This is a genomic window from Blautia sp. AF17-9LB (genome assembly GCF_003479185.1).
In the GTDB taxonomy this organism is placed as follows: Bacteria; Bacillota; Clostridia; order Lachnospirales; family Lachnospiraceae; genus Fusicatenibacter; species Fusicatenibacter saccharivorans.
In genome coordinates this window covers 173,015-261,506 of the sequence record NZ_QUGU01000003.1, presented here as the reverse complement: position 1 = coordinate 261,506, position 88,492 = coordinate 173,015, and the positions used below count along the sequence as shown (strand labels likewise).

The 88,492-nt window shown below is 48.5% G+C and carries 80 protein-coding genes and 2 pseudogenes (1 of these 82 only partly in view); 13 read left to right on the top strand and 69 right to left on the bottom strand.

Annotated elements, in window-relative coordinates; genetic code table 11:
- The 13 genes and pseudogenes from DWX00_RS19935 to DWX00_RS05350 all read right to left on the bottom strand — a co-directional run.
- On the bottom strand, positions 1-364 hold a 364-nt coding region (locus DWX00_RS19935; RefSeq protein ID WP_207664700.1), incomplete at its 3' end, for a hypothetical protein.
- Positions 342-1,139: a class B sortase gene (gene srtB / locus DWX00_RS05405; protein ID WP_117805203.1), complete on the bottom strand. Its 798-nt coding sequence runs from the start codon at positions 1,137-1,139 to the stop codon at positions 342-344. The genes srtB and DWX00_RS19935, both read right to left, overlap by 23 nt.
- A gap of 73 nt (positions 1,140-1,212) precedes the next feature.
- Complete coding sequence (locus DWX00_RS05400) at positions 1,213-3,879, bottom strand: SpaA isopeptide-forming pilin-related protein (protein ID WP_118594775.1); 2,667 nt, start codon at positions 3,877-3,879, stop codon at positions 1,213-1,215.
- A complete protein-coding gene (locus tag DWX00_RS05395) occupies positions 3,876-5,285 on the bottom strand; it encodes a hypothetical protein (protein ID WP_118594774.1) in 1,410 nt (469 codons plus the stop codon). The genes DWX00_RS05400 and DWX00_RS05395 overlap by 4 nt, the downstream gene beginning before the upstream one ends.
- The gene (locus DWX00_RS05390; RefSeq protein WP_118594773.1) at positions 5,285-5,815 is read right to left on the bottom strand and encodes a hypothetical protein; all 531 of its coding nucleotides are present in this window, start codon (positions 5,813-5,815) and stop codon (positions 5,285-5,287) included. Before DWX00_RS05390 ends, DWX00_RS05395 begins: the two co-directional genes overlap by 1 nt.
- A gap of 63 nt (positions 5,816-5,878) precedes the next feature.
- The gene (locus DWX00_RS05385; RefSeq protein WP_118594772.1) at positions 5,879-6,679 is read right to left on the bottom strand and encodes a TasA family protein; all 801 of its coding nucleotides are present in this window, start codon (positions 6,677-6,679) and stop codon (positions 5,879-5,881) included.
- On the bottom strand, positions 6,676-7,182 hold the full coding sequence (locus DWX00_RS05380) for a signal peptidase I (RefSeq protein WP_118594771.1): 507 nt from the start codon (positions 7,180-7,182) through the stop codon (positions 6,676-6,678). Before DWX00_RS05380 ends, DWX00_RS05385 begins: the two co-directional genes overlap by 4 nt.
- 928 nt (positions 7,183-8,110) lie before the next feature.
- Complete coding sequence (locus DWX00_RS05370; protein WP_118594769.1) at positions 8,111-10,288, bottom strand: Ig-like domain-containing protein; 2,178 nt, start codon at positions 10,286-10,288, stop codon at positions 8,111-8,113.
- Between the two features lie 100 nt (positions 10,289-10,388).
- Entirely contained in the window at positions 10,389-10,718 is a 330-nt protein-coding gene (locus tag DWX00_RS05365) for a hypothetical protein (protein WP_118594768.1), read from the bottom strand.
- Between the two features lie 114 nt (positions 10,719-10,832).
- Positions 10,833-12,086: a leucine-rich repeat protein gene (locus DWX00_RS05360; RefSeq protein ID WP_147398235.1), complete on the bottom strand. Its 1,254-nt coding sequence runs from the start codon at positions 12,084-12,086 to the stop codon at positions 10,833-10,835.
- A 112-nt stretch (positions 12,087-12,198) separates the two neighbouring features.
- Entirely contained in the window at positions 12,199-12,501 is a 303-nt protein-coding gene (locus DWX00_RS05355; protein WP_305764419.1) for a DUF6017 domain-containing protein, read from the bottom strand.
- 127 nt (positions 12,502-12,628) lie between these two features.
- Positions 12,629-12,922 (bottom strand): annotated as a pseudogene (locus tag DWX00_RS20525) (transposase); the annotation flags it as partial.
- Positions 12,923-12,937: 15 nt separating this feature from the next.
- Positions 12,938-14,227: a transposase gene (locus DWX00_RS05350; RefSeq protein ID WP_243037963.1), complete on the bottom strand. Its 1,290-nt coding sequence runs from the start codon at positions 14,225-14,227 to the stop codon at positions 12,938-12,940.
- A gap of 203 nt (positions 14,228-14,430) precedes the next feature.
- On the opposite strand from DWX00_RS05350, the gene DWX00_RS05345 reads away from it, so the two are divergent.
- On the top strand, positions 14,431-15,069 hold the full coding sequence (locus DWX00_RS05345; protein ID WP_118594765.1) for an EFR1 family ferrodoxin: 639 nt from the start codon (positions 14,431-14,433) through the stop codon (positions 15,067-15,069).
- Positions 15,070-15,157: 88 nt separating this feature from the next.
- Here DWX00_RS05345 and DWX00_RS05340 read toward each other — a convergent pair whose 3' ends face one another.
- The 5 genes from DWX00_RS05340 to pfkB all read right to left on the bottom strand — a co-directional run bounded on the left by DWX00_RS05340 (position 15,158) and on the right by pfkB (position 20,983).
- The gene (locus tag DWX00_RS05340; protein ID WP_118594764.1) at positions 15,158-15,913 is read right to left on the bottom strand and encodes a DeoR/GlpR family DNA-binding transcription regulator; all 756 of its coding nucleotides are present in this window, start codon (positions 15,911-15,913) and stop codon (positions 15,158-15,160) included.
- A complete protein-coding gene (gene ptsP, locus DWX00_RS05335; RefSeq protein WP_118594763.1) occupies positions 15,907-17,556 on the bottom strand; it encodes a phosphoenolpyruvate--protein phosphotransferase in 1,650 nt (549 codons plus the stop codon). Before ptsP ends, DWX00_RS05340 begins: the two co-directional genes overlap by 7 nt.
- 263 nt (positions 17,557-17,819) lie before the next feature.
- Positions 17,820-18,077, bottom strand: a complete 258-nt coding sequence (locus DWX00_RS05330; protein ID WP_022463097.1) for an HPr family phosphocarrier protein — start codon at positions 18,075-18,077, stop codon at positions 17,820-17,822.
- A gap of 68 nt (positions 18,078-18,145) precedes the next feature.
- Entirely contained in the window at positions 18,146-20,059 is a 1,914-nt protein-coding gene (locus tag DWX00_RS05325) for a PTS fructose transporter subunit IIABC (protein WP_055226349.1), read from the bottom strand.
- Between the two features lie 15 nt (positions 20,060-20,074).
- A complete protein-coding gene (pfkB, locus tag DWX00_RS05320) occupies positions 20,075-20,983 on the bottom strand; it encodes a 1-phosphofructokinase (protein WP_117804080.1) in 909 nt (302 codons plus the stop codon).
- A gap of 354 nt (positions 20,984-21,337) precedes the next feature.
- Between pfkB and DWX00_RS05315 the strand changes: the two genes are divergently transcribed.
- A complete protein-coding gene (locus tag DWX00_RS05315; protein ID WP_022463094.1) occupies positions 21,338-22,129 on the top strand; it encodes a hypothetical protein in 792 nt (263 codons plus the stop codon).
- A gap of 96 nt (positions 22,130-22,225) precedes the next feature.
- Here the strand turns inward: DWX00_RS05315 and feoB are convergent, their stop codons facing one another.
- Both feoB and DWX00_RS05305 read right to left on the bottom strand, forming a co-directional pair.
- Positions 22,226-24,571 (bottom strand): ferrous iron transport protein B, encoded by a 2,346-nt coding sequence (feoB, locus tag DWX00_RS05310; protein ID WP_055265179.1) that lies wholly within the window; start codon positions 24,569-24,571, stop codon positions 22,226-22,228.
- A 76-nt stretch (positions 24,572-24,647) separates the two neighbouring features.
- Positions 24,648-26,177, bottom strand: a complete 1,530-nt coding sequence (locus DWX00_RS05305) for an ASKHA domain-containing protein (RefSeq protein ID WP_117508985.1) — start codon at positions 26,175-26,177, stop codon at positions 24,648-24,650.
- Between the two features lie 213 nt (positions 26,178-26,390).
- Here DWX00_RS05305 and DWX00_RS05300 point away from each other — a divergent pair, with 213 nt between their 5' ends.
- On the top strand, positions 26,391-27,869 hold the full coding sequence (locus DWX00_RS05300; protein WP_118594762.1) for a S1C family serine protease: 1,479 nt from the start codon (positions 26,391-26,393) through the stop codon (positions 27,867-27,869).
- Between the two features lie 118 nt (positions 27,870-27,987).
- Here the strand turns inward: DWX00_RS05300 and DWX00_RS05295 are convergent, their stop codons facing one another.
- Entirely contained in the window at positions 27,988-29,649 is a 1,662-nt protein-coding gene (locus tag DWX00_RS05295) for a Na/Pi cotransporter family protein (protein WP_055265183.1), read from the bottom strand.
- Positions 29,650-29,961: 312 nt separating this feature from the next.
- Between DWX00_RS05295 and DWX00_RS05290 the strand changes: the two genes are divergently transcribed.
- A complete protein-coding gene (locus DWX00_RS05290) occupies positions 29,962-31,377 on the top strand; it encodes an NCS2 family permease (protein WP_118594792.1) in 1,416 nt (471 codons plus the stop codon).
- Between the two features lie 101 nt (positions 31,378-31,478).
- Here the strand turns inward: DWX00_RS05290 and hisI are convergent.
- The 14 genes and pseudogenes from hisI to DWX00_RS05220 form a co-directional block, all read right to left on the bottom strand.
- Positions 31,479-31,790 (bottom strand): annotated as a pseudogene (gene hisI / locus DWX00_RS05285) (phosphoribosyl-AMP cyclohydrolase); the annotation flags it as partial.
- Positions 31,791-31,845: 55 nt separating this feature from the next.
- Positions 31,846-32,382 (bottom strand): imidazoleglycerol-phosphate dehydratase HisB, encoded by a 537-nt coding sequence (gene hisB / locus DWX00_RS05280; RefSeq protein WP_055218350.1) that lies wholly within the window; start codon positions 32,380-32,382, stop codon positions 31,846-31,848.
- A gap of 54 nt (positions 32,383-32,436) precedes the next feature.
- Positions 32,437-33,735, bottom strand: coding sequence for a histidinol dehydrogenase (hisD, locus tag DWX00_RS05275; RefSeq protein WP_055226357.1), 1,299 nt, complete (start codon positions 33,733-33,735; stop codon positions 32,437-32,439).
- Positions 33,732-34,370, bottom strand: coding sequence for an ATP phosphoribosyltransferase (gene hisG / locus DWX00_RS05270; protein ID WP_022461875.1), 639 nt, complete (start codon positions 34,368-34,370; stop codon positions 33,732-33,734). The genes hisD and hisG overlap by 4 nt, the downstream gene beginning before the upstream one ends.
- 21 nt (positions 34,371-34,391) lie before the next feature.
- Positions 34,392-35,633: an ATP phosphoribosyltransferase regulatory subunit gene (hisZ, locus tag DWX00_RS05265; protein ID WP_055226358.1), complete on the bottom strand. Its 1,242-nt coding sequence runs from the start codon at positions 35,631-35,633 to the stop codon at positions 34,392-34,394.
- Between the two features lie 107 nt (positions 35,634-35,740).
- The gene (locus DWX00_RS05260) at positions 35,741-36,289 is read right to left on the bottom strand and encodes a Holliday junction resolvase RecU (protein WP_117509155.1); all 549 of its coding nucleotides are present in this window, start codon (positions 36,287-36,289) and stop codon (positions 35,741-35,743) included.
- A 25-nt stretch (positions 36,290-36,314) separates the two neighbouring features.
- On the bottom strand, positions 36,315-36,893 hold the full coding sequence (gene lepB, locus DWX00_RS05255; protein ID WP_118594761.1) for a signal peptidase I: 579 nt from the start codon (positions 36,891-36,893) through the stop codon (positions 36,315-36,317).
- Complete coding sequence (locus tag DWX00_RS05250) at positions 36,890-37,876, bottom strand: RluA family pseudouridine synthase (protein ID WP_118594760.1); 987 nt, start codon at positions 37,874-37,876, stop codon at positions 36,890-36,892. Before DWX00_RS05250 ends, lepB begins: the two co-directional genes overlap by 4 nt.
- A 12-nt stretch (positions 37,877-37,888) precedes the next feature.
- Complete coding sequence (locus tag DWX00_RS05245; RefSeq protein WP_022461880.1) at positions 37,889-38,506, bottom strand: DUF4191 family protein; 618 nt, start codon at positions 38,504-38,506, stop codon at positions 37,889-37,891.
- Between the two features lie 51 nt (positions 38,507-38,557).
- Positions 38,558-40,501, bottom strand: a complete 1,944-nt coding sequence (locus DWX00_RS05240) for a YgiQ family radical SAM protein (protein ID WP_118594759.1) — start codon at positions 40,499-40,501, stop codon at positions 38,558-38,560.
- A 3-nt stretch (positions 40,502-40,504) separates the two neighbouring features.
- Entirely contained in the window at positions 40,505-41,263 is a 759-nt protein-coding gene (locus DWX00_RS05235; protein ID WP_117801045.1) for a pseudouridine synthase, read from the bottom strand.
- Positions 41,260-42,633 (bottom strand): RsmB/NOP family class I SAM-dependent RNA methyltransferase, encoded by a 1,374-nt coding sequence (locus tag DWX00_RS05230; RefSeq protein ID WP_117509156.1) that lies wholly within the window; start codon positions 42,631-42,633, stop codon positions 41,260-41,262. Before DWX00_RS05230 ends, DWX00_RS05235 begins: the two co-directional genes overlap by 4 nt.
- A 24-nt stretch (positions 42,634-42,657) precedes the next feature.
- Positions 42,658-43,470 (bottom strand): GTP pyrophosphokinase, encoded by an 813-nt coding sequence (locus tag DWX00_RS05225; protein ID WP_055218019.1) that lies wholly within the window; start codon positions 43,468-43,470, stop codon positions 42,658-42,660.
- Between the two features lie 158 nt (positions 43,471-43,628).
- A complete protein-coding gene (locus DWX00_RS05220) occupies positions 43,629-45,089 on the bottom strand; it encodes an aminoacyl-histidine dipeptidase (protein ID WP_117804078.1) in 1,461 nt (486 codons plus the stop codon).
- Positions 45,090-45,165: 76 nt separating this feature from the next.
- On the opposite strand from DWX00_RS05220, the gene DWX00_RS05215 reads away from it, so the two are divergent.
- Positions 45,166-46,116: a nucleoside recognition domain-containing protein gene (locus DWX00_RS05215; protein WP_055265191.1), complete on the top strand. Its 951-nt coding sequence runs from the start codon at positions 45,166-45,168 to the stop codon at positions 46,114-46,116.
- Here DWX00_RS05215 and DWX00_RS05210 read toward each other — a convergent pair.
- Genes DWX00_RS05210 through DWX00_RS05195 form a run of 4 tightly spaced genes read right to left on the bottom strand, consistent with a single transcriptional unit; the run spans position 46,090 to position 48,254 of the window.
- The gene (locus DWX00_RS05210) at positions 46,090-46,713 is read right to left on the bottom strand and encodes a hypothetical protein (RefSeq protein WP_055265193.1); all 624 of its coding nucleotides are present in this window, start codon (positions 46,711-46,713) and stop codon (positions 46,090-46,092) included. The genes DWX00_RS05215 and DWX00_RS05210 overlap by 27 nt on opposite strands.
- Positions 46,714-46,724: 11 nt before the next feature.
- Complete coding sequence (coaD, locus tag DWX00_RS05205; RefSeq protein ID WP_022461888.1) at positions 46,725-47,237, bottom strand: pantetheine-phosphate adenylyltransferase; 513 nt, start codon at positions 47,235-47,237, stop codon at positions 46,725-46,727.
- A complete protein-coding gene (gene rsmD, locus DWX00_RS05200; RefSeq protein WP_022461889.1) occupies positions 47,234-47,812 on the bottom strand; it encodes a 16S rRNA (guanine(966)-N(2))-methyltransferase RsmD in 579 nt (192 codons plus the stop codon). The genes coaD and rsmD overlap by 4 nt, the downstream gene beginning before the upstream one ends.
- Positions 47,813-47,852: 40 nt before the next feature.
- On the bottom strand, positions 47,853-48,254 hold the full coding sequence (locus DWX00_RS05195) for a methylglyoxal synthase (RefSeq protein ID WP_022461890.1): 402 nt from the start codon (positions 48,252-48,254) through the stop codon (positions 47,853-47,855).
- Between the two features lie 296 nt (positions 48,255-48,550).
- Between DWX00_RS05195 and DWX00_RS05185 the strand changes: the two genes are divergently transcribed.
- Entirely contained in the window at positions 48,551-48,772 is a 222-nt protein-coding gene (locus DWX00_RS05185) for an alpha/beta-type small acid-soluble spore protein (RefSeq protein WP_022461891.1), read from the top strand.
- Between the two features lie 112 nt (positions 48,773-48,884).
- On the opposite strand, the gene DWX00_RS19570 is transcribed toward DWX00_RS05185, so the two are convergent.
- From DWX00_RS19570 to DWX00_RS05160, 4 genes are all read right to left on the bottom strand, one after another.
- The gene (locus tag DWX00_RS19570) at positions 48,885-49,403 is read right to left on the bottom strand and encodes a DUF6465 family protein (protein WP_022461892.1); all 519 of its coding nucleotides are present in this window, start codon (positions 49,401-49,403) and stop codon (positions 48,885-48,887) included.
- 263 nt (positions 49,404-49,666) lie between these two features.
- Positions 49,667-51,721, bottom strand: a complete 2,055-nt coding sequence (recG, locus tag DWX00_RS05170; RefSeq protein ID WP_118594756.1) for an ATP-dependent DNA helicase RecG — start codon at positions 51,719-51,721, stop codon at positions 49,667-49,669.
- An 18-nt stretch (positions 51,722-51,739) separates the two neighbouring features.
- Complete coding sequence (locus tag DWX00_RS05165) at positions 51,740-53,419, bottom strand: DAK2 domain-containing protein (protein ID WP_022461894.1); 1,680 nt, start codon at positions 53,417-53,419, stop codon at positions 51,740-51,742.
- Positions 53,420-53,443: 24 nt separating this feature from the next.
- Positions 53,444-53,800, bottom strand: a complete 357-nt coding sequence (locus tag DWX00_RS05160; RefSeq protein ID WP_022461895.1) for an Asp23/Gls24 family envelope stress response protein — start codon at positions 53,798-53,800, stop codon at positions 53,444-53,446.
- A 244-nt stretch (positions 53,801-54,044) separates the two neighbouring features.
- Here DWX00_RS05160 and rpmB point away from each other — a divergent pair, with 244 nt between their 5' ends.
- The gene (rpmB, locus tag DWX00_RS05155) at positions 54,045-54,230 is read left to right on the top strand and encodes a 50S ribosomal protein L28 (protein WP_022461896.1); all 186 of its coding nucleotides are present in this window, start codon (positions 54,045-54,047) and stop codon (positions 54,228-54,230) included.
- A gap of 393 nt (positions 54,231-54,623) precedes the next feature.
- Here rpmB and DWX00_RS19835 read toward each other — a convergent pair whose 3' ends face one another.
- From DWX00_RS19835 to ruvA, 11 genes are all read right to left on the bottom strand, one after another.
- Positions 54,624-54,770, bottom strand: a complete 147-nt coding sequence (locus DWX00_RS19835; RefSeq protein WP_167622772.1) for a hypothetical protein — start codon at positions 54,768-54,770, stop codon at positions 54,624-54,626.
- A gap of 6 nt (positions 54,771-54,776) precedes the next feature.
- Positions 54,777-55,181 (bottom strand): GerW family sporulation protein, encoded by a 405-nt coding sequence (locus DWX00_RS05150; protein ID WP_117760321.1) that lies wholly within the window; start codon positions 55,179-55,181, stop codon positions 54,777-54,779.
- Between the two features lie 3 nt (positions 55,182-55,184).
- Positions 55,185-56,168 (bottom strand): DUF2953 domain-containing protein, encoded by a 984-nt coding sequence (locus DWX00_RS05145; RefSeq protein ID WP_118594755.1) that lies wholly within the window; start codon positions 56,166-56,168, stop codon positions 55,185-55,187.
- Positions 56,165-56,494, bottom strand: coding sequence for a hypothetical protein (locus tag DWX00_RS05140; RefSeq protein WP_022461899.1), 330 nt, complete (start codon positions 56,492-56,494; stop codon positions 56,165-56,167). The genes DWX00_RS05145 and DWX00_RS05140 overlap by 4 nt, the downstream gene beginning before the upstream one ends.
- Positions 56,478-56,954: an NUDIX hydrolase gene (locus DWX00_RS05135; protein WP_117508996.1), complete on the bottom strand. Its 477-nt coding sequence runs from the start codon at positions 56,952-56,954 to the stop codon at positions 56,478-56,480. Before DWX00_RS05135 ends, DWX00_RS05140 begins: the two co-directional genes overlap by 17 nt.
- Before the next feature lie 203 nt (positions 56,955-57,157).
- Positions 57,158-58,516, bottom strand: a complete 1,359-nt coding sequence (locus DWX00_RS05130) for a peptidoglycan D,D-transpeptidase FtsI family protein (RefSeq protein ID WP_179964624.1) — start codon at positions 58,514-58,516, stop codon at positions 57,158-57,160.
- A gap of 55 nt (positions 58,517-58,571) precedes the next feature.
- Entirely contained in the window at positions 58,572-60,086 is a 1,515-nt protein-coding gene (locus DWX00_RS05125; protein ID WP_117760323.1) for an FtsW/RodA/SpoVE family cell cycle protein, read from the bottom strand.
- Between the two features lie 27 nt (positions 60,087-60,113).
- Positions 60,114-62,327: a U32 family peptidase gene (locus DWX00_RS05120; RefSeq protein ID WP_117760324.1), complete on the bottom strand. Its 2,214-nt coding sequence runs from the start codon at positions 62,325-62,327 to the stop codon at positions 60,114-60,116.
- Between the two features lie 57 nt (positions 62,328-62,384).
- Positions 62,385-62,816, bottom strand: coding sequence for a cell division protein ZapA (locus tag DWX00_RS05115; protein ID WP_022461904.1), 432 nt, complete (start codon positions 62,814-62,816; stop codon positions 62,385-62,387).
- A gap of 130 nt (positions 62,817-62,946) precedes the next feature.
- The gene (gene ruvB, locus DWX00_RS05110; protein ID WP_117760325.1) at positions 62,947-63,957 is read right to left on the bottom strand and encodes a Holliday junction branch migration DNA helicase RuvB; all 1,011 of its coding nucleotides are present in this window, start codon (positions 63,955-63,957) and stop codon (positions 62,947-62,949) included.
- Between the two features lie 40 nt (positions 63,958-63,997).
- A complete protein-coding gene (gene ruvA, locus DWX00_RS05105; protein WP_022461906.1) occupies positions 63,998-64,612 on the bottom strand; it encodes a Holliday junction branch migration protein RuvA in 615 nt (204 codons plus the stop codon).
- A 172-nt stretch (positions 64,613-64,784) separates the two neighbouring features.
- Here ruvA and DWX00_RS05100 point away from each other — a divergent pair, with 172 nt between their 5' ends.
- Positions 64,785-65,873, top strand: a complete 1,089-nt coding sequence (locus DWX00_RS05100; RefSeq protein ID WP_117760326.1) for a ribonuclease H-like domain-containing protein — start codon at positions 64,785-64,787, stop codon at positions 65,871-65,873.
- Positions 65,874-65,937: 64 nt separating this feature from the next.
- Here DWX00_RS05100 and DWX00_RS05095 read toward each other — a convergent pair whose 3' ends face one another.
- The 11 genes from DWX00_RS05095 to DWX00_RS05045 all read right to left on the bottom strand — a co-directional run bounded on the left by DWX00_RS05095 (position 65,938) and on the right by DWX00_RS05045 (position 79,007).
- Positions 65,938-67,014 carry a putative ABC transporter permease gene (locus DWX00_RS05095; protein WP_055226378.1) on the bottom strand — a complete coding sequence of 359 codons (1,077 nt, stop codon included), beginning with the start codon at positions 67,012-67,014 and terminating at the stop codon, positions 65,938-65,940.
- A 147-nt stretch (positions 67,015-67,161) separates the two neighbouring features.
- Positions 67,162-69,063, bottom strand: coding sequence for a bifunctional 4-hydroxy-3-methylbut-2-enyl diphosphate reductase/30S ribosomal protein S1 (locus DWX00_RS05090; protein WP_118594754.1), 1,902 nt, complete (start codon positions 69,061-69,063; stop codon positions 67,162-67,164).
- A gap of 32 nt (positions 69,064-69,095) precedes the next feature.
- The gene (gene cmk / locus DWX00_RS05085) at positions 69,096-69,761 is read right to left on the bottom strand and encodes a (d)CMP kinase (protein ID WP_022462337.1); all 666 of its coding nucleotides are present in this window, start codon (positions 69,759-69,761) and stop codon (positions 69,096-69,098) included.
- Positions 69,762-69,805: 44 nt separating this feature from the next.
- Complete coding sequence (locus DWX00_RS05080) at positions 69,806-71,053, bottom strand: NAD(P)/FAD-dependent oxidoreductase (RefSeq protein ID WP_118594753.1); 1,248 nt, start codon at positions 71,051-71,053, stop codon at positions 69,806-69,808.
- Positions 71,050-72,024 (bottom strand): MurR/RpiR family transcriptional regulator, encoded by a 975-nt coding sequence (locus tag DWX00_RS05075; RefSeq protein WP_118594791.1) that lies wholly within the window; start codon positions 72,022-72,024, stop codon positions 71,050-71,052. The genes DWX00_RS05080 and DWX00_RS05075 overlap by 4 nt, the downstream gene beginning before the upstream one ends.
- Before the next feature lie 230 nt (positions 72,025-72,254).
- The gene (locus tag DWX00_RS05070) at positions 72,255-73,664 is read right to left on the bottom strand and encodes an oxaloacetate decarboxylase subunit alpha (RefSeq protein WP_022462334.1); all 1,410 of its coding nucleotides are present in this window, start codon (positions 73,662-73,664) and stop codon (positions 72,255-72,257) included.
- Positions 73,665-73,713: 49 nt separating this feature from the next.
- Positions 73,714-74,865, bottom strand: coding sequence for a sodium ion-translocating decarboxylase subunit beta (locus DWX00_RS05065; RefSeq protein WP_022462333.1), 1,152 nt, complete (start codon positions 74,863-74,865; stop codon positions 73,714-73,716).
- A gap of 33 nt (positions 74,866-74,898) precedes the next feature.
- Complete coding sequence (locus DWX00_RS05060; protein ID WP_117509004.1) at positions 74,899-75,276, bottom strand: biotin/lipoyl-containing protein; 378 nt, start codon at positions 75,274-75,276, stop codon at positions 74,899-74,901.
- Between the two features lie 14 nt (positions 75,277-75,290).
- Entirely contained in the window at positions 75,291-76,064 is a 774-nt protein-coding gene (locus DWX00_RS05055) for an OadG family protein (RefSeq protein ID WP_117509005.1), read from the bottom strand.
- A gap of 15 nt (positions 76,065-76,079) precedes the next feature.
- On the bottom strand, positions 76,080-77,513 hold the full coding sequence (locus DWX00_RS05050) for an acyl-CoA carboxylase subunit beta (protein WP_022462330.1): 1,434 nt from the start codon (positions 77,511-77,513) through the stop codon (positions 76,080-76,082).
- Positions 77,514-77,783: 270 nt separating this feature from the next.
- Positions 77,784-79,007 (bottom strand): 6-phosphofructokinase, encoded by a 1,224-nt coding sequence (locus DWX00_RS05045; protein WP_118594752.1) that lies wholly within the window; start codon positions 79,005-79,007, stop codon positions 77,784-77,786.
- A gap of 268 nt (positions 79,008-79,275) precedes the next feature.
- On the opposite strand from DWX00_RS05045, the gene DWX00_RS05040 reads away from it, so the two are divergent.
- A complete protein-coding gene (locus DWX00_RS05040) occupies positions 79,276-80,658 on the top strand; it encodes an MATE family efflux transporter (RefSeq protein ID WP_055226390.1) in 1,383 nt (460 codons plus the stop codon).
- Here the strand turns inward: DWX00_RS05040 and DWX00_RS05035 are convergent.
- Positions 80,643-81,878 (bottom strand): D-alanyl-D-alanine carboxypeptidase family protein, encoded by a 1,236-nt coding sequence (locus DWX00_RS05035; RefSeq protein ID WP_226906314.1) that lies wholly within the window; start codon positions 81,876-81,878, stop codon positions 80,643-80,645. The two genes, DWX00_RS05040 and DWX00_RS05035, sit on opposite strands and share 16 nt — an antisense overlap.
- A 278-nt stretch (positions 81,879-82,156) precedes the next feature.
- On the opposite strand from DWX00_RS05035, the gene DWX00_RS05030 reads away from it, so the two are divergent.
- From DWX00_RS05030 to DWX00_RS05015, 4 genes are all read left to right on the top strand, one after another.
- Positions 82,157-82,696: a cupin domain-containing protein gene (locus DWX00_RS05030; RefSeq protein WP_055226534.1), complete on the top strand. Its 540-nt coding sequence runs from the start codon at positions 82,157-82,159 to the stop codon at positions 82,694-82,696.
- A 72-nt stretch (positions 82,697-82,768) separates the two neighbouring features.
- A complete protein-coding gene (locus tag DWX00_RS05025; RefSeq protein ID WP_117509007.1) occupies positions 82,769-83,842 on the top strand; it encodes an ABC transporter ATP-binding protein in 1,074 nt (357 codons plus the stop codon).
- Entirely contained in the window at positions 83,814-84,656 is an 843-nt protein-coding gene (locus DWX00_RS05020) for an ABC transporter permease (protein WP_055218051.1), read from the top strand. Before DWX00_RS05025 ends, DWX00_RS05020 begins: the two co-directional genes overlap by 29 nt.
- Positions 84,657-84,679: 23 nt before the next feature.
- A complete protein-coding gene (locus DWX00_RS05015; protein ID WP_431834936.1) occupies positions 84,680-86,554 on the top strand; it encodes an extracellular solute-binding protein in 1,875 nt (624 codons plus the stop codon).
- A 99-nt stretch (positions 86,555-86,653) separates the two neighbouring features.
- Here the strand turns inward: DWX00_RS05015 and DWX00_RS05010 are convergent, their stop codons facing one another.
- The 3 genes in view from DWX00_RS05010 to DWX00_RS05000 are tightly spaced (at most 33 nt apart) and all read right to left on the bottom strand, a layout consistent with a single transcriptional unit that may run on beyond the window.
- Entirely contained in the window at positions 86,654-87,442 is a 789-nt protein-coding gene (locus DWX00_RS05010; RefSeq protein WP_118594750.1) for a zinc dependent phospholipase C family protein, read from the bottom strand.
- 33 nt (positions 87,443-87,475) lie between these two features.
- Positions 87,476-88,099 carry an SMC-Scp complex subunit ScpB gene (gene scpB, locus DWX00_RS05005; RefSeq protein WP_022462321.1) on the bottom strand — a complete coding sequence of 208 codons (624 nt, stop codon included), beginning with the start codon at positions 88,097-88,099 and terminating at the stop codon, positions 87,476-87,478.
- Positions 88,077-88,492, bottom strand: the 3' portion of a protein-coding gene (locus tag DWX00_RS05000) for a segregation and condensation protein A (protein ID WP_118594749.1). Its footprint extends 406 nt past the window's final position; only the last 416 of its 822 coding nucleotides appear in the window; its start codon lies off the right edge, out of view; its stop codon occupies positions 88,077-88,079. The genes scpB and DWX00_RS05000 overlap by 23 nt, the downstream gene beginning before the upstream one ends.

Below are 88,492 nucleotides of genomic sequence, written 5' to 3'. Positions count from 1 at the left end.
TGTTTGACACCTGTTTTGTGGTTTCCATATCGGTGTCAACGTTTGACACCGCTTGTGGCTTTTCCGTACTCGTGTCAACGTTTGACACCGCTTGTGGCTTTTCCGTACTCGTGTCAACGTTTGACACCGCTTTGGGATTTTCCGTATCCGTGTCAACGTTTGACACCGCCTGGTGGTTTTCCGTACCCGTGTCAATGTTTGACACCGTTTTGCTGCTTTTCTGTCCCGTGTCAATGTTTGACACGGATTTTTCAGCCCGTTTTCCATTCCATAAGGAAACTCCGGTTCCGCAGAGCAGCAGGCAAGCCAAAATCATACAAATTCTGGCTCTTACTTTTGCTTTAAGACGCTTCCTTTTCCGCATTCGCGACCTCTTTCTGGGCAACCGTAACGGCGTGTATAACCAATCTGTAAGGACTGGAGCCATCACCTACGCAGGTGGATAAAGTAAAAACTTTCTCCTTTCCGGTCGGGGCAATATTACAGTCATATTCCGCATTCTGTACGGTTTCTGCAATCCATTGTTTCCATTCCTCGCTGTCACCTTTATATCCCAGTGTAAAAACATCACTGTCATACCGGGTGCTGTATACGCTGTATATCGCACAGGTATAAGTAGTTTCCGGTGTATAAACATATACATAAGGATAAGTGTTCCGGAAGTCCTTATCATGGTACTTTTTCAGGCTTCCAAACATTTTCCCGGATGCCATGTTATGCCCATATAAAATAATGTGGCTTTCTTCGAAATCTGTTCCGGCAGTTGCAAAAATGGAACCAAGAATATTGCTTTCTCCTGTTACGGTATGGTTCAGGTAATAACTGTTGTCCTCTCCTAAAGCAACCGGATAATCAATGGGTGTTCCGGGAACTGTGATCCATGCCAAAATCTCAGGATTGATCTGCTGTAAATTCTGAAAATCAACTATTCTTTCCATATTCGGATCTGTTTCCTCTTCCGGTTCATCTGTAGTTGATTCTGTGTTTTCTTCATCTGTTGTATCCGGGTTTTGGATATAGCCACTGATAAGGTTCTGCTGTTCCCGGTCGGTTTGTGCTTCCTGCAAAATCCGTGGAAGATAAGACGCACCCAGCAGACATAAAATTGCCAGCAGGACACACCCAGCAGCTTTTCGCATTTTCACGCCTCCCTGTTCTTTAATGAAATACCCGTGTCAAACATTGACACGGGTATAAATCCGGTTTTGCTGGCTACTTTAACGGAATGATATTCTTAACAGAAGTATCATGCGTTGTAGTTCCCCAGTCATCTTTCTGGTTTTCAAATGTGATGGATGTACCGGTTGGTTTTGCCTTTAAGTTTGCATGTACGGAGAAAATTTTATCCGGAGCAACGCCCTTCGTCGGTTCCTGTAATTTTGAAATCGTTACATTCTCTGTTCCGGTAACGTTCACCAGATGATACCGCAGCACATCCTGTTCTGTTACTGTGTAGTCCTCTCCTACCGGGATTTTGTTCCAGGTGACAGAAAGTTCTACATATCCCTGTCCATCGGTATGTGAATTTACGTAATTTTCCGTGAACTCTACATAATTCTGGAAGGTACGGTCTTTTCCATTAATATCTTTTCCTTTTACGGTGAAGATAAAGGTTGGGTTTCCATGCGCCCAGGTAATATCGCTTGCTTTAATTTTCTTTACTATGGTAAGGTCTGCATAGCGCATATCCTTCATGGTGATGGTCTGCGTATCTGCTTTGCTTTCCAGCGTAAAGGTAATTGGATCAGCAAGTTTATAATGATCCGGGGCCTGATCCTCACGTAAAGTATACTGGCCCGGTTTCAGTTTTTCGATTCGGTGCGGTGTGCTTCCGGATGTCCAGCTTTCTACCAGACGGCCATTGCTATCCAGAAGAGAAAGTTTCGCTCCGGAAATATTTTCTCCGGTACCGGAATCTACTTTTGCAAGATCCAGTTTTGTATAATCATTTTCTACTGTGATTGTCAGGTTTGACTGTCCATTGACTTTTCCGCTGGATACTGTGAAATCTTTCACCGCATTATCCAGTACGTATCCATCTTTGGTTGCAGTTTCCTGGTAATGCCAGGTTCCATCCTTCACACCATCAATCGTGATCCGTCCATTGTTATCTGTTTTCTGCGTTTTATCATAGCTCTTGTCATCATTCCAGATATGGAACGTAACGCCTTCCATGACTGTACCATCGTTTTTGCTTACTTTCTGCAGTACAATCGCATTTTTCTGGTTCTGTACGGCCACATTGACGCTGGTATGACTATCATCCAGTGTAACCGCATGTTCTGTAGTATCCAGGACGTATCCATCCGGGGCTGTTATTTCTTTGACAATGTACTGACCAAGTTCCAGCTGTTTGCTGGCTGCTGATCCATTGCCATCTGTAGTTACGGTATCAACTACTGTATCAGCAGCAACCAGGGTTGTACCTCCGGCTGTCTTAATATCCTTTGCAGCTTTGATTTCAAATACCGCACCGGAAAGTTTTTTATTATTCTCACCGGTTTTTGTGATTGTGATCTGACCGGTTTTTCTGGCATTTGTCGCATCCAGTGTTAAAGTAACAACACCTTCTTTTTCTGCTGTAAACTCATGTTCCCAAGTTCCGGTATATCCTGCAGGATTTTTTGTTTCCACTACTTTGAAACTACGATTCTCTGTATCCGTTTCTTTAAGATTCAGTGCCATATATTCTTTATACTGATCGTTCCATGTTGCCTTTGTATATGTAACCCATTGGCCACCTTGCATCTTATAAACAGTGAACTCTGCACCTTTCAAAGCTTCTCCTGTTGTTTCATCTTTCTTTTTGATAACAAGATCTACATTTCTAGTCTGTCCCATAACCATTTCTGATGTATAACCAAACTCAGAAGTATTCCATACGTGCCAATCTGTTGCCTCGGTCCGGCTTGATCCTTTCCATCCATTAAATATGGCATCCTTACCAGTAAATGTAAAGTCTTTTGGATATGATTGCACTGTGGTAAGTCCCTTACCTGGACCGTCCACATTTTGTATGGTTCCTCCATTATAAAAGACCATAGTCTGAGAATCGCCTTCATATGTGTAAGTAACCCATCCTTCCGGGTTATCCGGTGAAGTACCATCATCTGCATTTGAACCCTTTTTTGCTGACCAGATTGCATCCGTTCTTGCATCATAGATTAGACGATCATCAGCTTCCTTCGTGACATAAATGCCATCGACTTTTCCATCAATATAAAATCCCTGGGAATAGTCCAGATCAGATAAAGTGAAATGTCCCTTAACCTTAAGTGGATTTCCATTTTCATCGTAATATGAAAATCTTACCTTAATCCATTTCAAGCCTTTAATATCAATGACAGGAGTTGCACCGCCTTTTGTATTGTCTACAGAAACAACAACATTGTCTACATCTTCATATCCCGGATACCCGCTGATATTAGTATTCTGCCAGTCCAAAAACCAGATCCGCATGGTAACAGGTAAACCATTAGCATTGCCTACATTGGTATACTCTGCATACATCTTTCCTTTTAATCTTTCATACGGAATAAAAGAACGGGTATTTCCATTATCACCTATATCTGATAATGGCCACCATTTCGAACACACCTGTGCATATTTTTCACCATTAACGCAAAACTGATTATCCCATTTCGTACCATCTGTACTACCGAATGAAACCTTTGTGTTTGCTCCAATGACTGGCGTAAAATTGTAGGTTCCGTCAATCGTGCTGTTTGTATCTACCTTTTTTCCAATGCCAGAATCAACCACAGATGGTAACCCATCCATGCCTGCGCTGACAGCAAAAACATTTTCCGGGAAAGAAATTCCAGTTACCATCAAGGCTGCCATAAGCAGCCCTGACAGTGCCTTTTTCCATCGTTTCACAGTTTTTTCCTCCTCTCTTTCTTCTCTTTACGGGACAGTTTCACGGTTCCAAGAGCCGTTACCGCCGCAATTCCAAGAGGAACAAAAACGTATGGATCTGCAATACCGGTTTTTGGTGCCGTAGTCTGCGAAATGGCAGGGGACGGTTCGTTTTTGCCCGGTTCTTCAGCACCCTGTACACGGAAAATCCAGTTTACCATGCTTTCCCGTTTTGCATATGCATTTTTCAGTTCTGCCGGTAACTGCAGCGTAAACTGTACCCGCGAATTTTTCCCTGTTTCCAGTGTTCCAAGACTGATTTCCTGATTCAGGGATGCAGCCTGCAAATCACCGTTATACAGGGTTTTTCCGTTTTGCGTGATCGTCAATTTAAACTGTTTTAAAAGGTCAAGTTCTTCATCCGTTAAATTTCCAGGCGTTTCCGTATGGAAGAAAAATTCGGCACTGGTTGCTGTCGTATTGGAAAGCTGAAAACTATCACTGATCGTATCGCCAGGCATTGCCGTCTGTAAATTTCTAAAGAAATCTTCCGGCGCAGCCACCAGCTTTCTGGCAGCCCCTTCATAAGTGACGGACATAGCGGTATACTGTTTTGTCACTTCTGTGATGCTGTTATCCGTCTCATGTACGCACTGTTCAATTTCCGTATCGCCCCATGGGGATTCCGAATTAAAATCCGGTGTAAAGTTTGCTGCCTGCACCGCTTCTGCGGTCACAGTAAGTCCAAGAACCCTGTCCTGTGCTTTTGATGTCCACGCTGCAGGAATCGTTACGTTCTGGAAAAAGTCTGCGGATTCTCCGTTTTTCAACGGCTGCGTATAGTAATAATACTCACCCTGTTTTACCCATTCATCGGAAATTCCATCCAGTTCTTCATCACTCAGAACATACTCCGCAGGCGTTTCCTTATCCTGATCCACCGAAGGTGTTTCTGTAGGTTCAGGCGTTATTTCCGGTTTTTCTGGCTCTTCCGGTGCTGGTGTTACTTCCGTTTCGGCATTTTCTGTCGTTTCCTGTGCTGTCTCTTCTGTTGCTTCCGGCGTTTCATTCGGGTCTGCATCCGTTTTGGAATCTTCCTCTGGCTTTTCCGTGTCAACGTTTGACACGGAATCCGATGCCTCTCCGGAATAAGTGGTTTTCACCCGGATGTAGCAGGTTTCCGCATAATTCGTGATACGAGGAATCTTTGAAATGCTCTGGGATGGAAGCACAATTCCATCTGCAGGTCCTTCGTAAACTTTTTCCGTATCACCATCTTTTTCGTATTCCTGGATTCCAATGTTTACATCACCGGTGCTGATGTGGTTTGTAACGGTAACGCTGTCCTGATAGTAAGCATATGATCCACTGATGGTACTTACTGCCGTGACCAGAATTCCGGCTGCTATTGCAATTTTCCTTTTCATTACTGGCCACCTCCTCCAAACCGTTTCCATGCTTCCTGATAAGAAGTGTATTCTTTCTGACCATCTGTTGTCTGAACGGATTCCTCATAGACTGTTACTTCCAGGTTATCCTGCTCATATTCATCTGCAACAGTAACCCCTGTAAACAGATAAGTTGTTGTTCCTCCAACCGGAACAGCTTTTTTGTAGTAATAATAGCCATCATTTCCCTTAGCCCAGTTTGTGGTATCAAGTCCCGTAAACTCTTTCACAGGCTCACTGCATGTGATATATGCCCGGACATAACAAGGTACATCTCCTGTATTTTTTGCCCTGACTTTTTTTACTACTGATCCGCTGGATGGAACCGGTGTCGGTGTCGGAAAATCCTCATCCGGAATAATGGTGTTATTTCCAGTCCTGATAATGTTTACTACTTCATCATGGTCCGTCTGGTAAGCAGAAGATCCCGATATTGCGGTGGCTGCTGCAAGAAAACCGCAGCAGCACATTCCGGCAATTGACAGCATTCGTTTTTTCTTTTTTTTCATGCTGTTTTCCCTTCTTTTTCAGAACAGTCCGGATGGCTTTCCGGACTGTTATTTAAAGTATTCTTATGATAAAGTGTTGTTTCCATCCTGTTCCGGCTCAACCTGAACATCATCTGGGGTATTTGTTTTGTTTTCATCCGATGTTGCATTTCCGTTTCCATCAACGGTTGTAACCCCATTATTTCCGCTTTCGTCAGACTGCGGAGTCGTGATCTGTCCTGCCTGGCCCTGGTTCTGCAGTTCATATTTTTTCCATGCGGAAGCTGCTTTCTGTGGAATCGTGGTTCCTTCTCCGGTGTTGAGTTCCTGGATTGCATAGTAATGTACCGGCACATTCAGATCTTTTCCATCCAGCTGTCCCTCTACAATATTGGCAGCTGTCAGGCTTGTAAAGATCGGATCTGTTGTTTTTCCCGGTGCAAGTATTTCGTTATAGCTGTAGGTGTAAACCATATTATCTCCTACACGCTTGTTGTACATCAGAGTCCATTTCTTAGAAACATTGTTCATGGAGAACAGCTCTGTATCTTTTGCAACGCCTCCATTCAAACGGTTACCTGCAGCATTAACAGTAATCACCTTTGCAATCGGGATAGAAACATCCAGATATACATAAGCATCATTTTTTCCAACATTTTCGATCTGCGGGTCTTTTTTGATCACCTGGGTCGGAACGATATTGTTGGTTTTTCCATCATTATCCGGTGTGTAGTTCGGCTCATGGCCAACGATGTCTACTTTACCTACAGAAAATTTGTTGGTTACAGAATCATGATCTGTCAGATATGCCATGGATGATCCAACGGCCAGTGCGCCGCATAGTGCTGCTGCTGTAAAAAATGCTGCTACTTTTTTCTTTGTCATAATCGTAATTCTCCTTTTTTTCTTTTTGTTTTTTTTACCTGTTCCCGTTCCTTTGGTTCAGGTCTTTTCTCCGGAAAACAGAAAACCAGAAGCATGAACAGCGCCAGAAAACCTACGGTAAGAAACATGTGATTTTTCGCCCACATAAATCCGTATCCAAGATGTGGAATGCAGAACAGGTATGTTCCACGTATATTTTCTGCCGGAATGGTTCCGGAATCCGGATCTGTGTTTGCATCCCCTTTTGTCTGGTATCCCTCTTCTGTTTTTGACAGAATCCGGTGAGTCACCAGATCCCCGTGCCTCTCAAACGTAGCAATATTTCCTGGACGTACATCCCTCTTCGATGAATCCACAACTGCCACTGATCCTGTGGGAATCACAGGTTCCATAGAACCTGACAGAATCACATAACCCCTTAAATCACGGCACTGATAACAGGTAATACCAAGCACCATACAAACCAGAATCCATAGGAATGCGTGTATTACTTTTGTTTTCATTTTTCCTCTCTCTCCTTTTTTACTTTTTGTTGCCACTTCTTCCGGGCAACGGCGTCACCCCCTAAAAATGGGCATAAAAAATGCACCAGCCCATGAAAACCATGTTCTGATGCATGAAAGCCCATATTCCTTTTTTTCGTGTCAATCATTGACACGAGCAATTGAAAGATTTTTTTGTCCTACCTGCTGTCCCTTCTGTTTTCCTTCTTTTGCAAGTATAACATAGCATACCTTTTGATGACGTGCAAGGGTACATTTTTTCAGAAAAGGGTACATTTCTTTGAAAAAGGGTACATTTTCATCTAAAAAGGGTACATTTTCTCGAAAAATTTTATAAAAAAATTAGCGAATCTGAAATATCGTTTCAAAAACGCTGCCTTGGCTTCTTATTTTCTACAGATCATATGTATTAATGCCTATGGCAATCATAGCTCCACACACTACAATCCTGTTTATTATTTTTTTCGTAGTATTCATTTTTTCACCTTTCTTTCGAAAAAGGGATGCGCAAAGTTCTGCGCATCCCCCATGCTGCTTGACTTTTTCCGTCTGGCAGCTTATAATCAAATCAGAAGCAATCAAGGATATACCAGTGTCGGTGGTTGCCTTTCTGAAATAATCTAAATTATTACAAAGAGCAACAAGAGACATAGGCTATCCCCTATTTGCGGTAGGGAATAGCCTTCTTTCTACTTGCGATGGTTATCTATGTGGGACAATGCCTCTAAGACAACCAATAAAAGCGTCAACACTTCCATTGTATTCATTGGCATTACCCCCTTTCTGTTTCCAGAAAAGACAACCACCTGACTATCCCTATCACGTTCTGACCTGATTAGATTCAGTATAACATACCATCGACTATTTTACTACCTCTTCGACATACAAATCCCCTCTCGTAATTCGTCTACGAGAGGGGATTCTTTTTTTATCGGATAAAGTAGTTTGTGATCAAATTATAATCGTTCTCTGTCATACCAAGGACTTCGCCCATTCCCATATCTTGATTCTCCCAAGTAGCTGGAAAGTCAAGATCCTGATTTGCAAATGAGAATACAGCTGAGAAATTCACAATTTTTCTTCCGTTATACTCCTGCGGTTGTCCATACATTACAGCGATTGCTCCATATGCATTATAATCATCCATCTGGTTTGCTTTATGACCTGGAGAGGACATCCAAAGGTTGAAGATCTGGCGGGCAAGATCATCGGAATCTGTATATGACAGACCACCGCCGCAGCCGTTCTGTCTGCCACCATGCAGGGCCAGATTATCAGAAGTTCCGTATCCTAGCTGTGTGATTGATCTCATGATGTGGTATCCGGCAGCGGCAACGCTTCTCGGATAACAATGTTTTTCATCCCAAATCATAGCTGCATGTCCTTCTTTGACACGTTCTTCATTTACCAGGTCGAAAATCTTTCTGGAAACTTCCTGATCGTAGACGGTCATTCCAAGAGCCTCTTCGTTGGTGTATGGGATATTAATTTTTACTTCTACGTATCTTCCAACAACACCTCCGTCTGGCTTAGATCCCATTGCATCAGCTGAGATAATAACTTTTCGCATACCATTTTTTTTATGAACGGTTACAAGTCCATTTTCATCTACGCTTGCTACTTCTGGATCATCCGAAGTCCATTTTACCGCTTTGTTGGTTGCATTTTCCGGATATACGGTTGCGGCCAGCTGCAGTGTCTGTCCAACTTCAGTTAATTCCAGATTACTGTTCGGTGTAATTGTTACGCTTGTTGCATAAACGGTTTCTGCTGGTGTCTCTGTTGGCTTCGGTGTCTCTGTCGGCTTTGGCGTTTCCGTCGGTTTTGGTGTCTCCGTTGGTTTTGGTGTCTCCGTTGGTTTTGGTGTCTCCGTTGGTTTTGGTGTCTCCGTTGGTTTTGGCGTTTCTGTCGGTTTCGGTGTTTCTGTCGGTTTTGCTGCTGGTTTTGTTGTAAGCGCACCGTCTTTTCCGTAGTAATTTCCGTTTACCGTCTGATCCGTTACCATCTTACAGTCTGATCGGAAATAATATGTCTTTCCGGAAATTTTCATCTGCATATCCTTGCAGGCTCCGCCCCAGCTCCGGATATAGTATTTTGCTCCGTTTTCTTCTTTCCAGCATCCGGAAAGCATAACTCCGTTTCCGTCCACAAAATACAGGTTATCTTTGTATGTAAAGCTTGTGTTCACTGCCATGGTGCTGTCTGCCTGGAACCAGTACCATTTTCCTCCGGTTTTCAGCCACTCATTCTGATAGGCTGCACCGTTATCATGCAGGTAATATTTTTTTCCGTTCCAGGTCTGCCAGCAGTTTTTATAAGCTCCGCCCCAGCTGCAGAAGAAATAGGTTTTTCCCCCGTCCGTGAAAGATTCATTTGCTTTCATGGTTCCGTCTGCGTTCAGATAGTAACGGTTATTGTCCCAGGTCTGCCAACCCGTTGCAATTTTTCCATCTTTTGCCAGTTTCCACTGTCCATCCATCACGATCCACTGCATGTTGGTTACTTCTGCAGCACTATTGAAGGTATACGAACGTCCATTGATTTTTGCAGACCGGCTCTTATAAGCTCCTCCCCAGCTGCAGAGATAACGGATTTTTCCGGTATCATCCAGTTTCCACTCATTGGAGCGCATACTTCCATCACTATTCATGTAGTATTTATTTCCATCCCAGGTCTGCCAGCCGGTTGCAATTTTTCCGTCTTTCACCAGATACCATTTTCCGCCTTTTACAACCCACTGGGAACCCTGTACCTTACTGTCTGCACCGAAAGTATAACTTCTGCCGTTGATTCTTGCCTTGCAGTTCAGGTAAGCTCCACCCCAGCTGCGGAAGTAGTAAACCGATCCATCCGTATCAATCATCCACTCATTTGCTTTCATGGTTCCGTCTGCATTCAGATAATATTTTTTTCCGTCCCAGGTCTGCCAGCCGGTCTGTTTTACACCGTCTTTGTAAAAATACCAGATTCCGGACTCCTGTGTCCATCCGGTTTTTCCAGCTGCCTGTACTGTCTGGGCAGAAACTACTGGGAACATATTTGTTGCGGCCGGTGTGCCTACTGCCAGGCTCAGGCCAAGAAGTACCATTGCGATTCTTTTTCTCATATTTTTTTCCTCCGTCCGTGTCAAACATTGACACCGATTTTTCTGTTTGAATTCCGTGTCAATGTTTGACACGGGATTCCTTGTTTTATTATTTCACTTTTTATTCTGGAATTTCTTCCAGAAGTTCCCCGGTATAATCTTCCCGTTTTCCAAGTTTTACGGCATCGTCCAGTTCGGACTGTTCCATGCATACACTTCCGATCGGGTGGATTCCTGGATCACAAAGAACCAGATACAGGTTTCCCTGGTAATCTTCCGCTACATCACCATCCTGCCGGTAGCCAATAAACTCATGCTCAATCGGTATTTCTTCCGGATGCTCCAGATAGAATGGATCAAGCTCTCCCCAGTCCAGTGTGGAAAAATTGAAGTCCGGAAAACGTTCTGCTATTACTTTTTCTGCATTTTTTCGAAGCTCTTTCATGTCCATATGGTTTCTCCCCCTTTTTTATTTCTTTGGATCATATTATCATATTACCTTTCCAATTCCGTAATTACAAGAGTCTTTTGCTATTTTTCATATTGCATTTTTATTACATTCTAATCACCCCTCTGTTTTATTTGCATTTGTTGTTATTGTAATATGGCTTCCGCTGCTGAATGCGGCTTCCATAGATGCCTTTAATGCGTTCAGGATTTCATCTGCACTTTTTGTTCCCCCGTAGAAGCCCGTATTGGCCGTTTCCTGCGATTTTTCTGCATCGTACCGTAAAATGATCGTAAGTCCTGTTCCAGCCGTTGCAGCGTCCGAAAACGAGCTTGAAAGGGTTGTCTTGGATGTACAGGAAACGGTAAGTGTTCCACTCAGGAACTTACAGCCGGAAAACAGGTTCCCGCTATCCGTACAGGAAGATGGGATTTCACCGGTTATGGATTCCAGTGCGGTACATCCGAAAAAACTGCTGTTCATTTTCTGTGCAGACGATGGGATATGTACTTCTTTCAGGTTGACGCAGCCATTGCAGATATTCGAAAGTTCTTTCGCACTGTCCGGAATCTGGACAGATGCCAGAGCCATACAGCCGTAATACATGGAATCCATGTTCTCCAACTGCATACAGGCTGTTGTATCGGCTCCATCGATCAGTGCCGTATCACCGTAAAATGCTTTTTTTGCCTGTTTTATATTTCCTGGAAGTTCCATGGCCTTTTCCAGTGCGATACACCCTTCTGCGCAGGATGTAATATCTTCCAGCCGGACCGCACCAGACATATCCGGCATACTGGTCATCGCCGTAGCATTCTTGAATGTTTCCACCATGCTTCTCACTGTATCCGGGATGCGGCACAATGTTTCCAGGTATTCGTCATTTCCTGTAAACCAGTAGTCCATGCTTTCCACTTCTGCCTCCGGATCAATCCAGGTCAGCCGTTTAACAGAATATTTCTTCCATGGCGCAGAATCTGATTTGAAATTCCGGACGCTTCCTTTTCCGGATATTTCTAGATCCCCGTTGGAATACAGGATAGCCTCCACATCATCTGGATTTTCTCTGCCGATTTTATACCTAACACTTTCATCACGGTCAATAAGCACTGTTATCTCTGCCTTGATATCCGGATATGCCTTGGAGGAAACCTCTACGGTAACACTGTGGCCATGTGCCGGCACTTTAGCCGATGACACGCTGTATGTATCTGCATCCAGAAGCTGTTTCTTTTTCCCGGATATTCCGTATACGCGGAAATTTTTTTCTGAAATCCTACTTCCGGCAGCATAGCTTTTCTCTGCAGCTTCCACCTTGATCGTTTCCGGTTTTTCCGGTGCAGCTTCTTTTCGAAATTTTGGCAGTACCAAAAATACGACTCCAACAAGAATCAGCAAAATAACAGCAATCAACGCTATGATCCACAAGCTGCTTTTCTTTTTCTGCCTTTTTTCGCTGGCTGTTTTTTTGATACGGCCATTTTTACTCTTTTTTCTTTTCCGTATTGTGCAGGCACTTCAGGATATAACAGATGTGATCTTTATCCAGCTTCAGGAACATGCTTTTTACAATCGGAACAGGACGTTCCTTTCCTCCAATCCGAATTGTTCCTGCATCCGGCGGCAGCATTAGGGTTTCTACAATCAGATCGATCAGTTCATCCACTTCCTGCTTGTTATAGATCGGCGGGTAGTTCTCGTAATCAATATTTTTCCGAATCAGTTCCCGGTAGGCAGATATCCGATCCATCATATCCATCCCATCTCTTTTTGTTCCCCGCTTTATATTATGATGTTAGGGTCAAAACCATAAATAACTTTGTCCTCTATTTCTATAGCACCTTGAAAAATTCATATTTTGTAGTATAATACCGGATTTCTTCGGATATACGCTGGTATTCCCTTCCTTGATTTTATACAAGTACCGGATTTTGAGCGTAATGTCCTAAACCCTTCACATAGTTGAAGAGTTTTCTGAAATTCAATGCTGCTATCTTGGAACCGAAAAAGAACTTGCCCCGCTGTTTCCCACGAGGTATCTTTTCCAAGTGGTAATTCTTGCGTATATTCGATGGAACAGTTTCCACTCCATTACGCAGCCTTGTATAATTTTTGAATTCTTTGCTATTCATGTTCCGTTGGATTTTCGCACGTTCATGCGCTGCTTTGGATGTTACTATTTTTGCAACCTTCTTAAAGATCTTCGGCTTGCATTGATCCTGCTACGGACAGTTGGCACACTGCTCATGCAGAGAGGAAACGGCACACTGATTGCTTGGTTTCATATAAGAACAGCTTTTCGGTGCATGGCCGGCTGGACATCGGAGGACTTTTGTTCCCTCTTCGTTGAATTCAAAATCAGCAAGGATATCCGGAGCCGGTTTCTCCGTCAGACTTGTGGTAATCAGTTCTACGTTTTTATGAGCTGCAAGTTGTGTGTTTTCTGTTCCACTATATGCTCCATCCGTGACTATAACAGTCCGTTCTTCCTGGTTATCCATCTGCGCAAGGTGCTCCTGGATAAACTGACTGTCACTATGGTTGTTTTGCTCATACTGGTACTCTGTTACAACAGAACCATTGGCTCCAACGGATTCTTCAAGATTAGCAGCATATCCTCGATGCTCTTTTCCTGCTTTATTCCGGAATGTCGCTTCAGGGTCAGAAGGATTCTGCAGCATGGTTGATTTCATGCCGCCGTCTTCTTTCGTGCGGAGTCTTCGGTTTTCATTTTCAACAATGGTCTGTTCTGACAGGCATCTGACAAACAGATCATACTCTGTTGAATCATTGTAATCAGACTCACACAGAGCAAGAAGTTTATCCGCATCCGTTAAGAGTTGCTTCATGCGCTCATCTGCATCGGTACTGCGCTGACGATAAATCACTCTGTTAAAATCGTTAGGATCGATATAATGTTTTAAATCGTCAGACAGAACGGAACCATTGATTTTATTCACATACATCGCCAGCTTTACAATGCAGGTGTATATCAGTTCCATTCGGCTGAGCCTGCGGACGTTGGATTCGATCATCACGGAATCCATACGTCTGACTTTACCGCTGATTCCCATCAGTTTTGCAATGGAAGCACTTAAATCTTTCACACAATCATGGTAAAGATCCTTGTTGTGAAGTGTTTCATAATCATAGCGCCTCTTGCGGAAACGGCTTAAGGTCTTGTCACTCAAAGGCTGTTCTTCAAAACTTGTTGTGTGCAGTGCGTACTGAATTCGAAAATCCAGCATAAGATTTTCGACCATCTCGTCATCGGAATAATCAAAAAGCTCTTTGATAATGAGCGCACCAACAATCACGTTGACCGGAGTATTCGGTCTGGATGCCTTATCGCTGTATAAGGCAGAAAAACGCTTTTCATCAATGGCAGGAAATATTTCATCGGCAAAGACTTTTGCCCAGGATTTTTCCAATGCTTTTTGTTCTCTGGCAGTTAATCCAGAAAAACTATCTGTAAATGACATTTGCTGGTAAGTATTTTCTTTGAATGACATAGAGATTGCCTTCTTTCCTACTAAGATATCTCTATTATACAGCAAGTAAACCATTTAGGCTTGTATTTACTACAAAATATATGAACTTTTCAAGGTACTATAGAGGGGCTTTTGACCCCAACATCATAGTTTTAAAATAATATAAAGCAAACGGATAAAAATATTTTCTCCGTCATAAACTTCAAAAAGAGAGGGAAAAACTTATGATTTTTTATTTTACCGGAACTGGTAATTCGCTTTGGGCTGCAAAAGAAATTGGAAAAGAGCTGAATCAGCCTGTTGAGAATATTATAAAACAGAAAACAGAAAGCAATTTTTTCTGCAAAGACGATATAATCGGTTTTGTCTTTCCTACCTACATGAGCGATCTGCCATGGATTGTAAAAGAATTTTTATTGAAGTTAACGGTCAATCCTGACTGCTATACTTTTGTCGTCATGACTTCTAACAATGGAAAAAGCGGAAATTCTTTTGTCAGCCTAAGTCAGGCACTTTCCCGCAGCGGTGCAAACCTGTCGGCTGTCTTTGATCTGCAGATGCCAGGCAACTGTTTAATCAGCTCAGAGCAGGAAAATCTGGAACGACTGAAAAAAGCACCGGAACGGTTAAAATCTATCATATCTTTTATAAAAGAACGAAAAACAAACTTTACATCTGACGGAAGTCTGCCAAAAGAAGATTTTGTTACTGCATCGTATTTTTATGGAGGACATTCTTGTGCAGCCTGTTATGCCTGTCTTCACTGGTGTCCCAAGAATGCTACCCTGCTTAAAGTTCCATTTTTGAAACATCGTCCGCAGTATCATCATCCAGATGTAACGCTGGCGGAAATCAAAGAATAAGTCTGTAAACGGCGCCCCGGTCCTGCATTCAGATGATCTGCAGGGCCGGGGCGCTTTGCAATTTATGTGCGTGTAAGATGTTGGCTTTTTATTTTCGCTCCGTCTCGCATACGATGATATGTTTGCTCTTCTCATACCCGGGAACTTTCCGGTCCGTGATAAAAATCGGTTTTTCGAAGTCTGCGAAGGTGACGGAGCTGATGCTGTTAAATTTGCTTGCGTCGCAGAGGACGTAGCACTGGCGGCACTGTTCCATGGCGGTCTTTTTGGTGACGGCCTCGTTGACGTCCGGGGTTGTGCAGCCGCTTCTTCGGGTTACGCCATTTGTTCCGAAAAAGCCTTTGGTGAAATGATACTCCTGGATCGTGCGGATTGCCTGGTTTCCGACGACGGCTTCTGTGGAGCTTTTGAGCTCGCCGCCTACCAGAATGACCTTAAACCCACGTGATGCCAGCCGCTGTGCGTGGGCAACGGCGTTTGTCACGAAAACGGCGGAGGTTGCCCGGATGAAATCGATCATATGCGCCGTTGTCGTTCCCGCGTCGAGAAAGACGAAATCGTCCGGCTCGATGAGGGATGCCGCATATTCTGCGATTTTCCGTTTGGCATCGCAGTTCAGCTCATTTTTCTGTGCAACGGTGTACTCGTGTGCCGTCACCTTCTGGCCGGCTTCCACGGCGCCGCCGAATACCTTTTCCAGCTTGCCCTCCTTGTCGAGCGCTGTGATATCGCGGCGTACCGTGGACTCCGATGTATCGAGAAGATCCCGGACTTCCGTCACGGTGATGCTTCCCTTTTCTTTTAACAGTTTCAAAATTATCTCATGTCTCTGCTGTGTTAACATTTCTTTCCTGCCTTATATTCTGCCACGTTTGTTTCCAGAATGATCTTGCGGAGCGGAAGGATGCTTCCCGGAGAAACGGAAAGTTCATCTACGCCCATCGCAAGGAACTCTTTTGTCAGCTCCTGGTCAGCGCCGAGTTCGCCGCAGATACCGGCCCAGATGCCGGCTTTGTGTGCATTCTCCACAACCATCTGAATCATGCGCAGGATCGCCGGGTGATGCGGATCAAAGAACGGATCCAGCTTTGTGTTCTGGCGGTCGATCGCGAGGGTGTACTGACTGAGGTCGTTCGTTCCGATACTGAAGAAATCAACCTCTTTTGCCAGCTCATCGCTGATGATGGCAGCCGCCGGGGTCTCGATCATGATACCCTGCTCTGGATTTCCGTACTCAATGCCCTGCTCAGCGAGAGAAGCTTTTACTTCCTCCACAATCGCTTTGATCTGGCTAACCTCGCCGACACTTGTGATCATTGGATACATAATGGCAATTTTTCCATATGCGCTTGCGCGGAACAGCGCGCGAAGCTGTGTCTTGAAGATCTCCGGCCGCGTCAGGCAGATGCGGATCGCACGGCAGCCAAGTGCCGGATTCTCCTCTTTTTCCATCTCGAAATAATCGCACTGTTTATCGGCACCGATATCGAGGGTACGGATGATGACGCGTTTTCCCGCCATCGTCTCTGCTGCCTGTTTGTAGATACGGAACTGCTCCTCCTCTGTTGGATAGTGATCCTGCTCAAGATAGATAAACTCGCTTCGGAACAGGCCGATGCCGCCCGCGTCGTTCTGCATGACAGCCGCAAGGTCTTTGATGTTTCCAATATTAGCATACAGCAGAATTTTCTGTCCGTCCAGTGTAATATTTTCTTTTCCCTTTAAGGTGAGGAGCAGTTTTTTCTTTTCCTCCTCCTCGGTGCGACGCTTCTGCATGGCAGCAAGAGTCTCCTTGTCCGGATCAACATAGATGGTTCCATCGGATCCGTCCACGATGCCGAGCTTTCCGTCTACGCTCTCATCCAGCGGAAGCGGTGTTCCGACCAGTGCCGGAATCGCCATGGTTCTTGCAAGGATAGCGGTGTGGGAATTTAAAGAACCGTGTACGGTAACAAAAGAAAGAACTTTGTCCTTATCCATCTGTACCGTCTCAGACGGCGCAAGGTCATCTGCCACGATGATCGCCGGTTCGTCGTTTAAGGATGCGTCGGTGTCGTCTCCGTTTAAGATGGAGATCAGACGCTCGGAAATATCCTTTACGTCTGCCGCGCGCTCTCTCATGTAATCATCGTCCATGGCAGAAAACATCTGCGCAAAGTTGTCGCCTGTCGTTGCAACGGCATACTCAGCGTTGACGCCCTGGCTCTTGATAATATTCTCGACGGACTCGTTGTAGCCGTCGTCCTCCATCATCATCTGATGTACCTCGAAGATCGCTGCATTGGCCTCGCCAACCTCTTTGCATGCTTTTTCATACAGAACGCCAAGCTGTGCGATTCCTTTTGCCTTTGCTTCCTCAAACCGTGCCATCTCCGCATCCGGATTTTCTACTTTCACACGTTTTACCTGACGCTCATTCTTTTTGTATACGCGGATCTTTCCGATCGCAATGCCGGAAAATACGCTTTTTCCCTGATAAATCTGCATAAGTTTTCTCCACCTTTGTTCTCGATATCCGAATTTTCTGTCCAGACAGCCGGAGCGTGTTTAAAAAAGATTTCTTAGTTTCAGAAAGTTTTTCAAACACGCTCCTGCCGATTACTATATTGTAATTCTCCAGAGCCCCATCTCAATTCCGCTTACGCTCCATTTCGATGTGGCTTCTCGCCATATGGAATTCCAGAAAAAAGCACTCATTCATGCAAGCATGATTCGCACTTTTTTCTTCCATTCCGCATGGCTCTGTAGAATTACAAGTTCTCTTTCATGAAATTGCTGATTGCTTCGTATGCAGCATCTTCATCTGCTCCATCGAAGGTCAGGGTAACTTCTTCGCCCTGTTTTACAGCCAGTCCCATGATGCCGAAGATGGCTTTGCAGTTCATGGCTTTTCCGTCTTTTGCGATCTTGATATCACAGGAAAATTCTTTGACTGCTTTTACCAGCATTCCTGCCGGACGAGCGTGGATTCCTTCTGGATCTGTTACAACATACTTAAATTCTTTCATGATTTTTTCCTCCCATAGGATCTTTGATATTTTTATTTTACTTTGTTTTCTGCCTTTTTTCTACTCTTTTATGCAACTTTTTTCTTTAAAACTCCAAGCAGAACTGCGGATACCACTGTTCCGATGACAACTGCCACCAGATAAAGCAGCGCATTTCCCATAACCGGTACAACGAAGATGCCGCCGTGCGGTGCCATTAAGGTACAGCCAAATGCCATGGAGAGCGCACCTGCGAGGCCAGAGCCGATGATGCAGGCCGGAAGAACGTGGATCGGGTCTGCTGCTGCGAATGGAATCGCACCCTCGGTGATGAAGGCGAGTCCCATGATGAAGTTGGTCGGACCGGATTCTCTTTCTTCTTTTGTAAATTTATCTTTGAACAGCAGGGTTGCAAGTGCAATCGCACACGGAGGAACCATACCGCCGATCATAACGGATGCCATAATGTCGTAGTTTCCTGCTGCGATGGCTGCTGTTCCGAATACGTAAGCTGCTTTGTTGAACGGGCCGCCCATGTCGATGGCCATCATGCCGCCGAGGATCATGCCAAGGATCAGCTTGCTGGATCCGCCCATGGAAGCAAGACCATTGTTCAGTACCGTGTTGACGGTTCCCATGATCGGCTCTACAATGAAGAGCATCAGAAGTCCCATCGCAAGGATGCCGACTACCGGGTAAATCAGAACCGGCGCAATCTTTTCGAGTGCTTCCGGAAGTTTCTCACATGCTTTGCGGAGGCCAAGGATAATGTAGCCTGCTGCAAAACCGGCAACGAGTGCTCCAAGGAAACCGGAGGTTCCGCTCGATGCCATCATACCGCCGACAAAACCAAGGGCAAGTGCCGGCCGGTCGCCGATTGCCATGGCGATGTAGCCTGCAAGAACCGGGAGCATGAAGCCGAATGCCACGCCGCCGATCTGTTTGAACATCGCTGCAGCCGGGGTAATCGTACCGAAGTTTGATCTGGCTGCGGCATCAAGGGAGTTCATATCAACAAGAAGTCCGTCGATCAGGAATGCGATTGCGATCAGAATACCGCCGCCGACAACGAACGGAAGCATATGGGAAACACCATTCATCAGCTGGGTGTACAGCTGGTGGCCGATACCGCCGCTGTTCTTCTTCGTGCTTGCTGCGGCTGTCTGCGCATTGCCGCTCTTGTAAACCGGTGCGTTTCCGGACATCGCAAGCTCGATCAGCTCATCTGCTTTGCTGATACCGTCGGATACCTGGCGCTGAATGACTTTCTTTCCGTCGAAACGATCCATCGGAACCTGTGCGTCGGCTGCAACGATGATGCAGTCCGCATCGGCGATTTCCTGTGCAGTCAGCACGTTTTTCGCTCCGCCGGAGCCTCGTGTCTCGACTTTTACGAAGCATCCTTTTGCTTTCGCTGCTTTCTCGATTCCCTCGGCTGCCATGTAAGTGTGGGCAATACCGGTCGGGCAGGAAGTAACGGCGAGAATCTTCACCTGATTTTCTTTTGCTTCCACCGGCTCTGCAAGACGCTCATCTACGCTCTTTTTCTCTTCATCGGCGCGGTCGATAATGGCAAGGAACTCTTCCGGTGTCCTTGCGTTTCGAAGGCTCTTGGTGAACTCTTCATCCATCAGCATCATGGAAAGTTTACTTAAGACATCGAGGTGAACGTTGTCTTTCGTGTTCGGCGCTGCGATGAGGAACAGCAGGGTGACCGGCTCTCCATCGAGAGAATCAAAATCAACGCCGTTCGGGATAACCATGGCTGCAAGGCCCGGTTTGTTTACTGCATCACATTTTCCGTGCGGAATCGCAATTCCCTCTCCGATTCCTGTGGTGCTCTCTTCTTCTCTTGCGTAAACCTGTGCGCGGTACGCATCTTCGTCTGTGATCTTTCCGCTTTTGACCATCAGCGCTACGGCTGCGTCAAGCGTTTCCTGTTTGCTTTTCGGTGCGGCATCCAGCGCAATACTGCGGATGTCCAGCAAATCTGTGATTCTCATGAGACGTCCTCCCTTTTATTTTGTAATCTGTTCGTAGACAGATGCAATTTCCTCCCGGGTTGCAAGGTTTTCAGAAAAAGCACTTGCACTTCCCGCTGCGATTCCCATATGGAACGCATGGAGGTAATCTTCTTTTTCCATGTAGCCTGCCATGAATCCGGCTACCATCGAATCGCCTGCGCCGACGCCGTTGATGAGCTTTCCTTTCGGGGCCGGAGCTTCAAAGACCTCACCGGATGCGGCAACGAGAACGGCTCCTTCGCCTGCCATGGAAACCAGAACGTTCTGTGCGCCCTTTTCCTGCAGCTGTTTTGCATACGGAACAACTGACTCTCTTGTCTTTAATTCCACACTGAAAATCTCACCGAGCTCGTGATTGTTCGGTTTGATGAGGAACGGGTGGTACGGCAGAACCTTCATCAGCAGATCACGGGTCGCGTCTACGACGATGCGGACGCCCTTGCCGTCGAGCATTTCCATAATTTTCTGATAGGCATCATCTGCCATGGATGACGGGATGCTGCCTGCGAGGAAGAGAACGTCGCCCTCGCCGAGTGCGGAAAGCTGTTTCATCAGCTCTTCCACTTTTTTCTCCGGGATTTCGGGTCCCTGTCCGTTGATCTCAGTTCCGTCAATGCTCTTTAATTTGACGTTGATGCGGGAATATCCTTCTTCCAGCCAGATGCAGCCGTTTTTAATTCCCATCTGGTCGAGACGGCCGGCGATTTCTTTTCCGGTAAAGCCTGCCAAAAATCCGAGCGCTGTGCTCTCAATTCCAAGGTTTCCAAGTACGGTCGATACGTTGATTCCTTTTCCGCCCGGAAGCATCAGCTCGGAGCTTGTGCGGTTGGTAAGGCCGAGCTTGAAGTCTTCCACCGATACAATGTAGTCCAGAGACGGATTGAATGTCACTGTGTAAATCATATTTCCCTCCTGCTTTATTTTGATCGTGTTTGCTTTGATGAGCTTATTATATCGTCATATTCGCTCAAAATCAATCATTAATATTTCATGAATTTTACCTTCTCTTTTTGTCGCATTTGCATAAGTTTAGAGTTTTATGACGGATTCCCCCGTTTTATCGCCCTGTTTTGACCGAGTTTGACTGATCGTCATCTTTTCTTCCTTGTCACGCATCGATCACTTTATTCTCTCCATTTCGGTCATTTTTTATCAGACACTTTCTTTCTGTTCTCATTTTTGTACTTTACTTTTTCCGGATTTGGTACTAAAGTGAAAAGAAATCAAAAAAAGAATTTCCAGAAGAGGTGATTTTATTTGAAACGATACTATATTCTTCACTATTTTGATCCCGCCAATGTGGGCAGTTTTCTGCTTGTCTCACTGCTCGGCCTGATTCTGGTGCTTGCCCTTGTGCTTCTGATTGCAAAATTGCAGATTCAGCGGCAGCTAAAAGAGGAGACAGAGGAAAAAGCGAAAAAAATACGCCGGAAGAAACACCAGCGCAGGCAGTATCAGGTTGTGGAAAGCTTTTATGAGCTGGTTTTCTCCGGCACTTCGATTCTTCTCTTCCTCTCCCTCTATTACATTATCGATGAGCGTCTGCCGCAGATTTCGATGTACTGGGAGAAATATCAGGATGTAGTGCTTCTTGTCTTTATCGTGCTCTCCGTCTTTCTGACGAGCTGGCTCGATGTGGTTCTGGTAAAGCTCACGCACCTTGACCCGGAGCAGAAGGCGTCGGTGCGGCTGATTTCGGTCTTCTATATTGTACTGATTCTTCTGTACATCCGCTTTATCTACGAGGACACGAATTATGACGGGCTGATTCTCTATTTCCTGACGCTGACGGTCGGCCGCTTCCTGTATTTCGACTTTACGGTCAAGAGTTTTCTTGAAACGATGCGGGGCGTGTTGGAAAATCTACCGCTTCTTGTCATCATGAGCGCCTACTCCGGTTTCGTGTGCTGGTATGGGTTCCATGTCGGCTTTCTGCTGAAATCAAATGGTGTCATTTTGAGCACCTTTCTTGCCCATCTGTTTATGGACTGCTCGATCTTTCTGCTCCACAAAACAGGAATTTTAAAGCATGTGATACGAAAAATTTAAAACCGGCATTTTTTTACCAACCATATATCAAAAGCTCTGCAGATCAGAATTTTGCATTTTCTGTTCTGCAGAGCTTTTCTTATTTAACGTTCTTTTTTACATGCCAAACAGCAGTGCAAAGCCATGTACGACAAAAGCTGCCAGCCAGGCGATCACACACTGGGAAACGACAACACCGGCTGCCCATCTGCCGCCAAGCTCCCGCTTGATGGAAGCGACTGCCGCCACACACGGCGTATAGAGGAGGCAGAAAACCAGAAGGCTTAATGCGGAAACCGGTGTCAGGATTTCGGTCAGCTGCGCGGTCGTGCCGAACAGTACGGAAAGTGTCGAGACGACACTCTCCTTTGCCATAAATCCGGTTAGAAGGGCGGTCGATACTCTCCAGTCTCCAAATCCAAGCGGCCGAAAAACCGGGGCGAGACGGCCGGAGACAACGGCGAGAATGCTGTCCTTGGAGTCCTCCACGACATTGAGATGCGTTCCAAAGGTCTGTAAAAACCAGATCACAATCGTGGCAACAAAAATGACGGTGAATGCCCGTTGCAGGAAGTCTTTTGCCTTATCCCACAAAAGCTGTCCGACATTTTTTGCCCCCGGCATGCGGTAGTTTGGAAGCTCCATGACAAACGGAACGGCTTCCCCCTGGAATAAAGTTCCCTGCATCAGCATCGCCATCAGGACAGCCATGAAGATACCACCGAAATACAGAAGAACCATCACAAGGGCACTGTATTTCGGGAAGAATGCGGCGGTAAAGAACGCGTAAATCGGAAGTTTTGCCGAACAGCTCATAAACGGAGTTAATAGGATCGTCATTTTCCGGTCACGCTCGGAAGGCAGGGTGCGGCTCGCCATGACGCCCGGCACGGTACAGCCAAAACCGACCAGCATCGGCACGATACTGCGGCCGGAGAGGCCGATTTTCCGGAGCAGCTTATCCATCACAAATGCCACGCGCGCCATATAGCCGCTGTCTTCCAGAATGGACAGGAAGAAAAACAGGGTGACGATGATCGGAAGGAAGCTTAAGACACTTCCGACGCCGTTAAAAATACCGTCAATCACAAGGGAATGAAGCACCGGATTGACGCCCCATGCTGTCATGGCGCTGTCCACGAGCTCGGTCAGTTTTCCGATCAGAACCTCCAGCACACTCTGCAGCGATGCTCCGATCACATGGAAGGTCAGGAAAAAGACAGCCGCCATAATCCCGGCAAAACATGGCAGAGCCGTATATTTTCCGGTCAGCACACGGTCAATTTTTGTGCTCCGCACATGCTCGCGGCTCTCTTTTGGTTTTACCACGGTCTCACGGCAGACTTTTTCAATAAAATTAAAACGCATATCCGCAATCGCCGCCGCGCGGTCCAGGCCACGCTCCGTCTCCATCTGACAGACGATATGCTCGAGCATCTCTTTCTCGTTTTCATCGAGGGCCAGCTGCTCCAGGATCAGCGCATCGCCCTCTGCCAGCTTGCTCGCCGCAAACCGCACCGGAATATCCGCCCTTGCGGCGTGATCCTCGATCAGATGCATGATCGCATGCAACGCACGGTGGACGGCACCGCCGTGGTCATTCGCCTCACAGAAGTCCTTTCTGCCCGGTTTTTCCTGGTATTTGGCCACATGGACAGCATGGGCAACCAGTTCATCGATTCCCTCGTTTTTTGCAGCGGAAATCGGGATAACCGGGATGCCAAGTCTCTCTTCCATCTGGTTCACGAGCACAGAACCGCCGTTTTCGCGTACCTCATCCATCATGTTGAGGGCCAGTACCATCGGAACGTCGAGTTCCATCAGCTGCATCGTCAGATACAGGTTTCGTTCGATATTTGTCGCATCTACAATATTGATGATGCCGCGCGGATGCTCGTTCAGAACGAAATTCCGGGTGACGATCTCTTCGCTTGAATACGGCGACATCGAATAAATGCCGGGAAGATCGGTGACCAGCGTGTTTTTCTGGCCGCGGATTTCACCGTCCTTCCGGTCTACGGTCACGCCGGGGAAGTTTCCGACGTGCTGGTTGGATCCCGTTAATTGGTTGAACAGGGTGGTCTTGCCGCAGTTCTGGTTTCCGGCCAGCGCAAAGGACAACAGCTCTCCTTCCGGCAGCGGATGCTCCTCTGCCTTATTGTGGTACTTTCCGCCCTCTCCAAAGCCGGGATGCGGAATTGCTTTCGCATCCGGCTGCTCTTTTTCTTTTACAGCGTCCCGCATCTCATCAATGGCAATCCGTCCGGCATCGGCGAGGCGGAGTGTCAGTTCATAGCTGTGAATCCGCACTTCCACAGGGTCTCCCATCGGTGCATACTTTACCATCGTCACTTCCGCCCCCGGAATGATTCCCATATCTAGGAAGTGCTGCCGCAGCGCGCCCTCTCCTCCTACCGTGCGGACGGTCGCTGTTTTGCCGATCGGCAGTTCTTTCAGTGTCATATATTTCACTCCTTATTGATTCTCATTATCAATAGTAAGTATATGACACAATTCGACTGCGGTCAAGCAATTGCCATTATTTCTCTTTTTGTTTTTCTTCGAGCTTCTTCTGTACACTCGGAAACAGCTCCAGATCCGTGTGTGGGATTGCCTGGGCCGCTTTCATCATAGAGATGAAAGCGGCGACCTGGCCGAACTGGATGTAGACCATCTCGTCCAGAATGCGGTCAATATCGTCGATGCAGGTCCGATCCAGCAGGATTTTTTCTGCTCCCGCAAGCGACGTATTTCCGGCGCAGATCAGGCGGCTGCGGTCCATATCCGGGTACATGCCGATCGTGATGGCGGATTCCTTTGAAACGTGCTTTCCAAATGCACCAGCCGCGTAAAACCGGTCAATTTCTTCCATGGAAATGCCGGATTCACGCATCATGTACTCAACCATCGTGTAGGCCGCTGACTTTGTACGAAGGAATTCGGCGATATCACTCTGATAGAAGCACAGCCCTTCACTATATTCAACGCACCACTCTCCCGTCTCCGGGTCTTCCTTGATCTTTTCGGACCGCTCCGGCTGCAGGGTACCGAACAGGTTGATCCAGCCATTTAGGAATAATTCCGCGAGCAGATCGATAATGCCGGAACCGCAGATGCCCTTTGGCTTACCCTCTCCGATTACATGGCACTGGATTTTCCCGTCTTCTATTTTTACCGTATCAACAGCGCCTTCTGCAGCTCGCATGCCGGTTTTGACCACGCCGCCCTCGAGCGCCGGACCGGCAGCGCCTGCGCCGCAGAGCAGAAATTCCCGGTTTCCGACGACAAGCTCGCCGTTCGTTCCGATATCAAAAAAAACGCTGATCGTTTCTTTTTTATAGAGTTCCGTTGCGATCATACCGCTTAATATATCACCGCCCAGGTAATTGGATTTTCCCGGCACGCAGTAGACACATCCCTTCATGGGAAATCCCATCTCTTTCGCCGGAAGGAATCCGACGCGGTCTGCGCGCACGGCGTACGGGGATGAAAAGACGCAGAACGGATCCAGTCCCAGCAGGAAATGGATCATCGTTGTGTTGCCGGATACGACCATTGAGAGAACATCCGACGGCGCAATTCCTGTCTTTTGGCGAAGTTTTTCAAAGAGCAGTGTAAATGTCTCCATCGTACACGCACGGATGTCCTGCAGTACCTCCGGTTTATCCTTACAGGCAAAGATTCTCGTCAGAATATCGGTTCCATAGGCAGTCTGGCGGTTGTATTCGCTCTCCTCGGCAAGCACAGTACCGTCGCTGCAGTTTACCAGGCGCACAACGACGGTCGTACTTCCAAGATCAGCGGCATAGCCGTAATGCTCTGCTGCTGTATCGCCCGCTTCCAGATCAACCACCTGCCAGATGCTTCCATTCCATGCGAGGGAAACCGTTATGTTATAGTCTGCCTCATCGCAGATGGGATACAGTTTCTGCAGCGCTGGAAGGGTAAATGATGCGGTGATTCCTTTCTCTTTTAATGCATCCAGTATCCGCATCTGGCTGGAGCGGGCGTCCTCCTCCGTCGGCGGGACCAACCCCAGATACTGTTTCTGTGTTATTCCTCTATTCATTATTACTTCCTCATTTCCTGATCATTTTTCTGTTTCTTATTGTAGCACTTTTCTCTTTTCCAGAGAACTTATTTTTTTCACATTTTTACTACATTTCCATCACAGATTCCCATTATACTGCAAAGCATAGAAACAAAAAAGGAAGCAAACAAAACCGGAAGCCGATTCCGGAACACAGTTTAAAATACAGATACCAGAAAGGAAGCATTTATTATGATGGACTACAGAAACAACTACAATAACGAAAACGAAACCAATAATGAGAACATGATGGCAGCAGAGCAGAACAGCTTCAACGGAAAGAAACCTTCTTCCAAAAACAAAAAAGCTGCTAAGCTTGCAAAAAAAATCGGAGCCATCGCCTTAAGCGCAGTTCTGTTCGGCGGTGTTGCCGGCGGTACCTTCCAGGCAGTCAACCACTTTGCCGGAAGCACGACAGCCACTGCAACAACAACCACTGCACAGCAGACGACTTCCAACAGCAGCCTCTTAAAAGCCGCTGCCACATCCTCAAGCTCCACTTCCACCGGAACGATGGATGTTTCCACGATTGCGAAAAACGCAATGCCGTCGATCGTCTCCATCACAAACCAGTCCGTACAGGAAGTACAGAACTACTTCAGCATGTTCGGTTACGGTGCCCAGACTCCGCAGACCGAGGAGACCACAAGCTGCGGTTCCGGTATCATCATCGGAAAGAATGACACCGAGCTTCTGATCGTCACCAATAACCATGTAGTAGAAGATGCCGATACTCTTTCTGTTAGTTTTGTAAACAATCAGGTCTGCAAGGCAAATATCAAAGGTACCGATGCCGATAACGATCTTGCCGTCATCGCCGTTCCGCTCTCCGAGATCCCGGATGACACGATGAGCAGCATCGCTGTTGCCACGATGGGCGATTCTGATTCCGTTGAGGTCGGCGAGCAGGTCGTTGCGATCGGCAACGCACTCGGCTACGGCCAGTCCGTTACGACCGGTATCATCAGTGCTGCAAACCGTGTGATCGACAGCGATTCCTCTTCTGACGGAAGCTCCGATGGAACAACGGCAGATACTTCTTCCACTGATACAACCGGAAAGACCTACTTACAGACCGATGCAGCCATCAACCCTGGCAACAGCGGCGGCGCTCTTCTGAACATGAACGGAGAGGTCATCGGTATCAACTCCGCAAAACTTGCTTCTACAGAGGTAGAGGGCATGGGCTATGCAATCCCGGTCTCCCGTGTTTCCGATATCATTGAAAATCTGATGAATGAGCAGACCAGAACAAAGGTTGCCGCAGAAGATCAGGGAACGATCGGCATCAAATGCCTCGATGTCAGCAGCCAGATCCAGCAGGCATACAATATGCCGGCCGGCATCTATATCTCCGAAGTAACCTCCGGCGGTGCCGCTGAAAATGCAGGTCTGAAATCCGGATACGTTCTGACCAGCTTTGACGGACATTCCATCACCTCCACCAGCGAGCTGAAATCCCTGCTGCAGTATTACTCTGCCGGCGAAACCGTCGAGGTGGAAGTACAGGTTCCAGACAACGGATCCTATGAGACAAAGACCTTCTCCCTGACCCTCGGAACGAGCATCAGCTCTTCGGATGATCAGCAGAGCGATTCCCAGCAGAATGCGGGTTCATCCCGCTCTGCAGAGGGAGGAAATACCCTGACCTCCGCTACTCCTTCGATCTGACTGCCCGCTCTCCCGTGAAAGAAATCCATAAATAAAAAACATCATAAGCATGAAAGAAAGGCCCCGAAACATAACTCCAATGTTTCGGGGCCTTTCTCCTATTCTCTTAATCCATTTCTTATTTTTCTGCTCCTGCAACTGCCTCGCGGGCTGCTTTCTCTTCCGGATCTTCATCCAGAATGGAGAATGCAATATTGGTTGCATGGTCCGCGACACGCTCGAGTCCGGATACAAGATCGGAGAAGATCATGCCGGCTTCCGGCGTACATTCGTTGCGGGTCAGACGCTCTACATGCTTCTGCTGCAGATCCCGCTCCTCCTGATCAATGGAATTTTCAATATCAATGATCTCCTGCAGGTGCTGCAGATCATTCTTTGCAAACATTTCGATCGACTCATCGAGAATTTTTAATACCATATCCAGCATCTCGGAAAGATCCAGTTCGCCCTGTTTGCTGAAGGTCACATTGTCATTCGTCATCTGCACAGCAGAATCTGCGACATTTTCGGCATGATCACCAATCCGCTCGATATCATTGACCACATGGAACAGCGCACCGATGCGCATAACGTCTGATGTCGGCAGCGATGCCTGATTTAAGTGAACCAGATAGTTCGTAATCTCTTTGTTCAGGAAATTAATATTTTCCTCGACACGGTAGACCTCGTCGATTTCTTTCTGATCGCGGGTCACCAGCGTATTCATCGCGCGAATCAGGTTGGTCTCTGCCATCTGTGCCATACGCTCCATCTCACGGACAGCCTGCAGAACTGCAGTCGTCGGGGACATCGCATGTTTCGAGCTGATGTAGGCAAGCTCGAACTTTTTGTCTTCCTCGTCATTTCCGCGGATGATAAAGTACGTTGCCTTCACCAGAAGCGGGGTAAACGGCAGCATCAGGAGTACCTGGCATACTTTGATGATCGAGTTTGCATTTGCGATCATACGGCCTGCTTCGTTTCCGGAAATACCCATAAAGAAGTCAACTACCTGTTTTCCAAACAGCAGGAAAATAATGGAGCAGACAATCGTTCCGGAGATGTTGAACAGCAGGTGGACACATGCCGCACGTTTTGCATCTTTTTTGCAGCCGAAGCTGGCAAGAATCGCGGACATCGTACATCCGATGTTGCATCCAAGCATCATAAACAGACAGATCGGAAGTCCCATCAAGCCCTCTCTTGCAAGAAGCATGATGATTCCGACCGTTGCAGAGTTACTCTGCAGAATCGCGGTAGCCACCCAGCCGACTAAGAACGCAAGAAACGGATTCGTCAGGGATCCGAGGGCGTTAACGACTGCCGGGATCTCTTTTGCTTCGTTCAGGGCTCCTGAGATACCGGAGATACCCATAAACAGAATACCAAATCCCAAGATAACCTCGCCGAGACGGCTGATCGTCAGATTGTTCTTTACGAACATAACCATCAGAACACCGATGATGACAAACAGCGGCGCGATATCCGCAAGGTCAAACGCAATCAGCTGTCCGGTAACTGTCGTACCGATGTTTGCTCCGAGGATAATTCCAGGAGCCTGTGCCAGTTTCATCAGACCGGAGTTTACGAAGCTGACCACCATAACGGTTGTAGCGTTGGAGGACTGAATCAGCGCGGTAAAGAAAATACCGACCAGAAGACCGATCACACGGTTCTTCGTAAATACCTCCAGAATGCTTCTCATCTTGGATCCGGCAACCTTCTGCAGTCCTTCACTCATCAGCTTCATTCCATATAAGAAGAAGCCCAGACCGCCCATCAAAGACACTATTACACTCATATTCTTTTTTCTTCCTTGTCTTTTTCTGATGTCTTTTCAAAATCCCTGTCAAAGCATTTTCATGTTTTGGTCTCAATATTTTACATTTCCTTAACGCAGATTTTACAAGACACCTTTTTTATCATAAAAGAAATCATGACATTTGTCTATAGAAAAATTAAAAATTTCGACAAGAAATTTTCAGATTCTTTTCGTTTCTTTCTTGCATTCTACTTGATAATATTGTAACATTTAGGATGTTTCCATATTATGAGGCGACATTTCCGCCTACAAAATTCAAAAGGAGAGAAAACTATGGAAAAGTTTAGCAAGCTGATGGAAAACACATTCAAGCTGCGGGAAAATGGAACAACGGTCAAAACCGAGATCATCGCCGGTGTCACCACGTTCATGACGATGGCGTACATTCTTGCCGTCAACCCGAACATCCTTTCCTCCACCGGCATGGACCACGGCGCTGTCTTTACCGCAACGGCTCTGGCAGCCTTCCTTGGCACCCTGCTCATGGCACTTTTCGCCAATTATCCATTCGCTCTGGCACCAGGAATGGGCCTCAACGCCTATTTCGCCTACACCGTTGTTCTCGGCTACGGATATAGCTGGCAGGCAGCCCTGACCGCCGTTTTTGCAGAAGGTATCATCTTTATTGTACTTTCTCTGACCAACGTCCGTGAGGCGATCTTCAACTCCATTCCGGTCAGCCTGAAATCTGCAGTCAGCGTCGGCATCGGTCTGTTCATCGCATTCATCGGACTTCAGAATGCAAAAATTGTACTGTCGAACTCTTCAACCGTGGCAGGCCTCTATTCCCTGTCTTCCTACAATGCCAACCTGCAGTCTGCAGCCACATTAAACGGAACAGAGTATGTGGCAGGAACGTTTAACGATGTCGGAATCACCGTTCTGCTCGCAGTCATCGGTGTTATCCTCACCGCCGTTCTTGTCGTACGCAATGTAAAGGGAAACATCCTCTGGGGAATTCTTGCAACCTGGATCCTCGGCATGATCTGCCAGGCATGCGGTCTCTACGTTCCGAACCCGGCAAACGGCTTCTACAGCCTGTTCCCGGATTTTTCCAACGGACTTTCCATTCCAAGCCTTGCCCCGATTTTCGGAAAACTGGATTTCTCCATTCTGAAAACAGGCGAGTTCTTCGTGATCATGTTTGCATTCCTGTTTGTCGATATGTTTGATACCATCGGAACTCTGATCGGTGTATCTTCCAAGGCAAACATGCTCGACAAAAACGGAAAACTTCCGCGCATCAAGGGCGCGCTGATGGCAGATGCTGTTGCTACCTGCGCAGGTGCTGTTCTTGGTACTTCTACCACAACAACTTTCGTTGAGAGTGCTTCCGGCGTTTCCGAAGGCGGCCGTACCGGTCTTACCGCTGTTACCACTGCAATCCTCTTCGGCCTCGCTCTGTTCCTCTCCCCGATCTTCCTTGCCATCCCGTCCTTTGCAACGGCTCCGGCACTGATCGTGGTAGGCTTCTACATGCTGACCAACGTAGTCAACATTGATTTCAGTGATCTTTCCGAGGCGATTCCGTGCTACATCTGCATCGGAGCTATGCCGTTCTTCTACAGCATTTCCGAAGGTATTGCCATGGGAGTTATCTCCTACGTTGCAATCCAGATCCTGAGCGGAAAAGCAAAAGAAAAAAAGATCAGCGTGATCATGTACATCCTGGCTGTTCTGTTTATCTTAAAATACCTTCTTCTGTAATGGCTTTTTAACGATACAGAACCGCATAAAAAGGCTCCTGTCCCACAGATTTTATTCTGTGAAACAGGAGCTCTTTTTATGCTCTGAATCAAAAATTTTTATTCTGCCAGGGTCCGGTAAAAGCAGGTGCGGTTTCCGGTGTGGCACGCTGCGCCGACCTGTTCTACTTTGGCAAGGATTGTATCGTTGTCGCAGTCGATCAGAAGCTGTTTTACATACTGCACATGGCCGGAGCTCAGTCCCTTCGTCCAGAGCTCATTGCGGCTTCTGCTCCAGTACGTCATTTTTCCAAGGCGCAGTGTCGTCTCAAACGCTTCTTCATTCATGTAGGCGAGCATCAGCACTTCGTCATTTTCCGCATCCTGTACAACAACCGGAACCATGCCGTCGCTGTTTGTCTTAAAATCCGCCCAGGTAAAATCACATTTTAATGCTTGTTTCATCTCTTGTTCTCCTCTTTTTCTGCTCTTACAGGCTGCCCTTGGTCGAGAGCACGCCGGCAATTCTCGGATCGAAGGAAGTTGCCTCATCGAGTGCCTTCGCAAATGCTTTGAACATCGCCTCGATGATGTGGTGGTTATTTCCGCCGTCAAGCACTTTGATATGCAGATTCATCTGCGCCGCATAGGAAACGGCGTAGAAGAATTCTTTTACCATCTCGGTCTCCATCTCTCCTACTTTCTCCCGTGTAAATTCTGCCTGGAAAGAGAGATACGGTCTGCCGCAGAGGTCAACGGCCGAGAGCACCAGTGTCTCGTCCATCGGAAGGATTCTGTCGCCGTAGCGGCGGATGCCCTGTTTGTCGCCGACTGCCTCGCGGATTGCAGTTCCGAGCACGATACCGGTGTCCTCGATCGTGTGGTGGCCGTCTACATCAAGATCTCCGTCTACAGAAACGGAAAGGTCGAAAAGACCGTGGCGGGCAAAGCCGTCGAGCATATGGTCAAAAAAGCCGATGCCGGTGTGGATGTCGCTCTTTCCCGTTCCATCCAGATTTAATGTCATGCGGATCTTTGTTTCTTTTGTCACGCGTTCTACGCTGGCTGTTCTGTTCTCCACTTACTCTTCCCCCTCAAAACGGACGGCAATCGAATTGGCGTGTGCCGTCAAGCTCTCTGATTTTGCAAAGCTCTCGATATCCTCGTGGATCTCGGAAAGGGCTTCTCTGGAATAATAGATGATGCTGGATTTCTTCACGAAATCGTCTACGGACAGCGGTGAGAAGAATTTTGCGGTTCCGTTCGTCGGCAGGATATGGTTCGGGCCGGCAAAATAGTCACCGAGAGGCTCGCTGGAGTTCTCGCCGAGGAAAATAGCACCGGCGTTATGTACCTTCATCATATCCTCAAACGGGTTCTTCGTCACGATCTCGAGGTGCTCCGGTGCGATGGCATCTACGGTGTCGATCGCTTCCTGATGCGAATCGGTGACAAGGATGTAGCCGAAGTTGTCCAGTGATTTGGAGATGATGTCGCTTCTGGAGAGGACTTTTAAGAAACCGTCTACCTCTTCACTTACCTTCTCTGCCAGTTCCTGGGAGGTGGTAATGAGGATCGCACTTGCAAGCTCATCATGCTCAGCCTGGCTTAAGAGATCGGCTGCCACGAACCGCGGATTTGCAGTCTCATCAGCAAGGACAAGAATCTCACTTGGGCCTGCGATGGAGTCGATGCTGACATTTCCGTATACGGCTTTCTTTGCAAGGGCAACGTAGATGTTTCCAGGTCCTACGATTTTATCGACTTTCGGAATGCTCTCGGTTCCGTAAGCAAGGGCTGCAATTGCCTGTGCACCGCCGATTTTAAAGACGCGGTCCGCACCGGCTTCTTTTGCTGCCGCAAGGACAACCGGGTTGACTTTTCCGTCTCTGCCGCACGGCGTTGTCATGCAGATTTCTTTGACTCCTGCCACTTTTGCCGGAAGAATGTTCATCAGAACGGAGGACGGATACGCTGCCTTTCCTCCCGGAACGTATACGCCGACACGGTTCAGGGCGGTCAGCTTCTGGCCAAGCATCGTTCCGTTCTCGGTAGAGGTGAACCAGCTGTTCTGTTTCTGTTTTTCGTGGAACTCACGGATATTTTTCATGGATCTGCGGATGACACCGATCAGCTCTGGATCTACGATGTTGTACGCTTCATCAATCTCTTCCTGTGTTACTTCTACGGTAGAAGCATCGAGTACCGCGTGGTCGAATTTCTCGGTATATTCGAAAACGGCTGCGTCTTTTCTTGTTTTTACATTCTCAATGATCTCCTGCACGGAAGCCTCGTACGTTCCGTACTGTGTCGGGCTTCGTTTCAGCATATTCTCCAGAATATTTTCTGTAGTCTCTTTTGTCAGTTTTACGATTCTCATACCAGTGCTCCTTTCAGATCCTGAATTAATTTAGTAATTCTCTCATTTTCCATCCGCATGCTCACCTGGTTGACAACCATGCGCGCAGACAGCGGGCAGACCTCCTCGAGAACGGTCAGGCCGTTTTCCCGTAAAGTGCTTCCTGTCTCTACAATATCCACAATCACTTCGGAAAGTCCGACAATCGGTGCCAGCTCGATCGAGCCGTTCAGCTTGATCATCTCAACGGTCTGGTGCTTGCGGTTGTAGAAGTAATCCTTGGCAATGTTTGGGTACTTCGTTGCCACACGGATCTGCTGGTTGTGCTGCAGCAGCTCACGCGCGGATTCCGGTCCGCAGACACACATGCGGCACTTGCCGTAGCCAAGGTCCAATACCTCGTAGAGGCGTCTTCCTTCCTCCAGAATCGTGTCCTTTCCGACGATTCCGATATCCGCTGCGCCGTACTCCACATAGGTCGGCACATCCGGACCTTTGGCGAGGAAGAAACGGAGCTTATGCTCTTCGTCCGTGAAAATCAGCTTTCTCGTATCTTTATTTTTCATTTCATCGCAGGTGATGCCGACTTTTTCCAGCAGCTCCAGCGTCTGGTACGCCAGGCGTCCTTTTGTCAGTGCAATGGTCAAATATCTCATCTTTTTCGTACCCTTCCTCTCCTACAGCTCCACCGGCTGTACTTCTCCTGTCGACAAATCGATAGCAAGCACCGAATCGCTCTTCTGAATATAGACAATGCCGCCGAACTGGTTCTTTCTGCCGTATTCTTCATAATCTGCAAGAACCTTGTCCCTTGCAAAGCAGACCAGCGCGACATCCATGCCCTTGCTTCTGTGCTCGTTAGCAAGTTTTACGGCCAGCGGCTGAAGAAAATCCGGGTAGAGTAGCATCGTTTTCGTATTGGCAATCGGAAGAGAAATTTTCTGGCGCTCCAGTGCATTCATCAGAGATTCCATGACAGTACAGAATCCGATCGCCGGCGCTTTCTTTCCGAAGTGCTGCAGCAGTGCATCGTAGCGGCCGCCTTTTACGATCGGCTCGCCGGTGCCGTAGGTGTAGGCCTGGAAAATAATACCGGTGTAGTAATGGAATTTGCTTAAAAGGCCGAGATCGAAGAAGACGTATTTTTCATAGCCGTAATCTTTAACGATCTCATAGATCGTAGCCAGACGATCGAGTGCCTCTCTTGCCGCCGGATTTCTTGTAAGGCCTTTTGCCTTTTCGAGAATCTCTGCATTTCCGAACAGCTGCGGAACATCACGGAGTGCTTCAAACAGATCACTTCGAAGGTTCTGTTTTGCCAGCAGCTCCTCGGCGCCAAAATGATTTTTAATGGAAATCAGTTCTTTTAATTCGTTCAGAACATCCTCGGCGAGCGCAGCTTCCTCGGAGAGCGCCTGGAAGAAACCTACGTGGCCGATGCTGATCTGGAAATCGGTAAGACCGGCATCCAGCATAACTTTTACGGTCATCGCAATGATCTCTGCGTCTGCCATTGCGGAATCATCGTTTAAGAGCTCGACGCCCATCTGGGTGGACTCTTTTAAGCGGCCCTGATAGCTGCTGCTGTTGACGAAGCTGCTTCCTCTGTAGCAAAGGCGGATCGGCATCGTCTCTTCCATGAAATACATGGAGGCTGCGCGTGCAATCGACGGGGTAAAGTCCGGACGGAGCACAAGGGTGTTGCCGTCGCGGTCAAAGAATTTGTAGAGCTCGCGGGACGGTGTTGTTCCCACTTCTCTTCCGAATACATCAAAAAACTCGAACGTCGGTGTTTCAATATCCTGATATCCAAACGCATGAAATACCTGCTCAATCTGATTCTCCAGGTATAATTTTTTCGTACATTCCTGATTGTAGACATCCCGGACGCCTTCCGGGGTATGAATTAATCGATCCATGTTTTGTTGTCCTCACTTTTTCGCTTTAGTTCACTACCATATTACCATATTGAATTTAAAACTATGGTTAGTATATCGGAAAACATTTTCCCTGTCAACTCAAAATTTTAATCCGCTTTCGAATCCCGTATCTCCAGATCCTTCTGGATTCCGTTCAGGTACGGGACGAGAACGCTGCTTCCCGTTCTGGGAAGGAAGAATGACGTTTCAAGCTCGGTGTAGGAAAAATGCTTCTTTCCGCCGTTCTGTCCGCGGTCCCAGAAGGTTTTCATCGTCTCATACCGCAGGTAATAATATTCGTCCCGCGCCGTAAAATACAGCAGCAGGAAGGAAATCCCCCCCTGCTGCTCGAAATCTTTCATAAACGTGACCTGGTGCTCGTGGATGTTTGCGAGCGGAAAGGAATCCGTTTTGCACTCTTTGGCATCGAAGCAGACGGGAATGCCCTGTACAGCGCCGATGTAATCAACGGTACTCTTCTTTTCAAAATAAGCCAGCGTGATGTGTCTGCTCTCCTTATCTATTTTGATCGGGGTGATCGGCGTCGGCACCTTCTGGATCAGTGCCAGATGCTTGTCACGGTACTGCTCGTTTGTGCGGTTGATCATTTCCTCCAACGTTGATCCGCGGAGTCCCCTCGATGTCCATGCCATAATTCCTGTCCTCGTCTTCGTTCTGTTCTTATTCAATCAGAGAAATTTTGTTCAGCGGCCAGTAGCGCAGAAAGGCCTTGCCGATGATCTTGTCTTTCTCTACGTACGGATTCAGCCAGTAGCGGGAATCCTTTGATACGTTCCGGTTGTCGCCGAGCATAAAGTAGCAGCCCTCCGGCACCTCATACGGTCCGAAATCGCCGACCGGTGTTTCCGGGCAGAAATCATCGCACAGCGGCTCGGTGGAACCGTTGATATACACCTTTCCGTCGCGGATCGTAACCGTCTCTCCCGGCAGTCCGATGACGCGCTTGATAAACTTCTGCTTCTCGTCGTCCGGATAATAGAAAATAACGATGTCATACCGCTGCGGATCGCTCTTTACATAAGCAAGGCGGTTACCGAAGATCTGGTCTCCGGTCATAATCGTGTTTTCCATGGAAGGAGATGGGATTCTTGCGTTGATGACAATGACCTGCTCCACAAAAACAACGACTGCCACGACAATGGCGATCATTTTTACATATTCCCAGATTTCCCGTCCGATGCTCGTCTCCTCCGTTTTTCTTGGTTTTGTTTCTTTCTTTTCGTTGTCTTTTCGGCTCATAATCCTTCTCCCGTCAAATGTTCTCCCTGTAAAATCCGGCGCACGGATGATGGCAGGGGCGCTGTAAAGGTTTTTCCGGACAGATCCGATAAGGTGCCCGTAAGCTCTGGAAATACCGCCTTCCACGAATGGAGAAGTTGGTATTTCAGTCCGTATTTTTCCCGGAAGCGGAGGTTAAACTCCGCATCCCCGTATTTCGTATCTCCCGCAAGCGGATGACCGATGCTCGCGAGATGGCTGCGGATCTGATGGCTCTTTCCGGTCACCAGCTCAACCTCCAGCAGCGTACAGCCTCTTCCGGCACAGAGCGGCCGGTATGCGGTTTCTATGTAAACAGCATCTCCCTGCTGCTCTCTCTGAATCGAAACACGGTTTGTCCTCTCATTTTTTGTGAGGTATCCGCGGATCCGCTCTGTCTCTGTCACGGTTCCTTTTACAACCGTCAGATAGTATTTTCCAACAGCCCGCTCTGCGATCAGTTCTGAAAGCTGCTGCGTCGCCGCAACGGTTTTTCCGGCAAGAATCAGACCGCTGGTATTCCGGTCCAGACGATTGCAGAGTCCGGCGCGGAACATGGTCTCCTCCCCGGCATTTTTTTCCGAAAGATAGGCGCCGAGCGCTTCGGTAAGGCTCACATCCGTCTCTTTCGCCTTCTGTGAGAGGACACCTGCCGTCTTGTTCAGGAAAATTACTTTTTCGTCTTCATAGACGATATCCAGCTTCGGATACTTTACCTGTTTTCCAGCCGCCGGTTTTTCCGGTGTTTTCCGAAATTTTTCGATGGTCTCTTCCGCCAGATACATCCGGATCGTATCGCCTGTTTTCAGCTTTTCACTGCCGTCCGCCTTTTTCTGGTTCAGCACAATGTTTTTCTTTCGCAGCATTTTATAGAAGAAACTCTTTGGCGCCTCCTCCATATATTTGGACAGATATTTGATGAGCTGCTGCGCGCAGTCTTTTTCTGTCACGGTCAGTTCTCTCATAGCAATGGTCTCCTACAGTGCCAGCGCCAGCATCGTGTGTTTCACCAGTTCCGTGCGGGACAGATCCGGGTACCGCTCATCCGGTTTGAAGTTTTCACTGGCGCTCTTTTCCAGCTCATCGTAGTTGCGGTTCAGGGAATCGAGGCGCTCCAGAAATGCTTTTTCCCGATCAAAAATCTTCACATGGCATTTGTAGCCGTTGGCACGGATGATCTTGTTCAGATACGTAGTGCAGTCCTCGATCTGTTTCTGGTCTTTGGCGCGCGTGGTGTAGCAGGCGATCTCCTCACCGCAGAACGCCGCTGCTTCGATCATCAGACTCGATTTTTCCTGTGTGATATACATTTCATATCCCATCAGCAGTTTTCCTTTTTTTGCCTCAATGGCATCGTACACTGCTTTGTCCACTGGTTTTTGCATAACCATCATGATAAAACCGACGGCGGCGCGGCAGCCCGGCAGACAGCCTACTACGGCGACAACCGTAAAAATGTTGCTCTTGTTTCCGTCTGCAAGCACAAGCCCGACAATAAAAACGATGGCCGGAAGGACGAACAGTCCCAGTGTCACAAGCAGTCTTTTTTTCTTTTCCCGGCGGATATAGCCGTAATCCCCTTTTCTGATCTTCATTCTTCTGTCATTTCCCTTCTTCGATAAGATCCCCGCTCATCTTCTGCGTGTTTATTTCTTTTTGTGCACGTTGCGGAGCGTCTTTTTCGGCCGTCCGCCTGTTTTGGCTTTTCCCTGTCCGGAACGGTCATTCGCCGTCTTCTGGCCAAAGCCTTTTCCGTTGGACCCTTTTCCTCTTGACGGTTTTCCTGCCTCCCCGGCCATCTTTCTCGGCCGTACGAGACATTTCGGTCCGAATCCGATCAGATCCTCCCGGTGTGTCCGGCGCAGTGCCTCGCAGACGAGCTCATAGTTCTCCGGATTCCGGTACTGAATCAGCGCACGCTGCATCGCCTTCTCATGCGGCGATTTCGGCACGTAAACCGGATCCATCGTCCGCGGGTCAAGACCGGTATAGTACATACAGGTGGAAAGTGTGGAAGGCGTCGGATAGAAGTCCTGTGCCTGCTCCGGGATAAATCCCATATCGCGGATGTACTCGGCAAGCTCCACCGCATCCTCCAAGTCACACCCCGGATGGGACGACATAAAATACGGAAGTGCGTACTGCTGCTTCCCCGTCTTTTTGTTGCACGCATCGAAGCGGCGGATAAATTCCTGATATACTTCGTGGCGCGGTTTTCCCATATAGGAAAGCACACGGTTCGAAACGTGCTCCGGCGCAACGCGGAGCTGACCGCTGACGTGATCCTTTACCAGCTCGGAAAGGAACGTCTGGTCTTTATCGGCCAGGACATAGTCAAAACGGATGCCGGAGCGGATAAAGACTTTCTTCACGCCCGGAATGTCTTTTAATTCCCGCAGCAGCTTCACATAATCTCTGTGATCTGCCACCATATTTTTACACGGCTCCGGGAAGAGACAGTTCCGGTTCGGGCAGGCGCCTTTGGTGAGCTGCTTTTTGCATGCCGGACCGCGGAAATCCGCCGTCGGGCCGCCGACATCGTGAATATAGCCTTTAAATTCTTTTTCCTGAACCATCTGCCGCGCTTCCGCCAGAATGGATTCGTGGCTTCTCGTCTGCACAACGCGTCCCTCGTGGAACGTCAGCGCGCAGAAACTGCAGGACCCAAAGCAGCCGCGGTTGCTCGTCAGACTGTATTTGATTTCCCCAAGCGCCGGCACACCGCCGTCTTTTTCATAGCTTGGGTGATAGGCGCGCATGTATGGAAGCGCATAGACATCATCCATCTCCTGCTCTGTCAAAGGACGGAAAGGCGGATTCTGTACAATGTAGCCCTGGCCCTCATACGGCTCTGCCATCGGCTTCGCATTGATGGCATCGGTATTTTTATACTGAATCGCAAAGCTCTCCGCATACGTCCGCTTGCTCTCCCGCACCTCCTCGAATGACGGCAGCACCACCGGGTCAATCAGGTGATCCAGCGTTTTGCTCCGATAAACGGTTCCCGGAATAAAGGTGACATCATGAACGTCAATGCCAGCCGCAAGTGCATCTGCAATCGCTACGATCGAAAGTTCTCCCATTCCGTACGAAATCAGATCCGCACCGGAATCGAGAAGGACGGAGCGGCGCACCTGGTCAGACCAGTAATCGTAATGCGAAAGGCGCCGGAGCGATGCCTCGATGCCGCCGAGGATCATCGGTGTATGTTTATACGTTCTCCGAATCAGATTGCCGTACACGGTAACCGCGCGGTCCGGCCGTTTTCCCATGACACCGCCCGGCGTAAAGGCATCTGTTTTTCGGTGCTTTTTCGCCACGGTATAATGGTTGACCATGGAATCCATATTTCCGGAAGAGACAAGAAAGCCAAGACGCGGTTCACCGAAAATCGAAATGCTGTTCTCGTCCTTCCAGTCCGGCTGTGAGATGATGCCGACGGAATAGCCGTTCGCCTCGAGCACACGGCTGATGATTGCCGGTCCGAACGAGGAATGGTCCACGTAGGCATCTCCGATGACATAGACAAAGTCAAACTGTTCGATTCCCCGTTCCTTCATCTCTTCTCTTGTAATTGGTAAAAAAGGCATGCTTTACTTTCCTTTCTGTGTTTCGGCGTCCGCTATGCCAAGCGCCGCTTTTTCTTTCTGCGTCAGGAGACGGGCACTGCCCTTTGGCAGCGCCGGATCAAGTTCCAGGCTCCCCATCGACAGCCGTTTCAAATAGACGACCGTTTTTCCGACCTTCTCAAACATGCGCTTGATCTGGTGGAAGCGGCCCTCACAGATGGTAATGCGGATCCGGCTTTCAAAAATGCCAGGCTCTTTTTCTGTCGTTTCCAGAATGGTAAGCTCGGCCGGAAGTGTCGGTTTGTCGTCCCCAATGTCGAGCCCTTCGGCAAATGCCTGCCGATCTTCTTCTGTCACTTTTCCGTCAATCACGGCCTCATACACTTTCGAGACATGCGATTTCGGAGAGAGCAGCCGGTGGGAAAGGGCTCCGTCGTTCGTAATCAGCAGCAGCCCTTCGGTGTCCTTGTCGAGCCGTCCGACCGGAAAGAGGTCTTTTCTTGCCGCACCACTTAAAAGATCGAGTACGGTCCGGTCACGGCGGTCCTCCGTCGCAGAGACGACACCCGCCGGTTTGTGGAGCATCCAGTATTCCATTTTCACATAGGAAATGCTGTTTCCGTCCACAGTCACCTGCGCTTCATCCGGGTCGACTTTCAGTTCCGGGGCTTTTGCCGTAATTCCGTCTACGGCCACCCGTCCCTTCCGGACCAGGGCCTTTACTTCCTGGCGTGTTCCCACACCCATGTCCGCCAGATATTTATCGAGTCGTAATTTACTCATACCATCCGCCATCCTGCATAATATTTATTCTTTAACGTTCCGTTGTTTATTTTTCCCCAGCCAAGTGGGAAATCATCCAGGCACACAAGCACCCAGTCCTTTTTCCCCTGACACTCTTCCTCGGAAAACGAGAGTGTCTCACCCTTTAAGTAGCGCATGACACGGTCATCTCCCTTGGGAATGGTCAAACACGAAACGTATTCTTCTTTTTTCAGATACGCCGCCAGCGCCTGGGACGGCTCGAAGCGGTTTTTCTTAACGGTGCCAAGCGAAAGTCCGGTCCGCAGATAGCGCAGACCCTTTGCCGCACAGACACCTTCCGGCAGAAAATAGAGCTGGTCTTTCACAAGGGCAAACGAACCATTCTTCCAGTCCATGCGCACGCCAGCAAGAAACTCTTCCGCCTCTTTCGGCAGCTTCTTTGTCGTTTCCAAAAGGCGGGAAGGCTGCCGTTTCCGGCTCTCTCCCTGCTTTTTCAGGAGCGCCACGAAATGGCCTTCTCCCTCCATCCGCTGCGGGAAAATATGAACGCACCGGGAAAGATCGCGGCCATTCACGGATACTCCCGGCGCAAACCCTTCGTAACCCGGGGTAATTTCCTGCACTTCCATATCCGGATGCGCATCCAGCAGCCCTGCGATGACCTCTTCGTTCTCCTTTACAGAAAACGTACAGGTAGAGTACAGCAGCTCTCCGCCCTCTGCAAGCATCTGATACGCCTGCTCGATCAGTTTTTTCTGGATCGGCACATAATGCTCCGGCCCATTTTCACTGTAGTAGCGCAGCATTGAGCTCTCTTTTCGGAACATGCCCTCCCCAGAGCACGGCGCGTCAAGAAGGATCTTGTCAAAAAAGGCCGGATACAAGGTTACTAATTTTTCCGGATCCTCGCTCGTCACGAGAAGACGTCCCACTCCCTGGATTTCCAGGTTGCGCAGCAGCGCCTTCGCCCGCGAATTGCTGATATCGTTTGCCAGCAGCATGCCGCCCTCACCGATCCGGCTTCCCAGCTCCGTTGCCTTTCCGCCCGGTGCCGCACAGAGATCGAGCACACGGTCATCCGGCTCAATTGGAAGGCGGGATGCCGGTGTCATCGCACTCGGCTCCTGCAGATAATACAGGCCCGCATAGTAATCGGCATCCTTTGCCGGATTGCAGCTCTCTTCATCGTAATAAAATCCATTGGGGATCCACGGAACCTTCTTAAGCGGAATATCGGTCCGCCTAAGAAACTCTTCTGTCGAAATTTTTCCGTTGTTTACCCGCAGTCCTCTATGTACCGCCTCGTCAAATGTCTTGCGGTATGCCTCATATTCTTCCTCACCGAGCAGCTGTTTCATCTCCTGCTCAAAGGCTTCCGGCAGTGTGATCATATCCGTTTATCCCCTTTTGTTCTAAAGTTCGTCTGTAATTGCCTGTGCGCGGTATCCCTCTGCAATCAGATCCAGTTCTTTGTGGAACCGTTTTAACTCCTGCAGATCGTTCTGCGCATAGATGTGATAAAACTCATCCTGAATTTTTTCTACTTCGCGTTTGTTCGTCACCTTGTAAAGATTCTCGATATTATTCAGGATATCCGTGATCAGATTCCGCTGTATCTGGGAGGAATTCTGTGCATCCATAATCTCACTCCGCACAGAGGACATCTCATTATCCAGCACAATAATCGCCTTTGCAGCTGCACTTAAGCGCTCCCGGATGTGATCCGGAATGTTTGCCTTATATTTGTACTGCAGCGAGTGCTCAATCGTCGCCCAGAAATCCATCGCCATCGTGCGGATCTGGATTTCCACCTGGATGCGCTTCGGGCCGTTCATCGTCTCCACGGTATAGTAAACAATGAGGTGATAGCTCCGGTAACCGCTGTCCTTCATGTGGCGGATGTAGTCTTTCTCGCTCTTAATCTCAATATCCGACCGCTTCTGGATCAGGTCGGCAACCTTTTCGATATCTTCAACGAACTGGCAGATGATGCGGATGCCCGCGATATCCTCCACCTGCTCCTCCATCTCTTCGGGCACAATGCCCTTTCTCTGCATTTTTTCCAGAATACTGGAAACACTCTTCACACGGCCGCTCACGCTCTCGATCGGTGAGTACAGCCCTTTTCCGTGGTGCTCCTTGATCAGATGCCGGAATTTCACCTGTAATTCCTTGACAGCCAGCTCGTATGGTTCCAGAATCTCATGCCATAACAGTATATCCATGTCCCCTAATCTCCTTTTTTGCTCCTGCTTTCAGCCATTTTTCTTATCGGATGGTAAACGCTTTGGAAATTCAATCCCCACCCTGTTACTTTATGCCTGTCTTTTCTGTTTTATGACTGTTTTTCAGAAACTTTTTTGAAATAGACACGGGCAGTTTTTTATGCCTGCCGTTTCGAAAGCTGCTCCAGAACGCGGCACAGGTACTGATACGTTCTCTCCACGGAGGAAATCGAAAGCCGCTCCTCGGTCGTGTGGATTGCTTTCATGTTCGGGCCGAAAGATACACAGTCAAGACCGGAAAGCTTTTCATAGAACAGACCGCATTCCAGTCCGGCATGAATCGCTTCCACTGCCGGTTTCTGTCCATACATGGCTTCATATTCCACCACCATCAGATCGCGGAGGGCAGAATCCTCTTTATACTCCCATGCCGGGTACGCGCCCTCTACGTGGAACTCACCGCCCAGGAAACCGATCAGATACTCCAGCTTGTCGGAAAGGGCTTCTTTTGCACTTCCCACGGAGCTCCGCACACTCGCACACGCATGCAGGTGATCCGGCTCTAATTTCAGAATACCGAGGTTCAGGGATGTTTCCACCAGTCCCGGGATCTGGCCGCTCATCTTCTGTACCCCGTTCGGAAGATTCATCAGGAAAAAGACGGTTTTCTGCAGGCTGACCGGATGAAGCGCCGGTGCAGCGCCCTCGCCTGTTTTCTCTACCGTAACGGTAATACCGTCATCTGTTCCGCTGTACTCTCTGCAAAGATTTTCGGTGAAGCGTAATGCTTCCTCTTTTAAGATCTCTTTCTCTCCGCCGTCGATGGCAAGAAGCATGCGGGTTGTCCGCGGAATGGCGTTGTCTTTTAAACCGCCCTCCAGCTCGATCAGGGCATAATCCATCTTTCCTGCCAGTTCGTACAGGAAACGGCCCGCCAGAATGTTGGAGTTGGCACGGTTTTTGTGGATTTCCGTACCGGAATGGCCACCGGCAAGACCGGAAATCGTCACTTCCATCTGCTCACCCATCACTTCGCTTCTGCGCACCGGCAGATCCATCATGGCTGTCATACCGCCTGCGCACGATACGGTGAGAATGCCTTCCTCTTCAGAATCCATATTTAACAGTGTTCTTCCCTTTAACTCATTCCCGTTTAATGCTGCTGCGCCGAGCAGTCCGATCTCTTCATCCGTCGTAATCAGTGCCTCGATGGCCGGAAGCTGCAGATCATCCGATTCCAGCACAGCCAGCATATAGGCAACGGCAATTCCGTCGTCTCCGCCAAGCGTCGTGTCCCTGGCATAAATCTCATCGCCGTCGATGTGAAGCTCAAGGCCGTCCTTCGTAAAATCGTGGCTGCTGCCCGGCTTCTTCTCGCAGACCATATCGCAGTGGCCCTGCAGAATCACGGTCGGAGCCAATTCACATCCCTTCGATGCCGGGCGGCGGATGACCACGTTGTTGGACGCATCCTGATACCAGGATAATTCATGGTCCCTTGCAAACTGAACCAGATAGTCGCTCACTTCTTTTGTGTTTCCGGAGCCGTGCGGAATGCGGCAGAGCTCTTCAAAATAATAAAATACCCGTTCCGGTTTTAATCCTGCTAATACGCTCATTTTTTCTTCTCCCATCTTCTTTTTTTCAAAGCTTCATCATACTCTATTTTAGAAAGCGGGAGGAGGTTCGAACGTCATGAAAAAATCACTTTTATTTCTCTCTTCCCTGCTTCTTTTTTTCTGTCTTCTTATCTTTCCCGCGCGGACTTTTTTCTATGCCTGCGAGGGTGTCAATCTCTGGTTTCATACCATTCTTCCGTCACTTCTGCCGTTTCTGATTCTGACATCTCTTCTTCTGGAAACAGGAGCCGCGCGGCGGATCTCTGCCCGTGCAGAAGTTTTTTTTCAAACGGTTTTCGGTCTTTCCCCGGCTGGGTTTTATGCACTTTTTCTCGGTCTTTTCTGCGGTTTTCCCATGGGAGCGCGCATCACTGCCCAGCTCTATGAGGCAGAAGAAATTGACCGGAACGAAGCGTGCTATCTTTTAACCTTCTGCAGCAGTCCGAGTCCTGCTTTTCTGTCTTCCTATGTTATCTTAACTGCGTTTTCCGGACAGATCCATCCCGGGTTCGTCTTCGGCGTGCTCTACGGTTCCAATTTTCTAACTGGTTTTCTGTTCCGGCTTGTTTTCCGCCGCTTCCGCCTGCACCGGCACACCGCCCATCGGACACATTCCGTGGAAAAAAAAGAGATGTCAAAACAGACTTCCAAAGGAAACCTGCTGGACACCTCTATCATGAACGGATTTGAAATCATTACACAGCTTGGCGGATACATCATCCTGTTTTCCATTCTGTCCGGACTTCTGATGGATCTGCATCCGTTTGGTTCCGCCTCGCCCCTGCTCTGCGGCGTGCTGGAAATCACGACGGGAATCGCACAGCTTGCCGCGTCCTCTCTTCCTTACGCCGGAAAAGTCTCTGCTATCCTTACCTGCGCCGCCTTCGGCGGTCTCTCTGTCGCTGCCCAGACAAACTGTATGATCCATAACAGCGGTCTGCCCCTCTGGCCTTATCTTGCCGGGAAGCTCTGCTGTGCTGCTTTCGCAGGAACGCTTGGTTTATTCCTCTTCGCTTTCCTCTTCTGATGCCGGATCATATTCCGGTACGACAACTTCTTCCTCTGGCTGCTCTTCTTCCGGAGCACCCTGCGGGGAGAGCTCACTTCTGTTCTGAACAACGGTATTGTAGCAGCTTGTCAGGGATTCTACAAAGCTGTTGTATTTCTCTCCTGCATCGTTTAATGCAGTCGTCATAATATTGCTTAAGTTGGCAAGCATATCATCGGTATATCCGATGGCACCGAGACGGATGCTGTTGGCATCGTTGGTTGCAGCATCCAGGATTTCCTGTGCCTGCTGGTTTGCATTGTTGACGGTCTCATTTGCCTGTGCGTATGCTGACTGCATCACTTCACTCTGCTCTACCATCTCTCTTGCCTTTGCCTGTGCCTCTGCAATGATGGCATCTGCCTTGTTCTGTGCATCTGCCAGAATCGCATCTTTGTTGCTGATGATCTTCTGGTACCGTTTGATCTCGTCCGGTGTTTTCAGACGGAGCTCACGGAGAAGCTCTTCTAATTCTTCTTTATTTACAACGATTTTGGTGGTAGACAGCGGCTGATATTTACAGCTCTCTACATACTCCTCAATTTCTTCGATGATCTGTTCAATTCTGCTGCTCATTTTAATTCTCCTTATCTTTTATCCTGCGGCATTCCTTCTGAATTTCGGGCGGCATACTTTGCGCGGATTTCTTTTTCCACAAAATCCGGAACAAATTTGTGAATGTCGCCGCCAAAAGCAGCTACTTCTTTTACTACCGTGGAGCTGAGGTACGCATACTCCAGCGAGGTAATCAGAAACGTGGTATCTACTTCCGGTTCCAGAACGCGGTTCGTCTGTGCCATCTGCAGTTCATATTCAAAGTCTGTGATCGCGCGGAGTCCGCGGACGATCGTATGCGCCTGGCATTCCTTCGCAAAATCAACAGCGAGCCCGCTGAAAGAACGGACTTCGACATTTGGAATGTCCTGGGTCGCTTTCTTTAGTATATTAACACGTTCTTCCACAGAAAACAACGGAGATTTTGAGGAATTATGTAAAACTCCCACGATTACGCAGTCAAAAAGCTTGGATGCACGCAGAATGACATCCAGATGACCATACGTTACAGGGTCAAAAGTTCCCGGGTATACGGCTGTCTTCATGATTCTTTTACTCCTTCGTGTTTGCTTTTCGGGGTAAGGAATACATGGACATTTGTCTTATAGATTTTTTTCTTCAGAATTTCGTATCCGGCATCCTCCGCCCAGTCGAAATCAGTATTCAGCGATGCTTCTACAATAATTAAGGTATCCTCACCGATAAAAGAGGCGTCGCGGAACGCATACAGCACGTCCTTCTCCAGTCCCTTATCGTATGGCGGGTCCATAAAAATGCAGTCAAAAGGCTCCTGTCCCTGAAGCGACTGCAGAGCTGCATGCGCTTCCATGGGCAGGAGCACTGCCTGCTGTTCCAGCTTCGTAAATTTTAAATTCTGCCGGATACAGTCTGCTGCAGCTTTGTTCTGCTCTACGAACCACGCGCGCTCGGCGCCGCGGCTCAACGCCTCGATTCCGATCGCCCCGCTTCCGGCGAACAGATCGAGAAAACGCGCATCCGGCAGATACGGCTGAAGCATGTTAAATAAGGTTTCTTTGATCCGGTCCGTCGTCGGCCGGGTCTGTCTGCCGGGAACCGTCTTTAATGGAAGACTCCGGCATTTTCCTGCTATTACTCTCATGTTGGTCTTATTTTCGTCCTTACTGTTTTTGTTTGATGGATCAGTCGGCTTTCAACTGCTCTCTCCAGTCCAGATCTCCTCTTGCAAGTCCCAAAATCAGAGACTCCGCGGTTCCGATATTTGTTGCAATCGGGATATTGTACTGGTCGCAGGTACGGATAATTTTGTAGACATCCGGCTCTTTCGGATTGATCATCGTCGGATTGTAAAAGAAAATTACCATATCCATATCGCCGCGTTCAATCATTTCGGTAAACTGTTTGTCTCCGCCTACGCTTCCAGGCAGAAACTTGTGTACATGAAGGTTCGTCACCTCTTCAATCCGCCGTCCGGTGGTTCCGGTGGCGTACACCTCATGTTTCATGAGGATTCCCTTGTATGCAATACAGAAATCCTCGATCAGACTCTTCTTGCTGTTGTGTGCTATGATTCCAATATTCATTACTGCAAACCGCCCCTTCTCCTGTTTTTACTACCATGTACAGCAATTATAACAAATTTATTTTCAATACGCAATTCTTTTTGTGAATTTTTTACACAGTTTTTATATTTTTTTCTGCCGTTCCATTTTTCCTTCTTCTTTTACTTTCTCCGCTTTTCCGGAAAAAATACAGAATCTGGAAGTTTATTTTTGTTTTCTTTCCACATACTATGACCGTAGCAGAACAGATGAGAAACACATCCGGATCTGCTTCACAGCAGCTTTTAACAAGCACAAAGATAAAGGAGGGAATGAACATGGCGAATCGTTCATCGAATACCGCAGCAGTACCAGAAGCAAAAGGCGCTCTGGACAAATTCAAATTTGAGGTGGCAAGCGAACTCGGCGTGCCGCTCAGTGATGGCTACAACGGTAACCTGACTTCCAAACAGAATGGTTCTGTCGGAGGTTATATGGTCAAAAAGATGATTGAGCAGCAGGAACGCCAGATGTCCGGCGGTTCTTCTGGCCAGTACTAATCATCCCGGTATAACATCCTGATGCCGGAACAGGCATCAAAAAGCGTGAGCTCTTTTCTTTTCGGAAAAGCTCACGCTTTTTTCTTGCTCCTGCAGAGCTGGTACATAATACTTACAGATCAATGCTTCCGGTTACATCATCATTGATTACGTAGTAAGCAGTAAATTCCTCCGGTTTTACATAAACCTTCAGGCTCTTTAATTCCTCTGCTTTCTTGCCATATCCTTCGATCCAGATCTGCTGGATTCTCTCGTACAGATCTTTCTCCTTGATTTCTCTTCCGCCGAACTGCAGAATCATCTCCTGCTCCGCTTCTTTCTTTGCTGCTTTTGCAGGTGCTTTTTTTTCTGCCGGCTTTTTCGCTGCTGCTGGTTTTTTCGGTGCAGCCGCTTTCTTTGTCGTTGTTTTCTTTGCTGTTGTGCGGGTTGTTTTTGCAGCTTTTGCTGCCGGTTTTTCTTCTGCTTTTGCAGGTGCTTCCTCTGCTGCTGCAGTTTCCTTTACAACTTCTTTTGCAACTTCTTTTACAGCTTCTTTCTCTGCTGCGGTTGTTTTTTCTGCTGCTTTGGTCTCTACTTTTACTGTCTCGTTCTCTGCTGTCTTAGCCTGGGCAGCTGGTTTTTTCTTTACCATATCTGTTTCCTCCCATTTGGACCGGCCCTGTATATTTTGGAAGAGCCGTCCTGCAAACTATCATTCAGGCGAACGCTTGACACTCATGGTCCGCACATTTTTTGATTCCTTGTTTATGATACATGAATTTTTTTGGCATTTCAAGTAATATCTGATTTCGCACGAATTTTCCACGAAATTGTACAGTCATTTTCCATACTATCCAATCAGGCTGTTACTTTTATCCGATTTTGCATTTTAAAGCCGGATTTTTTTGTAATTTTTCACAATCCAATGTCGTGGTTTTCCAGATCAAGATACGATTTCATTACCTTTTTCAGCAGTTCATGCTCCGGTTTTTCAAAATAAGGATCGTCGGCAAGCAGTTCTGAAGCCGCCTCACTCGCTTTCTGCAGGATATCGGCATCCCGGAAAATATCTGCCATCTGGAATTCCATATCCCCGCTCTGGCGCGTTCCCAGCAGATCGCCGCTGCCGCGCAGTTTCAAATCTTCCGAAGCAATATAAAACCCGTCGTTCGAATGGTTCAGGATTTCCAGACGTTTGGCGGTCTCCTGATCTTTGTTTCCGCTGATGAAAATACAGTAGGACTGATGCTCTCCTCTTCCGACACGTCCGCGGAGCTGATGGAGCTGTGCAAGGCCGAACCGTTCGGCATTTTCCACCATCATCACCGTCGCATTCGGCACGTTGACACCGACCTCCACGACTGTCGTCGAGACGAGTACCTGGATTTCTCCGCTGGCGAACCGCTCCATGATCTCGTTTTTCTGCGCCGCCTTCATCTGTCCGTGCAGCATCTCTACTGTGATGCCCGGCAACTCTTTTTTCAGGAGCTGTGTATAGTCGGTGACGTTTTCCGCTTCCAGACCCTCGCTCTCCTCCACCATCGGGCAGATCACATACGCCTGACGGCCCAGTTCGACCTGACGCGTGATAAAGCGGTAAGCTTTTGGACGGTAAGACGTATCCACCACACAGTTTTTGATCGGCAGACGCTTCGCCGGAAGTTCATCAATCACAGAAATCGAAAGATCTCCGTACAGAATGATAGCCAGGGTTCTTGGAATCGGCGTTGCACTCATAACGAGAACATTCGGCGGTTCCCCTTTTTCAGCAAGTGCCGTTCTCTGCCGGACACCGAAGCGGTGCTGTTCGTCTGTGATGACAAGCGCCAGATTTTTGTACTGTACCTTTTCCTGAATCAGTGCATGTGTGCCGATCACCATTTTGCAGCTTCCGTCTTCCAGACTGGCATAGATTTCCCGGCGTTCTTTTGCTTTCGTGGATCCAGTCAGAAGGCGGGGATTGTATTCCGTCAGATTGTTTTCTTTCAACAGAGTGCAGAGCGATTCATAATGCTGCCGCGCCAGAACCTCCGTCGGAACCATCAGCGCCGACTGGTAGCCGTTCTCAGCTGTCATAATCATTGCAAGGAATGCCAGAATCGTCTTTCCGCTTCCGACATCTCCCTGTACCAGCCGCGCCATGCGGGTATGACCTTTTAAGTCCCGCTCCAGTTCGCCCCACACGCGCATCTGTGCATTCGTGAGACGGTACGGCATATTTTCGATGACTTCCTCCGTCTTCCAGACGGCGCGGATCGGGAACACATTGGTAATTCCCTCCGTCTGCTCTTTTAACTGCCGCAGGGACAGGATGAAGAGAAAAAACTCTTCGAACACAATTCTGCGCCGCGCCGTTGCCAGATGCTCCTGGTCTTTTGGAAAATGAACCTCATGGAGGGCATAATTGATTTCACAGAGTTCATACCGGGCACGGATTTTCTCCGGCAGATAGTCCTGCGCAGGTGCGCATCGTTCCAGCACCTGTGCTACGGCCTTGCTCACCATCTTGTTCGTGAGACCGGCTGTCAGCCCATAAACCGGCTGAAGACTTGCCAGAAGCTCATGGTATGCGGCAGGAGTGAAGATTTCCGGCTGCTCCATCACGAGACGGCCTGATTTTTCCTGTATCTTTCCGCGGAAGATAAAAACACTGCCTTTCTTCAGCGTGCTCCGCAGAAACGGCATATTAAACCAGGTAAGCTGCAGCCGCACCGGCTCCTCGTAGAGTTCCAGGACAACGACGCTCTTTCTCTGGTTTCCTTTTACCGACGGACTGTGGACAATTCTTCCGTATACCGCATTCTTTTCCTCTTGTCTGCATTCGCGAAGGGGAACCGGCTCTGCATAGCAGTCATAATCTCTTGGATAATAATGCAGAAGCTGCTGCAAATTGTAGATTCCTACTTTTGCAAACAGCTTCTCCGTTTTTTCACCGATCCCCTTCAGTGTTGTCAGGGGTTCCGTATTCATATTTTTCTTTCCTTACTCTTATTCAACCGAAACGACACAGTAGTAAATCGGCTGTCCGCCATAGTTTACTTCCACATCGCAGTCCGGATATGCCTGCTCGATTTTTTCGCCAAGGCTTTCGGCATCTTCCTCACTCATATCTTCACCGTAGTAGATGCTGATCAGCTCGCTGTCCTCATCGACCATGGCGCGGATGGTTTCTTCTGCAACGGTAAGAATATCCTGTCCGACAGCGAGAAGTCCGTGATCGCCAAGTCCCATGATGTCGCCCTGATGGATCTCTTTCTCATCGATGTGGGTATCACGTACCGCGTACGTTACCTGACCGGTTTTCACCATCTGGATGCCCTCTGTCATGGCCTCCTCGTTCTCTTCTGCAGATTTCTCCGGCACATAGCTGATCATGGCTGTGATGCCCTGCGGAACGGTTTTGGTCGGAACAACGATGATATTTTTGTCCTCAGTCATGGCTTTTGCCTGATTTGCTGCGAGGATGATATTTTTGTTGTTCGGCAGAATAAAGATATTCTTTGCATTGACCTTCTCAATTGCAGTCAGCATATCCTCGGTGCTCGGGTTCATGGTCTGACCGCCCTCGATCAGGTAATCAACACCGAGTCCCTGGAAGATCTCTTTGATTCCCTCTCCGATGGACACGGCAATGAATCCGTTCTCCTTCGGCGGCTGTTTTGCTGCTTCTTTTCTCTTCTTATCTTCCTCTGCCTGCTGTGCTGCGATCTTTTCTGCGTTCTTGATCAGGCGCTCCTGATGCTCCTCACGCATGTTGTCGATCTTCATTCTGGTCAGCTGTCCGTACGTCAGCGCCTTGGAAATTGCTTTTCCAGGATCGTTGGTATGTACGTGTACCTTAACCAGCTCATCGTCTGCAACGAGAACGATCGAATCTCCGATTCCGTTCAGGAAATCTTTGAATGCATAAACCTCTTCATCCGGAAGCGGGTTTTCCAGCATAATGATAAACTCGGTGCAGTAGCCGAATTTGATTTCTTTTTCTGTCTCTTTGGACGGTCTGACAAATTCTGTCTTTGCTTCCGGCATCTCGAAATTCAGATCAATCTCTTTCCCGAGGAACGCGTCATATGCGCCCTGCAGTACGGTTAAGAGACCCTGTCCGCCGGAATCCACAACGCCTGCCTCTTTTAATACCGGCAGCATCTCTGGTGTCTGGGAGAGCACGTACTCTGCATGCGCGAGAACGTCCTCGATGAATGCGTTCAGATCTTCGCTTTCCGGTGCAAGCTCTGCTGCTTTCTCTGCTGCTCCCTTTGCCACGGTCAGGATGGTACCTTCTTTTGGCTTCATAACGGCTTTGTATGCAGTCTCGACTGCTTTTTCCATTGCCTCTGCAAGAATCTCTGCATTCAGCTCTTGATAGTCGCGGATCTTCTTGGTAAAGCCACGAAGGAGCTGGGAAAGAATAACGCCGGAGTTACCTCTGGCACCGCGCAGAGAACCGGAAGAGATTGCCTTGGAAAGGTTGTACATGTTCACTTCTGTGAGCGAGTTTACTTCCTTGACTGCGGACATGATCGTCAGCGTCATGTTGGTACCTGTGTCGCCGTCCGGTACCGGGAACACGTTCAGCTCATTGATCCACTCTTTCTTTACTTCCAGATTTTTTGCACCAGCCAGAAACATTTTTGCCAGTAAGCCGGCATCAATTGTATTTGTAGCCACTTTCTTCATTTCCTCCTATTACCATCAGTCGATGACGCGAACGCCTTCAACCAGGATGTTGATTTTTTCAATTTCCATTCCGGTGAACTCTTCCACCTTGTATTTCACATTATTGATCAGGTTATCTGTTACGGCAGAAATACTGACTCCGTAAGAAACAATCACGTGGAAATCCAGGGAAATTTTATTTTCCGAAATCGATACATTGATTCCGTGTGTCAGACTCTCTTTTTTCAGAAGTTTGACCAGTCCATCTTTCATGTTTACCGCTGCCATTCCGACAATGCCGAAGCACTCCACAGCAACGCTGCCCGCATACAGGGCGATTACATCCGGATTGATTACGATTTCTCCCAAGCCTGTATTCATACGACCTTTCATGCCTTGTATCCTCCAATTCCATCATACTATTCAAAACACATGGAGACAGGAATAACTGACTCCACTCTACGATACATTATAACCGCTTTTCCGCAAAAAAGAAAGTTTAAAATGAAAAACCTTCAAAATTCATATAATTTTTTCATTTTTTACTTGCAAAACCGGTATAGATCTGTTAGAATGACTTATGTTGTGAGTCTAAAATGCGTTTTGACTCAAGTACGTATGTCAAGGAGGTGCAATCATGGCAAAGTGTGCAATTTGTGAGAAGGGTGCTCATTTCGGAAACAACGTAAGTCATTCACATAGAAGAAGCAATAAAATGTGGAAATCTAACGTAAAATCTGTCAAAGTTAAAGTTGACGGTGTACCGCAGAAAATGTACGTATGTACTTCCTGCTTAAGATCCGGAAAAGTAGAGCGTGCATAAGTTGAATGGTTAAAAGGCCTTTCCAGTCCGGGAAGGCTTTTTTGCTGTTTAAAAATAGAATTAAGATTTTAAAAAAAGTTCTGGGAAGAGCAAACAGGACATAAGTTTTCGCTTATGCCCTGTTGTGCTCTATTTTTTATATTTTAAAAGGGAGAAAAAAATAGCGTGGTCTCTTAAGCTGAACCTGCCAACGATCCATATGCTTAGCAAAAGAAAAAGAGCATCCTACCGAAACTTTCATTCTGGTAAGACGCCCTCGTCTTGATCTATGATATTAGTATAGTTGGCTGATTCATTTAAGATGGACTTATTATAGCGCAGCTTTCTTCATTTTGCAAGTATTTCTCTGTACAAATCAGCCAGTTCATTTCCGATCTTTTTGTGCATCTTTCACTATTCCCCTGTATTGCAGAACAGATGATATCCCACGCACAGCAGCAGAGCGGCCGCAAGAACCGTAAGAAATGAGCTGCGGATCATCAGGCTGATGAGAAGCCCGACCCCCATCCAAAACAGCAGAAAACCTAAAATTCTGCACAAACGAGCTTACTCCTTATCCGCCTCTTGGTTTATTATATGCTCTACTTTCTCTGCGGTATACCCGTCCTCTTCCTTTTTGCCGGTAAAGCGGCTGATCAGATCCGGAGCCATGTCAATGATTTTGGTGACAGCATCCTGGTTTTTGATGTTGACCAGACGCGTTCCGTTTTTGCTGATGACAAGAACGGCGCTCGGAGAAATTTTTCCGCCCATACCGCCTCCTGCATTGTTCTTTGCATTTTCTGCGAATGCACCCGCTCCCACGCCGAAGGAAACGTCTACCAGCGGCAGAAGAATCGTATCCTCAATGTGGATCGCCTCACCTACGACCGTCTTTGTTGTGATAAAACTGTCCATTCCGCGGAACAGTGCTTCTACGGTATTCTGAAATGTGTTGTCCTTTTCTGCCATCTTTTAGGCCTCCTTGTGTTTGAAATGTCGTATGGTTTTCCGAAGATTCTGATCCCGGAATAATCGAAGTGCAATGCCGGCTGCTGTCACAGCCTGAAAACTTCCTTTCATCCGGACATCGCCCTGGAGAATTTCCTGTTCGAAATCCGGCTGGATGGAAAGGTCTTTCGGCAGTTTTCCATAAATCATACCCAGAATGCCGAGTGTCTCTCCGGTCAGTGCCGGATCGTTAAATCCGAACCGGACTGTGCCGGTTACTTTTTTCGGTGCTGCTTTCTTCAGGAAATAAAGCACTTCTTTCTTTGCATGGAGCAGCGCCTCACGGAACATCTTCGAACGGAAGAATTTTTTCACACTCTCCCACTTTCTTTTTAACCGTCTGCCTGCCTGGATTTTCTGCTCCAGTTTTTCAAGCAGACGGAACGGAAGTTCCAACAGCCGGAAAGCTGTCTGCAGCAGACGGCTGGCAAGATTCAGCAGTTTTTCCGGAAGATATTCGATCCTTCCGAAAAACCGTTCCAGAATGCTTTTTTTCGGCGCATCCGGTTCCTGCTCTTGCTCTGGCTGCTCCTTCTGTGCTGTCACCTTCTGCTGCTTTTCTTTCTGGTCCGGTGCTTTCTGCTCTGCTGTTTTTTCTGCTTCCAGCGCATTTTCTGTCTCATTTTCCTCCGTCCGGGGCACGGACGCTTCTCCCCGGCGGATCTTTTTCAGCCGCCGTTTCCATGTTTCCAGTGATGCCCCGAAAAGCAGAATCTGCGCCTCCGGCTTCTGTTCCTCATACGAGGCCGTCAGCGCGACAGCTCCGAAAAGCCACGATACTCTTCCACTCGCTTTTACGCAGGCAAATCCCTCTTCTTCTTTCAGAACCTGCGCCCGGTAGCAAAAAGGAAGAAACAGGACGGTGCAGACGATAAGAAGCACGAGAAACAGTAAAACAAGGAGTAAAATCCCCAGTGCCTTCAAAATCATGAATAGTATATGTATCATTCACATCCCTCAATCCGGTTCAGCAGCCATTCCCGGATTTTTACTTCTCCGGTTTCCCGATAAGTTTCCAATGCGATCGCCTCCACAAGCTCAAAAGCTTCCTCGCGCGACACGGCAAGTCCGACAATCATCGGACAGTTTCTCCGCACGGCCGGCTGCAAAAGCAGATCCGCCGGAATTACATCCAGATTGTTCTGCTGATTGGAAGGCAGTGTGAGGAGCCAGACTCCCGGAACTGCTTTTTTGTTCTCAATCCGGCGCATCCATTTTTTCTGTTTCTTTTTTGCAGTATCCCCGACGTACAGATTTTTATACCAGTTTACCATATTTTCCCTGAGCCTGTGGCTGAACCTTCCATAAATTTGCTCTCTTCAGTTCCAGATACTCCTGATAGGCCTTTTCCAGAATCTGCCGTTCATTGGAAAACTTCAGCAGATGATATGCTTCGTGATACTTGTAATAGCCCGAATCCACAAAGTATTCTTCTCTCTGTGGACGGCTGTAGTAGCCGGATGAGACCATCAGATACCAGTGCACCTCTTTTTCCACGGTGTCCTCCGGAATGCTGAAGCTGTACTGGCTTTTTCCCACGTACTTGATGATGGTGCCGTGTACGCCGGACTCCTCATATACCTCGCGGACAGCAGTCTGTTCATGGGTTTCTCCCGGCTCAACGGTTCCTTTCGGCAGAACCCAGCCTTCATATTTGTTGCGGTAGCTTTTGTAAAGCGTCAATATTTTTCCACGGTAGATTACGATACCTCCGCAGCTTACTGCTTCGATCATACGTTTTAAGCTCCTTCTGGCTTTTTCCATTCCCTGACAGCTCTTTTCTTCCCGCTTGCCGCCAGATCTTCTGTTAAAAAGTATACCTCTTTTCCCGCCCCCGCGCAACCTTAAAACCGCATCCTTTTTCTAACATTTTTCTAAAAATTCAGAAAACGCGCCCGAACCCATCCTTTCCGGTTCGAACGCGTTTTTTTCATCGTTTACTGCTGTGCATAATATGCTTCAATTACCTGTCTTGCAATCGGTACAGCGACTTCACTCGAATATCCGCCGTTTTCTGCCACAACAGCAATGACAATATCAGGATCATCCGCATTGGAGAATCCGACAAACCAGGAATGCGGTGTCTCTCCGTCGCTTCCGTGTTCTGCGGTTCCTGTTTTACCGGCGATATTGTACGGCAGATCCGAAAGTGAAACTGCAGTTCCGCTCTGGACAACGCCTTTCATCAGCTCTGTCAGCGTATTGGCTTCGCTCTCGGACATTACCGTGCCAAGAGACTCTTTGTAAAAGGTTTTGACTGCCTGTCCGTCCGCAGACACAATGTTGTCCACATAACGCGGTTTGATCATTTCTCCGTCATTTGCAACCGCGGAGGCGATCAGTGCCATCTCCATCGGTGTTACCAGCGTATCGCCCTGGCCAATGGAGGTCTGCATCACAAGAGCATCCGCCGTTGTCGAATCAAGGTCGAAAGAACTTTTGCTGGTCGGAAGCTCCAGATCCAGACGGCTGTTCAGATACAGGGAATCCGCCAGCGAGCGGAAGGCATCTTTATCCAGCCCAAGGCCAATCTGTGCAAAGGCAGAGTTGCACGAATGTGCAAACGCACCTGCAAAATCTTCCGGTCCATGCACTTCACCGCCGGAGCAGTGAATCGTATAGTTTCCTGCTGTCAGCTCACCGTCACAGTCGAACGAAAAACCGTCCAGTGTGCCGTTCTGACGGAGATACGCAAGCGAAGTAACAATCTTGAACGTAGATCCCGGCGGATATCTTCCCTGCAGACCGCGGTTCAGAAACACGCCGCTCTCATCGTCTGCGTTCAGTGCCTCCCAGTCCTCATCAATCGTATTAGGATTAAAAACCGGATTGCTCACATTGGCAAGTACACGGCCCGTTTTTGCCTCCAGCACGACAACTGCACCGCGGTATCCGTCCAGTGCATCGGCCGCGGCCTGCTGGAGTGTTGTATTCAGCGTTGTATAGAGACTGTCTCCCGGGTTCTTCGCATCGCTGAATTCATTCTTTACCTGCTTTAACTTACTTGTATGGGACTCCATCAGCATATAGTTGTAGGAAGATTCGAGGCCGCTGTTTCCTTTTCCCGTGTAGCCAACCACCTGCGCAAACAGGCTGCCGAACGGATACGTTCTTACCTCATCCCCGTTTTCATCTGTCGTCGTCTTTGCCAGTTCCTGGCCGTCCGCAGAATAGATTGTTCCGCGGATCACGCGCTCTGCATAGTTATTCTGTCTCGTATTGTAAGAACTATTCAGAAATTCTTCTTTCCGCACGACATTAAAGTAAACGAGATACGCGATCAGCCCAAGAAACATTGCCACGAACAGGAACGAAACGATCAGATACGGCCCTGCGCCGTTGTTTGCCGCCTTACCAGTGGAGGCTGTTCTCGGTCTGCTCTTCGATCCGCCGTTCGAATTCATCCGGCTGCTCGCGGTACTTCTGGCGGGTTCCCTGTCCGTCGTTCCGGCTGCCGCTCTTCTTTCGTCTTTCGGTCTCTTCGTCCGGGCGTCGTTTTTTCTTGGCGCCTGGGTCGTTTTTCTGCTGGTTTCGTTTCTTCTTGTTTTGTCTTTTCTCAAGCTCCTCACCTTCGTCTTCCCTTAAGATGTACAATCCCTGAATGATCGACAGCATCAGCACCGTGGAGAACATAGAGCTTCCTCCATAGCTGACCAGCGGCAGCGTGATACCTGTCATAGGAATAAATTTAATGGTTCCTCCGATGGTGAGGAACACCTGTGTCGCATATTCCGTTCCAAGACCCATGGCAATCAGTTTGTAGAACCGTTTGCTCATCTTCATGGAAATATTGATAATCAGAAGGAATGTGGACATGCACAGCAGAATCAGGCAGATTCCGAAGATAATGCCCATCTCCTCACAGATCGCACAGAAAATAAAGTCTTTCGTTGCAACCGGGATAATGTCAGGCCGTCCCTCGAAAAGGCCGGTTCCGAACCATCCGCCGGAGCACATGCCGAAGAGGCCCTGTGCTAACTGGCTGCTGATATCCCAGTTTCCGATCGGATCCTGCCAGAGTGCCACACGGTTCCGTACATGGGAAAACAGGAAATACGCCACAACGCAGGCGGCACTCATTCCCGCAAGTCCCAAAAGCGGATATCTGGCTTTTCTCGTTGCCACATAGATTACAACCACGTACGCCATAAAGAAGACAAACGCAGTTCCAAGGTCGGTGGATGCAACAAGGATCAGCACATGAACTGCCGCAATGACCGTTGCTTTCACAACGTTTCCAAAGGAATTATCCTCGCGCAGCATGCCTGCCATAAAGAACACGAGTGTGATCTTGGCAATCTCGGAGAGCTGGAACGTAATGCCGTGGATTTCGATCGACAGCTTCGCACCGCCGGAAGTAAAGCCAAGCACCATAACGACGGAAAGCATGGCAATTCCGAGCACAGCGTAAATCCAGGTCAGATTTTTCAGGAACTTGCCCTTTCGGACAATGACCGGAATGATGAAGCAGAGCAGTGTGGATGCCGCCAGAATTTTGTACTGGGACATCGCCTTTGACACGCTCAGTCTCGTCAGAATAATCATGCTGATCGAGAGCAGCATACACATGTTGTTTACCAGGATCATCGATGCCTTCCGGTAAATCAGGCGGTACAGGATCTGTACGCCCAGGATATACGCCATCGTGAGCAGAAACATCTGAATCGTTGATACTTCGCCCTCCTGCAGGAACATCACGAAGAAACAGATGAAATTCATCAGAATGATCATGATGATCTGCCGCATCAGAATGTAATGGCGCTCATCCTCATCCCGCTCTTTGAGTGCAGCAAACGACTGCACGGTAAAACAGATCATGAGGAAGGTAATCACATATTTTGATAACTGAACAATGGTATTTTCCATAAATTCCCCTTATTTTTTTCTCACCGTTTACTCTACTTTCCGGCGGAAATGGCCTTTGGTATATTCCTGTTCGGCCGGAACTGCGATTCCTTTACAGTACGTTCCAGCAAACGCAGCGGCGATTTCTTTTGTCTCCTCCAGTGTCTCGATGGTAAAATTCAGCCGCACCGCAGCCGGATGCATGGACCGGATCTCATCGGCTTCTTTTACCAGGCCGAGCGGAAGGCTGTTGTAGATCACACTGTAGCACGAGGTGCAGTAACTCTTCACCGGGAAGTATTTTCCCATCCGGTCTTTTAAGCGTACCAGAGAATAACTGTGATTGCAGCCGTTCAGGTTCTTCTGGACACACTGGGCGGAAACCATCATCGGAAGGTAGCCGTAGACCACCATTTCGCTGTTCGTATTGTCACGTTTTCCGATTTCCCGCTCGTTCAGCTCATACGGAACGGTATCACGCTGCACGCCCTGCTCCTGCCAGAATGCCTGCGCACGGCTGTTGTACGTGTAAACGCTGTAATCGAGCCGGATATCCTTTTCCATTCCCATCTCTTTCAAAAACGAAAAGCTTTCGAGATTGCGGATCAGGAAACCGCCAAGACCGATCTCCTTCAGACAGCGGAACGTGTCGCGGTATTCCTTCAGATCGCCTTCACGCACAACGTGCGGCAGCATCAGATAAACCTGTTTTCCCAGTTCTTTCGCCTGCAGGATGCCTTTTTCCGCCTGCTCTTCGAAGATTTCCCGTTTGAAGCATCCCATGCCGGCGTAGATCGTCGTGATCTCCGGAATCTCGAGCAGTGCATTCCACTGGGCTCTCGTCTCGGCAGATGCGGTCAGCTCCATTTTCTTTTCTGCCCTGCTCTCCTGGTCCGGTTTTCCAGATGCTTTTGCTTCCTGTTCCGGCTTTTCCGCTGCTTTTCTGCGGTATGGCTCTGTCATCTCTTTCACCAGCTGGTCTGAAACGCCTCTCCGCAGCTCGTTTAACGTCTGCATCGGCACGAAACAGTTGTCATCCATACAGACATCGAGTTCTTTGAAATAGAATGGTGTCTCGCCTGTCTTTTCCAGCTGTGTTTTTACGCGTTCCTCGGTCAGCGGCTGCTTCTTTGCCGGTTCTACCATGCCCGCCTCTGCTGTTACGCTGTATTTTCCGCTTTCTGCACTTAAGAACGCCGGCTGGCCCGGATACAGGGTCAGAAAGCCGGAAATCGGCTCTTTTGCCTCAGTCTCGATATAATCTCTCTGGATCTCATAAAAGAGCTGCTCATTTCTGCGCTGTTTCTTTTTATTTTCCTGCTCTTTTTCGTTCTTCAGCGCCATCATATCGCGTCCGTTTCTTACGGTATAATAGCTTTTGTTGAAACCGTCACGGTTATACAGCTCATACAGCTTTTTCATGTCCTCCGGCAGAACGTGGAAACGAGACGGCTTTTTTTCGTACAGATCGAGGTATTTGCGGTAAATGCTGACAACGCCCGCTGTATACTCCGGCTTTTTCATTCTGCCTTCGATTTTGAGGGACATAATTCCGGATTTTACAATCTCCGGCAGCAGTTCTACCGTACACATATCCTTCGGGCTTAACGGATAGCGGTCGCCCGGCTCCCCCATGCGGTGGTTGTCTTTATCGTACGCTTCGTACGGCAGACGGCACGGCTGCGCGCATCTTCCGCGGTTTCCGCTTCTTCCGCCGATCAGGCTGGAAAAAAGGCACTGTCCCGAATAGCAGTAGCAGAGCGCCCCGTGGACGAAGCATTCAATTTCAAGGTTGGTCGTCCGGTGGATTTTCTGGATCTCCGCAAACGAAAGCTCACGGGCCGGTACCACACGCGTTGCGCCAAGGCTCTCCAGGAAACGCGCTCCCGCAGATCCTGTCACTGTCATCTGTGTGCTCGCATGAATGTCGAGATCCGGGAACCAGGAGCGGACCGCCTTTAAAACGCCCATATCCTGGACAATCACGGCATCCAGTCCCTGCTCATAGTACAGACGCAGATACGGATACAGTTTCTCTTCCAGTTCCTCCTCTTTTAAGAGGGTGTTGACCGTCAGATACAGTTTCCGGTTCCGCAGATGGACGTAATCGATGGCTGAGAGAATCTCCTGCTCATCCAGATTTTTTGCATACGCTCTTGCGCCGAATGCGGCTCCGCCGAGATAGACGGCATCCGCACCGGCGGAAACTGCTGCTTTTAACGCTTCCATCGAACCGGCTGGTGCTAATAATTCTGTCTTCATCTTTATCTCCTAAAAACGGGCGATTACCTGTTCCGCAATCCCCCGTTTTTCCTTCTTTTACGCTTTTAATAAATCTTCCAGATCCTTATTTGCCTTATCAAGCTGCCGCTGCAGTTCTTCCCTCTCGCCGCGCACATGTTCCAGCTCGATTCGTTTCTCTTCCAGTTCTTTTTTCAGATCGCCGGCCTGGATTTCCGCTGCGATCAGATCGTGCTTCATATCATAGGTTTCCCGGTCTTTGGCTTCCATATCCTCTTCGAGGGTATCGACCTGGCTTTTTGCTTTGAAATAGTCGTCTGCAATGTTCAGTGCAAGCAGTGTGTGCTTCGTATCCACCGACAGGCGGTTGTATCCGGCTGACTGGGAAAGTTCGCTGATCTTCTGATTCAGATAAGCAGCTACTTTCTGCAGATATTCCGGGCTCTCATAACCTCCCAGTGTGATAATTTTTCCATCTATTAAAACCTGTGTTGTATTTTTTACAGCCATTCTTTTGCTTTTCCTCCACTGAATTTAACCGGACCAAACTCCCGGCTAATATAACCTATCATATACCGAAAATGGAAGAAAAACAACCTTTTTCTGCAAAAAGCAACAGAAAATGAAAGATTCAGGGCTTTTACTCTTCGATCTTACGCGGTGCCTCCAGCCCCAGGTGGTGCCAGGCAAATTCCGTTGCCACTCTTCCGCGCGGAGTGCGGTTGATAAATCCGGATTTGATCAGGAACGGCTCGTAGACATCCTCGATGGTGCCGGCATCTTCTCCAATCGATGCTGCCAGGGTATCGAGTCCCACCGGACCGCCCTGGAACTTTTCCATAATGGTGGTAAGAAGCAGCCGGTCAGTCTGATCCAGTCCGTAACGGTCTACTTCCAGCAGATCGAGGGCAAACGATGCGACCTCTTTTGTGATTCTTCCATCGTATTTCACCTGGGCAAAGTCGCGGACACGCTTTAAAATCCGGTTTGCCAGACGCGGTGTTCCCCTGGAACGGCGCGCCATCTCAAGCGCTCCCTGCGGGTCCACCTCCACATTCAGTACTTTTGAGGAGTGCAGGATAATATTGGCCAATTCTTCCTCCGTGTAAAATTCCAGATGGTGGATGACACCGAACCGGTCGCGGAGCGGGGCAGTCAAAAGACCTGCACGCGTTGTTGCGCCGACCAGCGTAAATTTCGGCAGATCCAGGCGGATCGAGCGCGCCGAAGAGCCTTTTCCGATCATGATATCAATCGCAAAATCCTCCATCGCTGGATAAAGAACCTCCTCGACCTGGCGGTTCAGGCGGTGGATCTCATCAACAAACAGGACGTCGCCCTCCTGCAGATTGTTGAGGATCGCTGCCATCTCACCCGGTTTTTCGATCGCCGGGCCGCTCGTTACCTTCATATGGGTTCCCATCTCATTTGCAATGATGCCCGCCAGCGTTGTTTTTCCAAGTCCCGGAGGGCCGTAAAACAGCACATGATCGAGAACATCACTTCGCTGTTTTGCTGCTTCAATATATACTTTCAGGTTCTTTTTCGTCTTTTCCTGTCCGATGTAGTCGTCCAGGCGCTGGGGACGGAGCGAACCTTCGATTTTCACGTCCTCCTCGAGAACGTCAGTTGTGATAATTCTTCTTTCCATCGTTATAAGGTTTCCTTCTTCCACAATTTAGGACCATCTGCTAAAACATATGCTTCAATGCCGCTTTCAGCACAGCCTCGCTGTCCATGCCTTCGGTGATTTCGACTTTCTTTACTGCCTGCAGTGCTTCCGTTCCGGAGTAGCCAAGCGCAGTCAGCGCCTGTACCGCATCCTGGAAGGCATCCGGTTCGCCTGCCTGCCGTACCGCCGCAGCCGCCTGATTTCCTGCCAGCTTCTGCTCGAACGCTTCCTGCAGGTCGAATTTGTCTTTTAATTCCAGAATCAGCTTCTGCGCGGTCTTCTTTCCGATGCCCGGTGTTTTGGCAATTGCCTGGACATCTTCCGAGAGGACGGCAAAGCGCAGATTGTCTGCAGTAAGCGTGGACAGCACCGCAAGCGCCGCTTTTGGTCCGATGCCGCTTACGCCGATCAGCATACGGTATATTTCAAGATCTTCGCGGGACAGAAAGCCGAATAGGGAAATTCCGTCTTCCCGCACACTCATATGAGTATATATCTTTAACTCTTCTCCCTCCCGGATGCCTGCGTCGAACATACTCGCTGGAATATTCAGCTCGTAGCCGATTCCATGGCTTTCGAGAATCATTTTTCCTTCCGAAAGAGAATCTACAGTTCCTTTGATAAATGCAATCATGTTTTTCCTCCAAAGCGCCGTTTTCTTTTTTCGAAAGCGAACGCACATTCTATTATAGCAGAACTTTTCTCATCACGCAACGATTAGTCGCTGTCTTTCTTGCATGTCAGATTTTTTCGTCTTATAATATCTTTAGATTCAAAAAAGTTTTTCAAAGGAGACAAAAAACCTTATGCAGATCATAGATTCTACCCCCGCTGCTCTCTCTGCCGCTCTTCAGATGTATCTGAGAAACGGCGATGTCTTTTTCGATATTGAGACGACCGGCCTTTCCTGGCGTACCTCGCATCTCTATCTGATTGGTGCGCTGTTCTTTGACCCGGCCGCGGATACTTTCACACTGCGCCAGTGGTTTCTTGATCGACCGACCGAAGAAAAAGAGATGCTTGTCTCTTTTTTCACGTTTCTTTCCGACGTGAAGCGGCTGGTGCATTTTAATGGAACGGCATTTGATCTTCCTTACCTCACACACAAAGCACTGTTTTATCAGATGGAAGATCCGCTTTCGTCAATCGCATCCCTGGATCTTTATCAGGCACTCCGCCCGTTTCAGTCAATCCTGGGACTTTCTTCAATGAAACAGAAAAATGTGGAACAGTATCTCTCATTCCCACGGAAGGATCAGCTTAACGGAAAACAGTTGATTTCGGTTTACCACGACTATCTTCAGACACTGGATGAAAAGAAACTGGAACTGCTTTTCCTTCACAATTATGAGGATGTCCTCGGCATGGGTTCTGTTCTGGAACTGCTCGCGCTTCCTGCCCTGTTTCACGGCGATTTTTCTGTCCAGTCGTGTCGTTTTACCGGACAGACACTGGAAGTTTCACTGCAGCCCGAGCGGGAAGTTCCAGTTTTCCTCTCCCGTGTCTGCGCGGATGGTTCTCTTACAGCCTTTGGTTCACGGGTTTCTCTCTCCCTGCAGACGCATACGGCGGAGCTGAAATATTTCTTCCCGGACTATAAGAATTACTATTATCTTCCGCTGGAGGATCAGGCTGTTCACAAGAGCGTTGGCGCGTTTGTCGATCCGGAACACCGTCAGAAAGCAAAGGCTGCCAACTGCTATCAGCGGCGGACCGGTACATTTCTTCCGCAGCAGGAAGCGTTTTTCACCCCGGCCTTCCGCGAGGATTTCAAAAGCCGCCCTTACTATTTTGAGTGGTCCGATGCCTTTCTTTCGCAGGAAGATCTCCTGAAAGAGTATCTCTGCTCCGAGCTTCAGCTCTTTTTCAAAGGCGATAGCAAAACCAGAAAATAAAACAGCCGTACACGTTTTTGCATGCACGGCCGTTTTTCCGGGACTGTCCTTTCCAAGCAGTCCTTTATTTTTTCTCTTCTTTCTCTTCTACCTTTTTTTCTTCCTTTTTCAGAGAAGCATGATGCGTTCCCTGCAGATGCGGATAGGCGCGCAGATAACGTTTCGTTGTCAGGCGCATCAGCCAGTTGGTCGGAAGCTGCGGTTTTGTCATCTGGTCAAAGCGCTCCAGCAGCTCTTTAAGATCCGGCATCTTATCACTGCGCACATCAAATCCAAGTGCCGCAAACCGTTCTTTCTGCTCTGCTCCGAACTCGGTCAGGCGTTCCTTCTGCTCTGCTCCGAACTCCATCAGGCGGTTCTTCGACTCGAAAAGCGGATTTCTTCTTCCCTCGGCTTCTTTCCGCTCCTTCTCCAGCTTCTGCATCTGCTCCATTGCCTCAGACAGTGTCTGGCGCTTCTCGGCCAGATATTCTTTCATCTTATCTCTGGAATACTCTGCACGATACTGCTGTACTTTCGCATTCATCTCCTCGGCAAGCTGGTTAAAGCGGGATTTCTGCAGATATTTCAGAAATTCTCCCCACGTTTTCTCCAGACTGCGCATCTTCTGTCCCAGCTGGAATGCTGCGGCTGCGGAAAATCCAAAATCTACCAGATAGCAGACGGTAACAACGGAAACAATGATCTCTCCTGTAGTATCCGAAACAAGATTCACTACTTTCACGGCAATCGGCTGCAGAATATAGAACAGCCCCAGTGTAAAGAATCCCCAGGCAATCGAACTGCTGAGGCAGATCTTTCCCTGAAAATTAAACTTCTGATTGCTGTAGTCCCACCAGTGCGCATGAAAAATGGTCTCCATCAGCACGCCGGTTACATATTCCAGAACCGTCGCTACAATGACACCTCCGAAATACAGTGCCCAGACGTTCGCTTCAAACGGGCGCAGGATCAAGTATACCATAACAGCGCCGGTGCCGTACAGTGTCAGCAGCGGACCATTGACAAAACCGCGGTTGACCAGTTTTTTCTGCCGGATCGATACATAGGAACTCTCCCAGATCCATCCGCAGAAGCTGTACAGCCAGAACCATGCTAGAACGTGGTACAGATCCACACCCAGAATCTTCGTCTCCCACATAAACTTTCATCCCCTTTTTCTTTTCTGGTGCCAAAAACAGGATGATAAGAAAATACCGCAGGCAACAGGTTTCCTGTCTGTTCAGGAAACCCGGTTGTCTACGGCATTCTAATCATCCAACTGCAGCACCTGCAAGTTAAATTATTCTTACTCTTCTACTGGCTCTTCGTTTTCCAGAGCTTTCATGCTCAGAGAGATTTTTTTGTCTTCCTCGTTGAAATCAACTACTTTTGCAGTGATTTCCTGTCCGATTTTCAGTGCATCAGACGGTTTCTCAACGTGCTCTCTGGAGATCTGGGAAACATGAAGCAGAGCATCTACGCCCGGCTCAAGCTCAACGAATGCACCAAAGTCAGTCATACGGGCAACACAGCCTTCTACTACGTTGCCTACAGCGTATTTATCAGCAGCGTTCAGCCACGGATTCTCTTCCGGGAATTTTAAGGAAAGAGCGATCTTGTCGCCGTTGATGTCTTTGATCAGAACTTTTACAGTCTCACCAACTTTGAATACTTTTTTCGGGTTCTCTACGCGGCCCCAGGACATCTCAGAGATGTGAAGCAGTCCGTCAGCTCCGCCCAGATCGATGAATGCGCCGAAATCGGTAACATTCTTAACAGTTCCCTCTACAACATCGCCAACTGCAATGCGTGCGAACAGTTCTTCCTGCAGTTTCTTCTTCTCAGCAACGATGAGCTGTTTGCGGTCACCGATGATGCGTCTTCTTCTCGGGTTGAACTCGGTAATAACGAATTCAATTTCCTGATCTGCATATTTAGACAGATCTTTTTCATATACATCAGATACAAGGCTGGCCGGAATGAATACTCTGGTCTCCTCAACAACTACGGATAATCCTCCGTTCAGTACCTGTGTTACTTTTGCTTTCAGAACTTCATGATTCTCGAATGCTTCCTCGAGTCTCTTGTTGCCTTTTTCAGCAGCAAGTCTCTTGTAAGTAAGAAGGACCTGTCCCTCTCCATCATTTACTTTCAGAACTTTGACTTCCATTTTGTCACCTGGCTGTGCAACGGTGTGAAGATCGATGGAAGAATCGTTGGAATATTCGTTTTTGGTAAGAATACCATCGGCTTTGTATCCGATATTCAGGATAATCTGATCGTCTTTGACATCGATTACAGTACCCTCAACGACTTCTCCGTTTCTGATTGTTTTAAATGATTCATCCAGCATTTGTTCAAAACTCATTTCTGACATTTTTTGAACCTCCTCAATTATTTTATTCGGGGTGGATGCCCCAGCTGTAATACCTACGCGACCAAATGATTGAAAAGGCTTAGATTCCAAATCAACGAGTGTCTCTATAAAGTAAGTATTTTTACATTCTTCTTTACATATCTCATACAGCTTTTGCGTGTTTGAACTATGTCTGCCTCCCACGACAAACATGGCATCAACCTTCCTGGCAATTGCTCTCGCTTCCGTCTGTCTTTCCTCGGTAGCGTTGCAGATAGTCTTTAAAACAGTACTATCATAACTCTTTTTCAAAAAAATTTCAACTAAATCTTTAAATTTGTTGTAATTAAATGTCGTCTGTGCCACAATAGATATTGGTTTTCCATTTTCGGGCACAAAACTTTCCGCTTCTTCGGCGGTATGCATCACGGTAACCGGGCCGCTCGCCCATCCCATGATGCCCTGTACCTCCGGATGATCCACGCTTCCGATGATGACGACGTGGCGGCCTTTTCTGCCCTCCTCGTCCACAATCCGGTGGATCTTCTTGACAAACGGGCACGTCGCATCTACAATCTTCATGCCGCGCGCTTCGATCTTTTCACAGACATCCCGCGACACGCCATGCGACCTGATCACAACGGTTCCGCCGGAAAGCCCCTCTAGTTCATCTTCCGAATGGATCACCTGCACGCCGCGGTTTTCGAGATCCTCCACAACCTGTTCGTTGTGAATAATCGGCCCGAAGGTGTAGACCGGCTTTTCACCGCTCTCAATTTCACGGTATACCGTATCGACCGCCCGTTTGACGCCGAAGCAGAAGCCTGCACTTTTTGCAACAGTTACTTCCATCTGTTTTTCTTCTCCTCTTTTCTCTGCCGCGTTTACATGCGCTCGCGGGCAAGGCTTAAGATCTTTTCCACAACCTCATCGATCGTCATTTCAGAGCTGTCAACGAGTACGGCGTCTTCTGCCTGTACCAGCGGGGAATGCTCTCTGTGCATGTCCTGATAATCACGCTCATTGATATCTTCCTCGATTTTCGCAAGATCGGCTGTCTGTCCCTTTTCGGTCAGCTCTTTCCAGCGGCGCAGTGCGCGGACATGGGCACTTGCTGTCAGATAGACTTTCAACGGTGCGTTCGGCAGAACGGCAGTTCCGATATCGCGGCCGTCCATCACAAGATCCGTATTCTCCGCCATCTCCTGCTGCAGCTCCACGAGTTTTTTCCGTACTTCCAGATAGGCGCTTGTCGCGGATGCCATCTTTCCAGCCTCCTCGGTGCGCAGTCTTCCGGTGACATTGACGCCGTTTAAATAAACCTGCTGCTCTCCGTTTTCGTAGGAAATGGAAATTTTCACATCTTTGCAGGCTGCCTCAATTTTTTCCTGCTCTTCCGGTGCAATGCCAAGATCTGAAAAATAGATGCCCATGGCACGGTACATTGCTCCTGTATCAACGTAGACAAACGAAAGCTCCTTTGCCACACGTTTTGCGATTGTACTTTTGCCAGCGCCTGCCGGTCCGTCAATTGCAAGATTAAATCTCATCTTCTCTCTTCCTCCTGAAAATTCTAAAATCTGTGATCCATATTTTATTCCTGTTCTTCCTTTGCCCGGATCTCTTCGGCTGCAGCGTGGGCACTTGCCCAGGCAATCTGCAGATTGAAGCCGCCGGTCAGTGCATCGAGATCGAGCACTTCTCCTACGAAGTACAGACCTTCTTTTTTCTTTGCCTCCATCGTGCCCGGACGGATCTCTTTCACGGAAACACCACCCTGTGTGATAATTGCTTCACGGAAACCCCGTGTTCCGGTTACTGTAAACGGGAAATGCGTGATCAGCTCTTCAAAGTGCTGACGCTCCGCTTTCGATACGGCATTGACCTGTTTGTACGGGTCGATCCCGCCAAGAGAGAGCATCACCGGAAGCAGTTTCGCCGGGAACAGACTGTTGATCACGTTGCGGAACTGTTTGTTCCGGTTTTCCTCAAATTCACGCAGGATCCGCGCATCCAGCTGTTCTTCCGTGAGTGCCGGCTTCAGGTTCAGATATCCTTTCAACGGCTGCTGTTCCAGTGCTTTTCCGATGTAGGAGCTCGCAGAAAGCCCCAGCGGGCCGGAAATTCCGAAATGTGTAAACAGCATCTCGCCGAATCCATCGAACAGCGTTTTTTTGCCGTTTTTAATCGTCATCGTCACATTTTTCAGGGAGAGTCCCTGCAGCTCACGGATGTACGCTTCCTCTGTTTCCAGCGGCACCAGCGCCGGGCGGAGCGGAGTGACGGCAAGTCCTGCCTCTTCTGCGAAACGGTAGCCGTCTCCATCCGACCCCGTCGTCTGGTACGACATACCGCCGGTTGCGACAACGACATCATTGTAAAAAAGCTCTTTCCCGTTTTCCAGGCGGATTCCTTTCACGCGGTCTCCTTCGAAAAGAAGCTCTTTTACTTTTGTATTCTTATGCACCTGCACATTTTTCCGTTTCAGTTCCGTCTCCAGCGCGCGGATAATATCCGAGGAGTGATCTGACTCCGGGAAGACACGGTTTCCGCGCTCCACTTTTAAGCGGACACCTGCCGCTTCGAAAAACTCCTGCACCTGGGCGCTGTCAAAGCTGTAGGCGGAGCTGTACAGAAATTTCGGGTTTGTCACCACATTCGTGAAGAACTCTTCTGTCGGGCAGTCGTTTGTCACATTGCAGCGGCCCTTTCCTGTGATAAACAGCTTCTTTCCCAGCTTTTCATTTTTTTCATAGAGATGAATCTCTGTCTTTTCGCCGGCGGCAAGCACGGCGGTCATCATTCCGGCGGCACCTCCGCCGATTACTGCTGCTTTTCTCATGCTTTCTCCTTTACCGGCAGAGCTGCCTTTTTTCCGCCCATGGGACGTGCATCGTCCAGCCCGTTGATTTCATCGTTGCTGTAAACCTGGTACTCATCCCACAGTTTTTCCATGCTCTCAAGTGTCTTTTTCACATCCGCCTGGCGTTTCATGCAGAGCGCCACGACAAGCGCATTGATTACACTCAAAGGGGCCACCAGAGAATCAACGATCGATGCCATATCGCTCTTGGCAATCAGCGTACAGGCTGCATAAACATTCATCGGTGAATGCACACTGTCTGTGATCGTAATCACCTTCGCTTTGCGGCTGTTCGCAAATTCCAGTGCCTTCATCGTACGCATCGAATACCGCGGGAAGCTGATGCCGATCACCACATCATCCTCCGTGATGCGGATCATCTGCTCGAAAATCTCGCTGGAACTGTTTGTCTGTACCTGGCGCACATCCGGGAAAATCATATGGAAATAGAACGCCAGAAAGCTCGCAAGCGGCGCGCAGCTCCGAATGCCGACAATGTAAATTGTCTGCGCAGAAAGAATCGTATCCGCAGCGCGCTCAAAGGCGCTCCGGTCCACTTCTTCCAGCGTCATCTTGATTTTTTCAATATCCGACTGCAGGACGGTCTCCAGAATTTCTCCCTGCGGCACGCGGCCATACGTAAACTGCATCCGCTGCACTGAATTCAGACGATTCATCACCATCTCCTCCAGTGCGCGCTGGAACTCCGGATATCCCGCGTAGCCAAGCTGCATCGCAAAGCGAACCGTTGTCGATTCGCTGACGCCGACCTGCTGTCCCAGGCGCGCTGCCGTCATCGATACGGCCTGGTCATAATGTGCCGTAATAAAATCTGCCAGCCTCTTCTGTCCTTTGCTCAACTTTCCGTAATTTTGATTCAGACGAATGAGGAGATTCTCGTTCGCTGCCTTCTGCTCTTCTGAAGAAGACTGTTCTTTTTCTTTTTTCATGTTATTTTCTTCCTGATTTGTTTTTCCGATCTGCAAATGCCGTTCGGCATCCACATTTTTTCTTTTGGGGGCATCCTGATTCTTTTTCGGACACACCTCGATCTTTTGAATTATAACACGAATAAATTACTGACGCAATGGCTGAAAAGCTGAAAAGGAAAGCCGGTGTTCTGCATTCCCTTTTTACGGGGAACACAGAACACCGGCTGATTTTTTTACTCAGATTTTATTTAGACCGGATATGCGCCGTCTTTTTTGTCAGCGGCTGCCGGATCTACTTTTGTCTGCTGCGCTTCACGATATTTGAAGAAGTCTACAGCTACCTGCGGGAACAGAGCGTAGGTTAATACATCCTCATCCTGCTGTTTCCACTGCTCGATCTCTTTCTCCAGTTTCGGAAGCTCCGGCTCAAGCAGGTCTGCGTAGCGGCAGGTGATCGGCTCGGTATCGCCGATGCATTTCTTCTGTACTTCCGGATTGAACGGTTTTACAGTTGCACCGTATTTTCCGGCAAGAACGTCTTTTGTCTCTTTCGTTACCATCTTGTAACGCTCGCCCATCAGGACATTGAATACAGCCTGGGTACCAACGATCTGGGAAGACGGAGTAACCAGCGGGCACTCGCCGAGGTCTTTTCTTACGCGCGGTACTTCTTCGAGTACATCGTAGTATTTGTCCTCTGCGTGCTGCTCTTTTAACTGGCTTGTCAGGTTGGAGAGCATACCGCCCGGTACCTGATACAGAAGAGTCTTGATATTTACGCCAAGGTTCTTCGGATTTAAGAGGCCTGTATCGAGCGCTTCGTCTCTCATCGGACGGAAGTAATCTGCGATCTCAGCCAGTTTGTTCTGATCCAGACCAGTATCGTATGGAGTGCCTTTGAAGGTTTCAACCATAACCTCAGTTGCCGGCTGTGAAGTACCCATAGCGAATGGAGACATTGCGGTATCGATGATATCAACACCAGCCTCTACTGCTTTCAGGTACGTCATGGATGCAACACCGGAAGTATAGTGGGTGTGCAGCTGAATCGGAAGATCGGTTGCTTCTTTCAGCGCGGTTACCAGCTCAGTTGCCTTGTACGGAACGAGCAGGCCTGCCATATCTTTAATACAGATGGAATCTGCACCCATCTCTTCGATTCTCTTTGCCATGGTGGTCCAGTAATCCAGGGTGTAAGCATCTCCTAAAGTATAGGAAAGTGCTACCTGTGCGTGGCCTTTTTCTTTGTTTGCTGCGCTGACAGCGGTCTGCAGGTTGCGCAGATCGTTCATACAGTCAAAAATACGGATGATGTCGATTCCGTTTGCAATGGATTTCTGTACGAAATACTCTACTACGTCGTCTGCGTACGGACGATATCCCAAGATATTCTGTCCACGGAACAGCATCTGCAGTTTTGTATTTTTGAATCCGTCACGGAGTTTTCTCAGTCTCATCCATGGATCTTCATGCAGAAAACGTAAGGAAGCATCGAAAGTTGCACCTCCCCAACACTCTACTGCGTGATATCCGACTTTATCCATTTTATCGATGATCGGAAGCATCTGTTCTGTTGTCATTCTCGTCGCGATCAGGGACTGATGTGCATCACGCAGAACAGTTTCCATAATCTTGACAGGTTTCTTTTCTACTGCCATTTCTATCCTCCTAAATGAAGTGTTTTTCACTTGTGTTTGTCTCAAGAAGTTATACACCGAAGATCGCCATGAAGGTACCGGCCGCTACGGCTGTACCGATAACACCGGCTACATTCGGTCCCATTGCATGCATCAGCAGGAAGTTCGTCGGATCTGCCTCCGCACCGACTTTCTGGGATACACGGGCTGCCATAGGTACCGCAGATACACCTGCAGAACCGATCAGCGGGTTGATTCTTCCGTGGGTTGCCTTGCACAGTACCTTTCCTAACAGGACACCGCCTGCGGTACCGAATACGAATGCGATCAGACCCAGGGCAACGATCTTTAAGGTGCTGACATTTAAGAATGCCTCAGCACTTGTGGATGCACCAACGGAAGTACCAAGAAGGATAACTACGATGTACATCATGGCATTGGAAGCTGTCTCCTGGAGCTGTTTTACAACGCCGCACTCACGGAACAGGTTACCAAGCATCAGCATACCTACCAGCGGAGCGGTAGATGGAAGGATCATGCAGACAACGATGGTGATAACAATCGGGAACAGGATCTTCTCGAGTTTGGATACGGAACGAAGCTGCTCCATTTTGATTTTACGCTCTTTCTCTGTAGTCAGAAGCTTCATGACCGGCGGCTGGATGATCGGCACCAGTGACATATAAGAATATGCTGCTACTGCGATCGGTCCCATCAGGTGCTGCTGTCCGAGCTTGTTCAGAAGGAAGATAGAAGTCGGGCCGTCGGCACCGCCGATGATGGAGATAGCTGCTGCCTCTCTTCCATTGAATCCCATGAAAATAGCGAAAAAGTACGCCAGATAGATACCAAGCTGTGCTGCAGCTCCCATGATGAAGCTGATCGGGTTTGCAATCAGCGGACCGAAGTCTGTCATCGCACCTACACCCATGAAGATCAGGGATGGAAGGATACTCCACTCGTCCAGAGTAAAGAAATAGTAGAACAGACCGCCCGCATGCTCAAGACCCTGTACGTCGGTATAAGGCTCAGCCATGATGTCCGGGTAAATGTTTACAAGCAGCATACCGAATGCGATCGGTACAAGAAGCAACGGCTCAAATTCATGCTTAATCGCAAGATACAAGAAGAAGCAAGCCACTGCGATCATAACGTAATTGCCCCAGTCCAGATTAAAAAACGCCGTCTGGTGAAGCAGGTTGTTTAAAGTTTCAGTAATCATTTTTTCACCTCCGGTTTTTTCTTACAACGGGCATTAGTTCATGGTTGCAAGAACGTCACCGGATTCTACTGCATCGCCTACTGCTACATTGATGGTTGCTACTGTGCCATCCTGCGGTGCTACAACCGGGATTTCCATCTTCATGGCTTCCAGTACAAGAACAGCATCTCCTGCTTTTACAGCGGTGCCTGCTGCTGCTTCGATTTTGCAGATTTTACCAGGTACAGAAGCAGTAACCTCTACGCTGCCTGCTGCGCCTGCCGGAGCTGCTGCTTTCGGTGCTGCCGGTGCTGCTTTTGGTGCCGGAGCTGCTTTTGCTGCGCTGACAACTGGAGCTGCGCCTGCTGTGGTTCCTTCTTCTACAGTTACGTTATATACATTTCCGTTTACGGTAATGGTGTAGTTTTTCATTGAAAATTTCCTCCTTAAGCTCTTTTGCCTTTTCTGCGGATCGGACGTGCAACATAAGCATCTCCGGATGCAGAAGCCATATCTTCTTCATACATGGCGATTGCAGCTGTAATAACAGCCTGCAGCTCCATATCGTCTGCTTGCGGTGCTGTCTCTTCAACAACCGGTGCTGCGACAGCCTTCGGTGCTTCCTGTACAGGTGCTGCCGGTGCTTTTTTCTTCTTCTTGTCTCCCAAAATGTAATCAAACGAAGAAATAACGAAAATCAGGAAAATCAGCATAACAAATACGGTACCGATTCCGATGATGGTGTTCATGCCGGCCTGGCCGATCAGAACGCCCTTTGACTCCTCAACGGTGATGGTGAGGTCGGTCGGAACTGGTGTTCCGGTGCTGATGTTCCAGAATACGCGGACAATACCAGGATTTTTTTCAAATTCACCCGGAATTGTGCAGGTTACAAAATCTCCGTCTACTTCGAGAGTACCGTCTTCCAGGCTTTTTACCTCTCCGAGGTCAGCCTTTGCCTCTTCCCATGCCTCAGCTGCTCTTGCATAGAACTGCTGGTCGGAAGCTTCCATATTGGCAAGATCGTCATCGCTGTAGGTCATCAGGCTCTGTCCTACCCACTGAACACTGGAGGAGAGCAGAGAATCTACCGTAGATGCCTCAACCGGTGAATAAGCCGGTGTAGATGCCGCATCCGCAAAAACAGGAGCTACGGTCACAACCATGGTGCAGGCTGCGGTAAGGACGAGACTTACTAATTTTTTCCAGTTCTTTCTCATCGTATGCCACCTTCCTTAGACTGTTCCGTGTTTTCTGTCCGGTCTGTCTTCTCTCTTGGTATACAGCATCTCGAATGCGCCGATAACATATTTTCTGGTGTCTTCCGGCTCGATGATGGTGTCCACATAGCCTCTTCTGGCTGCGGAAGTTACATTGTTCTGAAGGGTTGCATATTCAGCTGCTTTCTCGTTGATGGTAGCAGCGTCAGATCCTTCGTACATGATCTTTGCTGCAGATTTTGCATCCATCATTCCGATTTCTGCGTTCGGCCATGCAAATACCATGTCTGCTCCGATGGATTTGCTGTTCATGACAACGTATGCGCTTCCGTATGCTTTGCCGACAACAACGTTTACTTTCGGAACGGTTGCGTTTGCGAAAGCTGCGGTCAGGGCTGCTGCGTTCTTAGCCATGGTTCTCTCAGAGCATTTGGTTGCCTTGAATCCGGTTACGTTTGTGATGGTAAGTACCGGGATGCAGAAAGCATCGCAGAAGTTTACGAAATCTGCTGCTTTTTTGGCTCCTCTTGCGCTTAAGGTTCCATCCATTTTCTCTTTTACAGTTCCGTCCTCGCCGTAGATTTCAGAGCGGTTTGCAACTGCTCCTACGGTTGCTCCGTTTAACTGGATGAATGCGGTTACAACATCTTTTCCGTAAGCGGCTTTGGTCTCAAAATAGATGCCGTTGTCGCTGAGCTGGGAAAGAAGGATTCCGGTATCGCCTGCGCAGTTTGCAAGGTCTGCACATGCACGGTTCAGATCATCCTCGCACTCGGTGTATGCTTCGTCCTCGTTGTTTGCCGGAAGCATAGATACCAGGTTTCTGATCTGTCCGAGGATTTCTTCCTCGGTTCCAGCAAAGTCAACAAGACCTGCTTCTTCGCCCTGGAAATCTGCGGATGCGGTATCACATTTGGATACGTGGTTTCCGTCCAGTGCGTTCGGGGAGTTTACGAAAAGTTTTCCGTTTTTAGACTCCATGAACGTGAAGTCTGTCATAGCCGGGATGAGTGCCATACCGCCGCCGCAGGTACCAAATACTGCTGTGATCTGTGGAATCACGCCGGATGCCATTGCCTGCGCCATATAGATTTCGCCGAAACCGTTCAGAGCATCAGTTGCCTCCTGCAGACGCATACCGGCACAGTCTACCAGTCCGATGACCGGAGCACCTGTTTTCTGTGCAAACTCATACAGTCTCGCGATTTTTTTTGCATGCATTTCGCCGATGGTACCGCCCATCACAGACGCATCCTGGCTGTATACGTATACCAGGCTGCCGTTGATCACACCGTAACCAGTAATTACACCATCGGATGGTGTCTCCATGCCGGCCATGTTGAAATCTGTGCTTCTGGCAGTAACCTGTCCGCCGATTTCCACAAAGCTGTTTTCATCCAGCAAAGAGGCGATTCTTGTGCTCGCTAAACTTTGTGCTGTGTTACTCATTCTTCAAACCTCCATCTTTCTATTTTCATTATAAAATTTTAAACAAATTTTATACAAGTCTATCATATCTGTTTTTTCGTTTTTTTTCAATACTTTTTCTCACCTTTTTGACAGAAAATAGACAGAAAAATTTCAGATTTTTCCTATTATAAATGGAAGGTCAAACTTGATTTTTCCCGGCCTTTCCTTTTTCAAAAAGTCCTGTTTTCTTTCCGCATCGTACAAAAAAGCCGCCCGGCGGCGGCTTTTCTTACACGTTTTTCCTTCGGTTTAATATAGTTCAATGTGAACCGGAATTCCATTCTCATACTGCATCGCCGGTTCGCCAAGAATCAGCGGACGAAGATACGCCATCATCTCCTCGGTCACATCATGACCATCTTCTGTAATCCAGGAAAGCGGCACTTTCTTTTCTTTATTTGCCACTTCCGATACCGGAACGGAGGTATACTCCACGCGGTAAGGATCCGCGGAGATTCTTCGGATCGATGCCATCTGTCCTCCCTGTTTTTCCAGTGCACACTGGCAGGCTTTCATGCCGAGCATACGGGACTCCTCAAGATCGGTCGCACTCGCAAGATGAGCCGCGCACCGCTGCATCAGGTTCAGTTCAATCGATCTTACCTTACAGCCGATACGGTCACGCACCAGCTCTTCGAGTACTTTTGCAGAACCTGCAATGTAGCTGTGCCCAAACTGATCCTGTGCATCGCTCTGCACCTGCTCAGAAACATAGCGGCCCTCGCTGTCATGGATGCCCTCGCTGATTGCAACCAGAACACTGTCCTTCTGTTCCAGTTTTTCCTGCACATCCTTTAAAAACTGTTCGGTGTCAAAGACCGGCTCGCAAAGATAGATCAGGCTCGGCCCTTCTCCGCCGTTGACACGGGACAGTGCAGACGCTGCCGTCAGCCATCCTGCGTTTCTTCCCATGACCTCCACGATGGTCACAGCCTTCTTTTCATATACATGGCAGTCTCTCTCCAGCTCTGCAAAGGTTGCTGCCAGATATTTTGCCGCAGATCCAAAGCCCGGGCAGTGATCCGTTTCGACAAGATCATTGTCAATCGTCTTTGGCGCCCCGACAACAAACACATCGTCCACACCGTTTTCTTTGCAGTACTTTGACATCTTGTCTACGGTATCCATCGAATCATTTCCGCCGATATAAATAAAATAACGGATCTCATGTCTGCGAAAAATTTGAAGTATTTCTTCAAAATCCTCCTTGTTTTCTTCCGGATCGCCCAGTTTATAACGACAGGAGCCAAGCGCTGCTGCCGGGGTCTGCATCAGAAGAGAGATTTTTTCTGCTGAATCCAGTTTTTGTCCAAGATCAAGAAATTTTTCTGCAAGCACGCCTTCAATTCCATTTACCGCACCATAAATATGATCTACTTTTCCGGACAGTACAGCACAGGAAACAACTCCTGCCACCGTTGCATTGATCGCCGCGGTCGGTCCGCCAGACTGCGCTACTAACAGATTTCGCATATGATTTTCCTCCATCTATTCCCACTACTTTCTAAAAGTTTTTCACGAAATCACTTTCGCTTCGTCCTATAGCGTACCATATTTTTTTTCTTCCGTACACCCTGTTTTGCGTTTCCGGGAAAAGCCTGTAGACTTTCACAACGGATTGCAAAGTTTTTCGTTTTTTTCTTGCAGGATTGCCCTTAAAAAGCTATAATAGAAGCAATGTCCACGAAAAGGACGCAGAAAAATATACGTTTCATCAACAAAAAAACTGGAGGTTTTTTTCATGCAGACCAAGCAAGATGGCCGTCTCGGCACCGAAAAAATCGGGAAACTGATGCTCGAACTGGCCCTTCCCTCTGTCCTCGCACAGATTGTAAATGTACTATATAACATTGTAGACCGCATTTATATCGGCCGGATTCCTGATGTTGGTTCCCTGGCACTGACCGGTGTCGGCGTCACGTTTCCGATTATCACAATCATCTCCGCCTTTGCCGGATTCGCAAGTGGAGGCGGTGCTCCTCTTGCCGCCATCGCACTCGGACAGAAAAACCGGGACCGCGCAGAAAAAATTCTTGGAAGCTCCACTTCCCTGCTGCTCTTTTTCTCCGTGTGTCTGATGGCGTTTTTCTTTTTCTTTCAGACACCGCTTCTGTACCTCTTTGGTGCAAGCAGCAACACAATCCGATACGCTTCCACGTATATTTCCATTTATCTTGTCGGAACCGTATTTGTCGAGCTGGCTGTCGGATTGAATACTTTTATCAGCTGTCAGGGACACGCACGCACGGCCATGTGCTCCGTTCTCATTGGCGCTGTTATCAACATTGGTCTTGACCCGGTTTTCATCTTCGTTCTTCATATGGGTGTTTCCGGGGCCGCACTTGCTACCATTCTCTCCCAGGCTTTAAGTGCTGCATGGGTTCTTCGGTTTCTTACCTCAAAAAAATCAGGTGTCCGCCTTTCTCTTCGCACCATGAAACCGGATTTTTCCATTTTAGGCTCTGTCATGGCACTCGGCATCTCACCATTTATCATGTCTGCAACGGAAAGTGCCATCACAATCGTCATGAACCACGGGCTACAGACGTACGGCGGCGACCTCTATGTCGGCTCGATGACAATTCTCCAGTCGGTGCTGCAGCTGATTTTCGTACCGGTCAACGGCTTTACGAACGGTGTACAGCCGATCATCAGCTACAACTTTGGTGCAGGCCAGTTTGACCGTGTCCGCCAGACAATCCGGCGCATGATCGCCATTACTTTTACTGCCGCTTTCGTCTACGTTGTATTCGCAATGCTTCGTCCGGCTCTTTTTGCCGGTCTTTTCACGACTGACCCGGAACTGATTGTCATCGTAGAGAAGGTACTTCCGGTTTACATTGCCGGCATGGCAATTTTCGGACTGCAGAGCGGCGTACAGAGTTCCTTCCTCGGTCTTGGCCAGGCGAAGATTTCTCTTTTTATTGCACTGCTTCGAAAAGTCATCCTTCTGATTCCGCTTGCACTCATTCTGCCGCATTTCTTCGGTGTCATGGGCGTTTACTATGCAGAACCGATCGCTGATGTATGTTCTGTTATCACTGCCGTTACGCTGTTTCTCTGCAATATCCGGAAAATTCTTTCAACAGAAACACTTGCAAAAGTGACTCATACCGAAGAATGACAAAAGAGGCGCTCTGCGACCTTTTCCATGCACCACCCATAATCAATTTTCTCGATCGTTTCGGCTGCATAGACGGGATATTCCGCGAGAAGAATCCCGTCGATCGAATACGTAACCGAACCGACCTTTTCTCCTTTCTTTACCGGGGCTTTCAAAAGCTCCGGTAAAAAAATGTCTTTTTCCGGTATTTCTGTCTCTTTCAGAAGAGCGGGAAGCGAGCGCGCCGGATCAAGCGCCGGGCTTGTAAGGGTAAGGCGGGCGCTGCTTTTTACCTGCAGCATCCCGTCGTAAACACCGTCTGCTACTTCAATCTGCCCTGGGTTCCAGCTATGGTCCAGCACGTCACGATACATATACGATTCCAGCCCGTAGTTTAAAAGCTTTGCGGCATCCGCCCATTTATAGTTTTTATGGCTGGGCCATCCGCACGCAAGCAACGACACAATCAGACGCTTTCCATCCCGCTCCAGCGCACCGGTATAACAGTAACCGGCTTTTGCCGTGAAGCCGGTTTTTCCCGAAACAGCTCCATCCATCTGATCCAGCAGTGCGTTGTGATTATAGCAGTTGAACATGTTTTTCTTTTCCAGATCCCAGAAGGTATAGGACCGCGTCTGCGTCACTGCGAGAAACTGGGCGGCTTTCGGTGAAATCCAGACACAGTATCGCATGATCCGTGCCAGATCAGCTGCTGTCGTGTGGTGATCTCCGCCTGCGTCAGAAGCATCGAGACCGTTCGGCGTCACAAAATGCGTATCTGTGCAGCCGATTGCTGCGGCTTTTTCATTCATAAGCGATGCAAATTCCTCTACACTTCCGCCGATGGTCTCTGCAATCATTACCGCCGCGTCGTTATGCGATTCCAGCATCAGGGAATACAGAAGATCGCCAAGCAGAAACTGTTCTCCCTCCCGCACACCGAGATGTACTTTCGGCGCTGCGGCTGCTTTAGCCGATGCAGTTGCGACCGTCTGCTCTTGTCCGTTTTCCAGTGCCAGAATGCATGTCATGATTTTCGTTGTGCTCGCCATTGCCATAGGATCTGTCTCGCGTTTTCCGAACAGCACACGGCCGGTATCGCCATCCATCAGGCATGCCGCCGTTGCAAACAGCTGATTCGGCTCGCTCTCCTGCTCTGTCGCAGTCACGGACACACTTCCCAAAAACAGAAGCAGGATTCCCAGGAAAAAACCTGTCTTGTTTCTTCTTTTTCTGTTCAAAATCAGATCCCCCTTGTGTTTTTTCTCTTTAAAAACGGAAAAGCCGGACGCTCTTTTGGGACCGGCTTTTTGTCTGCTTCTTCTTCATTATATGAGGTTTCCTGCAAAATCATGGTAAAATTTCACAAAGTTATTGACACTGCGATCCATATCATGTATAATTCCCCGTGTTTGTATAGAATCACTAAACTTTTTGTTTATTTTTACTGAGATTTCCTGAGAATCCGTATTCAGCAAAAGGATCCCGGGAAAGACTTTGGATGCAGAAAGGATTTTTTATGGAAATCGGAAAAAAAATCAGGGAACTGCGGATGTGGAAAGGGCTGACGCAGGAGGAACTGGCAGATCGGAGCGAGCTGTCAAAGGGATTTATTTCCCAGCTTGAAAACGATGTGACCTCTCCCTCGATCGCCACGCTGGTTGATGTTCTTACCTGCCTTGGAACGGATCTAAAAACGTTTTTCGGCGAAGAGCAGGACAATCAGGTTGTCTTTTGCGAAGAAGATTACTTTGTAAAGACCGCTGAAGCGCAGGGCAACGAGATCGCATGGATCGTTCCGAATGCACAGAAAAACAGGATGGAGCCAATCCGGCTGACGCTGCAAAGCGGCGCGTGCACCGAGATTGATTCACCGCATGAAGGCGAGGAATTCGGCTATGTACTTTCCGGCCGTATTCTCCTTCATCTTGGAGATGAATGCCACAAAGTGAAGAAAGGGGAAAGCTTCTACTATCCCGCTTCCTGTAATCACTATCTGGAAAATCCGGGTAAAACACCGGCCATCATTCTCTGGGTCAGTTCACCGCCTTATTTTTAGATTTTTTACATCGCGTGATTTTCACGAGAAACGGTGTTCCAAATTTCACAACCCGAAAGGAGCATATTACACATGAGTACCAAATTACTTGATCTGGTCAACATCACAAAATCGTACGACGGAGTTACCATTCTGGATGATCTGAATCTTTATATCCGTGAAAACGAATTTCTTACCCTCCTTGGCCCGAGCGGCTGCGGAAAAACAACCACATTACGTATCCTCGGCGGTTTTGAGACACCGGATGCCGGAAAGGTTTTATTTAACGGACAGGATATCACCCAGCTTCCGCCGAACAAACGCCAGTTAAATACGGTGTTCCAGAAATATGCTCTTTTCACGCATATGACAATTGCGGAAAACATTGCTTTCGGGCTGAAAATCAAAGGAAAATCCAAAGCATATATCGATGACAAAATCAAATACGCATTAAAACTTGTTAACCTTGAGGGTTACGAAAACCGCTCCCCGGCGCTTCTCTCCGGCGGCCAGCAGCAGCGAATCGCCATTGCGCGCGCGATTGTCAACGAACCAAAAGTTCTGCTTCTGGATGAGCCGCTCGGCGCACTTGACTTAAAGCTCCGTCAGGATATGCAGTACGAGTTGATCCGTCTGAAAAACGAGCTTGGTATCACCTTTGTCTATGTCACCCATGATCAGGAAGAGGCGCTTACTATGTCGGACACGATTGTTGTCATGAACCAGGGTTATATCCAGCAGATCGGCACACCGGAAGACATCTACAATGAGCCGCAGAACGCATTCGTTGCAGACTTCATCGGTGACAGCAACATTCTCGACGGCATCATGATTGAGGACCGTCTCGTCGAGATTCTCGGTGCGAAGTTCGAGTGCGTTGATGTCGGATTCGGCAAAAACAAACCGATCGACGTTGTGATCCGCCCGGAGGATATTGATCTTGTGAAGCCGGAGGAAGGTACCATCCGCGGACGTGTCACCCATCTGATTTTCAAAGGTGTTCACTATGAGATGGAGGTTACGGTGAACGGCTTTGAGCTTCTCGTTCACTCTACCGATCTGTTCCCGGTCGGACAGGAAGTCGGCATTCACGTCGATCCGTTCGATATCCAGATTATGAACAAACCGGAATCCGAAGATGAGGAGGCGGCAGCCATTGAAGAGTAATAAATTAAAGAAATGGCTGGCAGCACCGTATGCCGTCTGGGCTGCCGGTTTCATCATCATCCCGCTGATCCTGATTCTCTACTATGCGTTCACCGGGGAAGAAGGCGGCTTTACCCTTTCGAATTTCGCCTACGTTGCGACGAAGGAAAACATCAAGGCACTCGGCCTGGCGCTGTGGCTGTCGCTTCTTAGCACCGCGCTCTGTCTTTTGCTTGCCTATCCGCTTGCCATGATTCTGGCAAACCGGAATGTCAATCAGACCAGCTTTATTGTGCTGATCTTCATTCTCCCGATGTGGATGAATTTTCTGCTCCGTACGCTTGCATGGCAGACACTGCTTGAGAAAAACGGCGTCATCAACAGCATCCTCGCGTTTTTCCATCTGCCCGGCATTTCTATCATCAATACACCGGGAGCGATCATTCTCGGTATGGTGTACAACTTCCTGCCGTTTATGGTTCTGCCGATCTACAATGTTCTGATTAAGATCGACCGTGATGTCATCAACGCAGCAAGGGACCTCGGAGCAAACAGTGTGCAGACGTTTCTGAAAGTAACGCTGCCGCTCACCACGCCGGGTATCGTAAGCGGTATTACCATGGTATTCATCCCGGCGCTTACAACCTTTGTTATTTCCGACCTGCTCGGCGGAAGCAAGATCCTTCTGATCGGAAACGTCATCGAGCAGGAGTTCAAACAGACCAACAACTGGAATGCCGGAAGTGCACTCTCCACAGTCCTGATGATCTTCATCATCCTGTCGATGGTTCTGATGAACAAATACGATAAAGACGGGGAGGGAACGGCATTTTGAGAAAGAAACTGGAAAAAATTTACATGGCACTCATTTTTATTCTTCTGTATGCGCCGATTGTCACCCTTGTGGTGCTCTCCTTTAATGATTCAAAAACGCGTGCCAAATGGGGCGGCTTTACCCTGCACTGGTACCGCTCACTGTTTGCCAATACAGAGATCATGAATGCGCTGTATACGACACTGATCATCGCGCTTCTTGCCTCTGCGATTGCGACTGTGCTGGGAACGCTTGCGTGCATCGGCATCAACAGCATGTCGAAAAAGAGCCGGACGGTTTTCATGGGCATCACCAATATTCCGATGCTGAACGGTGAGATCGTCATGGGTATCTCGTTGATGCTGCTCTTTATCATCTGCCGCATTCAGCTTGGATTCGGTACCATTCTGATGGCACATATTACGTTCAATGTTCCTTACGTTATCTTGAGCGTTATGCCGAAATTAAAGCAGACGAACAAATCGACGTACGAGGCAGCTCTCGATCTTGGTGCCTCTCCGCTGTATGCATTCTGGAAAGTTATCTTCCCGGACATCATGCCAGGCGTTGTTTCGGGCTTTCTGCTCTCCTTTACGATGTCCCTCGATGATTTCGTTATCACCTACTTCACCAAGGGACCGGGCGTTGATACGCTCTCCACAAAGATTTATGCCGAAGTCCGCAAGGGAATCAAGCCGGAGATGTACTCGCTCTCCACGATTCTTTTTGTTACCGTACTGCTTCTGCTGCTCCTTGTGAATGTGAATCCTTCTCCGAAGGAAGAAAAAGAGGAGGCAAAAGAGCGCGAGGCTATGGCGAAGAAGGGCATCCGTTTCCGCATCACGAAACGTGTGGTCTTCCGCCGGATTCTTCCGATCGCCATGGTGCTTGTCATCGGCGGCGGCGGTATTTACTACGGAAGCCAGAATGCTTCAGCCGGCGGCTCCCAGCAGCTGATTGTGTACAACTGGGGCGAATATATGGATTCTGATGTCATCGATATCTTTGAGGAAGAAACCGGTATCCACGTTGTTTACGAGGAGTATGAGACGAACGAAATCATGTATCCGAAGATCAAATCCGGTGCGATTTCCTACGATCTTGTCTGCCCGTCCGACTATATGATTCAGAAGATGATCCAGAACGATCTGCTGCAGCCGATCAACTTTGACCATATTCCGAACGCTTCCAACATTGGAGATATGTACTACGAGACTTCCGAGCAGTTCGACCCGGGCAATCTCTACTCGATCCCGTACTGCTGGGGAACAGTTGGTATTCTGTACAACAAAAAAATGGTAAGCGAGCCGATCGACTCCTGGTCTGTTCTGTGGGATACCAATTACCGCGACAGCATTCTGATGCAGGACAGCGTGCGCGATGCGTTTGCTGTTGCTTTAAAGGATCTGGGATACTCCTTAAACTCCACCAATATCAAGGAGCTGACGGAGGCGAAGGATCTGCTTGTGACACAGAAACCTCTCGTGCAGGCGTACGTTGTGGATCAGGTGCGTGACAAGATGATCGGAAATGAGGCGGCTATCGGCGTTATTTACTCCGGTGAAGCTATCTACACGAAGCGTGAAAACCCGGATCTGGAATACGTTGTTCCAAAAGAAGGCTCCAACGTCTGGATCGATTCCTGGTGCATTCCAAAAGATGCGCAGCATGTCGAGAACGCAGAGAAATTCCTGAATTTCCTCTGCCGGCCGGACATCGCACTGAAAAACTTTGAGTATATTACCTACTCTACGCCGAATGATGCGGCGCGTGAACTGATTGAGGATGACGATATCCGAAACAGTGAAATCGCCTTCCCGGATGAGGAAACGCTTGCACGGTGCGAAACCTTTACGTATCTTGGCGATGATGCCGATGAGGTTTACAACCAGCTGTGGCGTGAAGTAAAATCAAATTAAAGATCTGCTTTCGGACAAAAAAAGATCCCGGTCAGGAATTCTTAGGAAAGATTCCTGCCGGGATTTTTCTATTCTTACTGTTGCTCTCAAAAGTCTGTTTTAATCAAAATTGTGGTCAAAGCGCGGGGAAAGCGTTCCGTTTCCATGGAGCACTTCATCCAGCTTTACAAGCTCCTGCGGCGCCTCTGCAAGCGCTCTTTCGTACAGGTGGACAAGATTCCGTGTGCCCGCTTCGCATTCCTTCTGAGGCCTTCCAGGCATCACACGGCCGCCCATCGAATCATAGCAGCCGACCAGTTTCATCGCTCCAAGAAGAAGGCTTCTTACCGCACTGCTGCGGCAGATCGTGATTCTCGTCCAGAGCTTCATGCCCTTCAGGCATTCGACAATTTCTGTTTCCCCGATTTCCGGAAAACAGCGGTGGATGACCTTGTTGCCGTCGGTGTGCGGGCAGATCGGCGATGCCGGACGGTATACGAGCGGATCGAGGCCGTCCTCCAGCATGAAGTACTGGTCAAGGCTCGTCTCAATCTTTGTATGGGAAATTCCAGTGTGATCCACAAATTTCCCGATATACGGATGACACGTCGAATCGAGAAGGTAATGGCAGGCAAAGCCTAACAGATACGCTTCCATCGCCTCTGACGGGCTCTGCTGATACTTTTTCACCTCATCATCGAACAGAACGGAAGCCGTCTGTTCATGCAGAAACGTTCCGTAATCAGACACACGGTTTTTCGAGAACGGATGGTAATAAAAGAAGATATCCGGCCCGTGCAGTCCGATCAGATACAATTTTTTGTTTTCTCGAATGATCTTTTTCAAATTTGCCGGAAGCTGTTCATAGACTTCTCTTCCGAACCTGTCGTGTGCGTACGTAGTAGGCATATCGGTATCTCCCTTCTTTTTTCTCCTGCCGGATCAGACATCCAGCTTGATCTGCATTTCCTCTTCCACTTCTGCGCGGAAGTCCTCCATCTTGACCGGACTGATCTCCGGCAGATTGTCGGTGGAATCGACGCCGAAGTTCCGCAGGAATTCTTCGGTCGTGCCGAACACAATCGGGCGGCCCGGCGCGTCGAGGCGGCCAAGCTCCTGCACCAGATTGTACTCCACCAGTTTGTTGACCGCGTGATCGCTCTTGACGCCGCGGATCTTGTCGATCTCCTGCTTCGTGACCGGCTGCTTGTAGGCAATGATCGAGAGGGTCTCCATCATGACGTCGGTCAGAACCGCCTTCTTCGGCTGCATGGCGATGTTGACAAGATAATCATAATATTCCTGTTTCGTGCACATCTGATACGCATTTTCAAGCTCCACGATATGGATGCCGCGGTCTTTCGTATTATATTTTTCCATCATATGGTTCAGAATCCTGCGGGTCGTCTCCGTGTCATGGCCGATCGCTTTTGCAATCCTTCCCAGCTCCACGGAATCTCCCATCGCAAAAAGGACTGCCTCGATGGCTGCTTCCGCCTCCTCGACCGAAGAGGGGCGTCTTGCCTCACCCGGGGCAGTTTCTTTATTCCTGTTCTGTTCTTCCATCTGTCTTGTCCTCACTGTCTGTCTCGTCTGTATACGGCACAACTACGGTGTCTTCATCCTCCAGGGATTCAATCAGGATATCCCCGAAAAGCTCCTCCTGGCTGATCCGGATTTTGCCGGTTTTCATCAGCTCCAGGATTGCAAGGAAGGTGACAATCACATGCACCTTGCCCGGCTGGGATTCCAAAAGGTCGCGGAAGCTGAAGCGGCGTTTTTTAACAGCAAACTGCTCGACATACGTCATCTTGTCCGGCAGGCTGACCTCTTCTTTTTCGATCTTTCCGAACTTGCTTCGGATCGGGTCGATCTTGTCCTCCTGGCGCTTTAAAATCATTTTATAGATCGTATGGAGCTTCGCGAGAGAAATCTGCGAGAGGAGCTCGGAGGTGTCGA

Coding starts and splice junctions, on each gene's coding strand:
- DWX00_RS05185 (WP_022461891.1), top strand. CDS start 48,551: ATGGCGAATCGTTCATCGAATACCGCAGCAGTACCAGAAGCAAAAGGC.
- DWX00_RS05020 (WP_055218051.1), top strand. CDS start 83,814: ATGAGGAGGCGGCAGCCATTGAAGAGTAATAAATTAAAGAAATGGCTG.
- DWX00_RS05145 (WP_118594755.1), bottom strand. CDS start 56,168: ATGATACATATACTATTCATGATTTTGAAGGCACTGGGGATTTTACTC.
- DWX00_RS05305 (WP_117508985.1), bottom strand. CDS start 26,177: ATGAATAGAGGAATAACACAGAAACAGTATCTGGGGTTGGTCCCGCCG.
- rsmD (WP_022461889.1), bottom strand. CDS start 47,812: ATGAGAGTAATAGCAGGAAAATGCCGGAGTCTTCCATTAAAGACGGTT.
- ruvA (WP_022461906.1), bottom strand. CDS start 64,612: ATGATTGCATTTATCAAAGGAACTGTAGATTCTCTTTCGGAAGGAAAA.
- recG (WP_118594756.1), bottom strand. CDS start 51,721: ATGAATACGGAACCCCTGACAACACTGAAGGGGATCGGTGAAAAAACG.
- pfkB (WP_117804080.1), bottom strand. CDS start 20,983: ATGATTTACACAGTGACATTCAATCCGTCTCTGGACTACATTGTATCG.
- DWX00_RS05325 (WP_055226349.1), bottom strand. CDS start 20,059: ATGAGAATCACAGATTTGCTGGACATCCGCAGTATTGCGCTGGATGCC.
- DWX00_RS05160 (WP_022461895.1), bottom strand. CDS start 53,800: ATGAAAGGTCGTATGAATACAGGCTTGGGAGAAATCGTAATCAATCCG.
- DWX00_RS19570 (WP_022461892.1), bottom strand. CDS start 49,403: ATGGTAAAGAAAAAACCAGCTGCCCAGGCTAAGACAGCAGAGAACGAG.
- DWX00_RS05135 (WP_117508996.1), bottom strand. CDS start 56,954: ATGATCGAAGCAGTAAGCTGCGGAGGTATCGTAATCTACCGTGGAAAA.
- hisG (WP_022461875.1), bottom strand. CDS start 34,370: ATGAGATATTTGACCATTGCACTGACAAAAGGACGCCTGGCGTACCAG.
- DWX00_RS05150 (WP_117760321.1), bottom strand. CDS start 55,181: ATGGCAGAAAAGGACAACACATTTCAGAATACCGTAGAAGCACTGTTC.
- srtB (WP_117805203.1), bottom strand. CDS start 1,139: ATGCGAAAAGCTGCTGGGTGTGTCCTGCTGGCAATTTTATGTCTGCTG.
- DWX00_RS05245 (WP_022461880.1), bottom strand. CDS start 38,506: ATGAAGATCAGAAAAGGGGATTACGGCTATATCCGCCGGGAAAAGAAA.
- DWX00_RS05235 (WP_117801045.1), bottom strand. CDS start 41,263: ATGAGTAAATTACGACTCGATAAATATCTGGCGGACATGGGTGTGGGA.
- DWX00_RS05125 (WP_117760323.1), bottom strand. CDS start 60,086: ATGGAAAATACCATTGTTCAGTTATCAAAATATGTGATTACCTTCCTC.
- DWX00_RS05330 (WP_022463097.1), bottom strand. CDS start 18,077: ATGAAAGAATTTAAGTATGTTGTAACAGATCCAGAAGGAATCCACGCT.
- DWX00_RS05030 (WP_055226534.1), top strand. CDS start 82,157: ATGGAAATCGGAAAAAAAATCAGGGAACTGCGGATGTGGAAAGGGCTG.
- hisD (WP_055226357.1), bottom strand. CDS start 33,735: ATGAGAATCGTAAAACTGACAAAAGAGACTACAGAAAATATTCTGGAG.
- DWX00_RS05395 (WP_118594774.1), bottom strand. CDS start 5,285: ATGAAAAGGAAAATTGCAATAGCAGCCGGAATTCTGGTCACGGCAGTA.
- DWX00_RS05380 (WP_118594771.1), bottom strand. CDS start 7,182: ATGAAAACAAAAGTAATACACGCATTCCTATGGATTCTGGTTTGTATG.
- DWX00_RS05220 (WP_117804078.1), bottom strand. CDS start 45,089: ATGAGCGTATTAGCAGGATTAAAACCGGAACGGGTATTTTATTATTTT.
- DWX00_RS05065 (WP_022462333.1), bottom strand. CDS start 74,865: ATGATTACTGAAACTTTAAACAACCTGCTTCACCAGACGGCGTTTTTT.
- DWX00_RS05070 (WP_022462334.1), bottom strand. CDS start 73,664: ATGGCAGTAGAAAAGAAACCTGTCAAGATTATGGAAACTGTTCTGCGT.
- DWX00_RS05040 (WP_055226390.1), top strand. CDS start 79,276: ATGCAGACCAAGCAAGATGGCCGTCTCGGCACCGAAAAAATCGGGAAA.
- DWX00_RS05025 (WP_117509007.1), top strand. CDS start 82,769: ATGAGTACCAAATTACTTGATCTGGTCAACATCACAAAATCGTACGAC.
- DWX00_RS05130 (WP_179964624.1), bottom strand. CDS start 58,516: ATGTTTCTTGGGCTGATCGCGTATCTCGTTTACTTTAATGTCGTGCGG.
- DWX00_RS05015 (WP_431834936.1), top strand. CDS start 84,680: ATGGCACTCATTTTTATTCTTCTGTATGCGCCGATTGTCACCCTTGTG.
- DWX00_RS05060 (WP_117509004.1), bottom strand. CDS start 75,276: ATGAAAAACTACACCATTACCGTAAACGGAAATGTATATAACGTAACT.
- DWX00_RS05055 (WP_117509005.1), bottom strand. CDS start 76,064: ATGAGAAAGAACTGGAAAAAATTAGTAAGTCTCGTCCTTACCGCAGCC.
- DWX00_RS05050 (WP_022462330.1), bottom strand. CDS start 77,513: ATGAGTAACACAGCACAAAGTTTAGCGAGCACAAGAATCGCCTCTTTG.
- DWX00_RS05080 (WP_118594753.1), bottom strand. CDS start 71,053: ATGAGAAAAGCAGCAGTAATCGGCGGAGGTGCCGCCGGAATGATGACC.
- DWX00_RS05075 (WP_118594791.1), bottom strand. CDS start 72,024: ATGAAAAAAGAAAAAGAACAGTCTTCTTCAGAAGAGCAGAAGGCAGCG.
- DWX00_RS05100 (WP_117760326.1), top strand. CDS start 64,785: ATGCAGATCATAGATTCTACCCCCGCTGCTCTCTCTGCCGCTCTTCAG.
- coaD (WP_022461888.1), bottom strand. CDS start 47,237: ATGAAGACAGCCGTATACCCGGGAACTTTTGACCCTGTAACGTATGGT.
- DWX00_RS05390 (WP_118594773.1), bottom strand. CDS start 5,815: ATGAAAAAAAAGAAAAAACGAATGCTGTCAATTGCCGGAATGTGCTGC.
- hisB (WP_055218350.1), bottom strand. CDS start 32,382: ATGACATTAAATCTGGATGGAACGGGAAAGAGCGACATCCACACCGGC.
- DWX00_RS05195 (WP_022461890.1), bottom strand. CDS start 48,254: ATGAATATTGGAATCATAGCACACAACAGCAAGAAGAGTCTGATCGAG.
- lepB (WP_118594761.1), bottom strand. CDS start 36,893: ATGAGCCGAAAAGACAACGAAAAGAAAGAAACAAAACCAAGAAAAACG.
- DWX00_RS05115 (WP_022461904.1), bottom strand. CDS start 62,816: ATGGCTGTAAAAAATACAACACAGGTTTTAATAGATGGAAAAATTATC.
- ptsP (WP_118594763.1), bottom strand. CDS start 17,556: ATGCAGATTTATCAGGGAAAAAGCGTATTTTCCGGCATTGCGATCGGA.
- DWX00_RS05010 (WP_118594750.1), bottom strand. CDS start 87,442: ATGCCTACTACGTACGCACACGACAGGTTCGGAAGAGAAGTCTATGAA.
- DWX00_RS05295 (WP_055265183.1), bottom strand. CDS start 29,649: ATGAGTGTAATAGTGTCTTTGATGGGCGGTCTGGGCTTCTTCTTATAT.
- DWX00_RS05365 (WP_118594768.1), bottom strand. CDS start 10,718: ATGGACATGAAAGAGCTTCGAAAAAATGCAGAAAAAGTAATAGCAGAA.
- DWX00_RS05210 (WP_055265193.1), bottom strand. CDS start 46,713: ATGAGCAGCAGAATTGAACAGATCATCGAAGAAATTGAGGAGTATGTA.
- DWX00_RS05095 (WP_055226378.1), bottom strand. CDS start 67,014: ATGTGGGAGACGAAGATTCTGGGTGTGGATCTGTACCACGTTCTAGCA.
- ruvB (WP_117760325.1), bottom strand. CDS start 63,957: ATGGAAAGAAGAATTATCACAACTGACGTTCTCGAGGAGGACGTGAAA.
- rpmB (WP_022461896.1), top strand. CDS start 54,045: ATGGCAAAGTGTGCAATTTGTGAGAAGGGTGCTCATTTCGGAAACAAC.
- DWX00_RS05300 (WP_118594762.1), top strand. CDS start 26,391: ATGATGGACTACAGAAACAACTACAATAACGAAAACGAAACCAATAAT.
- DWX00_RS05240 (WP_118594759.1), bottom strand. CDS start 40,501: ATGCCTTTTTTACCAATTACAAGAGAAGAGATGAAGGAACGGGGAATC.
- hisZ (WP_055226358.1), bottom strand. CDS start 35,633: ATGGATCGATTAATTCATACCCCGGAAGGCGTCCGGGATGTCTACAAT.
- DWX00_RS05340 (WP_118594764.1), bottom strand. CDS start 15,913: ATGTTAACACAGCAGAGACATGAGATAATTTTGAAACTGTTAAAAGAA.
- DWX00_RS05140 (WP_022461899.1), bottom strand. CDS start 56,494: ATGGTAAACTGGTATAAAAATCTGTACGTCGGGGATACTGCAAAAAAG.
- DWX00_RS05350 (WP_243037963.1), bottom strand. CDS start 14,227: ATGTCATTCAAAGAAAATACTTACCAGCAAATGTCATTTACAGATAGT.
- cmk (WP_022462337.1), bottom strand. CDS start 69,761: ATGAGATTTAATCTTGCAATTGACGGACCGGCAGGCGCTGGCAAAAGT.
- DWX00_RS05370 (WP_118594769.1), bottom strand. CDS start 10,288: ATGAGAAAAAGAATCGCAATGGTACTTCTTGGCCTGAGCCTGGCAGTA.
- DWX00_RS05120 (WP_117760324.1), bottom strand. CDS start 62,327: ATGAAGACAGAATTATTAGCACCAGCCGGTTCGATGGAAGCGTTAAAA.
- DWX00_RS05045 (WP_118594752.1), bottom strand. CDS start 79,007: ATGCGAAATCTGTTAGTAGCGCAGTCTGGCGGACCGACCGCGGCGATC.
- DWX00_RS05385 (WP_118594772.1), bottom strand. CDS start 6,679: ATGACAAAGAAAAAAGTAGCAGCATTTTTTACAGCAGCAGCACTATGC.
- DWX00_RS05250 (WP_118594760.1), bottom strand. CDS start 37,876: ATGAGAGAACTGACCGTGACAGAAAAAGACTGCGCGCAGCAGCTCATC.
- DWX00_RS05345 (WP_118594765.1), top strand. CDS start 14,431: ATGATTTTTTATTTTACCGGAACTGGTAATTCGCTTTGGGCTGCAAAA.
- DWX00_RS05215 (WP_055265191.1), top strand. CDS start 45,166: ATGAAAAAATCACTTTTATTTCTCTCTTCCCTGCTTCTTTTTTTCTGT.
- DWX00_RS05225 (WP_055218019.1), bottom strand. CDS start 43,470: ATGGATATACTGTTATGGCATGAGATTCTGGAACCATACGAGCTGGCT.
- scpB (WP_022462321.1), bottom strand. CDS start 88,099: ATGGAAGAACAGAACAGGAATAAAGAAACTGCCCCGGGTGAGGCAAGA.
- feoB (WP_055265179.1), bottom strand. CDS start 24,571: ATGACACTGAAAGAACTGCCGATCGGCAAAACAGCGACCGTCCGCACG.
- DWX00_RS05090 (WP_118594754.1), bottom strand. CDS start 69,063: ATGGAAGTAACTGTTGCAAAAAGTGCAGGCTTCTGCTTCGGCGTCAAA.